The organism is Thermocrispum sp. (assembly GCF_002919275.1).
Classification (GTDB): domain Bacteria; phylum Actinomycetota; class Actinomycetes; order Mycobacteriales; family Pseudonocardiaceae; genus Thermocrispum; species Thermocrispum agreste.
In genome coordinates this window covers 1-98198 of record NZ_PKFA01000048.1, presented here as the reverse complement: position 1 = coordinate 98198, position 98198 = coordinate 1, and the positions used below count along the sequence as shown (strand labels likewise).

Annotated in this window: 74 protein-coding genes; 48 read left to right on the top strand and 26 right to left on the bottom strand. The window is 70.4% G+C overall.

Annotation, left to right across the window (positions count from 1 at the left end):
* The first annotated feature begins 320 nt into the window (after nucleotides 1-320).
* Together CXP56_RS11165 and paaK are read left to right on the top strand one after the other, a co-directional pair.
* Complete coding sequence (locus CXP56_RS11165) at nucleotides 321-1145, top strand: SigB/SigF/SigG family RNA polymerase sigma factor (RefSeq protein ID WP_051310256.1); 825 nt, start codon at nucleotides 321-323, stop codon at nucleotides 1143-1145.
* 92 nt (nucleotides 1146-1237) lie between these two features.
* On the top strand, nucleotides 1238-2530 hold the full coding sequence (gene paaK / locus CXP56_RS11160; protein WP_286901021.1) for a phenylacetate--CoA ligase PaaK: 1293 nt from the start codon (nucleotides 1238-1240) through the stop codon (nucleotides 2528-2530).
* 39 nt (nucleotides 2531-2569) lie between these two features.
* Here paaK and CXP56_RS11155 read toward each other — a convergent pair whose 3' ends face one another.
* Entirely contained in the window at nucleotides 2570-3313 is a 744-nt protein-coding gene (locus tag CXP56_RS11155; RefSeq protein WP_286901020.1) for an ATP-binding protein, read from the bottom strand.
* A 175-nt stretch (nucleotides 3314-3488) separates the two neighbouring features.
* On the opposite strand from CXP56_RS11155, the gene CXP56_RS11150 reads away from it, so the two are divergent.
* Nucleotides 3489-3875, top strand: a complete 387-nt coding sequence (locus CXP56_RS11150) for an STAS domain-containing protein (protein ID WP_051310175.1) — start codon at nucleotides 3489-3491, stop codon at nucleotides 3873-3875.
* 26 nt (nucleotides 3876-3901) lie between these two features.
* Here the strand turns inward: CXP56_RS11150 and CXP56_RS11145 are convergent, their stop codons facing one another.
* Entirely contained in the window at nucleotides 3902-4279 is a 378-nt protein-coding gene (locus CXP56_RS11145; protein ID WP_084609205.1) for an STAS domain-containing protein, read from the bottom strand.
* A gap of 218 nt (nucleotides 4280-4497) precedes the next feature.
* On the opposite strand from CXP56_RS11145, the gene CXP56_RS11140 reads away from it, so the two are divergent.
* Nucleotides 4498-4932 carry an ATP-binding protein gene (locus CXP56_RS11140; protein ID WP_051310174.1) on the top strand — a complete coding sequence of 145 codons (435 nt, stop codon included), beginning with the start codon at nucleotides 4498-4500 and terminating at the stop codon, nucleotides 4930-4932.
* Between the two features lie 867 nt (nucleotides 4933-5799).
* On the opposite strand, the gene CXP56_RS11135 is transcribed toward CXP56_RS11140, so the two are convergent.
* Nucleotides 5800-7233 carry a Gfo/Idh/MocA family protein gene (locus tag CXP56_RS11135; RefSeq protein WP_156899212.1) on the bottom strand — a complete coding sequence of 478 codons (1434 nt, stop codon included), beginning with the start codon at nucleotides 7231-7233 and terminating at the stop codon, nucleotides 5800-5802.
* Between the two features lie 431 nt (nucleotides 7234-7664).
* On the opposite strand from CXP56_RS11135, the gene CXP56_RS11130 reads away from it, so the two are divergent.
* Together CXP56_RS11130 and CXP56_RS11125 are read left to right on the top strand one after the other, a co-directional pair.
* On the top strand, nucleotides 7665-8897 hold the full coding sequence (locus CXP56_RS11130; RefSeq protein ID WP_156899211.1) for a GlnX family signal transduction membrane protein: 1233 nt from the start codon (nucleotides 7665-7667) through the stop codon (nucleotides 8895-8897).
* The gene (locus CXP56_RS11125; protein WP_353744547.1) at nucleotides 8894-9862 is read left to right on the top strand and encodes a glutamate ABC transporter substrate-binding protein; all 969 of its coding nucleotides are present in this window, start codon (nucleotides 8894-8896) and stop codon (nucleotides 9860-9862) included. The genes CXP56_RS11130 and CXP56_RS11125 overlap by 4 nt, the downstream gene beginning before the upstream one ends.
* A gap of 126 nt (nucleotides 9863-9988) precedes the next feature.
* On the opposite strand, the gene CXP56_RS11120 is transcribed toward CXP56_RS11125, so the two are convergent.
* Nucleotides 9989-10513 (bottom strand): hypothetical protein, encoded by a 525-nt coding sequence (locus tag CXP56_RS11120; protein ID WP_028847763.1) that lies wholly within the window; start codon nucleotides 10511-10513, stop codon nucleotides 9989-9991.
* A 263-nt stretch (nucleotides 10514-10776) separates the two neighbouring features.
* On the opposite strand from CXP56_RS11120, the gene CXP56_RS11115 reads away from it, so the two are divergent.
* Together CXP56_RS11115 and CXP56_RS11110 are read left to right on the top strand one after the other, a co-directional pair.
* Nucleotides 10777-11433 (top strand): biliverdin-producing heme oxygenase, encoded by a 657-nt coding sequence (locus tag CXP56_RS11115; protein ID WP_028847762.1) that lies wholly within the window; start codon nucleotides 10777-10779, stop codon nucleotides 11431-11433.
* Between the two features lie 100 nt (nucleotides 11434-11533).
* Nucleotides 11534-11935: a VOC family protein gene (locus tag CXP56_RS11110; RefSeq protein ID WP_286901016.1), complete on the top strand. Its 402-nt coding sequence runs from the start codon at nucleotides 11534-11536 to the stop codon at nucleotides 11933-11935.
* 524 nt (nucleotides 11936-12459) lie between these two features.
* On the opposite strand, the gene CXP56_RS11105 is transcribed toward CXP56_RS11110, so the two are convergent.
* The 3 genes from CXP56_RS11105 to CXP56_RS11095 form a co-directional block, all read right to left on the bottom strand.
* Entirely contained in the window at nucleotides 12460-13656 is a 1197-nt protein-coding gene (locus CXP56_RS11105) for an acyl-CoA dehydrogenase family protein (RefSeq protein WP_028847760.1), read from the bottom strand.
* Entirely contained in the window at nucleotides 13656-14807 is a 1152-nt protein-coding gene (locus CXP56_RS11100) for a CaiB/BaiF CoA transferase family protein (RefSeq protein WP_028847759.1), read from the bottom strand. The genes CXP56_RS11105 and CXP56_RS11100 overlap by 1 nt, the downstream gene beginning before the upstream one ends.
* 82 nt (nucleotides 14808-14889) lie before the next feature.
* Entirely contained in the window at nucleotides 14890-15810 is a 921-nt protein-coding gene (locus tag CXP56_RS11095; RefSeq protein ID WP_051310172.1) for a LysR substrate-binding domain-containing protein, read from the bottom strand.
* A 253-nt stretch (nucleotides 15811-16063) separates the two neighbouring features.
* On the opposite strand from CXP56_RS11095, the gene CXP56_RS11090 reads away from it, so the two are divergent.
* From CXP56_RS11090 to CXP56_RS11035, 12 genes are all read left to right on the top strand, one after another.
* Entirely contained in the window at nucleotides 16064-16936 is an 873-nt protein-coding gene (locus CXP56_RS11090) for an ABC transporter permease (protein ID WP_038045031.1), read from the top strand.
* An 80-nt stretch (nucleotides 16937-17016) separates the two neighbouring features.
* Nucleotides 17017-18102 (top strand): ABC transporter substrate-binding protein, encoded by a 1086-nt coding sequence (locus CXP56_RS11085; protein WP_156899210.1) that lies wholly within the window; start codon nucleotides 17017-17019, stop codon nucleotides 18100-18102.
* 52 nt (nucleotides 18103-18154) lie between these two features.
* The gene (locus CXP56_RS11080; protein WP_286901014.1) at nucleotides 18155-20086 is read left to right on the top strand and encodes a flavin-containing monooxygenase; all 1932 of its coding nucleotides are present in this window, start codon (nucleotides 18155-18157) and stop codon (nucleotides 20084-20086) included.
* Nucleotides 20073-20996 (top strand): cyclase family protein, encoded by a 924-nt coding sequence (locus CXP56_RS11075; protein WP_051310170.1) that lies wholly within the window; start codon nucleotides 20073-20075, stop codon nucleotides 20994-20996. Before CXP56_RS11080 ends, CXP56_RS11075 begins: the two co-directional genes overlap by 14 nt.
* Nucleotides 20997-21029: 33 nt before the next feature.
* Nucleotides 21030-21812 (top strand): ABC transporter ATP-binding protein, encoded by a 783-nt coding sequence (locus CXP56_RS11070; protein ID WP_245566646.1) that lies wholly within the window; start codon nucleotides 21030-21032, stop codon nucleotides 21810-21812.
* Between the two features lie 45 nt (nucleotides 21813-21857).
* Nucleotides 21858-22616 (top strand): SDR family NAD(P)-dependent oxidoreductase, encoded by a 759-nt coding sequence (locus CXP56_RS11065; protein ID WP_028847756.1) that lies wholly within the window; start codon nucleotides 21858-21860, stop codon nucleotides 22614-22616.
* 28 nt (nucleotides 22617-22644) lie between these two features.
* Complete coding sequence (locus CXP56_RS11060) at nucleotides 22645-24768, top strand: acetate--CoA ligase family protein (RefSeq protein WP_028847755.1); 2124 nt, start codon at nucleotides 22645-22647, stop codon at nucleotides 24766-24768.
* On the top strand, nucleotides 24765-25940 hold the full coding sequence (locus CXP56_RS11055; RefSeq protein ID WP_028847754.1) for an acyl-CoA dehydrogenase family protein: 1176 nt from the start codon (nucleotides 24765-24767) through the stop codon (nucleotides 25938-25940). Before CXP56_RS11060 ends, CXP56_RS11055 begins: the two co-directional genes overlap by 4 nt.
* A complete protein-coding gene (locus tag CXP56_RS11050) occupies nucleotides 25937-26989 on the top strand; it encodes an acyl-CoA dehydrogenase family protein (protein WP_028847753.1) in 1053 nt (350 codons plus the stop codon). Before CXP56_RS11055 ends, CXP56_RS11050 begins: the two co-directional genes overlap by 4 nt.
* 40 nt (nucleotides 26990-27029) lie before the next feature.
* Nucleotides 27030-27824, top strand: a complete 795-nt coding sequence (locus CXP56_RS11045) for an enoyl-CoA hydratase/isomerase family protein (RefSeq protein ID WP_028847752.1) — start codon at nucleotides 27030-27032, stop codon at nucleotides 27822-27824.
* Nucleotides 27781-28608, top strand: coding sequence for an SDR family NAD(P)-dependent oxidoreductase (locus CXP56_RS11040; RefSeq protein WP_286901012.1), 828 nt, complete (start codon nucleotides 27781-27783; stop codon nucleotides 28606-28608). The genes CXP56_RS11045 and CXP56_RS11040 overlap by 44 nt, the downstream gene beginning before the upstream one ends.
* Nucleotides 28609-28624: 16 nt before the next feature.
* Complete coding sequence (locus CXP56_RS11035) at nucleotides 28625-29236, top strand: flavin reductase family protein (protein ID WP_286901010.1); 612 nt, start codon at nucleotides 28625-28627, stop codon at nucleotides 29234-29236.
* Here CXP56_RS11035 and CXP56_RS11030 read toward each other — a convergent pair.
* Nucleotides 29224-30507 (bottom strand): MFS transporter, encoded by a 1284-nt coding sequence (locus CXP56_RS11030; RefSeq protein WP_028847749.1) that lies wholly within the window; start codon nucleotides 30505-30507, stop codon nucleotides 29224-29226. The genes CXP56_RS11035 and CXP56_RS11030 overlap by 13 nt on opposite strands.
* 165 nt (nucleotides 30508-30672) lie before the next feature.
* Here CXP56_RS11030 and CXP56_RS11025 point away from each other — a divergent pair, with 165 nt between their 5' ends.
* Nucleotides 30673-31734: an MBL fold metallo-hydrolase gene (locus CXP56_RS11025; RefSeq protein ID WP_286901008.1), complete on the top strand. Its 1062-nt coding sequence runs from the start codon at nucleotides 30673-30675 to the stop codon at nucleotides 31732-31734.
* A gap of 24 nt (nucleotides 31735-31758) precedes the next feature.
* Here the strand turns inward: CXP56_RS11025 and CXP56_RS11020 are convergent, their stop codons facing one another.
* Together CXP56_RS11020 and CXP56_RS11015 are read right to left on the bottom strand one after the other, a co-directional pair.
* Entirely contained in the window at nucleotides 31759-32550 is a 792-nt protein-coding gene (locus CXP56_RS11020) for an enoyl-CoA hydratase/isomerase family protein (protein WP_286901007.1), read from the bottom strand.
* 25 nt (nucleotides 32551-32575) lie between these two features.
* Nucleotides 32576-33454: a 3-hydroxyacyl-CoA dehydrogenase family protein gene (locus CXP56_RS11015; protein ID WP_286901005.1), complete on the bottom strand. Its 879-nt coding sequence runs from the start codon at nucleotides 33452-33454 to the stop codon at nucleotides 32576-32578.
* Here CXP56_RS11015 and CXP56_RS11010 point away from each other — a divergent pair.
* Nucleotides 33453-33767 (top strand): hypothetical protein, encoded by a 315-nt coding sequence (locus CXP56_RS11010; protein WP_156899208.1) that lies wholly within the window; start codon nucleotides 33453-33455, stop codon nucleotides 33765-33767. The genes CXP56_RS11015 and CXP56_RS11010 overlap by 2 nt on opposite strands.
* 30 nt (nucleotides 33768-33797) lie before the next feature.
* On the opposite strand, the gene CXP56_RS11005 is transcribed toward CXP56_RS11010, so the two are convergent.
* Entirely contained in the window at nucleotides 33798-34058 is a 261-nt protein-coding gene (locus CXP56_RS11005) for a hypothetical protein (RefSeq protein ID WP_028847747.1), read from the bottom strand.
* Nucleotides 34059-34256: 198 nt separating this feature from the next.
* Between CXP56_RS11005 and CXP56_RS11000 the strand changes: the two genes are divergently transcribed.
* The 6 genes from CXP56_RS11000 to CXP56_RS10975 all read left to right on the top strand — a co-directional run bounded on the left by CXP56_RS11000 (nucleotide 34257) and on the right by CXP56_RS10975 (nucleotide 42446).
* Nucleotides 34257-34946, top strand: coding sequence for a TetR/AcrR family transcriptional regulator (locus CXP56_RS11000; RefSeq protein ID WP_084609203.1), 690 nt, complete (start codon nucleotides 34257-34259; stop codon nucleotides 34944-34946).
* Complete coding sequence (locus CXP56_RS10995) at nucleotides 34933-36372, top strand: CoA-binding protein (protein ID WP_286901002.1); 1440 nt, start codon at nucleotides 34933-34935, stop codon at nucleotides 36370-36372. The genes CXP56_RS11000 and CXP56_RS10995 overlap by 14 nt, the downstream gene beginning before the upstream one ends.
* Nucleotides 36373-36547: 175 nt before the next feature.
* On the top strand, nucleotides 36548-37732 hold the full coding sequence (locus CXP56_RS10990; protein WP_028847746.1) for an acetyl-CoA C-acyltransferase: 1185 nt from the start codon (nucleotides 36548-36550) through the stop codon (nucleotides 37730-37732).
* A complete protein-coding gene (locus CXP56_RS10985) occupies nucleotides 37729-38589 on the top strand; it encodes an NADPH-dependent oxidoreductase (protein ID WP_051310166.1) in 861 nt (286 codons plus the stop codon). Before CXP56_RS10990 ends, CXP56_RS10985 begins: the two co-directional genes overlap by 4 nt.
* A 489-nt stretch (nucleotides 38590-39078) precedes the next feature.
* Nucleotides 39079-40695, top strand: coding sequence for an ABC transporter ATP-binding protein (locus CXP56_RS10980; protein WP_286901001.1), 1617 nt, complete (start codon nucleotides 39079-39081; stop codon nucleotides 40693-40695).
* The gene (locus CXP56_RS10975; protein WP_286901000.1) at nucleotides 40692-42446 is read left to right on the top strand and encodes an ABC transporter ATP-binding protein; all 1755 of its coding nucleotides are present in this window, start codon (nucleotides 40692-40694) and stop codon (nucleotides 42444-42446) included. The genes CXP56_RS10980 and CXP56_RS10975 overlap by 4 nt, the downstream gene beginning before the upstream one ends.
* Nucleotides 42447-42608: 162 nt before the next feature.
* Here CXP56_RS10975 and CXP56_RS10970 read toward each other — a convergent pair whose 3' ends face one another.
* From CXP56_RS10970 to CXP56_RS10960, 3 genes are all read right to left on the bottom strand, one after another.
* A complete protein-coding gene (locus CXP56_RS10970) occupies nucleotides 42609-42818 on the bottom strand; it encodes an MbtH family protein (RefSeq protein ID WP_028847742.1) in 210 nt (69 codons plus the stop codon).
* Complete coding sequence (locus CXP56_RS10965) at nucleotides 42815-59221, bottom strand: non-ribosomal peptide synthetase (protein ID WP_286900999.1); 16407 nt, start codon at nucleotides 59219-59221, stop codon at nucleotides 42815-42817. The genes CXP56_RS10970 and CXP56_RS10965 overlap by 4 nt, the downstream gene beginning before the upstream one ends.
* Nucleotides 59222-59314: 93 nt before the next feature.
* Complete coding sequence (locus tag CXP56_RS10960; protein ID WP_028847741.1) at nucleotides 59315-60643, bottom strand: lysine N(6)-hydroxylase/L-ornithine N(5)-oxygenase family protein; 1329 nt, start codon at nucleotides 60641-60643, stop codon at nucleotides 59315-59317.
* Nucleotides 60644-60788: 145 nt separating this feature from the next.
* Here CXP56_RS10960 and CXP56_RS10955 point away from each other — a divergent pair, with 145 nt between their 5' ends.
* Nucleotides 60789-61736, top strand: coding sequence for a methionyl-tRNA formyltransferase (locus CXP56_RS10955; protein ID WP_028847740.1), 948 nt, complete (start codon nucleotides 60789-60791; stop codon nucleotides 61734-61736).
* A gap of 86 nt (nucleotides 61737-61822) precedes the next feature.
* Complete coding sequence (locus CXP56_RS10950) at nucleotides 61823-63361, top strand: AMP-binding protein (protein ID WP_286900998.1); 1539 nt, start codon at nucleotides 61823-61825, stop codon at nucleotides 63359-63361.
* A 260-nt stretch (nucleotides 63362-63621) separates the two neighbouring features.
* Here CXP56_RS10950 and CXP56_RS10945 read toward each other — a convergent pair whose 3' ends face one another.
* The 3 genes from CXP56_RS10945 to paaI form a co-directional block, all read right to left on the bottom strand.
* A complete protein-coding gene (locus CXP56_RS10945; protein ID WP_028847738.1) occupies nucleotides 63622-64386 on the bottom strand; it encodes an NPP1 family protein in 765 nt (254 codons plus the stop codon).
* 154 nt (nucleotides 64387-64540) lie between these two features.
* The gene (locus CXP56_RS10940; RefSeq protein WP_028847737.1) at nucleotides 64541-65155 is read right to left on the bottom strand and encodes a TetR/AcrR family transcriptional regulator; all 615 of its coding nucleotides are present in this window, start codon (nucleotides 65153-65155) and stop codon (nucleotides 64541-64543) included.
* On the bottom strand, nucleotides 65152-65538 hold the full coding sequence (paaI, locus tag CXP56_RS10935; RefSeq protein WP_084609273.1) for a hydroxyphenylacetyl-CoA thioesterase PaaI: 387 nt from the start codon (nucleotides 65536-65538) through the stop codon (nucleotides 65152-65154). The genes CXP56_RS10940 and paaI overlap by 4 nt, the downstream gene beginning before the upstream one ends.
* A gap of 96 nt (nucleotides 65539-65634) precedes the next feature.
* Between paaI and paaZ the strand changes: the two genes are divergently transcribed.
* The 6 genes from paaZ to paaE are packed head-to-tail and all read left to right on the top strand — an operon-like array spanning nucleotide 65635 to nucleotide 71478.
* Complete coding sequence (gene paaZ / locus CXP56_RS10930) at nucleotides 65635-67689, top strand: phenylacetic acid degradation bifunctional protein PaaZ (RefSeq protein ID WP_286900997.1); 2055 nt, start codon at nucleotides 65635-65637, stop codon at nucleotides 67687-67689.
* Nucleotides 67686-68669: a 1,2-phenylacetyl-CoA epoxidase subunit PaaA gene (gene paaA / locus CXP56_RS10925; RefSeq protein ID WP_051310165.1), complete on the top strand. Its 984-nt coding sequence runs from the start codon at nucleotides 67686-67688 to the stop codon at nucleotides 68667-68669. The genes paaZ and paaA overlap by 4 nt, the downstream gene beginning before the upstream one ends.
* Nucleotides 68666-68995: a 1,2-phenylacetyl-CoA epoxidase subunit PaaB gene (gene paaB / locus CXP56_RS10920; protein ID WP_051310164.1), complete on the top strand. Its 330-nt coding sequence runs from the start codon at nucleotides 68666-68668 to the stop codon at nucleotides 68993-68995. Before paaA ends, paaB begins: the two co-directional genes overlap by 4 nt.
* Nucleotides 68996-69009: 14 nt before the next feature.
* Entirely contained in the window at nucleotides 69010-69885 is an 876-nt protein-coding gene (paaC, locus tag CXP56_RS10915) for a 1,2-phenylacetyl-CoA epoxidase subunit PaaC (RefSeq protein WP_028847732.1), read from the top strand.
* Nucleotides 69879-70394 (top strand): 1,2-phenylacetyl-CoA epoxidase subunit PaaD, encoded by a 516-nt coding sequence (gene paaD / locus CXP56_RS10910; RefSeq protein ID WP_038045026.1) that lies wholly within the window; start codon nucleotides 69879-69881, stop codon nucleotides 70392-70394. Before paaC ends, paaD begins: the two co-directional genes overlap by 7 nt.
* 1 nt (nucleotide 70395) lies before the next feature.
* Nucleotides 70396-71478 carry a 1,2-phenylacetyl-CoA epoxidase subunit PaaE gene (gene paaE / locus CXP56_RS10905; protein WP_028847730.1) on the top strand — a complete coding sequence of 361 codons (1083 nt, stop codon included), beginning with the start codon at nucleotides 70396-70398 and terminating at the stop codon, nucleotides 71476-71478.
* A gap of 160 nt (nucleotides 71479-71638) precedes the next feature.
* Here paaE and CXP56_RS10900 read toward each other — a convergent pair whose 3' ends face one another.
* On the bottom strand, nucleotides 71639-71875 hold the full coding sequence (locus CXP56_RS10900; RefSeq protein WP_028847729.1) for a DUF397 domain-containing protein: 237 nt from the start codon (nucleotides 71873-71875) through the stop codon (nucleotides 71639-71641).
* Nucleotides 71872-72705, bottom strand: coding sequence for a helix-turn-helix domain-containing protein (locus CXP56_RS10895; RefSeq protein WP_169725244.1), 834 nt, complete (start codon nucleotides 72703-72705; stop codon nucleotides 71872-71874). The genes CXP56_RS10900 and CXP56_RS10895 overlap by 4 nt, the downstream gene beginning before the upstream one ends.
* A 21-nt stretch (nucleotides 72706-72726) precedes the next feature.
* On the opposite strand from CXP56_RS10895, the gene CXP56_RS10890 reads away from it, so the two are divergent.
* Entirely contained in the window at nucleotides 72727-73080 is a 354-nt protein-coding gene (locus CXP56_RS10890; RefSeq protein WP_286900996.1) for a hypothetical protein, read from the top strand.
* Between the two features lie 32 nt (nucleotides 73081-73112).
* On the opposite strand, the gene CXP56_RS10880 is transcribed toward CXP56_RS10890, so the two are convergent.
* Complete coding sequence (locus tag CXP56_RS10880) at nucleotides 73113-76088, bottom strand: type II toxin-antitoxin system Rv0910 family toxin (RefSeq protein ID WP_353744546.1); 2976 nt, start codon at nucleotides 76086-76088, stop codon at nucleotides 73113-73115.
* Nucleotides 76089-76310: 222 nt separating this feature from the next.
* On the opposite strand from CXP56_RS10880, the gene CXP56_RS10875 reads away from it, so the two are divergent.
* The gene (locus CXP56_RS10875) at nucleotides 76311-77468 is read left to right on the top strand and encodes an acyl-CoA dehydrogenase family protein (RefSeq protein ID WP_028847725.1); all 1158 of its coding nucleotides are present in this window, start codon (nucleotides 76311-76313) and stop codon (nucleotides 77466-77468) included.
* A gap of 490 nt (nucleotides 77469-77958) precedes the next feature.
* Here the strand turns inward: CXP56_RS10875 and CXP56_RS10870 are convergent, their stop codons facing one another.
* From CXP56_RS10870 to CXP56_RS10860, 3 genes are read right to left on the bottom strand one after another with little or no spacing between them, the layout of a single operon-like run.
* A complete protein-coding gene (locus CXP56_RS10870; protein ID WP_286900994.1) occupies nucleotides 77959-79131 on the bottom strand; it encodes a lactate 2-monooxygenase in 1173 nt (390 codons plus the stop codon).
* Nucleotides 79132-79138: 7 nt separating this feature from the next.
* Nucleotides 79139-80116, bottom strand: a complete 978-nt coding sequence (gene ligD, locus CXP56_RS10865) for a non-homologous end-joining DNA ligase (protein WP_028847723.1) — start codon at nucleotides 80114-80116, stop codon at nucleotides 79139-79141.
* A 9-nt stretch (nucleotides 80117-80125) separates the two neighbouring features.
* Nucleotides 80126-81121: a glycerophosphodiester phosphodiesterase family protein gene (locus tag CXP56_RS10860; RefSeq protein WP_028847722.1), complete on the bottom strand. Its 996-nt coding sequence runs from the start codon at nucleotides 81119-81121 to the stop codon at nucleotides 80126-80128.
* 103 nt (nucleotides 81122-81224) lie between these two features.
* On the opposite strand from CXP56_RS10860, the gene CXP56_RS10855 reads away from it, so the two are divergent.
* From CXP56_RS10855 to CXP56_RS10840, 4 genes are all read left to right on the top strand, one after another.
* On the top strand, nucleotides 81225-82379 hold the full coding sequence (locus CXP56_RS10855; RefSeq protein ID WP_084609199.1) for an MASE1 domain-containing protein: 1155 nt from the start codon (nucleotides 81225-81227) through the stop codon (nucleotides 82377-82379).
* Nucleotides 82324-82845, top strand: a complete 522-nt coding sequence (locus CXP56_RS10850; RefSeq protein WP_028847721.1) for a sigma-70 family RNA polymerase sigma factor — start codon at nucleotides 82324-82326, stop codon at nucleotides 82843-82845. The genes CXP56_RS10855 and CXP56_RS10850 overlap by 56 nt, the downstream gene beginning before the upstream one ends.
* Nucleotides 82842-83546: an anti-sigma factor family protein gene (locus CXP56_RS10845; protein WP_051310162.1), complete on the top strand. Its 705-nt coding sequence runs from the start codon at nucleotides 82842-82844 to the stop codon at nucleotides 83544-83546. Before CXP56_RS10850 ends, CXP56_RS10845 begins: the two co-directional genes overlap by 4 nt.
* A 771-nt stretch (nucleotides 83547-84317) precedes the next feature.
* Complete coding sequence (locus CXP56_RS10840) at nucleotides 84318-84782, top strand: pyridoxamine 5'-phosphate oxidase family protein (RefSeq protein ID WP_028847720.1); 465 nt, start codon at nucleotides 84318-84320, stop codon at nucleotides 84780-84782.
* 231 nt (nucleotides 84783-85013) lie between these two features.
* Here the strand turns inward: CXP56_RS10840 and CXP56_RS10835 are convergent, their stop codons facing one another.
* The 3 genes from CXP56_RS10835 to CXP56_RS10825 form a co-directional block, all read right to left on the bottom strand.
* Nucleotides 85014-85859 carry an alpha/beta hydrolase gene (locus CXP56_RS10835; RefSeq protein ID WP_028847719.1) on the bottom strand — a complete coding sequence of 282 codons (846 nt, stop codon included), beginning with the start codon at nucleotides 85857-85859 and terminating at the stop codon, nucleotides 85014-85016.
* A gap of 34 nt (nucleotides 85860-85893) precedes the next feature.
* A complete protein-coding gene (ggt, locus tag CXP56_RS10830; protein WP_038045023.1) occupies nucleotides 85894-87681 on the bottom strand; it encodes a gamma-glutamyltransferase in 1788 nt (595 codons plus the stop codon).
* A 647-nt stretch (nucleotides 87682-88328) separates the two neighbouring features.
* Nucleotides 88329-89225 carry a substrate-binding periplasmic protein gene (locus CXP56_RS10825; RefSeq protein WP_169725243.1) on the bottom strand — a complete coding sequence of 299 codons (897 nt, stop codon included), beginning with the start codon at nucleotides 89223-89225 and terminating at the stop codon, nucleotides 88329-88331.
* A 177-nt stretch (nucleotides 89226-89402) separates the two neighbouring features.
* On the opposite strand from CXP56_RS10825, the gene CXP56_RS10820 reads away from it, so the two are divergent.
* From CXP56_RS10820 to CXP56_RS10795, 6 genes are all read left to right on the top strand, one after another.
* Nucleotides 89403-89912, top strand: coding sequence for a CGNR zinc finger domain-containing protein (locus CXP56_RS10820; protein WP_169725242.1), 510 nt, complete (start codon nucleotides 89403-89405; stop codon nucleotides 89910-89912).
* 82 nt (nucleotides 89913-89994) lie between these two features.
* Nucleotides 89995-91113: an alanine dehydrogenase gene (ald, locus tag CXP56_RS10815; RefSeq protein ID WP_286900991.1), complete on the top strand. Its 1119-nt coding sequence runs from the start codon at nucleotides 89995-89997 to the stop codon at nucleotides 91111-91113.
* 689 nt (nucleotides 91114-91802) lie between these two features.
* Nucleotides 91803-93029 (top strand): ATP-binding cassette domain-containing protein, encoded by a 1227-nt coding sequence (locus CXP56_RS10810; protein ID WP_051310161.1) that lies wholly within the window; start codon nucleotides 91803-91805, stop codon nucleotides 93027-93029.
* A complete protein-coding gene (locus CXP56_RS10805) occupies nucleotides 93029-93937 on the top strand; it encodes an ABC transporter permease (protein WP_028847714.1) in 909 nt (302 codons plus the stop codon). The genes CXP56_RS10810 and CXP56_RS10805 overlap by 1 nt, the downstream gene beginning before the upstream one ends.
* 92 nt (nucleotides 93938-94029) lie before the next feature.
* Nucleotides 94030-97821: an ABC transporter ATP-binding protein gene (locus tag CXP56_RS10800; RefSeq protein WP_286901023.1), complete on the top strand. Its 3792-nt coding sequence runs from the start codon at nucleotides 94030-94032 to the stop codon at nucleotides 97819-97821.
* A gap of 85 nt (nucleotides 97822-97906) precedes the next feature.
* Nucleotides 97907-98198 (top strand): 2-oxoglutarate dehydrogenase E1 subunit family protein (locus CXP56_RS10795; RefSeq protein ID WP_502694572.1); only part of this gene is annotated, 292 nt, incomplete at its 3' end.

The following is a 98198-nucleotide window of genomic DNA, read 5'->3' as shown; positions in this document are numbered from 1 at the left end:
GGTCGCCGCCACGCGCACGCAAACGGCCGACATCCACGTTGCCGCACGAGCCCACGCAACGACCGGCATCCACGTCGCGCACCAGCCCGCGCAATCGACCCGCACCCACGGACGCATCGCCCCATCTCGCTCGTGGCGCTCGTGCCCACGACAGGCCTGGCCACCCGCCCCGACCAGGCACTCCACCACACCAGAGACAGATCTGTCTCGCCATTGGACAAACCTGTCTGTCTCTGGAACGCTGGACCGCGCGGTTGAGTACCCAGCCGCCACGCGACACGCAACTGCACCCGAGAAGGCGGCAGGTGGAGGAACCGCGCATGAACTCCACGACGACAGCACCACCCCGCGTGCGCGCCCGGCATCCCGGGCGGCGGGAAGGCGAGTACGACCGGTTCGACCCGCTGTTCGAGCGGCTGACCACGCTGGCAGCAGGATCGGCGGAGCACACCCGGCTGCGGGAGCGCCTGATCGCCGAGCACTTGCCCGTGGCACGACACATCGCCCGCCGGTTCTCCGGCCGCGGGGAGCCGGAAAGCGACCTGGTGCAGGTCGCCACGATCGGCTTGATCAACGCGGTGGACCGCTACGACCCGCACTACGGGCGCGGATTCCTGCCGTTCGCGGTGCCCACCATCAAGGGCGAGGTCCAGCGCCATTTCCGTGACGCCACCTGGGCGATGCGGGTGCCGCGCCGGATGAAGGAACTGCACCTGCAGCTGGTCCGGGCGAGCGGCGACCTGGCCGACCGGCTGGGTCGCTCGCCGCGCCCCAGCGAGCTGGCCGAGCACCTGGGCATCAGCCGCGACGAGGTGCTGGACGGCTTGGCGGCCGCGGCCGCCTACCGACCCGCCTCGCTGGACCGGCCGCTGCGCAAGGACGACGACACTTCCGACGGCTACGGCGAACAGCTCGGCGAGACCGACGACGCGCTCGACATCGTGGACGACGCGGAATATCTCCGGCCCGCGCTGCGCAAGCTGCCCGAACGGGAGCGTCGGATCATCGCACTGCGGTTCTTCCGGCACATGACCCAGAGCCAGATCGCTCGCGCCGTCGGCATCTCCCAGATGCACGTCTCCCGGCTGCTGGCCCGGTCACTGGCCGCGTTGCGGCACGAGCTCGGCGGCCGGCCCGGCGGCTGACCCCGCTCCGAGCCGAAACGGCCGACCACGACCGAAATCGAGCGAAACCGACACTGGCCGCGAAGGGCTCCGACGGAGCACACTAGCGGACCATGAACAAGCTGGCCGACGAAGCGGAACGCCTCAGCCTCGACGAATTGCGGGCGCTGCAACTGCGGCGGCTGCAGTGGACCCTGCAGCACGCCTACGACAACGTGCCGTTCTACCGGAAGTCGTTCGACGCCGCCGGAGTCCACCCCAAGGACTGCCGGTCGCTGGAGGACCTGCGCCACTTCCCGTTCACCACCAAGCAGGACCTGCGGGAGAACTACCCGTTCGGCATGTTCGCCGTGCCGCAGGACCAGCTCGCCCGCGTGCACGCCTCCAGCGGAACCACGGGCAAGCCGACGGTGGTCGGATACACCAAGCGCGACATCGACACGTGGGCGGAGGTCGTCGCCCGGTCGATCCGGGCCGCGGGCGGCAGGCCCGGCGACAAGGTGCACGTCGCCTACGGCTACGGGCTGTTCACCGGCGGCCTCGGCGCGCATTACGGCGCCGAGCGGCTGGGCTGCCTGGTCATCCCGGCTTCCGGCGGGATGACCGCGCGGCAGGTGCAGCTGATCACCGACCTGCGGCCGGACGTGATCATGGTGACCCCCTCCTACATGCTCACGCTGCTGGAGGAGTTCGAGCGGCAGGGCATCGACCCGAGGACCAGCTCGTTGCGGGTGGGTATCTTCGGCGCCGAGCCGTGGACCGAGCAGATGCGCGCCGAGATCGAGAACCGCGCTGGACTGGACGCGGTGGACATCTACGGCCTGTCCGAGGTGATCGGCCCCGGCGTGTCCCAGGAGTGCGTGGAGACCAAGGACGGCCTGCACATCTGGGAGGACCACTTCTATCCCGAGATCATCGATCCGGTCATCGAGGAGGTGCTGCCCGACGGCGAGCACGGCGAGCTGGTCTTCACGTCGCTGACCAAGGAAGCCATGCCGCTGATCCGGTACCGCACCAGGGACTTGACCCGGCTGCTGCCGGGCACGGCCCGTCCCGCGATGCGCCGCATGGAGAAGGTCACCGGCCGCAGCGACGACATGATCATCGTGCGCGGCGTGAACGTCTTCCCCACCCAGATCGAGGAGATCATCCTGGGCATCGACGAGCTGGCCCCGCAGTTCCAGCTGGTCCTGACCAGCAAGAACCACCTGGACGAGCTCACCGTGAGGGTGGAGAGCAGGCCGGACGTGCCTGTCGGCAGGCGGGACGCGGCGGCCGAGACGCTGCGCACCCGGATCAAGGAGTCCGTCGGTGTGACGGTCCAGGCCGAGGTGATCGACCCGGACACGCTGGAACGGTCGATCGGCAAGGCGCGGCGGGTGGTGGACAAGCGCGACCGGTCGTGACGCGGCCCCTGCGGCCGGCCACCGGCTCGCACACCGGGCCTAGGACGCCCGCACGACCTGCAGGGCCTCGTTGAGTCCGGTCAAGCGCCGCGCGACGGCTTCGGTCGGGGCGACCACCACCACTCGCTCCCCGGCGCCGTCCGCGGCGTGTGCCACGGCCTGCAGCGCCTCGGTGATCCCGCCGTCAACCGACTCCAGCTCGGCCAGATCGACCACGAGCGGGACGACACCGCCGCAGGTGGCGGCCAGCAGCTGCCTGCGCAGGTGCGTGGCGGCCACCGGGTGCGCCGAACCGTGCAGCCGGGCCACCGTGGTCTGGCCGACAGTGCGGACGTCCAACCGGTGACGCTCGGCGTCCGGCTCCACCGTGTCGGTGATCTCGGGGACGTGCTGCGCGGAAGCGCGCAGGGTCACCGTCGTGCCGTGCGTGCCGCGGTCGATCCGTACGTCGTCCATGGACTCCTGCATGATCAGCACGCCACGGCCGCCGGGGCCCGCGCCCGGGCGGGCAGGCTTCCACGTGCCCTCGTCCGAGACCGTCACCACGACCGACCGGCCGTCGGTTTCCGCACGCAGCCGCACCGGCCCCGGTTCGGTGTCCCGGTAGGCGTGCACGATGGCGTTGGTCGCCGCCTCGTTGGCGGCCAGCACCACCCGGTCGGCCAGTTCCTCGGGGATGCCCCGGTCGGCCAGCCACCCGTTGAGCCGGTTCCGTAGCTCGCCCAACCGCCTCGGATCGGCCACGACCCGGACGTCCAACGGGTCGCGCTGCGCTGTGACCATGGGCGGGGGCTCCAGTCATGGGTCGTCGGACACGGCGATTGTAGAGGTCGATGAGACGTTTCCCAGCCGGCGAGAGTTTCAAACTCGCGCCCCGCATGACGCCTGGCCGGGACGTCGCCTTGAGCGGTGCGGCGAACCACGGCTAGTGTCGGGTTTCGGCAACCCTGGAGGTGGCATGAGCAAGCCCGAGCCGAACGCCGACGCCGACGTGGCCCGGCTGGTGTCCATCGCGCCGGCGGACAGCGGCCGCGACGGCGTCGTCGTCCTCACCGTGTCCGGCGAGCTCGACATGCTCAGCACGGACGCCCTCACCGAGCGGCTCGACGAGGCGCTGCAGCCACCGGCCGAGGCGGTCGTGCTGGACCTGACCGATGTACGTTTCCTCGGCTCCGCGGCACTGTCCGCCCTGCTGAAGAGCGCGGAAGAAGCCAAGGCCAACGGCATCCGGCTGATCCTGGTCGCCAGCAAGCACGCCACCCTGCGCCCGTTCGAGGTCACCGGGATCAGCGACAGCTTCACCATCCGCCCGACGGTGGACGACGCACTGGCCCTGCTCGATTGACCGATCCAGGCAAGGCGGTGGCGAGTTCAGGCGTCCGCCAGCGCCGCGTCCACCGAGTCGTAGCGCGGCAAGTCGAGATCGGCTCCGCTCAGCCTGAGCGAGCGCAGGACCGCGTTCCCCTTGACCACCACCGCGAACCGGGTGCGCTCTCCGACCGTGTCCCTGGCGGCGACCAGCGCGGAGACGCCTGCCGACGCAAAGAAGCGCACGCCCTGCAGGTCCACCACCACCACGCTGGGCTGGTCGCGCAACGCGTCGTCGAGCCCGGCGGTGAGCCGGTCCGCGGTGCTCATGTCGATCTCGCCGGTCACCCGCAGCACCGCGGCGGAATCCCGCCGGTCGACGCGCACGGTGACATCGCCCGCCGAGGACGCAGGCCCTGGCGTGGACGAGGAAACCGACATGGTAGCCCTTTCCGGACATCGAGCACCGACCCGGCAATCGCGTCGGCCGTCACGGTCAGCCTACGGACGGGGACCGGGCCGAGGCAATCAACCAGCCGCACCAGGGTGATGGCCCGCTTCGGTTGCTTCCGGCGGACACGGGGTACATCGTGGTGAACACGTCCGGCTCATCCGCAGGGTGGCTTGCGCGAGAGCCATGCGCGAGGGAAAGGAACCTGGTGGACGGAGCAGACCATCACGCACCGGCGATCGCCGCCCGCGACGACGTCGAGATCCGCTTGGGCGCCGAAGCGGTGCACCTGCCGGTGGTGCGCGCCGTGGCGGTCACCATCGCCATGCGCGCCGACCTCGATCTCGACGCCATTTCGGATCTGGAGCTCGCGGTCGACGAGGCCTGCTCGTCGCTCATCGTGCTCGCCCGCCCGGATTCGCTGCTGATCTGCCGGTTCACCGTGCGCGACGAGGAGATCGTGTTCCGCGCATCGGTCGCCTCCGACCGGGAGCCACCCAGCACGCAGACGTTCGGCTGGCGGGTGCTGACCACCCTGACGGACCGGGCCCGCGGCTGGGCGCGCGCGGGCCAGGTGCACATCGAGCTGGCCAAGGCCAAGCCGGTGTCCGCGCCGGAGGGCCGGGCCGAGGAGATTCATTGATCACGCATCGGGGTGTCCGCACCACGCCCGGCGACGGCACGGGCGGGCAGGCGCGACCGCCGACGAGGCCCGGTCGGCTGTGAACCACCCGACGCCTCCGGACCCGATTCCGCGGCCCGATCCCGATCCGGTCCCGCCGTTGCCGGAGCCGGACCCGGTGCCACCCGGCCCCGAGCCGCAACCGGAACCACCGATCCCCGATCCGCAGCCGCCGCTGCCGGAGCCGGATCCGCATCCCGAGCCACCCCGGCCGGATCCCGCACCGCGGCCACCGGGCCCCGGTCCGCGGCCACCCCTGCCGCATCGCGAACCACCGCCCACCCCTAGGCCGCAACCGCCAGCCAAGCCCGAGCCACCCGCACGCCCGGAACCACCGCCGCACCGGCCGCAGCCACCGGCGCTCCCGAACCACTCCGCCCCCGGCGCACCTCACGGTCGCTGACCGGCCGGCCGGGAACGCCGCTTCGGGGCGCGGCCGGCACACACCCACCCGATGCCGAGCCACCAGGTACCGAATCCGGTTTCGGGCAACCCGTCGGCCACCTGCCGCGGCCAGCCCCAGCACCGGTGCCGGACCCCATGCCGCCCACCTCGTAGCAGCCGCATTGGCCAGCCCCAGCACCGGTGCCCCACGCGAGCCGCCACCTCGGATCAGCGGCTTTGGCCAACCCCTGCACACCACAGCCAGGGACCTCGGTCCGCGACTCCTAGACCGAGTCCGTGCGGCCCACCCGCACCGACACACGTGCGCCAACCACCCAGCGGACCGGCTCCGCACCGACGGCAAGGGGCAGCCCCGGCCTCCCTCGCGCACGACGAGCGAGTGCCGGGGCCGCCGCATGTCACGCGGACCCGTGCCGTCCGGCGTCAGCCCACCGGTGGCATGTCGGTTTCCGGCGAGTCCAGCCCTGGCCGGGACTTCTTCCACTGGCCACGGGTGAAGTCCGGCACCTTCACCGGGCGCCCGCCGCGCTGCAACGACATCACGCTCAGCGGCACCGGCGAGCACCACACCGCCGAGTCGTACACGTCGATGTCCGGCACCAGGCCCGCGCGCATCTGCTGCACGATCCGCCACTGCAGCACGTAGTCCATGCCGCCGTGGCCGCCGGGGTTGTCCGGGTTGTCTCCGACCTTCTTCCACAGCCAGTGGTCGAACCGGTCGCGGTAGCTGTCGAAGCTGCGCCAGGTGTGGCCGCTGTGGTCCGGCTCGAAGTAGGCGCGGGCGTTGGAGTTGCCGCCGCCCACGTAGTCCTCCACGATGCCGCGACTGCCCGCCAGCGAGTTGATCCTGCTGTACGGGCGGGGCGAGCTGACGTCGTGCTCGGCCCGCACGATCCGGCCCTGCTCGGTCTCCAGCAGGCAGGTCACCAGGTCGCCGTTGACGTAGGTCTCCTCCCAGATCGGGTCGTCCTTCGGGATGAACCGCTCCCGGTAGTCGTACAGCCCCTTCGGCTCGGTCGACGTGGCGCGCAGCGTGGTGAACCGGTCGCCGCGGTTGATGTCCATGCACGCCGCGATCGGGGCCAGGCCGTGCATCGGGTACAGGCTGCCGATGCTGCGCATGTGCCACTTCCGCCGCCAGGCGTCGGTGTAGTAGGTCGGGGAGAACAGCAGCTCGCGCAGGTCGTGCAGGTAGCCGCCGTGACCGTTGGTGATGTCCCCGAACAGGCCTTCGTGCGCCATGCGCAGCATCGCCATCTCGTTGCGCCCGTAGCAGCAGTTCTCCATCAGGAACAAGTGCTTGCGGGTCCGCTCGCTGGTGTCCACCAGGCTCCACAGCTCGTGCAGCTCGGTGGCGATGGGCAGCTCGACCCCGACGTGCTTGCCCGCCAGCAGCGCCGCCCGGCCGTGCTCGTAGTGGAACTCCCACGGCGTCGCCACGTAGACAAAGTCCACGTCGCTGCTGGCCACCAGCTTCTTGTAGGACTCGGCGGAGCCGCCGAACTCCATCGGCCGGTCCTTGCCCAGCTCGACCAGGCGATCGGCCGCCCGCTTGGCCCGATCGGCCCGGATGTCGCACACCGCGGTGACCTGCGCGCCCGGCACCGCAGCCCATCCGGGCAGCATTCCCATCCCGCGGTTGCCGAGCCCGATGAGGCCGATGCGGACCACGTCGTGCTCTTCGAACGGCACCCCGATCATCGACTTCTGCCCCGGTTTGCGGGCCGGGACGACTTCGTCGGCACGGTCCGCGGCGGCCGCGGTACCGGAGCTGGTGGCGGCGAGCAGGCCGCCGGCCAGTGCTCCGCCGAGCACGGAACGACGTGAAGTGGTTGGCAGATCAGGCAGGTCAGGCATGGTGTCGCCACTCCTTGGTTCGCCAGCTCAGGACACGTAGCTCACAGCCGGGCCCGACTGTCCACCCAGAACGCCAGAAATGTCAATAGTTGCACGAAAAGGCGCGTAAATACGCAAAAATACGCATTTCGATTGATCATTTGGCGCACGCTGCGCAATCACCGATTGCATGGCGTAATCGCGCGCTGACGCTTGGCGGACATAGCCGGACCGCGTTGCACCTGCCTCTTCCGCTCGGCCGTACAGTGCGACATATTTGGCGAGGTTCAACGACCTTCGAGAGTCGGGAAAGGATGGCCATCACGGTGCAGCGGACAGCAGAGGACGTGTCCGCTCCGACGGCTTCGGCAACCCGGGTGTCGCCGTTGCAGCCACCTCGGGCGAGACGTCAGAACAGGCTCACTCGGGCATGGTCGCGCACGCCGGGCCGGTTGGCGCTCATCATGGCGGGGCTGCTCGCCCTGGTGGCGGTGCTCGCCGGGGTCACGGTGACCACGGCCAACACCAAGACGGACGCCACCTGGGAGCTGGCCGAGCGGCACGAGCCGACGGCGGCCGACGTGCAGCGGCTGTATCGCGCCCTGTCCGAGGCGGACGCGACGGCGGCGAGCACGTTCCTCGCCGCCCAGAACGCCTCGCTCGAGCTGCGGAAACGCTACGAGGACGACATCGCGCTGGCCGGGCAGACGATCGGCCTTGCCGCGGTGGACCGCGGCACCGACCCGCGGGTGGCGCGCGAGATCGACACGATCAGCAGGCAGCTGCCGGTGTACGCGGGCCTGGTGGAAGCCGCCAGGGCGAACAACCTGCAGGGCCTGCCCATCGGTGCGGCCTACCTGCGGGAGGCGTCGCACGTGATGCGGACCCAGATCCTGCCCGCCGCCGAGCGGCTGTACACCATCCAGGCCGACCGGGTCGCCGAGGAGCGCGCCGACGCGGTGCGGTTCCCCTACTTGGCCGCCGGTCTGCTGCTGGTCACCCTGATCGCACTCGTCGCCACCCAGGTCTACCTGTGGCGACACTTCGGACGACGGCTGAACCTCGGCATGGTGGTCGCCACGGCGGCGCTGATCGTCGGGCTGCTGTGGAGCTCGGTGGCGCTGACCCTGCACGCCACCAGCGCGGCCGATGCCCGGCCGGACCGGGTGACCGCGCTCGGGCAGGCCAGGATCGTCGCGCTGCAGGCCAGGGCCAACGAGCTGCTGACGCTGGTCGCGCGCGGCAACGGCGCCCAGTACGAGGAGCAGTTCGACGAGCTCGCCGACGAGCTGGTCGGCAAGGACGGCAAGTCCGGCCTGCTCGCCAAGGCCAGGCAGGACGCCGAAGGCGACGTGGCGGCCGCGCTGGCCAACACCGCAGGGGCCACCCGTAGCTGGCTGGAGGGCTACCGCGAGGTCCGCAAGCTGGACAACGGCGGCAGGCACGGCGAGGCCGTCGAGCGGGCCATCAACGAAGGCGCGGCCGGGGCAAGCGCTCCCGCGTTCGCCCAGCTGGATGCCGGGCTGGAGCGCGCGCTGCAAGCCAGCCGGGAGCAGTTCGTCGACGACATCGTGACGGCGGCTCGTTCGCTCACCCTGCTCACCCCCGGCTGGGCGGTGCTCAGCGTCGTCGCCGCCGGCGGGATCGCCTACGGTTTGCGCGAGCGGCTGCGGGAGTACCGATGATGCGAAGCAGATTCCTGGGTTTGTTGTCGGCTCTGCTCGCCGTGGCGACGGTGCTGGCCGGCTGCGGCGGGGACGTGGCGCCGCGTTCGCTGGTCAAGCCGCGGCCCGCCGACCGGCCGATGCCCGCCGGTGTGCACCTCGATCCGGAGGTGCCGGAGGCGGAATCCGGGTCGGACTGCGGTGACCCGACGGCCAGCCTGGCGCCCCGGGGGCTGACGATCCCGCCCGGATCGACGATGGAGAAGATCCGCAAGCGCGGCCGCCTGATCGCCGGCGTCGACCAGAACACCTACCTGTTCGGCTTCCGCAACCCGACCACCGGCGAGCTGGAAGGGTTCGACATCGACATCGTGCGGGAGATCGCCGAAAAACTGCTCGGCGACCGGAACAAGGTGCAGTTCAAGGCGCTGCCCACCAGCAAGCGGATGGACGCGCTCAAGGACGGGTCGGTGGACCTGGTCGCCTACACCATGACGGTCACCTGCGACCGGCGGAAGGAAGCGGAGTTCTCCAGCGTCTACTTCGAGTCCGGCCAGCGCATCCTGGTCCCGAAGGGATCCGACTACACCGAGGTGTCCGACCTGGGGAACAAGCCGGTGTGCGTGCCCGCCGGCTCGACGTCGCTGGTGAACCTGGCCAAGATGTCGCCCCCGCCGGATCTGGTCGCGGTGGACGACCTGGCGGACTGCCTGCTGCTGTTGCAGCAACGGCAGGTCGAAGCGGTGTCCACGGACGACTCGGTGCTGGCGGGCATGGCACGGCAGGACCCGAGCGTGCACGTGGTCGGCGAGCCGTTCAGCAAGGAGCCGTACGCGATCGGCATCCCGAAGAAGAACATCGACATGGTCCGCTACGTCAACGCCGTGCTGGAGGAGATCCGCAAGGATTCCTGGGACGACATCTACCACCGGTGGCTGGAACCGGCACTGGGTCCGGCGACTCCCCCGGCCGCCAAGTACAAGTGACGGCGCCCAGGGAAGGCCGGTCTGCCGTTGCGCGACCCGGAAGTGACGGCGCCGCGCGCCGACCGCACTCAAGGGAGCCGGTCTGCCGTTGCGCGACCCGGACGGACGGCGCCGCTCGGGCGGCGCTCAGTCCGGTTCGGGCAGCGTGACGATCCCGCTCATCGCGGCGGCGAGCTCCCCGGTGCGCTGCGCCGGCAGCCGTGAAATGATCATCGCCTTGCCGGGCAGGTCGCGAAGCAGCTCCGGCGGGCCCACGTGGATACGTGTCTTCCCACTGGTGGGGGCGGTGAGGCCTTCCTCGTTGCAGTAGATGTCGGCCTTTGTGGGCGCCATGGTGGCCACCTGCCGGTACAGCGTGGCGTCCTCGCGTGCCTCGGCCTCGTCGCCGACCAGGACGACCACGTCCACCCCGAGCATGTCGGCCCCGTAGAAGACCGGGACGACCGACACCAGTGACCGGTCACGCCGGGTCGGCAGCAGCCGGCTCAGCCTGGCGATCTCGGCAACCGACCTGCGCCTGCGCCTGCGATGGATCTGCTTGTGCAGGGCCAAGGCGGTCGCCAGCTGCACGTCGTTCAGCTCGACGCCGACCGAACGGCGGATGATCTCGGCCATCAACGCGACGACCTCGGGGCCGTTGACCCGCGGCATCGGCTCACCTCACTCCCTGCGACGCCCGCGCGCCGCTCGTGTCGATCCTGGCCAAGATCCCGGTGCCCCGACGCCCGTGGCAACAAGATGCCGCGCCGGGACGATCGCCGTGATCACCGTGTCGGCCGACCAGCACGTGCACCACGATGCCGCGCGCGGACGATCGTTCGGCCCGGGCCGCAGGTGACGTAATGCTTCCCCCACCGTTCCACACCGCGCGCTTAGGCTAGCCTAAGCTCACTGAACCTCGTACGCTCGCGAGTATGACCGCAGCCCTTCGCCAGATCGACCAGGCGCCGTTCTCGCAGCAGCTGCGGGAAGCCACCAGGGAAGCGCACGAGCGGGCCGAACGGTCCGCTTTCGTGGCCAAGCTCCTGGACGGGTCGGCCGGGTTGTCCGGGTACGCGGCGCTGGCCGCGCAGCATTTCCACATCTACTCCGCGCTGGAGGAGGCGGGACGGTCGCTGGCCGATCACCCGGTGGTGGGCCGTTTTCTGATCACCGGCCTGGATCGGGTGCCCGCGCTCACCGCCGATCTGGAGTTCCTGCTCGGACCGCGGTGGCGGGACGCGGCCGTCGCCCGCCCGGCCACCGTCGCGTACTGCGAGCGGATCGCCGAGGTGGCCAGGACCTGGCCGGACGGGTTCGTCGCCCATCACTACACCCGCTACCTGGGCGACATCTCCGGCGGGCAGGTCATCCGTTCGCGGCTGCGGACGAGATACGACATCGATGGTGCCGGGGCACGGTTCTACGACTTCAGCGCCCTGGGCAGCCCTGCGGCGTTCCGCCGCCGCTACCGGGAACTGCTCGACACCGCGGGGTGGGACCCGGCCGAGCGGGAGCGGATCATCGCCGAAGCCCGGGTCGCCTTCCGGCACAACGAAGCCGTCTTCGCCGAGCTCGACCGCGCTGCGTGAGTGTCGTTGCCGCGGCGGCGCGGGCCTCGCACCGCGCCGCCGCCGGGATTCGGGTCTACCCTGGCGGACTCCTGTCATTTGCGGACGCGAGGAGGCGGCCATGACGACCACGCTCAACCCCTACATCAGCTTCCAGGACACCGCGCAGCAGGCGATGGAGTTCTACCGGGACATCTTCGGCGGCGAGCTGACCATGAACACGTTCGGCGAGTTCGGGATGGAGGGACCGGGCGCGGACAAGATCATGCACGCGCACCTGAACACGCCGGGCGGCATGACGTTGATGGCGTCGGACACCCCACCCGGCGGCGAACCCAGGTCCGGCTCGGCGATCACCATCTCGCTCAGCGGTGACGACGCCGCCGAGCTGCGCGGCTACTGGGAGAAGCTGTCCTACGGCGGCACGATCGAGGTCCCGTTGGAGAAGCAGATGTGGGGCGACGAATTCGGCCAGCTGGTGGACCGGTTCGGGGTCGGCTGGATGGTCAACATCGGCTCCTGAACGGCCTGACACAACCGTGCCGGCCGGGCGGCGCTCGGCTCACTGCACCACCGCACAGGCGGGACCCGTCTCACTGCACCACCGCACAGGCGGGACCCGTCTCACTACACCACCGCACAGGCGAAACAAGGCGTCGCGCCGCGTCTCCCCCGGTCTCGTCCTCGGCGGTCGCGGCTTCCCCACCGGCCACGGATTCGGGGACGACACGCGTCGCCGCCCGGTGGGTTTCTGGACGCAGGGCCGCCTGCCAGGAGACCCGGTGGCCCCGGATCGCACAGCTCATCAAGAGGCGATCGCCTTCGACCTCGCTGAGGCACGCCGCTGACCGGCACTCGGGAGGCGCGGCAAATGCGCCTAGCGGACAACTACCTCGCCACGCAGGACGACGGCCCGGTCGAGTTCGCGTGCACCATGCCGTCCGGCAAGACATGGCCGCATCACCGGGTGGAGAACCGGGGAGCGCGGCCCGGCGGCGCGCACTCCGGCCCCAGCCCCGGCGTCGGTGACTCGACCGGCGGGCTCGGTCAGCGGAACGCCTCGTGCCCGGTGAGCACCTTGCCGAGCACGAGCGTGTGCATCTCCTCGGTGCCCTCGTAGGTGAGCACGGACTCGAGGTTGTTCATGTGGCGGATGACCGGGTACTCCAGCGAGATGCCGTTCGCCCCGAGGATGCTGCGGGCCGTCCGGCAAATGTCCAGCGCGGCGCGCACGTTGTTGAGCTTGCCGATGCTCACCTGCTCGGGGCGCAACTTGCCGGCGTCCTTGCGGCGTCCGAGGTGCACGGCGAGCAAATAGCCCTTGATGTACTCCAGCGACATGGTCGCGAGCTTGTGCTGGGTGAGCTGGAAAGCCCCGATCGGGCGGTCGAACTGCACACGCTCGCGCGCGTAGGTGCGCGCGGCCTCCAGGCACGTGCGCGCAGCGCCGAGCGCACCCCACACGATGCCGAACCGGGCTTCGTTCAGACAGGACAGCGGGCCCTTCAGCCCCCTGGCTTCCGGCAGCATCGCCGAGTCCGGCAGCCGCACGTTGTCGAGCACGAGCTCACCCGTGGCGGAGGCGCGCAGCGACAGCTTGTGCTTGATCTCGTTCACGGCGAAGCCCGGCGTGCCGACCGGCACGACGAATCCGCGGATCCCGTCGTCCGTCCGCGCCCACACGATCGCGACGTCCGCGAACGGCGCGTTCGATATCCACATCTTGCGCCCGTCGAGGATCCAGTCGGAGCCGTCGCGGCGGGCACGCGTTTTCAGGGCGGCGGGATCCGAGCCGACGTCAGGTTCGGTGAGGCCGAAGCAGCCGATCTTCTCCCCGGCAGCCATCTGCGGCAGCCACTCCTGCTTCTGCTCCTCCGACCCCCACCGCCAGATCGCGAACATCGCCAGCGAGCCCTGCACCGACACGAGCGAACGCAGCCCCGAATCGGTCGCCTCGATCTCCAGGCACGCGAGGCCGTACTCGGTCGCCGACATCCCGGCGCATCCGTAGCCCTCCAGGTGCATGCCGAGCACGCCCAGGGCGCCCAGCTCCTTGGCCAGCTCACGAACATTGGGGATCTCGCCCTGCTCGAACCACTCGGCGACATACGGCTCGGCGGTCCGGTCGAGCATCTGGCGCACGGCCGCCCGCACGGCCTTCTCGTCCCCGGTCAGCAGGTCGTCCAGCCCGGCTGGATCCGAGGGGTCCGGGGCAGGCAGCTGCATGGGGTCGACAGTGCTCATCACTTCTCGTCCTCTCGTAGCCACTCGCGAACCTGGGAGCTGTGCTCACCGAGGCGAGGCGGTGGGGTGTATCGCACGACCGGGGTCTGGGAGTAGCTGATCGGGTGGCGGACCTGCGCCGGCCGCCCCGGTCCGACGTCGACAAGGGGATCCAGGCCAAGACGCTCCGCCAGCGCGAACCCGTCCGCCACCGTCCCCACCTTCCCGGCGGGAACCCCCGCGGCGTTGAGCCGTTCGGACCACTCCTCGGCAGTTCCGTCCGCGAGCAGCGCGGACAGCCGCTCGGCGAGTTCCGCACGATGGGCCAGCCGCGCAGGGTTGGTGGCGAAGCGCTCGTCGTCGGCGAGACCGGGGTCGGCAAGAGCTGCCGCCAGCCGGCGGAACTGCGTGTCGTTCCCGCAAGCGATGACGACGTCGCCGTCCGCGCACGGCAGCGCTTCGTACGGCGCGATGGAGGGGTGGGCGTTCCCCATCCGGCGCGGTGCGACCCCGGTCGTGAGGTAGCTCGACGCCTGGTTCACCAGCGACCCGAGCAGCGAGCTGAGGAGGCTGACCTCGACGAGCTGGCCCTGCCCGGTGGCCCGGCGGGCGTGCAGCGCGGCAAGGATGCCGATGACGGCGTCCTTGGCCGTGAGCACGTCCACCAGGGCGACACCGACCTTCACCGGCTTCCCGCCGCGGTCGGCAGGCTCGCCGGTGATCGACATCAGGCCGCCGACGGCCTGCACGATGAAGTCGTAGCCGGGACGGGTCGCTCCGTGCGTGCGGCCGAAGCCGGTAATCGAGCAGTAGACGACGCCCGGATTGGCCGCCCGCACGTCGTCGTACCCCAGGCCGTACCGGCGCATCGTTCCGGGCCGGAAGTTCTCGATGAGGACGTCGGCGCGCTCGGCGAGCCGGCGGGCCACCGCGAGATCGGCCGGGTCGGCCAGGTCGAGGACGACCGACTCCTTGTTCCGGTTGACGCTTTCGAAGTAGGCGGCGCTGTTGTCCGTCCACGGCGGACCCCAGGCACGGGTGTCGTCGCCGCCCTTCGGGTGCTCGACCTTGACGACGCGTGCGCCCAGGTCGCCGAGCAGCATCGCGGCATACGGGCCCGCGAGCACGCGGCTGAAGTCCGCGACGAGCAGTCCGTCCAGGGGGAGCGACATGCGATCAGTGTCGCCGAACCGAACGATGATGTGAATTACTTCTCTCGTACCCCAGCAATACCTGTTCGGTATCGCTCATCGATCACGCCCGGCCGCGCCGCCGTCGCGGGCCGGTGACGGGTGGCATGGCCTTGACGATCCTCACCAGCTCGGCGAGCGCGGGGTTCGCATCCGACGCCCGCCACGCGAGCCGGACCTCGACCGCGGCGAGTTCGGCCGCCAGCGGCCGGTAGACGACCGTCGGGAGGGGGATGTTCTCGCGCACGCCGGAGAACGTCAGCGCGATGCCGTTGCCCGCGTCGACCATGAGCAGCTGGGTCGCCGAGTCCGGCGCGGTCGCGACGATCTTCGGCACGAACCGGCCACGAATCGACAGCTCGTGCAGCCGCGTCGAGAGCGTGGCACCACCGCCGCCGGGCAGGACGATCCAGGACTCGTCGGCGAGGTCCGCCGCGGTGATGCGCTCGGCCGAGACGAGCCGGTGGTTGTCGGGAAGGGCGATGACCAGCTCCTCGTGAGCGACGACGTGGGATGCGACGTCCCGAGGCAGCACGTCCCAGCGACCGACGATCGCATCCAGCGCGTGCGAGCGCAGGCGTTCCATGCCAGGCGAGGACAGCTGGGACCCGTACAGCTCGATCCCGATGCCCGGGCGCCGAGCACGCACCGCACGCACGATCGCGCTCACGATCGAGTTCACCGACGCGCCCGAGAACCCCAGGCGCACCCGGCCGATCTCGCCGCGCTGCACGCGCTGGAGCAGGGGACGGATGCGCTCGGACTGCATGAGGAGTTCACGGGCCGGTTCGATGAGCGCTTCGCCGGCAGGCGTGAGGCTCACTTTGCGCGGGCTGCGCTCGAACAAGGTGACCCCGAGCTGCGCCTCGAGCGCGCGGATGAGGCGGCTCAGCGGCGGCTGGGCCATGTGCAGGCGGAGCGCCGCCCGGCCGAAGTGCAGCTCCTCTGCGACCGCGAGAAAAGCACGTGCCTGGTTCACGTCCACCGGCTTGAGCGTACGACCGGAATTCGGCAAAGCCGAGAAATCGGCTGTTGACGAGGCCCCCGTCATGAGGCATCGTGTACGCGACCGACCAATCGGTCGGGTGGTGGTACGGAGGGGCAGACGGACCCTGACCTCCTCTCACTGGATGAGCAATCAGACGTAGCCGAGCGGAGTCGTCGCACCCGCGGGCGGGGTGCTCACTTCGGACCAGAGGGCGCCCAGACTTCCGTGGATGGAAGACCGAGTAGGGGCCATGAACGTGATACAGAAGTCGCGGACAGCGACGCCGAACCCGGTCAAAGTCGTCATCGAGCCTCGGGTCACCGACCGAGATCCCGACAAGTACGAACGGCGCCTGAAGAGGCAGAACACGATCCTGGCCGTCGCGACGCCCATTGTGCTGATCCTGCTGTGGGAGCTCGCGGCCCGGGGCGGGATCATCGACGTGCGCTTCTTCCCCCCGCCGAGCTCGATCGCCGTCACCGGCTGGGAGCTCGTGGAGAACGGCATGCTGCCGACCGCGCTGCTGGTCACCATCCGGACGCTGCTGATCGGCCTGGTAGTCGGCAATGTCGTCGGGACGGTCGTCGGCATGGCCATGGGGCTGGTCCGCCCGCTGCGCGCAGCCTTCGACCCGCTGCTGTCCGGGCTCTACACCGTTCCGAAGCTTGCCGTGCTGCCGCTGTTCATGCTGCTGCTCGGCCTCGGTGAACCCCCGCGCATCGTGGTCGTCGCGATCGGGTCCTTCTTCATCGCGTGGATCACGATGCTCGAGGCGACCATGGGCGTCGCGCACGGCTACCTGGAGACGGCCGAGTCGCTCGAGCTCACCCGAGGCCAGCGGTTGCGCCGCGTGCTCGTTCCCGCGGTGCTCCCCGAGTACTTCGTCGGCCTGCGCATCGCGGTCGGCAACGCCGTGCTGCTCATCGTCGGCGTCGAGTTCGTCATGAGCAGCGAAGGAATCGGCAGCCTGATCTGGCGGTCGTGGCAGATCTTCGCCACTGAGCGGATGTACGCCGGGATCGTCTGCGTCGGCTTGCTGGGTTACGTCCTGACCAAGCTCGTCACGATCGCGGCGCGAGTGGCCGTGCCCTGGGGTCCGAAGTCGATGAAGCGCCGCCGTTAGCCGCCCGTCCGCTCCCGCCGAGCGGGCCAGGCCGCAAGCGTGCGAATCCCTTGTCTCAATGGAGAGAAAGGAACCTGCGAGTGTACGCCAAGAGACTCAGTGCAGGACTCGTCGTCGGCGCGCTCCTGCTGACCACCGGATGCGCGGGGATGGGTGACGGCGACGACACTTCCGCCGCCGGCTCGGCGGAGCAGCTGATCGCCGACGGGGTCATGGACGAAGAAGGGGTGCTCGCCGAGCCCGCGACGATCACCATCGCCACGGCTGCTCCCACCGCCTTCACGATCCCGCTGTACATGGCCGCGGCCGGGCACGACGCGTTCAAGCGCCGGAACCTCACCGTGAAGATCGAGAACATGCCCGGCACGGACTCCTATCCGCTCATGTCCACCGGGCAGCTCGACGGGAACTACAGCGCACCCGACGTCGGCATGTTCAACGCGATCCACAACGGCGCCGACCTCGCCGTCGTCGCGCCGACCCAGATCCAGGCCGAGGACGCCAAGGACGGCCTGTACTGCCGGGTCGACGACATGGGCGGCAAGCCGTTCTCCTGGGACATGATCCGCGGCAAGAAGATCGGCTCCTCGCAGGCCAACCGCGGCGTGTCGATGATCCAGATCGTCAAGAACCTCAAGGAGAACGACATCCCGGTCACCGACGTCGAGGTGGTGCAGATGAGCACCGCCGACCAGGTCGCCGCCTTGGAGAAGGGTGGCCTGTTCTGCGGCCTCATCCAGGAGCCGATCACGGCCACGGTGGAGGAGGCGGGCCACGCCGTCTTCGTCGCGCGCCAGATGGAGTTCGGCTTCCCCAACGGATCGGTCGCCTTCGGCAAGTCGATCCTCCGCGACCACCCCGAGCGCGGGTACGCGTTCGTCGCTGCGCTGGCCGAGCTCTACCGCGACGAGCTGCAAGGCGAGTGGCTGCGCGGCCGCGAGGAGTACTTCGCCGAACTGCTCGGGCAGCCGGTCGACGCGCTGAAGAAGATGACGACGCCGATCTACAGCCTGCCGATGGAGTTCCCGGAGAACTACGCGCGGACCTTCGACCAGACCTGGCGCAGCTGGGACGACCTGCTCCAGTACGACGAGCCGCTGCCCGAGGACAAGGTCATCGACCAGCGGTTCATGGACTTCGCCAACAAGCTTCTCGCCCGCGACTGACCAGAGCGCACGAGAGGACCGAAATCCAGTGAAGAACGAGGCGGGATGCACCGTGCCCTCGATCGGAGACACCCGACGCTTGGACCCGCACGAGGTCAAGGAAAGCCTCCAGCACGCCCATCCGAACGTACTGCGAGCGGTGACGTATCTGATGACGGGCAACCCCGAGCTGCTGGTGATGCGCACGATCGAAGTGGAGCGTCGTGGCGGCGCCTTCATCGAGCAGACGCTCAGCGAGAGCGACGCGCAAAGGGTGCGGGAGTTGGCGTTCGAGCTGCTGACCTCGCCCGACCTCGATCAGCGTCCGGAGTCGGCCATGGCTCTGGACTTCGACCAGGACCGCATCCGCGACGCGGTCGGGTTCCTGCTGGGAACCCGACCGCGGGAGGCGGAGTTCCGGCTGGCGATCCGCGAGCTCGGCCTCGAGGAGGCGTGCGGCGTGTCGACGCGAGCGAGGTGGTCCACCGACGTCGACCCGTCCGGCTGGCGTGTCCTCGTCGTCGGGGCCGGCTTCAGCGGCATCGGGATGGCGGTGCGGCTGCAAGAGCTCGGCATCCCCTACTTGGTCGTCGACAAGCAGCCGCGCATCGGCGGGACATGGGAGCGGAACCAGTTCCCCGAGGCGCGCGTGGACACGACGAGCTACGTCTACCAGTTCAGCTTCGTCGAAAAGTACCCGTGGAAGGAGCACTACGCGTCGCAGGAGGAGGTGCGGCAGTACCTCGAGTACGTGGCGAGCTCGTACGGCGTGACGCCGCACATTCGCCTCGAGACCGAGCTGGTCGAAGGCCGGTTCAACGCCGAGACCTCGATGTGGGAGCTCGTGCTGCGCGACAAGACCGGTGCGGAGTGGAAGGAGACGGCGAACTTCGTCGTCAGCGGTTCCGGTCTGTTCTCCACGCCGAAGATCCCCGCGTTCCCCGGCCTGGAGGAGTTCGAGGGACCGATCGTGCACAGCGCGCAGTGGGACCCGGGCTTCGATCCGACCGGGAAGCGGGTGGCGATCGCCGGCAACGGGTCGACCGGCGTGCAGATCCTGCCGTGGCTGGCGAACAAGGCGGACCACGTGACCGTCTTCCAGCGCACGCCGCAGTGGATCTCGCCGCTGGAGAAATACAAGGAGAAGGTCTCCGAACAGATTCAGTGGCTGCACGACAACGTGCCCTTCTACTGGAAGTGGTCGTGCTTCAACGCCCGCCTCATCCGCGGGTCGCTCGGTGACGCCCAGGAGTACGACCGCGCATGGCAGGCGGCCGGGGGCCTGGTGAGCCGCAGGAACGACGGCCTCCGGGAGAACCTCAAGGCCTACATCGCGACGAAACTCGCCGACCACCCGGACCTGCGGGAGGCGTGCACGCCCGACTACGCGCCGCTGGCCCGGCGCCTGGTGGTCGACAACGGCTGGTACGACGCGATCGTCAAGCCGAACGTCACCCTGATCCCCCGAGGAGTGGCCGCGCTCGGACGCAACAGCGTGATCGCGGCGGACGGGACCGCTTACGAGTGCGACGCGCTCGTGCTGGCCACGGGATTCGAGGTCGAGAAGTACACGCTGCCTGCCAAGTACTACGGGCCGGACGGCCGGACCCTGGAAGACGTCTGGGCCAAGGACGGCCCGCGCGCCTACGCCGGAGTCGAGGTGCCGGGCTTCCCCAACTTCTTCATCATGTACGGGCCGAACGGACAGCCGCGCGGCGGCAGCTACGTGGCCGCGCTCGAGCTGTGGATCGACTTCGCAGCCGGCCTGATCGTGCAGACCATCGAGTCCGGCCACCGCCGGTGCGAGGTCACCGTCGAGGCGTTCGACAAGTACAACGCGCTGATGGACATCGAGATGGAGCGGCTCATCTGGGAAGGTGAGGCGCCCAAGGACCGCAACTACTACGTGAATTCGTTCGGTCGGCAGAACGTGAACATGCCGTGGCGCCTGCACGACTACGCGCAGATCCTGTGGAAGTCGGAGGACACGCATGTCTTCGCGTGACCGTGCACCGAGCACGCGGGAGCAGCGCTGGGCCGACCTCCCCGGCGGGAGCGCGCACGGGGTCTTCGGCGCCGACGACGTGTTCGGGACGCTGAACCGGCAGTCGGCCGAAACCGTCCTCGGGGCGGTGCGGTCCGTGCGCAGCGGCAAGGTGTTCTCCCTCAACCTGCCGCTGACCGAGCCGACCCCGCCGCTGTTCCAGCGCCAGCTGCCGCGGCACGACGTGTTCACCACGCCGAGGGGAAACCTCGACGACGTGCTGGACAACTTCTATCCGCAGTCCTCGTCCCAGTGGGACGGGTTCCTGCACGTGCCGGATCCCGAGCTCGGCTTCTACAACGGCCTGGGTCGAGAAGAGCACGGGGTGCATCACTGGGCGGCTCGGGGCATCGTGGGGCGCGGCGTCGTGCTGGACATCAGCGACGCCCTGTGGGCAGCGGGCGGGACGGACGCATTCGCGGCGTCGACGGCCGTCGGCATCGACGCGCTGGAGGCGGCGCGCGAAGCAGCCGGTGTGGAGTACCGCCGCGGCGACATCCTCCTGGTGCGTACCGGCTGGATCTCCTGGTACCGCAGCCAACCGCTCGAACGGCGGCAGGCCGTTCGCGACGCGCGCGTCGCGCCAGGGCTCGAAGCGTCGGCGGCGGTGGCCGAATACCTCTGGGACCACGGATTCCTGGCGATCGCCTCGGACGCTCCCGGCGTCGAGGCGCTGCCCAGCAAGCGGGAGGGATCGCTCCACCACCGTCTGCTGGCCCGCCTCGGGATGCCGCTGGGCGAGCTGTGGTGGCTGGACGACCTGGCCGCCGAGTGTTCGGCCGACGGGTTCGCCGACTGCCTTGTCACCTCGAGCCCGCTCGGCATCGTCGGCGGTGTCGGGTCGCCCCCGAACGCCATCGCGATCAAGTGACGAGCCAACCCACCGAGATCGGAGGACAGCCAGGTGGTGGAGAACGCAGCCAGGCCGGTCAAGGCGGTCATTCGCAACGTCAGCAAGGTCTACCGGGGACGGACCGACGTTCCCGCGCTCGACACCGTCGACGCCGTCGTCTACGAGGGTGAGTTCCTGACGATCGTCGGGCCTTCCGGCTGCGGGAAGTCCACCCTGCTGCGGATGCTCGACGGGCTCCAGCGGCCGAGCGAGGGCGCCGTGGAGATCACGAAGGCGAGTAGCGATCGGCCGCTCACGTCCATGGTGTTCCAGGACTACAGCGTCTACCCGTGGATGAGCGTCTTCGACAACGTCGCGCTCGGGCTCGCGCGCAGCACGCTCAGCAAGGCGGAGAAGGCCGAGCGCGTGCGGGAATGGCTCGACCGGATGGATCTCGGCAAGTTCGAGTCGGCCTATCCGATGGAGCTGTCCGGCGGCATGCTGCAGCGGGTCGCCATCGCGCGCGCCCTCGTCGCCGAGCCGGAGATCCTCCTCATGGACGAGCCGTTCGCTGCGCTCGACGCCCAGCTGCGGCGCCGGCTGCAGGAGGAGCTGCTGGAGATCGTCGGCAACACCGGCAGGACGGTCGTGTTCGTGACCCACAGCTTGGAGGAGGCGATCCTCCTCGGCGACCGGATCTTGGTGATGTCGGCACGTCCCGGACGGATCGTCGACTCCGTCGACGTCCCCTTCCCCCGCCCGCGCGATCCGGAGCTGCGCACCTCGCCGGGCTTCCGCGACCTGGAGGAACGCCTCTGGACGATCCTCAAGGACCACGCCGACCACCGCGTCTGAGCCGAGCCGTCGCCAGTGCCACGCAATGAGGAGAGTGCAGCAGTAATGACGCCCGAGCAGATCTTCAGTGGGCAGACCGCGATCGTGACCGGCGGCGCGAGCGGCATCGGCGCCGCGACCGTCGAGCACATCGCCCGTCGCGGTGGGCGGGTGTTCAGCGTCGACCTCAGCTACGACTCGCCCGCGGGCGAGGTCGTCCCCGTCTCCGGAAACGGGTTCGGCTACGAGGCGGTGCGCTGCGACGTGTCGAACGAGGACGAGGTCGAGCGGACGGTGTCGAGCATCGTCGACGCCGCCGGGAGTCCGAGCATCCTCGTCAACAGCGCAGGCACCACCGGGCCGCAAGCGCCGCTGTGGGAGACGTCGTACGACTACTGGAAGATGATCTATCGCATCAACGTCGACGGCACCTTCCTCATGTGCCGGGCGGTGATCCCTCACCTGACCTCGAACGGGTACGGGCGCATCGTCAACATCGCGAGCATGGCCGGGAAGGAAGGCAACGCCGGCTCGTCCGCGTACTCGTCGGCGAAGGCCGCCGTCATCGGCATGACGAAGTGCCTCGGCAAGGAACTCGCGCGCACCGGGGTACTCGTCAACGCGGTCGCCCCGACGGTGTTCACCACACCGCTCAACAAGAAGGTCAACCCGGACTACCACGAATTCCTCATCTCCCGGATCCCGCTCGGCCGTCCCGGCGAGGTGCACGAAGCGGCGGAGATGATCGGGTTCCTCGTCTCGTCCCGATGCAGCTTCTCCACCGGCGCCGTGTTCGACCTCAGCGGTGGCCGGGCGGTCTATTGAGCCCGACGAGAGCGGAGATGGCCTCAAGATGCTGAACGCGCGAGAGTACGCGGCTTTCATGGCGCCGGAGTCGGTCGCCGTCATCGGCGCGTCGACCGACCCGCGCAAGCCGTCCGGCCGCACGCTGAGGTACCTGCGCAAGTACGGGTTCCACGGGCGGGCGTACGCGGTCAATCCGGTTCACCAGGAGGTTCAGGGTTTCCCGTCGTTCTCGTCGGTCCGGGACCTGCCGGAACGGGTGGACCTGGCCGTCGTCGTGGCGCCCGCCCGCCACGTCCTGGAAGGCCTGCGGGACTGCGTGGAGCACGAGATCCCCGCGGTGATCATCGTCTCGGCGGGCTTCGCGGAGACGGGCGAAGCCGGGCGGGCCATGCAGGACGAGCTGCGGGCCTGCGTCGCGGGGAGCGGCACGCGAGTGCTCGGGCCCAACTGTGTGGGGATCGTCTCCACGCGGGTGAACCTGGCCGCGACCATCAACACCGGGCTCGACCAGGACCGGTTCCGGTTCCGGCAGAGCGGCGTCGCCCTCATCTCGCAGAGCGGCGCGATGGGTGCGTTCATCTTCAACCTGTGCCAGGGGAAGGGCGTCGGCCTCGGATCGATGCTCAGCACCGGCAACGAGATGGACGTCTCGCTGACGGACATGATCAACGCGTCCATCGACGACCCCGCGGTCACGTCGATCGTCGGGTACATCGAAGGCATCCGCGACGGCAAGAGCTTCATCGAAACGCTCGAGCGCGCGCAGGACGCCGGCAAACCCATCGCGATGATGAAGGCAGGGCGCTCCGACAAGGGTCAGCGCGCGATCGCCTCGCACACCGGGGTGCTCGCCGGAAGCGACCGGGTCTACGACGCGGTCTTCGAGCACTACGGCGTGCACCGGCTGGACACCATTCGCGAGCTGGCCGACTACGTCGAGCTCGCGGCGGTAGAGCACGTCACCCGGGGCTCTCGCCTGAGCATCGCGACGACGTCCGGAGGCGCCGGGATCCTGGCCGCGGACTACTGCGAGCGGTTCGGGCTCACGCTCGCCGAATGGGACGCGGAATGGCGGAGCAAGCTCGCGGCGGCGCTGCCGAGCTACTCGGCCCTGGGCAATCCGATCGACATGACGGGGGCCGGGGGCCGCCCGGAAGTTCTCGCGCCGGTGCTCGACGCACTGCTCACGCACCCGGACACCGACGTCGCCGTGCTCATGCTCGGAAACCTGGAGAACAACGAGGCCGCCCTCGTCGACATCATCGCGGAGAAGGCGTCCGCATCGCAGACGCCGCTCGTGGTGGTCTGGGTCGGCGGAAGCGGCCGTCCGGAGACCGAGCTGAGCGCGCGTGGGGTGCCGTGCTACCGCGAACCGCTCGACGCGCTCCGCGCGATCGCCGCACGCCGGCCGGTTCCGCCCGGAAGCAGGCCGAAGCCGGTCGAGGTGAATCCCGCCCGCCGCGAGCAGGCCCGCGAGCTCATCGCGCGCGGCAACACCGGCGGTGTCCTCGACGAGGCCACCGGCAAGCGGCTGCTTGGTCTCTACGGCATCCCGACCGTGGCGGAGAAGGTGGCGGCGACGCCCGAGGACGCCGCAGCCGCCGCGGAAACCCTCGGCTTCCCGGTCGTCCTCAAGGCCTTGCACCCGCAGCTGCAGCACAAGTCGGAGCACGGCGGCGTGGTGCTGGGCCTTCGGTCGGCCGACGAGGTGGCCACCGCCGCGCGCACGATGGCGAAGCGGATCGAGGAAGAGCTCGCGCTCACCGTGGAGTTCACCGTCCAGCAGGCGGTACCGCCCGGTCGCGAGATCCTGCTCGGCGTCAAGCGCGACCCCGACTTCGGCCTCCTCGTCGTGCTTGGTTCGGGAGGCGTGCTCACCGAACTGCTCGACGACGTCGTCATCCGGCTGCCGGTCGCCGACCCGGAGCGGATCAGAACAGCACTGTCCAAGCTGCGGATCTCGGCGCTGCTGGACGGCTACCGCGGAGAGGAACCCGCGGACGTCGATGCCCTCGTCGACTGCGTGATGAGGGTCGTCGACCTCGTCGGGGAAGTCGGCGACTGCATCGAGGGGATCGACATCAACCCGGTCATCGTCGGACGACGCGGTGACGGGGTGTGCGCGGTGGACGCGCTGGTTTTCGTGACAGGGAAGGAGTCTGGCGCATGACGACGGAGACGGCGGCCGCGAAGGATCTAGCCGCGTGGCGCGCAGAGATCCGTCAGTGGCTGAGCGCCAACGTGCCACGCGACCTGGTGGGCGCACGCCCGCTCACGTCGCCGGAGGTACTCGAACGCAGGCGCGCGTGGGAGCGGGTGCTCTACGACAACGGCTACGCGGCGATCCACTGGCCGGTCGAGTATGGCGGCAAGGGCATGGGTGCGGCCCACCGGATGATCTTCCAGGAGGAGTACGAGCGTGCATCGGCCCCGCCGCGCCTGAACATCCAAGGCCTGATGCTGGTCGGGCCGACGCTCATGCAGCACGGCACCCCGGAGCAGCGAAGCCGCTGGCTGCAGCCGATCCTGCGGTGCGAAGAGGTCTGGTGCCAGGGCTTCAGCGAGCCGGAGGCAGGAAGCGACCTCGCCGCCCTGCGCACCAGCGCCCGCGTCGTCGGGGACCGGTACGTCATCAACGGCCAGAAGATCTGGACGTCGGGCGCGACGTACGCCGACTGGATGTTCGCCCTCGTGCGGACCGACCCCGACGCGCCCAAGCACCGGGGGATCACGGCCGTCCTCATCGACATGCGCAGCCCCGGCATCGAGGTCCGGCCGATCCGGCAGATCAACGGACGGCGCACCTTCGCCGAGGTGTTCCTCGACGACGTCGAAGTCCCGGTCGCGAACACCGTCGGCGAGATGGGCGACGGGTGGAACGTCGCCATGAGCGCGCTGGTGCTGGAGCGCGGCATCGGACGGCGCTCGTACGTGAAATACCTCCCCTTGTTGCAGGAGCTTCGCCACCTGGCGATCGCCTCGGGCGGCGCCGACGACTCAGCGACGCTGGAAGAACTCGGCTGGCACGTCATGCAGGTCTGCAGGTACCGGCACCACGTCGGACGCACGATCGCGGAAAGTTCCGACGGTCGCTTCGGCCCCGAGGCCAGCCTGAACAAGCTGTTCTGGTCGGAGATGGAGGCGGCGATCTACGAGACCGGCATGAGGCTGCATGCGCTGGCCACCGCGACGGGCACCGAGCCTGCCCTTTCGGAGCGGTATCCGCTGTGGGAGGCCGACTACTGGCATGCCCGCGCGACGCGCATCTTCGCTGGGTCGAACCAGATCCAGCGGAACATCATCGCCGAGCGTGTGCTCGGGATGCCGAAGGAGAAGCGATGACCCTTTCGTACGGATCCGACGCCACCTCCACCGAGCTCGCCGCCGGCCTGAGCGACGTCCTTTCGGCGAAGTGCGATCTGGACCACGTGCGGCGGGTGTGGTCCGAGGGTGAGTTCGACCGTTCGTTGTGGGACGAGGTCTCCTCCCTGTCGTTCTGGGGTGCCCTGATCCCGGAGGCCGACGGCGGGCTCGGGGTGCGCTCCGAGGACGTCGTGCGCAGCCTCGAGGAGTTCGGCTATTCCGGTGCATCGCTTCCGTTGACGGAGACGGTCGCGGTCGTGGTGCCGACCATTCACCGGTTCGCCGACGACGAGATGCGCGACCGCCTTCTCCCCGGGCTGCTCAGTGGAGCGTCGGTGAGCACCGCGGCGGTCATGCCAGGCGGAACCGTCGCCCTGTTCGCGGACGTCGCGGACGTTGCGCTCGTGGCCGCCGAGGACGGGCTGTACGTGCTGGAGCGCGATCAATTCACCGTCGAACCCGTCCACTCGCCCGATCCGACCAGTCGTCTCGGTCGCATCAAGCCACGCCCGGACGCGTTCACACCGCACGCCCGCCTCGGCGAGGGAGCGCTGGACGAAGCGCGGCTCCGCGCGGTGTGGGCGACCGCCGCGGTTCTCAACGGGGTGTCGCGACGCATGCTCGACCTGACCGTCGAGCACACCAAGCAGCGTGAGCAATTCGGCCGGGCGATCGGAACTTTCCAGGCGGTCAAGCATCTGGCGGCCGACGCGTGGGTCGCCGTCGAGAGCTCACGGCCGTGCAGCTGGTATGCGGCATATGCCCACCAGGAGGGTCTGCCGGACGCGGCGGTGGCGGCAAGCGTCGCCATGGCGTCCGCCAGCGACGCGGCGCGCCTCGTCGGGGACTCCGCGCTCCAGCTCCACGGCGGGATCGGCTTCACCTGGGAGCACCCGCTGCACTTCTGGCTGAAGCGGGGAAAGCTGCTCGAGCACAGCTACGGCTCCCGTCAGTTCCACCTCCGGACTCTCGGCGTGGCCATCCGCGACGAGCAGGCCGGGTCCGAGGCGCTCTTCGCGGACGTCTGAGCGCCCTGCACGCCGAGAGACCACGAGAGGAGAAACGCACGTGCTGACGTCGACATCCACCCTTGCGGTCGACTACGAAGAGAACGGGGTCGCAGTCGTCACGCTCAACCGTCCGGAGCGGCTGAACGCGGTCAGCCCGGAGATGCACCACGAGCTCCAGGAGCTGTTCGGGCAGGTCGACTCCGACGACGACACCCGCGTCGTCGTCATCACCGGGGCGGGACGCGGCTTCTGCTCCGGAGGCGACACCAAGACGATGGCCGCCAGGCACCAAGCCAGCGGGGAGCCGCTGCGCGTGTACTCGCGCGGACGCCACCTCATCACGACCATGCTCTCCGTCGAGAAGCCGCTTGTCGCGATGGTCAACGGGCCGGCGGCCGGGCTCGGCGCCACGATCGCGCTGTTCTGCGACGCCGTGTTCATGTCGGACGCGGCTTCGATCGGGGACCGGCACGTCAACGTCGGGCTCGTCGCGGGCGACGGCGGCGCGGTGGTCTGGCCGCTGCTGGTCGGCCCGCTCCGCGCCAAGGAGCTGCTGATGACGGGACGGATGCTCAGCGGACAGGAGGCCTACGACCTCGGCCTGGTCAACCGCGTCGTCCCGGCCGCGCAGCTGTGCGAGCAGACGCTCGCGTTCGCCCAGGAGATCGCCGCTCAGCCGCCGTACGCCGTGCGCGCGACCAAGGCCTCGATCAACCGGTTCGTGCACCTGGTCAACAGCCACGTCCTCGACGCCTCGCTGGCGTGGGAACGGATCTCCATGAAGACACAGGACCACTTCGAGGCGCTGCGTGCACGCCAGGAGCGCCGTCCGGGTGTCTACCACGGGTATTGATCCGGACCGGGAGCAAGGGAGGACAGCGATGGAGCGGGTTGCGATCGTCACGGGCGGCGGCCGCGGGATCGGCGCCGCGATCGCGCAGCTGCTGGCCCGGGACGGGTTCAGCGTCGTCGCGTGGGATCTGCAGGACGTCCTCGGCTCGCAGGACGCAGCCTGGATCGGCGACACCCAGAGTGTCGATGCGATGGCCGTCGACGTGTCGTCGGAAGAGCAGGTGACGACGGCCGTCGAGTCGATCGTCGCGGAGCGCGGCGGCGTCGCGTGCCTGGTCAACAACGCTGCGATCTCGCCGAAGCGCCCGGACGGCTACCGGGTGCCGCCGATCGAGACCACCACACAGGAGTGGGACGCCGTCATGGCCGTCAATCTGCGCGGCCCGTTCCTGGTGACCCGTGCCGTGCTGCCCTCGATGATCCAGGCGGGATGGGGTCGCATCGTGAACATCTCGTCGACGGCGGGCAGGCAAGGGGCGCGTGTCGCCGGGCTGCCCTACGGTGTCGCCAAGGCCGGCATCAACGGGCTGACCAGAACGCTTGCTCTCGAGGTGGGAAAGCACGGGATCACCGTGAACTCCGTCGCGCCGGGACGCATCGCGACGCCGATGTCGGCACGCAGCGCGCCGGAAGTGCAGGCGGCCTCCCGGGCCCGGATCCCGGTCGGACGCGAAGGGACGCCGTGGGATGTCGCCGGCCTCGTCTCGTACCTGTGCAGCGACGAGGCGGGCTATGTCACCGGCACGACGATCGACATCAACGGCGGTTCCTTCATCGCGCCGTGAGAGCCGGGGACCGACCATGACGGTGCAGCTCGACCCGGCGACGCTCGACGCTGCGGCCTGCTACCGGCTGATGACCGGCGTCGTCGTGCCGCGGCCGATCGCGTGGGTGAGCACGCTGCACGAGGACGGCCGGGTGAACCTGGCGCCGTTCAGCTGTTATACGTTCGTGTCCTACGAACCGATCCTGGTAGGAATCTCGATCGGCCGCCGCGCGGGCGCGCTCAAGGACACCGCGGCGAACATCCAACGTGAGCGGGAGTTCGTGCTCCAGGTGGCCCACGAGTCCGAAGCGGCGCTCGTCCATGCGTCGGCGGAACCTTTCCCGCCGACGGTGAGCGAAGTGGAGCAGCTCGGCCTGCGGACCGAACCCTCCCGCCTCGTCCGGACACCGCGGCTGTCGACCGCGCCGGTCGCCCTGGAGTGTGCGCTCGAGCAGGTGATGACGTTCGGCAACGCCGGTTCCCAGTTCGTCGTCGGGCGCGTGGTACTCGCGCACGTCCACGACGAGCTCTACCGCGACGGCAAGATCGAGACCGACCAGCTCCGGCCGCTCGCGCGCATCGCAGGCCCCAGCTACGCGACGATCGGACGGCTGTTCCGCTTCCGGCCGAACGGTCAGCGCGGCTGAGCGCGCCTGGACCGCAAACGCAGCGACTCGCCTGGGATGTATCGCGCGATCCCGTGGGCCAGGATCGCTGCGCCCGCGATCCCGATCACTCCGAGCGCGCCGACGGCGAAGGGCAGTGACACCGCCGTCGTCGCGGCGGAAACCGCGAGAGGAGCGCCGGCATTGCCGAGACTTCCGATGAACCGCCACGCGCCGAGGAACGGCGCCGGATCCTCCGGGTCGGCCAGGTCGGCACCGAGCGTGAGAACGATGCCGGTGCCCATCCCGTTGGCGACGGACATGGTCATCGTCAACACGACGAACCACACGGCCGGGTTCGCAAAGCCGGCGGTGAAGGCGAGGACCAGCAAGGACAGTGCCAGGCCCAGCGTGCTCGGCAGAGCGTTCCACATCCGTCCGAACCGGTCGCACAACCAGCCGCCGAGGTAGCAGAGCGCGAAGTCGACGCCTCCGGCGATGCCGACGACGAGGGCGACGGAGGAGTCGTCCATGCCGATGCTCACTCCCCACAGCGGCATGATGACGGTCCTGCCCGCGCGCAGCGCCATCACCACCGCCGCGCCGGTCCCCAGCCGCAGCAGCACGTCGCGGCGGTTCACCAGCGTACGGGCGATCCCTGCCGAGCGGGGTGCGGCTGCCACCGCGCGTGCCGTCGTCTTCTTCATGGCCGCGGTCTCGGGATCGCGCGTGAACAGCAGCACGACGGCGGCCGCGGTGCACGTCGCGACATGGATCCAGTACGCGGACTCCAGGCTGCCGAAAGTGCTGAGGACGTAGGCCGTGAGGAAAGGACCGACGAAATGCCCGAGCCGGAAGAGGCCGCCGACGGCGGCGAGCACCCGAGAGCGGTAGACCAGGGGGACGTAGGTGGTGATGAAGGCATGCCGGGCCAGTGAGAACAGCGCGGTGGCGAGGCCGACGAGGAACACTCCGACGCCGACCGCCCACGGCCCCGGCAGGAGCATGCAGACACCGATGCCGGCCAGCGACAGGCCTGCTGCGGCCAGCATGGCGTTGCGCTCGCCGAGCAGCGTCACGATCCGCCCGCTCGGCAGATACCCGATGAGCTCTCCGACCATCAGCATGGCCGCCACGACTCCGGAGACCGCCAGGATCGTCGAGCGGTCGTCGAACAGCGGCTCGCTGATGCGGGCGACGATCAGCGGAATGGCGGGCATGAGCGCGCCGACGCCCGTCGAGTACAGCACCAGGGGCAGCAGCGCCGAGAGGACGACGCTCCGCCAGAGCCGGTCACCGCCGGGCGTGGACATCGGCGGGCTCGCACGATCCGGGACGGCTGCTGCGACGCTTCGGCGAGAGGGTCGGAGGAGGGAATCTCCTTGGCCGGATCCGGCTTGACGCAGCGCTGTCCATGCGCGAGAGTGTACACGACCGACCAATCGGTCGGGAGCGGAAAACCCAAGGTGAGATGGCGGATGAACGACCCGACGGCGCCGGAATCAGCGGTCGAGAATATCGACTCAGGCGTCTGGTCGATCAGGGTTCCGATGCCACGGCATCCGCTGCGCGCTTCGCTGTGCTACGCGTACGTCGCCGAGGACGGCACCGCGACGGTCATCGACCCCGGCTGGCCCACCGAGGAGTCGTGGACAGCCCTCGTGGACGGGCTGCGGGCGATCGGCGCCGACCCCGCACGGGTCGACCAGATCCTGCTCACCCACGGCCATCGCGACCACAGCGGGCTGGCGGGCAGGCTCGCGAAGGTGTCGGGAGCACGCGTCCGGCTGCATCGCGAGGACCGCGAGATGCTCGTGCCCAAGGGCGCGGCGCACGGTGAACGGGTACGGCACTGGCTCGCCCTGGCGGGAGTGGACGACACCGACAGCCTGGCTGCGGCCTCGCTGCTGCCGGCGCTGCCGCCGTTTCCCGACCAGGTGAGCGCACCGGGCTTCGTCCACGACGGTGACGTCGTGTCCGTCCCCGGCGGTGAGCTGGTCGTGCACTGGACGCCAGGGCACACGCCGGGCCACGTCTGCTTCGAGGATGCCGGGCGCGGCCTGCTGTTCACCGGGGACCACGTGCTCCCGCGGATCTCTCCGAACGTCTCGACGATGGTGGGGCACCGCGCGAGCGCGCTCACCGACTATCTGGAATCACTTGGCAAGGTGGCGCGGCTGGCGGTGTCGCGGGTCCTGCCTGGCCACGAACGCCACTTCACCGACATCGCCGCGCGGGTCGATGCACTGTTCGTCCACCACCGCCGTCGTCTCGACGAGATCCTGGTCGTCCTTGCCGACCGCTCGCCGCACACGACCCTGGAGCTGGCGCGTGAGCTGACGTGGTCGCGAAGGTGGGACGAGATCAAGGGCCTGCAGCAGCGGGCCGCGCTGGGCGAAGTGCTGTCGCACCTGCACTTCCTGCACGACGTCGGCGCCGTGGACATGGACGCCGAGAGCATCCCGCTCACCTGGCGGATGATCCGCCCCGATGCGCTCGCCGAGGCATGGGGTGCGGCAGGGTACCCGAGCGCGGCGTGAGGCGGGCGCGTCCGTGGCGCTTGATCAGCGCCTGCGCGCAGAGCGGTCGAGGAACCGCGCGCGCAGCGCCTGCGACTCGCTGCTTTGCAGCAGCGTGACCTGTGCCCGTCCTTCGGCGGCAGCGGCCTCGGCGACCGTGCTGTGGCCCTGCGCGAGCAGCGCCGAGGTCGCCGCGACCATCGGCGCGGACAGCTCGGCCAGCCGCTTGGCCACCTGAATCGCACGGGGCAGGGCCTGGCCGTCGTCGACGACCTCGTCGACAAGTCCGGCAGCGTGCGCCTGGTCGGCGTCGTAGGCATCGAGGAGCAGCAACATCCGGCGTGCGCGGGCGTGGCCTATGCGGCGAGGGAGCGTCCAGGTCAAGCCCGTGTCCGGGGCGAGGCCGATCCGCCCGAACGACGCCTCGAAGCGTGCCGTCGCTCCGCTCACCACATATGTCGCCGCACTGACCAGCGACAGCCCGGCACCGTAGGCGCCGCCCTCGACGGCAGCGACCACGGGGACGGAGCTGTGCACCAGCTGGCCGGCGAGCGCAGCGAGAACGTCGAGCCGCCTGGCCGCTTCCGACGGATCGGCGGTCATGGCCCGTATGTCGCCTCCCGCGCAGAAGAATCCGCCCGCACCAGTGAGGACGACAGCTCGTGCCTCGTGTTCGGCGGCGCGAAGCGCTGCCAGCAGATCCGCCCTGGCGGGCAGGTCGAGCACGTTGCGGCGCTCGGGCCGGTTGAGGGTGATCAGGCGGACGCTCTGGCGGTCCTCGGTCAGGATCCGGGGTTCGGTGCCCGCTGCGCCGGCCCGCTCCTGGGTGCTGGGCATGCTGTCTCGCCTCCGTCCCAGACGCTCAGATCGCCGGCTCGCCGCGGCGCAGGTTCTCGTCGTAGTGGTAGAAGCCCCGCCGCGTCTTGCGCCCGAGGGTGCCTTGCTGGACGAGGCGCGTCACGGTTCGCGACGGCGCGTCGGCCGGGTCCCCGGTTTCGGCGAAGCGGGCCTTCTTCGTGGCGTAGCCGATGTCGATGCCGGTCAGGTCCATCAGCTCGAACGGACCCATCGGGTACCCCAGGGCGAGGCGGCAGGCCTGGTCGATCGTCTCGATGCCCGCGTAGCCGCCCTCGCAGAGGCGGAGCGCCTCGTCGCGCACGGCGTTCAGGATGCGGTTCGCGATGAACCCGGGAATCTCCTTCTTCAGCACGACGGGCACCTTGCCCAGGCTCTCGACAAGCGCGGTTGCGCGGGTCACCGCCGCGACGGCGGTGTCCGGCCCGCCGATGATCTCCACGGCCCGCATGGTGAGCACGGGGTTGAAGAAGTGGATGTTGAGGAAGCGCTCCTTGTGCACGATCCCCGTGGCCAGGGAGGAGGGAACGAAGCTCGAGGAGTTCGACGCAAGCAGCGCATCCGGCTCGAGGAGACGATCGAGGCCGGCCAGAAGGTCGCGCTTGAGGTCGCGCACCTCGGTGATCGCCTCGATGACGAGGCCGGCTCCGGCGACCGCGTCGAGGTCCGCGTGCACCTCGATCCGCGCACGAGCAGCCTCGGCTGCGTCATGGGAGATGCGCCCGCGCGACGCGTGGCGCGCGAGGCCGGCGTCGGCTCGCTCGAGGGCGCTACGCCGGGTGGACTCGTCGCGCTCGATGAGGGTGACGTCATGCTCGTGCAGTGCGAGCAGCAGCGCGATCTGGACCCCCATGGTGCCGGCTCCGATGACTGCCGTGTGATTCATGAGCGTCGCTCCACCTTCCGTTGAACCGGGGCCGTCGGCACCCGAAGTGCACCTGACTGCCTTCGAGCTGGCCGTCGGCCGAATACGGCAACGCCTGGCACGGTCGCTCGGCGAGCAGGCCCGCGGTCTCGTCCACGTCGAACGCGACCCGGGCGACGAACTGGGCGAGGCGGCCGTGCAAGCCGTGCCCGGACGGGCTCGTTCCCAACAGCCCTGTTGTGCCCAGCAGCAGCTGCTCGGGCACGGTCACCTCGGCAAGCGGACCGGCGCACCGGGCCCCGCCGGAGGCGAGGAGGGCGCCCGCCGAGGTTGACCTCCACGGCACCTCCAAGCGCGACAACCACTACTGCCCGACCGCATCGGGCAGGTTGCCCAGACCAGCTCCAAGCGGATCCGGCTCGGCGTCCTCGACGGCGATGCGGATGTCGCATGCCCCAGCGAGGCCACCGCCGAGCGCGTGCCCGCCCATGGCGGCCGGGGTGGTCTTCCCGGAGATCCCGCGAGCTCCGTCATCGAGCGCGTTCCTCGTCTCCGGCCGGTCCACGGCGGCCGTGCGGCCGCCACTTTCGACGTCGACGCGGGACGTCGAGCGGGTCGAATCCACACACCGTGTCCGCCGGGTGCTACGACATTCCTTGCCGAGAAGGACCATCCCGACCGATTGGTCGGTTGGCGCGGTAATATTGCCCCACGGGCTCGACCGACGTCAAGCAGGCGAAAGCCTCGACGAGAGGCGGGCTCGCGCCTGCGAGCTCTAGGGTCATGCGTGACCGGACAACGGGAGTTCTTGGCTGAGGACGGTATGAGCCCGACCGACAAGGAAGCAGGTCGACAGATGACGCCAATAAGGTCGACGCCGACGTCGTCGGCGTCGCACACGGCAGCTCAGGGACAGTCCCGGCGGGACGAGATCGTGCGGCTGGCAAGTCTGCTGTTCCGCGACATGGGCTACCACAGCGCGACGATGGACAAGATCGCGGAAGTGGCGGGCATCGCGAAGCCCACGCTCTACCACTACTTCCGCAGCAAAGAGGAGATCCTGTTCAACATCCACTTGCAGTACATCATGCCGCTGATCGAGTCGCAGCGGGCGCGCGTGGAGAAGGGCGTCTCCTCCACCAGGGTCGTGTACGAGGTGATCCTCGAGCATCTGCAGGTCATCGCCGACAGCCCCGGGACGCTGCAGGCCTTCATCGACCACCAGCGTGAGCTCAGCGACGCGCGTCGCAGGCAGATGAAGGAGAACCGCCGCACCTACCGGCGGCTGGTCGAGGCGTCCTTCGAGCGTGACATCAAGCTCGGCGTGATCGCCCCGTGCGACACCCGGACCGTCGCCTTCTCGCTGTTCGGCGTGTGCAACTGGGCGTCGCGCGCGCACCCGCGCCTGAGGGTCGAGGAGGTCGAAGACCTCGCGACTCAGCTGTGGCGGCTCTTCGTCTTCGGCACCGCCGGTCCCCAGCGCAACGACATGCACCCAGATGACTTCCGGTGACACATGCTCGACTCCCGCGCCGCATCGCGCCGCGTCCGATGCGGACCTAGGTCGTGCTGCGCACGAGCCCGTCGTCCGCACCCTGCTCGAGCCTCGCTCCGTCGCCGTCGTCGGCGCGTCGAACGACCTGCGTAAGCCGGGTGCACGCGTGCTCAGGAACATCGTCACCCACGGGTACGAGGGCGAGGTGTTCCCGGTCAGCCAAGGCTCGGAGATCGTTCAAGGGCTTCCCGCGTACACGTCGGTGACCGCGCTGCCGCGGACGCCCGACGTCGCGATCGTCGCGATCCCCATCGCGGGCGCCGTCGCAGTGACCGAGGAGTGCGCGCGCCGCGGCGTTCGTGCCGTCGTCCTCATCAGCGCGGACCCGCCAGGCTCGGACGACCATCACGACGCACTCGCTCGGGTGCGCGAGCGATACCCGGGCACGCGGATCCTCGGCGCCAGCAGCCTGGGCGTACACGGCGGGCATGCGCGGTTCGCCGGCAACTTCGGGACGGCAACGGAAGGCGAGTTCGACTTCGTCCCGTCCGACGTGTTCATCCTGAGCCAAAGCGGCGGCGTCGGCGGCTACGTGCTGAGCGCCGCGCACGCGTCCGGGCTGAAGATCGGGGGGTACATCAGCACCGGCCGCGAGGTGGATCTCACCTTCGCGGAGCTGCTGACCAAGACCGTGGACGAGTACGCGCCGAGACTTGTGCTCGGTTATCTGGAGGGGACGCAGGACCTCGCGGCGTTCTCTTCCGCACTGCAGTACGCGAGACAGCGGGATGTCGTCGTGGTGCTCCTGCGCGGCGGCGTGACGGGCGCAGGCCGGAGCGCAGCCCGCCGACACAGCGGGCTCGAGCCGTTCGACGACGAGAGCTGGCGTGCCGCCGTCGACGGCGCAGGGGCGCTCACGGCACGCTCCATCGAGGAAATGCTCGACATCGCGCGAGCAGCGGCAAGCAGGCGGTGCCGCAAGGACGCCCGGTTCTCGGTCGTCGCGGCATCGGGCGGTGCGACCGTGCTCATGGTCGACGCCCTGGCCCAAGAGGGCTTCGGCCTTGCCCGATGGCAGGACAGCGACAAAGCCGAGCTGCGCCGCCTGCTGCCGGAGCAGGCCGTCCTGGACAACCCGATCGACGCCACCGGGGCGATCTTCTCGCGACGGCACACCCTGCGAAGCGTCCTCGAGGTGTGCGTGCGCCACGACGGCACCGACGCCGTGATCCTCACCCTCGGGAACATGCCGCACCTCGACGAGCACGTCTTTGCCGAGATCTCGGCGATCGCCTCCGAGGTGGGCAAGCTCGTCGTGGTGGTGTGGGCGGGAGGCTCACCCGACGCGGTCCGCAGGCTCGCCGGGCTCGGGGTGCTGGCGTTCTCGGATGCGGCTCGCTGCGCGTACGCCCTGCGCCGGGCCGCTGACATCGGCCCGGCTTAGCGTCCTGCGCTTCCTCGCCCGGCGTCGTCCACGCACCTTGACGGTGCCTGGCGGCGCCGCAATAATCGCACCCGACCGACCAGCCGGTCGAGTCGGTGCGTGGCGCGCGGATCGGTGACCGACAGCCTCGGCGGCCGATGAGCACCAGCACCCGTGCGGCGAGAGGAAAGAGCAGGTGGGCGAGGCCTTTCTGGTTGGTGGCGTGCGAACGCCTTTCGGACGTTACGGCGGCGCGCTCGCCGAAGTGCGCCCCGACGACATGCTGGCGCACAGCCTGCGCTCGCTCATGGCCCGGCATCCTTCGCTCGGCGACGACGCGATCGACGAGGTGGTGGCCGGCTGCGCGAACCAGGCCGGCGAAGACAACCGCAACGTCGCGCGGATGGCCACACTGCTCGCCGGGCTCCCCGCGCACGTTCCGGCGATGACGGTGAACCGCCTGTGCGGCTCCGGCCTCGAGGCGGTGGCCTGCGCGGCAAGGCTGACGCTGTCCGGCGAGGCCGACCTCGTACTGGCGGGCGGCGTCGAGTCGATGACCCGCGCCCCGTACATCCTTCCGAAATCGGCAAGGCCGTGGGACCGGACCGTCCAGGCCGCCGACTCCACACTCGGCTGGCGCCTGGTCAACGAACGCATGGAGCGGCTGTACGGCACGGACTCGATGGCGGAGACCGCCCAGAACGTTGCGGTCGAGTACGGGATCGGCCGCAGCGATCAGGACGCGTTCGCGCTGCGTTCCCAGCAGCGGTATGCCGCCGCGGCCGCCCGCGGACACTTCGCTGACGAAATCGTCCCTGTCGAGGTCGAGTCCGGCACCGTCGAGCGCGACGAGCACCCACGTGACACGTCGCTGGAACGCCTGGCGAAGCTCCCGGCCGTGGTGGATGGCGGGAACATCACCGCGGGCAACTCGTCGGGGATCAACGACGGGGCCGCCGCCGTCCTGGTCGCCTCGGGTGAAGCGGTGGCGAAGCACGGTTTGCGCCCGCTCGCCAGGATCAGGGGCTACGCCACCGCCGGAGTGGAGCCGCGCGTCATGGGGATCGGGCCGGTACCTGCGACGCGGAAGCTCTTGGCAAGGACCGGCCTCACGCTCGACGACGTCGATCTGTTCGAGGTGAACGAGGCCTTCGCCGCGCAGGTGCTCGCCGTCGTCCGGCAGCTGGGGTTGCCGGACGACTCCGAGCGGGTCAACCCGAACGGCGGCGCGATCGCGATCGGCCACCCGCTGGGCGCTTCGGGAACGCGCCTGGCTCTCACGCTCGCCAGGGCGATGCGGGAGCAGGAGGCCCGCCGGGGGGTCGTGACGATGTGCGTCGGCGTCGGTCAGGGCGTGAGCCTCCTGCTGGAGGCGGCATGAGCGCGACCTCGGCAAGCCGGCCTGCGCAACGACAGGACGCTCCCGGGACGCTGGCCGACGAGCTGCGTCAGCGCTTCGGCGACATCGACCTGCCCCAGTATCCGGCGAGCGAGACGATCCGGGTGCAGCTGCGCCATCGGTCCGTTCGCGCGTTCCTGCCGGAGAAGATTCCGCAGGACGCCCTCGACCTCGTTCTCATGGCCGCCCAGGCGGCATCGCACTCCTCGAACCTCCAGGCGTGGTCGGTGGTGGTCGTCGAGGACGCGGACCGCAGGCGTCGCGTCTGCGAGGCGATCGGCGGCATGGACTTCATCAACCAGGCGTCGGTGCTGCTCGTCTGGGTGGTCGATCTCACCAGGGCCGAGGTGCTGCTCCGGCGGCGGGCGCAGGACATGGAGACGGCCAGGTATCTCGAGGGAACGCTCGTCCCGTTCGTCGACATCGGCATCGCCGCGCAGAACGCCCTGCTGGCCGCGGAGTCGCTCGGCTTCGGCGGGGTGTTCATCGGGGCTTTGCGGAACAACCCGCCTGCGCTCGTCGACGAGCTCGGGCTTCCTGCCCTGTCGTTCCCCGCGCTGGGGATGGCGCTCGGCGTTCCCGACCCGAGCGAGGCGGCAGGCATCAAACCGCGACTGGCACCGAAGGCCGTCGTGCACCGCGAACGGTATCGGGCAGACATCGCCGCGGACAGCGTCGACGAGTACGAGCCGCGTCTTACCCGGTATTACCGGCGCTTCGGCGTCGAGGGCCACAGCTGGGCGGGTCGCGTCGTCAGCCGCCTCGGGCCACGCGAGGGGCTGAAGGGGCGGCATCGCATGCGGAAGTGGCTCCGGCGGCAGGGCCTGCTTGCGGAGTGACGTCCGCCGACGACGCCGTGAGCACCGGCACGCCCGCGCCCCGAACAGCACACCGACTTCCGCCACGCCCGCGCAGGGAGGGCGACCGGTGCGCGACCCACCGCCACTGGCCGACGCTGACAGGCACGCCGGCATAAATAAGGCGACCGGTGCGCGACCCGCCACCGCTGGCTGACGCCGACAGGCACGCCCGCACAAGGGAAAGCGACTGGCCCCGCGGCACGGCGCATCCCCCGTGCCTCCCAGCCCGGCAACCGCCTCTCGGCGAGCCGCACGACGACGCCGTTGCCGACTCCGAGGGCGTGCGCGGCCAGCGCGCGCAACCATGGCCGGGATCACGCCGTTGGTCAAACGAGCATCGCGTTTCCCGGCCCGTTGGTTAGAGTAGCCTTACCTAATTTCGCGGGCGGCATTCGGTAGCGGAGGTACCACGTGCGGGTGACGGGGCGGTCCGTCCTGCGGTCCGCGATACGCGGCCAGCGACGCCACGTGGCAGGCGCCGCCGTGCTCGCCGCCGGGCATCAAGCGGGCGAGGTGCTGGTGCCGGTCGTCATCGGAGCGGCCATCGACACCGCGGTCGCCACTGGCTCGCTCCCCCGCTTGCTGCTGTGGCTGGGCGTGCTGGCCGCCGTGTTCGCCGTGCTGTCGACGTCGTACCGGTTCGCCGAGCGCAAGGCGCAGCGAGCCGGCGAGCAGGCCGCCCACGACCTGCGGCTGCGGCTCACCCGGCGGGTGTTGGACCCGCACGGCGGGGCCGACGGCCTGCCCGGGACGCTGGTCTCCATCGCCACCGGCGACGTCAAACGGGTCGGGCAGCTGGTCGCCGCAATCCCCTACGGTGTCGCCGGGCTCGCTGCCCTGATCGTCAGCTCGGCGGTGCTGCTGACCAGCTCGGTCACGCTCGGGCTGGTCATCCTGCTCGGCACCCCGCCGGTGCTGTGGCTGTCCCAGCTGGCCGGGCGGCCGCTGGAGCGGCGCAGCCACCACGAGCAGGAGCGGGCGGCCGAGGCATCGGGCCTGGCCGCCGACCTGGTGGCCGGCCTGCGCGTGCTGAAGGGCATCGGCGCGGAACAGGCTGCGGTGCAGCGCTACCGGCGGACCAGCCAACGGTCGCTGGCCGCCGCCGTCCGGGCCGCCCGGGCACACGGCATGCACAACGGCGCGGTGCTGGCCGCGACCGGGATCTTCCTGGCGCTCATCGCGCTGCTCGGGGCCCACCTGGCACTGGCGGGCAGCATCACCGTCGGCGAGCTGGTGGCCGCGGTCGGGATCGCCCAGTTCCTGCCCACGCCGTTCCACCTGCTGACCTACGTCAGCAGCGAACGAGCCAGGGCGCGCGCCTCGGCCGAGCGGGTGGCGCGCGTGCTCGACGCCGGGCCACAGGTACACCCTGGCACGGCGAAGCTGCCCGCCGAACCCGCCGGTGAGCTGCGCTTGGCCGGGGTGCGCCACGGGCCGCTGCGCGCGCTGGACCTGCACGTGGCCTCCGGAGAGATGGTCGGAATCGCCTGTGAGGACCCGGCGGCGGCGAGTGCCCTTCTCGAACTGGTGGGCCGGGACAGCGATCCGGAGGAAGGTGCCGTCACGCTGGACGGCATTCCACTCGCCGACTTGGAGCTCGACGAATTGCGTCGCGCGATCCTGGTGGCCGATCACGACGCCGATCTGTTCGAGGAAAGCGTCCTGGACAACGTCGCGGTGCACGGCAGCCGCGACGACGCGCAACGGGCCATCACGGCGGCGGCCGTGGACCTGGTCGCCGAGACGCTTCCGGACGGGTTGCAGACCGTCCTGGCCGAACGCGGCTCGTCGCTGTCCGGTGGGCAACGCCAGCGGGTCGCCTTGGCACGTGCCCTCGCGGCCGATCCGCCGGTGCTGGTCCTGCACGACCCCACGACCGCGGTCGACCCGGTGACCGAGGCCGCCATCGCCTCCGGGATCGCCCGCCTGCGCGCGTCGCGCACCACGATCCTGGTCACCACCAGCCCTGCCCTGCTGGCCGCGGCCGACCGGGTGGTCTTCCTGCGGGACGGCGCCGTGGCGGGCAGCGGCACGCATGACGAGCTGGCTGCCGATCCGGCCTACCGGGCGGTGGTGTTCGCGTGACCCGTGAACTGCTCCCGGTCGCACCGCCGTCCCGCACCGTCGCGGTGATCGGCGACCTGCTCCGCCAGCGGTGGAAGCTCGCGGCGACCGCGACCGTGACGTTGTTCGGTGCCGCGGCGGCCGGGCTGCTGCCTGCGCCGCTGCTCGGCCACATCGTCGACGTCGTCGCGCAGCGGCAGGGCGCCGATGCGTTGACCTGGCCCGTCGTGGTGCTCGTGCTGGTCGCGGTCGGGTACGGCGTGCTGACCGCGGCCGGTATCGCACTCGCCGGGCGGCTGGGCGAGCACGTCGTGGCCGCGCTGCGCGAGCGGTTCGTGGAGCGGGCGTTGCACCTGCCGCTGGAGGAGATCGAGCGAGCTGGATCCGGCGACCTCACCTCGCGCATCAGCAGCGACGTCACGCAGGTGACGACCGTGGTGCGGGAGGCGCTTCCCCAGCTGGCGCACGCCGTCTTGACCATCGTGCTGACCATGGCCGGCCTCGTGGTGCTGGACTGGCGCTTCCTGCTGGCCGCGCTGGCGGCCGCCCCGATCCAGGCCTTCGCCGTCCGCTGGTACCTGCGCAGGGCACGGCCCGTCTACACCGCGCACCGCACATCGCAGGGCGCGCTGCAGCATCGGCTGCTGGACACCGTCGGGGGCGCGAGAACGGTACGGGCTTTCCGGCTGCAGCCAGCGCACACCGCCAAGGTGGACGAGTCGTCCCGTACCACCGTCGGCCTCGCACTGCGCGGGGTGCGGCTGCTGACACAGTTCTTCGGACGGCTGAACCTGGCCGAGTTCGTCGGTCTGGCCGCGGTGCTGGCCATGGGGTTCTGGCTGGTGTCGATCGACGCGGTGACCATCGGCGAGGCGACCGCAGCGGCACTGTACTTCCACGGGCTGTTCAATCCGATCGGCGTCGTGCTGTTCCTGGCCGACGACGCACTGTCGGCGGGGGCGAGCCTGAACCGCATCGTCGGCGTCGCCGATCTGCCCGCCGCTGCACCACAGGCACGGCTCGGGCAAGGTCGCGACAGCTCCGTGAAACTGGCCGGCGTCTCCCACCAGTACCAGCGCGGGCACGAGGTGCTGCACGACGTCGAGCTGCACATCGCCGAAGGAGAACGCGTGGCCCTGGTGGGTGCCAGCGGGGCGGGCAAGTCCACGCTGGCCAAGCTGGTCGCAGGCATCCACCGGCCGACCGGCGGATCGCTCACCGTGGGCAGCCTGGACGTCGCCGAACTGGGTTCGCCGACGGCGAGCGGGCTGGTCGCTCTGGTCAGCCAGGAAGTGCACGTGTTCGCCGGGCCGCTGGCCGACGACCTGCGGCTGGCTCGGCCGGACGCCACCGACGAGGATCTGCGGGCGGCGCTGGCCACGGTCGGCGCGTGGGAGTGGGTGGAGCGGCTGCCGGACGGGCTGCAGACGGTGGTGGGCAACGGCGGCCATCGGTTGAGCACCGCCCAGGCGCAGCAGGTGGCGCTGGCCCGGCTGGTGCTGGCCGACCCGGCGATCGCCATCCTCGACGAGGCCACCGCCGATGCGGGCAGCGCGGGCGCGCGGATGCTGGAGAAGGCGGCCGACGCGGCGCTGCGCGGCCGCACCGGGCTGATCGTCGCGCACCGGCTCACCCAGGCCGAGGCGGCCGACCGGGTGGTCGTGCTCGACGGCGGCCGGATCGTGGAGGTGGGCACGCACCGGGAGCTGATCGCCCGGGGCGGGCGTTACGCCGAACTGTGGCGGGCGTGGTCGCGCAGCCGGGAACACTGATACCGCGGCCGATGCCGCACACAGCAACACCGCAGCCGATGCCGCACACAGCAACACCGCAGCCGATGCCGCACACAGCGCGGCCGATGCCGCGCCCAGCGACACCGCGGCCGGTGTCGCGCAGCCGTCCCCTACCGCGGTACGGCCGCGATCCGCGCCCGGTCAGTCGTCGGCCGCGATCAGGCTGGCCGGGCGCATGTCGGTCCAGTTCTTCTCCACGTACGCCAGGCACGCGTCCTTGGTGTCGGGCCCGAAGACCGATCGCCAGCCCGCTGGGATGTCGGCGAACGACGGCCACAGCGAGTGCTGGTTCTCGTCGTTGACCAGCACGTGGAACCGGCCGTCGGGGTCGTCGAACGGGTTCGTGCTCACTGTCGTGTCCCTTCCTCGGTCGCTTGGTCGCCGAACACGATCTCGTCGGCCAGCGCGGACAGCGGCAGCTCCGGCTGCGTGGCCGCACGGCGGAGAATTCCCAGCAGCTGGTCGATCAGCCGCCGTACGGTGGCCGGCCGGAACAGGTCGTCGGCGTAGGCCAGGTGACAGTCCACCGGTCCGTCGCCCTGCGGCTGGTAGAAGCTCAGCGTCAGGTCGGCAGGCAGGGCGCCGGTCGGCACCGCCTCGAGCGTGCCAATGGCGCCTTCCAGCGTCGTCATGTCCGGCTGCTCGTGCTGGACCACCAGCACCTGCAGGGCGGTCAGCCCCACCGCGTCGGCCACGTCGCCGAATGCGATCTCGGCGGCGTCCAGCGCGCTGAGCGTGACCTGCCTGACCCTGCCGACCAGCTCCGCGAAGCTGGGGTCCCCGCTGGTGTCGGTGCGCAGCAGCACGACGTCGGCGAAGCAGCCCACCAGGTCCGCCAGCCGGTCGTCCGTCCGCCCGGCGACCAGCGAACCGATCGGCAGGTCCGTGCCCGCGCCGTGCGCCGACAACAGGGCGGCCAGCGCGGCGTGCAGCACCATGTACATGCTGGCGCCGGTGTCGGCCGCCAGCCGCTCGATGTCCGCCCGCAACTGCTCGTCCAGCTCGAACGCTACGACAGCGGCTTCCCCGTGCGTTCCCGGCCTGCGGATCCGGTCGGCGGGCAGCCGGAGGCGGACCGGCATGCCGAACAGCTCCTCGAGCCAGTACTCCACCAGTTCGGCGGCCCGGCTGTCCATGTCCTCGGGGTCGCCGAGCCGGTCGAGCCGCCATCGCGCGTAGTCGCTGTAGGTGGTGGACAGGGGCGCCCAGCCCGGCTCGACGCCCGCCGTCCTGGCCCGATAGGCGATGTTCAGATCGCGCAGCAGCGGCACCACCGACCATTCGTCGGCGCCGGTGTAGTGCAGGCACAGCAGCAGCGCCTGCGCATTGTCCGGGCCGGTCAGCAGGGTCGCCCGCAAAGGCGGTTCCCTGGTGAGGTCGACCGGCTCCGCGGCCAGCTCGCGCACCCGGGCGTCGATGTCGGCGCAGAACTCCTCGGCCAGCTCCGGGGGTTCGGTCGCCACCCTGGCGGTCCCGTCCTCGGTGAACCGGGTGCGCAACGGCTCGTGCCGCTGCACCACGTCCGCCAGCGCATCGGCCAGGGCGTCGGTGTCCAGCGGCCACGCCGACCGCAGCACCAGGGCGTGATCGAACCGCTGGTGCCGCTGGTGCGACCGCAGCGGCCACCGCTGCGCCGGGGCCACCGGCAGTGCCTCGCCGGAGCCGTCGGCCGTGCCACCGGTCGTGACGCCTGCCGAGCCGGGGCCGTACCGGTGCAGCTCGGGCTCGGCAGGCGCTGCGCGGTCGGCCAGCCTTTCCGCCAGCCGTTCCACCGTCGGCGCGTCGAACACGTCGCGGATGGTCAGCTCCGCCGACAACTCGCTGCGGATCCGGCCGAGCAGCCGCATGGCCGCCATGGAGTGGCCGCCGAGCAGGAAGAAGTTGTCGGTGATGCCGACCTCGTCCAGCCCGAGGACTTCGGCGAACAGCGCGGCGAGCGCGCGTTGCTCGGGAGTCACGGGCGCGACCGAGCCGGTCATCGCCGACCAGTCCGGGGCGGGCAGGGCGCGCCGGTCGAGCTTGCCGTTGGGGGTCAGCGGCAACGGACCGTCCAGCGGCACGACGAGCGCCGGCACCATGTACTCCGGCAGCTGCGCGGCGACGTGCGCCTGCAGCTGGGCGGGGTCGACCGGCCCGTGCACGTAGGCCACCAGGCGCACCAGGTCGCCGGTGCGGTCGGCCACGACGGCGGCCTGCCGCACCTCGGGGTGGCCGGTCAGCACGGCCTCGATCTCGCCGAGCTCGACCCGGAAGCCGCGCACCTTGATCTGCGTGTCGACCCGGCCGAGGAATTCCAGTGTGCCGTCCCGCCGCCAGCGGGCCAGGTCCCCGGTGCGATACATCCGCGCGCCGGGTGGCCCGAACGGGTCGGCGACGAACCGTTCGGCGGTCAGGCCCGGCCTGCCGAGGTAGCCGCGGGCCAGCCCGCGCCCGCCGACGTACAGCTCCCCCGCCACACCCGGCGGGACCGGCCGCAACGCGGCGTCCAGGACGTAGCAGCGGGTGTTGGGGTCGGGCACGCCGATCGGCACCGGCCCGGTGAACCCCGGTTCGGGATGCCACAGCGTGGAGTTCACCGTGGCCTCGGTCAGGCCGTAGGCGGCGATCAGGGTCGTCCGCGGGTGCCGGGCGAACAGTTCCGGGGGAACGGTCTCGGTGCCGACCAGGCAGGTGGCCCCCGCGGGCAGCTCGCACTCCGGCGGCAGTGCCGACACCAGCGACGGCGGCAGGATCATGTGCGTGATCGCGTGCTCGGCCAGGAACTCGGTCAGCTGCGGCCCCGCGACCCGCGCCTGATCGGTGATCAGCACCAGGCGGCCGCCGTAGCCGAGCGCCATGCACAGCTCGAACACCGCGACGTCGAACCCGATCGACGCGAACTGCAGCACGTGCGAGTCGCGTCGCAAGCCCATCCGGTCGAGCGCGGTGGCGATCAGGCTGCCGATCCCTTCGTGCGAGACGACGACGCCCTTGGGCTTGCCGGTGGAGCCGGACGTGTAGATGACGTAGGCGGCCTGGTGCGGATGCACCGGCAGCTGGATCGGATCGTCGTCGAGGACGGCCAGCTCGGCGGCGATGCGCGGTTCGTCGAGCACCACCCGCTGCACGCCGGGCACCGCGGGCAGTTTGCCTTCCGCTTGCTCGGTGGTCAGCACCACCGCGGCGGACGCGTCGCCGAGCATGTACGCCAAGCGGTCGGCCGGGTGCGCCAGGTCGAGCGGGAGGTAGGCGGCGCCGAGCTTGAGGGTGCCCAGGATCGCCGCGACCTGGTCCAGCGAGCGCGGCACCGCGATGCCGACGATGCTCTCCGCGCCGACGGACCGCGCCTGCAGCAGCCGGGCGATCCGGTTGGCGCGGGCGTCCAGCTCGGCGTAGGTGTACTCGTGCCCGGAGTCCACCACCGCGACCGCGTCCGGTTGCTCGGCGACCAGCCGCGCGAACAGCTCCGGCAAGGGCGCCTCGTCGACGTCCCGTGCGGTGTCGTTGAATGTCTCCAGCACCCGCTCGGCCTCGTCGTCGACCAGCACGTCCACCGCGTCGATCGGCTGGTCGGGGTCGGCGGCCAACGCGGTCAGCACGGCCTGCAGTCTGCGGCCGAGCAGCGCGACGGTGTCGGCGTCGAACAGTTCGGTGGCGAACTCCAGCGTGCAGCTCAGCCCGCTGCCGATCACTTCGGCGAAGCTGAACACCAGGTCGAACTTGGCGGTGCGCGCTTGCACCTCGACCGGCTCGGCGGTCAGCCCGGGCAGGCCGAACGCCTGACCGGTCTCGCGGGCGTGGTAGCCGACCATCACCTGGAACAGCGGGTTCCGTCCCGGGCTGCGCGGCGGGTTGAGGCGTTCCACCACCCATTCGAACGGCACGTCGGCGTGCGAGAAGGCGGCCAGGTCGGTGTCCTTGACCCGGGCGAGCAGTTCGCGGAACGTCGGCCTGCCGGAGGTGTCGGTACGCAGCACCAGGGTGTTGACGAAGAAGCCGACCAGATCCTCCAGCGCGTCGTCCGTTCGCCCAGCGATCGGCGCGCCGAGCGGGAGGTCATGGCCCGCACCCAGCCTGGTCAGCAGCGCCGCCACGGCCGTGTGGGCAAGCATGAACATGCTGGTGCCGGTTTCCCCGGCCAGCCGTTTCAGCCCCTGGTAGACCTGCGCATCGACCTCCACCGTGTGCTCGGCGCCGGCAAACGAAGGCCGGGCCGGGCGTGGCCGGTCGGCAGGCAGGTTCAGTTCATCGGGGGCGCCGTCGAGTGTGCGCTGCCAGAAGTCCAGCTGGCGGGCGGCCAGGCTGTCCGGGTCGGTGGGGTCGCCGAGCAGTTCCCGGTGCCAGAGCGTGTAGTCGCCGTACTGCACCGCCAGCGGCTCCCACTGCGGCTCCCGGCCCGCGCTGCGCGCGGCGTAGGCGGTGGCCAGGTCGGTCAGGAACGGCCGGTCGGACCACTCGTCGGTGGTGATGTGGTGCAGCACCAGGGCCAGCACGTGCTCGGTGCTGGACACGGCGAAGACGGTGGCGCGCAGCGGCACATCCCTGGCCAGGTCGAACGGCCGGTGCAGCTCGTCGGCGATCGCCTCCTGGGAAGCGCCCTCGACCACGCGCAGGTCGGGCCGCGCCTGGTCGGCGGGCAGGACGCGCTGATGAAGCACGCCCTCCCGCTCGACGAAGACGGTGCGCAGCGACTCGTGCCGCCGCACCACGTCGGCCAACGCCTCGCGTAGCGCCGCCACGTCGAGCGGGCCGTGCAGCCTGCTCAGCAGCGGGAAGTTGTAGGCAGCGGAGGACTGCTCCAGGTTCTGGATCAGCCAGAGCCGTTGCTGCGCCGCCGAGGCGGGCAGCTCGGCCGGGCGCTGCCGTGGTGTCAACGGCGGCCGCTCGTCACCGCCCCGGCCGAGCCGCCGCACCAGCTCGGCCACCGTCGGAGCCTCGAACAGGTCGCGGATGGCCAGCTGAGCTCCGAGCACCCTGCGGGCACGGGCGATCAGCCGGGTGGCCAGCAGCGAGTGGCCGCCCAAGTCGAAGAAGCTGTCGTCCAGTCCGACGCTGCCTGCGGGCAGGTCGAGCGTCTGCTCGAACAGCCCGCACAGTGTGCGCTCCTGCTCGGTGCGAGGCTCGCGCCGCTCGGCGGACGTGCGGGCGGCGGGCTCGGGCAGTGCGGCGACGTCGAGCTTGCCGTTGACCGTGAGCGGGATGGCCTCCACCGGGACCAGCGCCGCCGGGACCATGTAGTCCGGCAGCCGCTGCTTCAGGTACTCCCGCAGCGTGCCGAGGTCGGCGCTGTCGTCGGCGAGCACCACGTATCCGATGAGCCGCTTGGCGTGGCCGCTCCCCCGCGGCACGACGACCGCTTGCCCGACCTGCGGGTGTTCCGCGAGCACGCTGGCGATCTCGCCGGGCTCGACCCGGTACCCGCGCACCTTGACCTGGTCGTCGGTCCGGCCGAGGAAGTCGATCCCCCCGTCCGGGCGCACCCGCACCAGGTCGCCGGTGCGATACATGCGCGAACCCGGCTGTCCGAACGGGTCGGCGACGAATCGTTCCGCGGTCAGCCCCGGGCGGTTCAGGTAGCCGCGCGCCAGGCCCACCCCGGCAATGTAGAGCTCGCCCGGGCACCCCGGCGGGACGGGCCGCAGCGCCGCGTCGAGCACGTACGCGCGAGTGTTGAAGATCGGCCTGCCGACCGTGGGGGCCGGGCTGTCGGCGGTGGATGCGCCGAGAGTGTTGATGGTGTACTCGGTCGGCCCGTAGAGGTTGTAGCCGTAGGTGTGCTCGGTCTCCCGCAGCGCCGACCACACCGCGTCCGGCACCGCTTCGCCGCCCAGCAGCACCAGCGGCGGGCGGTGCGCCCGCGGCCCGGCTTCCAGCAGGCCCTCCTCGATCAGCAGCTGGGCGTAGGTGGGCGTCACGTTCACCACGTCGATGCGGTGCTCGTTGCAGTAGGCCACCAGCGCGTGGGCGTCGCGGCGAAGCTGTTCGTCGCAGATGTGCACCTCGTGCCCCTCGACCAGCCACAGCAGTTCTTCCCACGACATGTCGAAGGCGAACGAGACGGTGTGGGCGATCCGCATCCGGCGGCCGCCCGCCGCGGCGATGGCCGGCTCGAAGATCTCCACCTGGTGGTTGAGCTGCATGTTGGTCAGGCCCCGGTACGGCGTGACCACGCCCTTCGGGCGGCCGGTGGATCCCGAGGTGTAGATGACGTACGCCGGGTACTCGAGCCTGTTCGGCACGCCCGGTGCGAACGCGGGATTTTCGTCCCTGGTGAGCGGTGACGCCGGATAGGAGTCCAGCAGGCCGGGTTCGTCGAGGCAGATCGCGTCTTCGACCAGTCCGACGTCCGACGTCGACAACACGCACAGCGGCTGCGCGTCGGCCAGCATCGCCCGCAGCCGATCGGCAGGGTGGTCGAGGTCCAGCGGCAGGTAGGCCGCGCCGGTCCGCAGCACGGCGAACAACGCCACGACCATGTCGAGCGAGCGGCCGAGGGCCAGGCCGACGATGCGCTCGGGCCCGGCACCCCGCGCCAGCAGCAGCCGAGCCAGCTGGTTGATGCGCGCGTCCAGCTCGCGGTAGGTCAGTCGCTGCTCGCCGAAGACCAGCGCGATCTCGTCCGGTGTGCGCTCGGCCTGGGCGGCGAGCAGGTCTGCGATCGTCGCATCCGGGAGCTTCCGGGTCGTCGAGGTCCAGTGCTCGCGAATCTCCTCGTCCTCGCCTGGCGCCGCCACCGGCAGCTGGGCAACCGGCGCGTCGGTGCTGTCCGCCATGCGTTCCAGGACGGCCAGGTAGCGCTGGACGATCCGCTCTGCTTCGTCCTGGGTGAACACGTCCGGGCGGTAGGACAGCGTGACCAGCGTCCGCTCGTCCGGCGTGATGATCATGGTCAGCGGATAGTGCGTGGCGTCGATGGCCGAGAACCCGTCGATGCCGTAGGCGTCGCGCAGTTCGCGTAGCTCCTGCTCACCGCCGCCGGGCCGGTGCACGAACACGGTGTCGAACAGCACCCGGTGACCGGATTCCGCCTGGATGGTGCCGAGCCCGAGGTATTCGTGCGGCATGACGGCCGTGCGCTCCCGCTGGTACCGCCGGAGCACGGCGGCCACGGTCTCCCCGGGGTGCAAGCGCACGCGGGCGGGCACCGTGTTGACGTACATGCCGATGGTGGACTCGACGTTCGGGATCGCCGCCGGGCGCCCGGCCGTGGCCATCCCGAACACCACGTCGGGGGAGCCGGTCATGGTCGACAGCACATGTCCCCAGGCGGTGGCGTAGAGGGCGTTGGCGGTGACCCCGACGGCTCGCGCCGCGGCGTGCACGCGTGCGGTCAGCTCCGCATCCAGCCGGACGTCGATGTTCTCCGGCAGGCACGACGTGCCGGTCTTGTCGCCCGCCACCAGGGTCGGCTCGGCCAACCCGGCCAGGGCGTCCCGCCATGCCGCCAGCGCGGCGTCGACGTCCTGGCGGTCCAGCCACTCCAGGTAGTCCCGGTAGCTGCCGGGGGTGTCGGTGAGCACCGAGGAGTCGCCGTCCGCCTGGTAGAGGGCGAACAGCTGGCGCATGAACAGCAGCGTGGACGGTCCGTCCCAGGCGATCATGTGCCCGGACAGCACCAGCTTGTCGCGCTCCGGCCCCAGCCTGAGCACGGTCAGCCGGCACAGCGGCGGCTGGTCCAGAGCGAACCGACGGGTCCGGTCTTCGGCCAGGAATTCCTCGACACGCCGCCGCTGCTCGGCCTCGTCCAGATCGCCGAGGTCCAGCAGGGTCAGCGGGATGGCCGGATCCTCGGCGACGAATTGCACCGGCCGGGAGATGCCGTGGCTGGTGAATCCGGCGCGGAGAGCCGGGTTGCGCTGCATCACCGCCGCGAAGGCGGTGCGCAGGCGGTCGATGTCGACCCGCCAGGCGAGGTCGAAGACCGACTGCGAGGTGTAGACGTCCAGCTCGGTGGTGTCGTAGCTGGCCAGGAAGAACAGGCCTTCCTGCAACGGGGCGAGCGGCAGGACGTCCGACACCGGCCGGTCGGCCGTGATGCGGTCGATCTCGGCCTGGTCCAGCTGGACCAACGGAAAGTCCGACGGCGTGAACCCGCGCCCCGGCTCCGGCGGCTGGTGGGTGGCCAGGTCCGTCAGGGCCTCCTGCCAGGCGCGGGCGAACTCCGCGATGTCGTCGTCGGTCAGCAGCCCACCGGGCCAGGACAGCAGCGCCTCCAGCCGGCCGTCGCGCACCGCGGCGTTGATCTCCAGTGCGTGGCCCAACGGAGTGCGCGGATCATTGCCGTGGCCGAGCGGTGCGCCGTCGGAGACCGGGGAGAAGTCGCCGCCCGTCTCGCCGTCCAGCGAGAAGCGGCCCATGAAGTTGAACAGGACCTGCGCGCCGCCGGTGCCGCCTGCCCGGTCACGGGTGGCCGCGCGGACGGCCTCCTTGACCCGCTTCACCGCGCTCGGCAGATCGTCCGCCCCCGGCTCGATCCGGACGGTGTGCAGGCTGGTGAACCACCCGACGGTGCGGGTGAGGTCGACGGTGGTCCCTGCCAGGCGCGCCAGGTCCTCCGCGCGGCCGTGCCCTTCGAGATCGATCAGCACCGGTTCGTCGGCCCAGCGCCACCGCTGCAGGGCGATCGCCAGCGCGGTGAGCAGCACGTCGTCGGCGGTTCCGTGGTACGCGGCCGGCACGTCGCCGAGCAACGGTTCGGTGAGCTCCGCAGGCAGCACCAGGCTGGTCGTGCGGACAGTGGCCGCGACGTCCCTCGCCGGATCCAGCCTGCCCAGCGGTCCTGCCACCGGAAGCTCGGCGGCGTGCCGCTCCCCCGGCAGGTCGGCCAGCACCTCGGCCCATCGCCGGAACGACGTGGGAACCGGGGGAAGATCGACCGGTCGGCCGGCACGCAGCTGGCGCCAACCAGCGGCAAGGTCGTCGCAGAGGATGCGCCACGAAACGGCGTCGACCGCCAGGTGGTGGGCGACGAGCATCAGCCGCCCCGGCCGCCACACGGCGCGCAGCATGACGCCTTCTTCCGGCCGGAGCCGACGGGCCACCACCACCGGGTCCCACTCCGCGTCGTCACCACGCTCGAGGACATCCCCGGCGCGGACCGTGCCGGGTCCGGGCACCTGCAACGTCCACTCGTCACCGCGGACGAGCCGTGCGCGGAGCAGATCGTGCCGGTCGAGCAGCGCCTGCACCAGCGTCTCGGCATCGGTCCACTCCAGCTCCCGGGGAATCCGCAGGGTGACGGATTGGAAGAAGCCGTCGATCGGGGCGTCGCCTGCCACGCGGGCCAGCCACCGGATGATCGGTGTGGCCGGCACTTCCCCGGTCCCGTCGTCACAGCGGGCGGTTTCCGGGGCTTCGCTCCGGGCGATGGCGGCCAGTGCGGCCGCCGTGCGGTGCTGGAACACGTCGCGCGGGGTGAAGATGAGGTCGCGCTCGCGCGCACGCCGCGCCACGGTGATCGACTGGATGCTGTCTCCGCCGAGCGCGAAGAAGTCCTCGTCGGGGCCGACCTTGGCCAGCCCGAGCACGTCGGCGTAGATCTCGCAGATGGCCTGCACGCGCGGGTCAGCGGCTTCGACGACGGCTTCCCTGGACAGCTCCGGCGCGGGCAGCGCCTTCCGGTCGACCTTGCCCGCCGGGGTGAGCGGGAGCTTGTCCAGCACCAGCACGTGGTGCGGGACCACGGCCGCGGGAAGGGACCGCGCCACGTGGGCGCGCAGCTCGGCGGGCTGCAGGTCGGCACCGACGACGTAAGCGACGAGTTGCACCACGCCCCGGTTGTCCGGCCGGGCCACGACCACCGCGTCCGACACCCCTTCGGCGGTGCGCAGCACGGCTTCGATCTCGCCGAGCTCGACCCGGTTGCCGCGGACTTTGACCTGGTGGTCGACGCGGCCCAGGTAGGTCAGCACGACGGTGCCGTCCTGCCGGTCCCAGCGCACCAGGTCTCCCGTGCGGTACATCCGGGAGCCGGGCGGACCGTACGGGTCGGCCACGAACCGTTCCGCCGTCAGCCCGGGCTGCCGGTGGTAGCCGCGCGCCAGCTGCACTCCGGCGACGTAGAGCTCACCGGGCTGGCCGGCCGGGACGGGGCGCAGCGCGGCGTCGAGCACCCGGAAGGCGGTGTTGTGCACAGGGGTCCCAATGGGGATGCCGTCGCGGTCGGTGCCGTCGTCGAGCTGCGGGACCCGCCAGGCCGACACCTGGACGGTGGCCTCGGTCGGGCCGTAGGTGTTGTGCAGCTCGACCCCGGTCAGTGCCTGCCAGCGGGCGGCCAGCTGGGCGGTGAGCTCTTCCCCACCCGACAACGCCACGCGCAGCGAATCCCACCAGGGTTCGTCGGCGGGGTGCTCGACGAGCGCCCGGTACAGCGACGGGACCAGGTCCATGACGGTGACCCCGGCCCGGCGGATCAGCGCGGTGAGGTAGTCCAGGTCGGTTTGGCCGCCGGGTCGTGCCACCACCACGGTCGCCCCGGCGATCAGCGTGGCCAGCACTTCCTCGATCGACGGGTCGAAGCTGGCCGAGCACTGGTGCAGCACGGCGTCGTCCGGCCCCAGGTCGAAGTGCTCCACCACCCAGGACAGCTGGCTGACCAGCGCGGCGTGGTCGATCACCACGCCCTTCGGGCGGCCGGTCGACCCCGAGGTGTACATCACGTAGGCCGCGTCGTGGCCACGCGGTGCAGTAGGCGCAACGGGGTCGACCGCCACCGTGCGCACGTCCTCGGGCGTCAACGTGACCTCGGCTCCCGAGTCGGCGAGCATGAACTGGCGGCGTTCCGCCGGGTAGTCCGGGTCCACCGGCAGGTACACGCCCCCGGCCATCAGCACGCCCAGCATCGCCACCACGGACTCGGCCGAGCGCGGAACGGACACCGCGACCACGCTCTCCGGACCGACCCCGCGGGAACGCAGTGATCCGGCTACTCGGGCGGCCCGATCCGCCAGTTCCGCATAGGTCAGCACGGCATCGTCGGCCTGCACCGCGGTCGCGTGCGGCCGGCGCTCGGCCTGCGTCAGGAACAGCTGCACGACGGTGGCATCGCCGTGGTCGCGCGGCTGCCCGCGCATGCCCGTGGCCAGCGCTCGCCTGCCGGGCTCGTCGACCAGGTCGAGCCTGCCCACCGGGCGATCGGGCGCCACCGCGAACTGGTGCAGCACCTGCTCCAGCGCGGTGGCGACGGCTTGTGCCCGCTGTCGGCCGATGCGGTGCGGGTCGTGGTTGATCTCCAGGCGCAGGGTCCGACCCGGAAGCACGGTCACGGTGAACGGGTAGTGGCCCGACTCGACGAACCGCACGTCGGTGATGCGGACCGTGCCCGCCGGGTCGCGGACCTGGTCCGGCATCGGATAGTTCTCCACCACCACGAGCGTGTCGAACAAGTCGCCGTCGGCGCCGGCCAGGCGCTGCAGCTCCCCGAGTCCCAGGTGCTGGTGCCCCAGCAGCTCGACGTGGGCGGACTGCACCTGCCCGGCCAGCCGGGCCAGGCCCACGTGGTGATCCGCCTGCACCCGCACCGGGACGGTGTTGACGAACAGCCCGACCATCGACTCGATGCCGGGCACGTCGGCGGCGCGGCCGGACACCGTGGTGCCGAACACCACGTCGGCACGGCCGGTGAGCCTGCTCAGCACCACGCCCCAAGCGGCTTGCGCGACCGAGCTGAGGGTGAGCCCGCGCTCGCGAGCACGAGCCGTCAGCTGCTGCGTGACGTCCGCGGGCAGGTCGATCACCAGGCGCCCGGTCGCGCCTTCGGTGGAGGCTTCGCCGCCCGGCGGCACCAGGAACGTCGGCCCGGCAAGCCCGTCGAGCGCTTTCCGCCAGGCTTGGCGCGCGGTCTCGTCGTCACGGTCATGCAGCCAGGCGTGGTAATCGCGGTACGACGGGGCCGGTGGCAGCGTGCGCGCCGCGCCATCGGGGGCATACGCGGCGAGCAGGTCGGACAGCATCAGCGGCACGGACCAGCCGTCGGCCACGATGTGATGCACCGTCAGGATCAAGTGCCCGCCGCCGTGGCCCGGCACGTAAGCCGCACGCAGCAACGGCGCCTGGCCCACGTCGAACCCGCGCCCGCGTTCGACTTCCGCGACGTCGTCGACAGGGCCGTCGCTCACTGTCCACGGCACGGTGACCGACTCGGCGATCACCTGCACCGGGCGGCCGCTGTCGAGTTGGCGGAACGCGGCGCGAAGCGGTGCATGCCGGTCCACCATCGCCTGCACGGCACGCCGCAGCGCGTCCGCGTCGACTTCGCCGCGCAGCTGCACGATCTGCTGCACCACGTAGGTGTCGTGGGCGTCGGCGTGCGCGTGGAAGTACAGGCCCTCCTGCAGGGGCGTCAGCGGCAGCAGATCCTGCACCGGCCCGTCGGCGGTGAGCTGGTCGACCTCGTGCTGCTCGAGATCGACCAGCGGGAAGTCGGACGGGGTGGGGCCCCCGACGGCACCGCTGTCGAGGGCAGCCAGCTCGGTCAGTACTTCCTGCCACAGCCGCGCGAACTCCCCGGCTTCGTCCTCACCGAGCAGCCGTCCCGGCCAGGACACCCGTGCTTCCAGCCGGCCGTCGCGCACCAGCGCGTTGATCTCCAGCAGGTGGGTCAGCGGCATGCGCGGGTCACGGCCGTAACCGAGCGGCTGGCCGGACATCGGGCCGAACTCCCGGGTATCGGCGTCGAATCGCCCCAGGTAGTTGACCAGCACCTGCCCGCGGCCGGGGATGTCCAGCACTCCGTCGTGCTGGACCGCGCGGCGTGCCTCCTTGGCTCGCTTGACCGCGCCGACCACGTCGCCACCCGGATCCAGGCACACCGTGTGCATGCTGGTGAACCAGCCGACGGTCCGGGTCAGGTCGACCCGCTTCCCCCAGAACTGGTGCGCCACGTCCTCACGCCGCCCATGCCCTTCGCGGTCGATGTGCACCGGGCCTGCCACACCCCGCCACCGGTTCACCGCAGTGGCCACCGCGGCCAGCAGGACGTCGTCCACCGTCCCGCCGACGGCAGCAGGCAGGCGGGTCACCACCGCATCGGTGACCTCACGCGGCAGGCGCACCGTCGTCGATCGTTCGGTCTCCGCCACATCCCGTCGAGCGTCCAGCGTCCTGCCGTCCAGCAGCGGCGGCGCGCTCGCGTCCGGCTCCGCCGTCGCCGACGAGCTGAGCAGCCTCGCCCAGGTCCGGAACGACGTCGGCACCGGTGGCAGGTCGATCGGCTCGCCCGCGCTCAGCTGCTGCCAGCCCCGGGCGAGGTCGTCGCACATGATCCGCCACGACACCCCGTCGACGACCAGGTGGTTGATCACCAGCAACAGTTCGCCGGGCCGCCACCGCCCGCGCAGCATGACGCCGTCCTCGGGGCGGAGCCGGGCAGCGAGCGCCGCCGGGTCCCATTCCCCGGTTTCGTCGTGTTCGAGGACGTCCGCCGCCGAGATCGCACCCGGCTCCGGCACCTGCAACGTCCAGGTCTTTCCGCGCACCAGGCGGGCACGCAGCATGTCGTGCCGGTCGAGCAGGGCCTGCACCAGTCTTACGGTGTCGTCGAAGCCCAGCTGAGGCGGAAGCCGCAGCGACATCGACTGGAAGAACGCGTCCACAGTGGCGTCGCCCACGGTGCGCGCCAGCCAGCGAACGATCGCCGTCGCCGGGACCTGTCCCCATCCGTGGTCGTCCGCACCGCGCTCCGGCAGCTGCCCGGTCACCTCGGCGACCGCGGCCAGCGCGGCCACCGTCCGATGCTGGAACACGTCGCGCGGGGTGAACCGCACGCCGCGTTCGCGGGCCCGGTTGACCAGGGTGATCGCCACGATGCTGTCGCCGCCCAGCTCGAAGAAGCTGTCCTGCACCCCGACCGACGGCAGCCCGAGCACGTCGGCGAACAACTCGGCCAGCAGCGACTCCAGCGGGGTGCCGGGGGCGTCCGACCCGGTCACCGCGGTCCAGTCCGGGTCGGGCAGCGCCTTGGTGTCGAGTTTGCCGTTCGGGGTCAGCGGCAGCGGCCCGTCGAGCACCACGAACGCCGACGGCACCAGGTAGTCCGGCAGCTTCTCGGACAGCCTCTCCCGCACGTCGGCGACGTCGATCCGCTGCCCGGACAGGTGCGCCACCAGGCGCTTGACCCCGCGATGGTCGGTGCGCACGCCGACCGCCGCCTGCGCCACCCCCGGGCAGGCCAGCAAGGCACTCTCCACCTCGCCCGGCTCGATCCGGTGACCGCGGATCTTCACCTGCGCGTCGGTGCGGCCCAGGAACTCCAGCGTGCCGTCGGCGGCCCAGCGGACCCGGTCACCGGTCCGATACATCCGCGAACCCGGCGGACCGTACGGGTCGGCGACGAACCGTTCCGCGGTCATCCCCGGCCGGTTCAAGTAGCCGCGTGCCAGCCCGCGGCCGCCGACGTACAGCTCGCCTTCCACGCCGGGCGGCACCGGCTGCAGCGCCGCGTCGAGCACGTAGCAGCGGGTGTTGGGGTCCGGGATCCCGATCGGCGGCGTTCCGGGGCGGCTGGGATCGGCGAGCCACAGGGTCGAGTTCACGCTCGCCTCGGTCAGCCCGTAGGCGACCACCACCCGCAACCGGTCCGCCCACCGCGCCACCAGCTCGGCGGGCACCGCTTCGGTGCCCACCACCAGCACCGCGCCCGCGGGCAGCTGGGCGTCCTCGGGCAGGGCGGCGACCAGCGACGGCGGCAGGATCATGTGGGTCGCCCGGTGCTGGTGCAGGTAGTCGGTGAGCGCCCGCCCGGCCACCCGCCGCTCGGCGGGCACGATGATCGCCGTGCCGCCGACGCAGAGGGACATGATCAGGTCCCACACGGCCACGTCGAATCCGATGGACGCGAACTGCACCACGCGCGATTCGGCGGTGACGCCGAGCCGTTCGGTGGCCGTGACGATCAGGCTGCCGACACCGTCGTGCGTGACCACGACACCCTTCGGGCGCCCGGTGGATCCGGACGTGTAGATGACGTACGCCGGATCCTGCAGCCGTACCGGCACGTTGGGGTTCTTGCCGTCGAAGGCCGCCAAGGCATCGGCGACCTGTTCGTCGTCGATGACCAGGCATGCCACCCCGCTGACGTCCGGCACGTACTCCACCAGATCCCGGTTCGTCAGCACGGTCCGCGCACCGGCGTCCTCCAGCACGTAGGCCAGCCGCTCGGCGGGATGGTCGGTGTCCAGCGGCAGGTACGCCGCACCCGCCTTCAGCACCGCGAGCAGCGCGACCACCAAGTCCGTCGAGCGCGGCAACGCCACGCCGACGACGTCCTCGCTGCCGATGCCGCGGGCGATCAGCAAACCGGCGAGCCGGTTGGCGGCGGTGTTCAGCTCCCGGTAGGTCAGCCGCTGGTCCTCGCACACCAGCGCTTCGGCGTCGGGGGTGCGGGCGGCTTGCGCTTCGAACGCGGCAGGCCAGGTGACATCCTCGGCCGGATGGTCGGCGACCCCCAGCGTGTCGATCAGGTGCCTGCGTTCGGCGTCGGTGACCAGCTTCAGCCGGGCGAGCTGCTGGTCCGGCGCGGCGGTCAACGCGTCGAGTGTGGCCAGCAGCCGGGTGCGGTGCTCGGCCATGTCGGCTTCGCCGGTGACCGCGGCGTCGGCGTCCAGGTCGATGCGCAACCCGGCTTCGTGCCGGTCGGTGACCGTGATCGTCACGTCGTTGAGCGGACCGAGCCACAGCGGGTCCCAGGCCAGCCGCAGATCACCGAAGACGGGTTCGACGAACGGCAGCACGTTGACCGTCGGCCCCACCAGGTCGGCCACCCCGTCCGCGCTGCCCAGTTCCTTGCCGAGCTCTTCACCTCGATAACGCACGTGCGGTCGCACCGCGCGCACGGCGGCGTCCGTGGCTTCGATCAGCTCCGCACCGGTCATCTCGGGCCGAACGGTCAGTCGCAGTGGCACCACGTTCGACGCCATGCCCGGGACGGCCCGCTGCACCTCGGTCAGCCGCGCGGTGACCGGCAGGCCGATCGTGACGTCGACGGCGCCGGTACGGCGATGCAGGTACGCGGCGACCGCGGCGATCATCACCCGCGAGGGGCGGACACCTGCCCGCTCGGCGGCCGACCGCACGGAAGCCGATCGCCGTTCGTCGAGCACGACGGAGGCGCGGATGCCGTCCCGCACCGCCCGCTCACCACGCGGCACCAGCCGCGCGGGTTCGCCGGCACCCGACAAGTACTGATGCCAGAAGCGCTGATCGGCGACGAAGTCCTCGGACGACCGATAACGGGCGTCGTCCTCGTACAGCCGGACCGCCTCCCACGCCGGGGCTGGACCCGCCGCCTCCGGATCGGTGTAGAGGGCGCCGGCACGCATGGTGAGCAGGCCCACGCCGTAGGCGTCGATGAGAATGTGGTGGTAGCGCTGATACCAGACCACCCAGTCGTCGGCCAGGCGCAGCAGGACGTGCCGGAACAACGGCGGCCGAGCCAGGTCCACCGGCTGTGTGCGGTCCTGCCGCATCAGCTCGTCGGCCACCGCCGCCGGATCGTCCGCATCCCGCACGTCGACCAGATCGACCTGGACCGGCAGCCGAGCGGGCACCAGCCTCGGCTCGCCGACCGTCCCGGTGACGCGGTAGTGCAGGCAGTCGGTCTCCGTGACGGCCTGCTCGGCCACCTGGCGCAGCCTGCCGACGTCCACCCGGCCGCGCAGGTCGAGCCGGAAGGCGATGTTGTACATCGGGTTGTCCGGCTCGAGCTGCTGAGCCAGCCAGATCCCGGTCTGCGCCCCGGTGAGAGGCACGCCGCCCTGACCCGGCCGAACATCGCACATCGGTGGTCTCCTGCCTTCTCGACACGTCCGGTGCGCCCGCGCGCTGCGGGCAGCATGCACCGTGGGGTCGTCCCCTCGGGTGACGGGTACGGGTCAGCGGACGCCCGCGACGCTGAGTTCACCCGGCCGCGAGGCCACTCGCCGCACCAACGACTCCACGATTTCACCAGCCCGCACCGCGCAGTTGGAGAGCAACGACGAAGTGATGCCGTGCGTGTGCTCGGTGCTTCCGCCCTGGAGATACACCGCCGGCCGCACGCGGTCGTCGGTCACCACGCGGTAATCGCGGGTGACGCGCAGCCTGCCGCAGTCGTCGCGGTGACAGCAACGGGCCAGCTCACCGAGCAGTGGCAGGGAGTCGTCGCAACGGTAGCCGGTGGCGAACACCGCCGCATCGGCGTCGAGCACCGTCCGCTCGCCGGTGGTCATCGACTCCACGGTGACCAGCGCGCCCCGCCCGGTGTCCACCACGTCGACCGTGCGGCTGACGTTGAACCATCGCAGCCGCTGGGTGCCGAGGACCTTCTCCCGGTAGGTCCGCCGGTACAGCTCCTCGATCAGGTCCAGATCGACCACCGAGTAGTTGGTGTTGGCGTGGTAGTCCATCAGCTTGCGCTTCATCGGCTCCGGCGCGTGGTAGAACTCGTCCACCGTGGCCGGGTCGAAGATCCGGTTGGCCAGCGGGCTGTCGTCGGCGGGGCTCAGCCCGAACCGGGAGAACACCGCGCACACCTCGGCGCCCGGGAACTTGTCGTGCAGGAAGGCGACGACCTCCGCGGCGCTCTGCCCGGCGCCGACCACGACGAACCGCTTGGCTCCGGCGGGGTCGACCGCGTCGATGCGGTGCAGCAGGCTGCTGCTGTGCCAGATGCGTTCCGCTTCCGGAACCCCCGGCGGCATGCTCGGGATCAGCCCGGTGGCCAGCACCAGGTTGCGCGCCCGGTACACCTCGCCCGCGCTGGTGATCACGTCCAGGGAGACGACCTCGCCGTCGTGTTCCACCGGGCGCACGCCGGTGACCTCGCAGCCGTAGCTGACCTGGTCCCGGAACGCTTCGGCGCACCAGCGGAAGTAGTCGTCGAATTCGGCGCGCAGCGGGAACAGGGTCTTGTGGTTGATGAAGTCGACCAGCCGGTCCCTGGCGTGCAGGTACGACAGGAAACTGAACCGGCTGGCCGGATTGCGCAGCGTCACCAGGTCCTTCAGAAACGACACCTGCATGGTGGCGTCGTCGATCAGCATCCCGCTGTGCCAGGCGAACGATTCCTGCCGCTCCAGGAAACGGGCGGTCACCACCGGGTCGCCCGGCCCGCGTTGCTCCTCGTACTCGGCCAGCGCGATGGCCAGCGCGAGGTTGGACGGGCCGAAGCCCACCCCGACGACGTCGTACACAGGCGTTGGGTCTTCCACAGCAGGTGACATATCCCGTCCGCTCCGTAGCCGGTCGTGGAACGGAGGTTAGACTAACCTAAGTTAGGCTTGCCTTCATTACTGCCACAGGGGTGACGTTGATCTCGCCGTCTCGCCACCGGCGGTCGCGCGCCGACCAGCACGAAGGAGGAAGCCGATGCGAATAGTCATGTTCGGGTACCAGACCTGGGGTCACCGCACGCTGCGGGCCCTGCTGGACTCCGAGCACGAGGTGGCGCTGGCGGTCACCCACCCGCCGTCCGAGCACGCCTACGAGCGGATCTGGTCGGACTCGGTGGCGGATCTGGCGGCCGAGCACGGCGTGGAGGTGGTGATCCGCAACCGCCCGGACGACGACGAGCTGTTCGGCAAGCTCAAGGAGATCGACCCGGACCTGATCGTGGCCAACAACTGGCGCACCTGGATCCCGCCGCACGTCTTCGAGCTGCCCCGGTTCGGCACGCTGAACGTGCACGACTCCCTCCTGCCCGCCTACGCCGGCTTCTCCCCCATCGTGTGGGCGTTGATCAACGGGGAGAAGCAGGTCGGCGTGACCGCGCACATGATGAACGAGGAACTGGACGCCGGCGACATCGTGGTGCAGAAGGCGATCGACGTCGGCCCCAGGGACACCGCGACCGACCTGTTCCACCGCACCGTCGAGCTGATCGAGCCGGTGGTCCGCGAAGCGCTCGAGCTGATCGCGTCCGGCAAACGCGACTTCACGCCGCAGGATCCGGCCAAGGCGAGCTTCTTCCACAAGCGGTCGATCGAGGACAGCAGGATCGACTGGAACTGGCCGGCGGAGGACATCGAGCGGCTGGTGCGCGCGCAGTCCGACCCGTACCCGAACGCGTTCACCTACCACAACGGCAAGCGGCTGCGCATCGTGCGGGCGTCTGTATCGCAGCGCCGGTACGGCGGGACACCCGGCCGCATCTTCATCCGGGAAGGCGACGGCGTGGTGATCGTCGCGGGAGCCGACGCTCGCTACGGCCGTAACCGCGGACTGCGCATCGAACGGGTGCGTACCGAGGACGGCACCGAACTGGCCGCCACTGAGTACTTCCGCAGCATGGGTGGGTATTTGACGGCGCACCCGTGAAACTGGCCGAAAATCGTTGCTGCGCCCGGCCCGCCGCTGTGGTGACATGGGACACACCGACGGCGAGCTGTGAGGAGGCGTTCGACGTGCGTGTCCCCTTGACCATCGCGGACTTCCTCGACCGCGGCGAGTTCGGTTTCGGCCACCGGACCGCCGTAGTGGACGAAGCGCAGCAACCGGCCGACCCCGTGCCCGAGACCACCTACGCCGAGTTCGCCCGGCGGGTGCGGGCCTGGCAGGCCGGCTTCGACCAGCTGGGCATCGGCGAAGGCGAACGGGTGGCGGTGGTCAGCCACAACTCCGCGCGCCTGCTCGAGCTGCTGTTCGCGGTGCCGGGCAGCGGCCGGATCTGCGTACCGGTCAACTTCCGGCTCAAGCGCGACGAAGTCGACTTCATCCTGCAGCACTCCGGTGCCTCGGTGCTGCTGCTCGATCCCGATCTGGCCGAGACGCTGGACGGCATCGGTCCGAAGCATCGGTTCGTGCTCGGCGCGCAGACCGAGCAGGAGCTGATGCGGTTCGACACCGAGCCGCGCCCGTGGTCGGAGCCGGACGAGGACGCCACGGCGACGATCAACTACACCTCGGGGACGACGGCCAGCCCCAAGGGCGTCGAGCTGACCCACCGGAACATCTGGATCAACGCGGTGACCTTCGCCATGCACGTGCGCGCGTGGGAGCGCGACGTGTACATGCACACACTGCCGATGTTCCACTGCAACGGCTGGGGCATGCCGTTCGCGCTGGCCGGCCTCGGGGGCAAGCAGGTCGTGCTGCGCAAGGTCGACGGGACGGAGATCTTGCGCCGCGTCCAGGAGCACGGGGTGACGTTGATGTGCGGCGCCCCGGCGGTGTGGAACATGGTGCTGGACGCCGCGCGGGACTGGGAGGGCGAGATCCCCGGCCGCGACCGGGTGCGCATCGTATGCGCGGGCGCGCCTCCGCCGTCGCGGACCATTCAACGGCTGCAGGAGGAGCTGGGCTGGGAGTTCCTGCAGATCTACGGCCTGACCGAGACGGCACCGCTGTTGACGTTCAACCGCACCCGCCCGGACGACGACGACCTGTCCGCGGAGGAGAAGGCGCACAAGCTGTCCCGGGCCGGCCTGCCCGCGCTGGGCGTCCGGCTGAAGGTGTCCGACTCCGGCGAGGTGCTGGCCCGCGCCAACGTGGTGCTCAAGTCGTACTGGAACAACCCGCAGGCCACCGAGGAGGCACTGGCCGACGGCTGGTTCCACACCGGCGACGGCGGATCGTTCGACAAGGAGAACCACCTGGTCATCTCCGACCGGAAGAAGGACGTGATCATCACCGGCGGGGAGAACGTGTCGTCGATCGAGGTGGAGGACGTGCTGTTCAGCCACCCGGCGGTGGCCGAGGTGGCGGTGATCGGCGTGCCCGACGACAAGTGGGGCGAGACGATCAAGGCGCTGGTGGTCAAGGAGAAGGACGCCGAGGTCACCGAGGCCGAGCTGATCGCGCACTGCAAGCAGCGGCTGGCTGGGTACAAGGCGCCGACGTCGGTGGAGTTCCGGGAAAGCATCCCGCGCACCGCAACCGGCAAGGTGCAGAAGTTCAAGCTGCGCGAGCCGTACTGGCGCGGCCACCACCGCCGGGTGAACTGAACCCCGCGCGCCCCGACCGACGGGACCAGCCCACCGCCGACGCCAGGCACGGCCAGGACGCACGACCCACCGGGAACAGGGAACCCGGCAGGCCGCCGAAGTGCAGAAGCTCAAGCTGCGCGAGCCCTATCGGCACGGCCACCACGCCGGGTGAACTGAACCCCGCGCGCCCCGACCGACGGGACCAGCCCACCGCCGACGCCAGGCACGGCCAGGACGCACGGCCCACCGGGAGCAGGGAGCCCGGCGGGCCGTGCTGGTCATGCACCCGCCGGGAGTGCCGAATCGGGCACCTCGGCGGGCTTCGCCTTGACGAGGTTGTCCCGGAACGTGGCGTCGGCGATGCCGAGCGTGGCAGCGCCGAAGTCGGCGGCGACCAGCTTGTCGCGGATGCCGTCGGGGAAGCCGTTCCAGCCGACCAGGGCCGGGTAGTGCCAGCGGCCGGAGTGGTTCTCCGGCTCCTCGTCGTGCCTGGCCAGCCGGAAGCAATGGGTGCTGAGCCCGTCCTTGTGGTAGACGATCTTGGCGTGGGTGCCCTCCCACGCCACCGCCGATGCCGGGTGCACGGCGTACTTGCCGTGCTCCGAGGTGGCCACGTAACGGGCCTGGTCGTCGAAAACCCAGATCACGACGTGCTCGATGTCGTGCCGGTGCCCGCAGCAGTCCCAGCCGGGAACGGCCTGGTCCTTCTCGAAGTACAGGTCGTACAGGTAAGCGCACCATCCACTGGAGTCGCAGTGGGCGCGGGCGTAGGCGTTGCTGTTGTCCAGGTCCCAGCTGTCCCGGCACTGGCCGTTGAGCGCGCCGGAGTTGTTCAGGCCGGGGTTGAGGGTGCCGTCCGGGCCGATCGCCGGCGTCGGGTAGCAGCCGTCCTTGTCGTAGTCGAATGCCGGCTGCCACTTGCCTTCGTCCGGGGTGTGGTTGGCGGGCAGCGCGGGAGGTGGGTCGGCGAGCGCGGCGGGCGCGGGCGCGACGAGCAGCGCGGCGGTCGCCGCCACCAGTACCGCCAATCCCCGCGTGATCATCGCGCGTTCCGACTCCTCCCGGTCGAAATGCGCTGACGGTACAACGCCTGGCGTGCGGGCACGACCTCCGGAAGTCGGGTCTTCCCCGGCGGACCGGCAGGTGTGCGCGGAGTTCCCCCGCGCTGCGGGCGGTCTTCCCGCGGTCTTCCCGCGGTCAGCCCGCGGCCGCCCGCAAGCCGTCGAACGCCACCTGGACCACCATGTCGGCCAGATCGTCGGCGGCCCACTCCCCCTCCGGCCGGTACCACTCGATCAGCGAGTTGACCAAGCCGAACAGCAGGCGCGCCGCCGTGCCCGGGTCGAGGTCCGACCGGATGTCGCCGTCTGCCTGCGCCTGCCGTACCAGGTCCGCAACGCGGCGGTCGAACTCGCGGCGCCGGTCGAGCGCGGCTCGCTCGACGGAGGTGTTCCCGCGCACCCGGAGCAGCACCGTGACGTACGGCAGGCGGTCGGACAGCACGTGCACACTGCCGCGGACCAGCCGCTCGAGCCGGCCGACGGCGGGTCCGTCGGCCGCCTGCACCTCGTCGGCGACGGCGAACAACCCGTCCAGAGCGCGGTCGACGATGAGCCGGAGCAACTCCTCCTTCCCTGCGACGTGGTGGTAGATCGCCGCCTTGGTCAGTCCGAGCCGCTTGCTCAGCTCTTCCATCGACGTGCCGTCGTAACCGCGCTCGTAGAACAGGTGCGCGGCGACTTCGAGAACCTGCTCCAGGTCGTAGCCGGGGCGACCGCGCCTGCCCGGCTTCCGCTGCGCCGTGCCGGTCACCGTCCGTTCACCTGCACGACTCGGCTGCGGCCGCGGAACTCCGCGACCACTTCACCGTCGACGCCGCCACGCCGCACGGTGACGTCGTAAATGCCGTTGCGGCCGTAACGGGTGCGCTCCTCCGCGACGGCGTACAACTCGTCGCCCTCGTGCACCGGAGCCACGAAAGTGATGTCGGCTCCGGACGCGACCGTCGTCGGGCCATGGCTGTTGCAGGCACACGCGAACGCGGTGTCGGCCAGCATGAACACGTACCCGCCGTGCACGATCCCGTGGCCGTTGACCATCCGGCTGGTCAGCCGCATGCGTACCACCGCGTGGCCTACCCGCAAGTCGACCAATTCCATCCCCAGCGCCGTGGAGGCCACGTCCGCCTCCAGCATGCGCCGCGCGGCACTTTCCGAACCCATGCGGACACGCTATCATTAATTACTAAACGATCGGTAGGTAATTCACCGAGGAAACGGGAAGGTCTCGCGATGGCACCCTTGCGCAGCTATGTCGCCGGCACCTGGTTCACCCCCAGCGACGAAGGGGCGCCACTGCGCGACGCTGCGACCGGCGAGGAGGTCGCCAGGATCTCCACCACCGGCGTCGACATGGCCGCCGCACTGGAGTACGGCCGCACCGTCGGCGGGCCGGCGCTGCGCGAGCTCACCTTCCACCAGCGGGCGGCACTGCTCAAGGTGCTGGCGTCCCACCTGCGCGAGCATCGCGAGGAGCTGTACCAGCTGTCCTACCGCACCGGCGCCACGCTCGCGGACTCCAAGTTCGACATCGACGGGGGCATCGGCGTGCTGTTCTCCTACAGCAGCAAGGGCCGCCGCGAGATGCCGAACTCGCACGTCTACCTGGACGGCGCGCTCGAGCCGCTGAGCAAGGGCGGGACCTTCCACGGCCAGCACATCGCCACCCCGCTGCGCGGTGTCGCGGTGCAGATCAACGCGTTCAACTTCCCGGTCTGGGGACCGCTGGAGAAGTTCGCGCCCGCGTTCGTGGCCGGGGTACCGAGCCTGATCAAGCCGGCGAGTCAGACCGCGTACCTGACCCATCGCCTGGTGGAGCTGATCGTCGAGTCGGGCATCCTCCCCGAGGGGTCGATCCAGCTGGTGTGCGGCCCGGTCGGCGATCTGCTCGACCACGTCACCGAGCAGGACGTGGTGGCGTTCACCGGCTCGGCGTCCACCGCGCAGCGCCTGCGCACGCACCCGGCGATCGTGCGCAACAGCGTGCGGTTCAACGCCGAGGCCGACTCGCTGAATCTGTCCGTCCTCGGCCCGGACGCCAAGCCGGGCACCACCGAGTTCGACCTCTACGTCAAGCAGCTGGTCACCGAGATGACCGTCAAGGCGGGCCAGAAGTGCACGGCGATCCGCCGCGCCTTCGTGCCCGCCGAGCTGATGGACGCCGTGGCGGAAGCGGCAGCCGAGCGACTGGGCAAGGTGACGGTCGGCAACCCGGCGTCGGAGAACGTGCGCATGGGCGCGCTGGCCAGCCTGGAGCAGCGCGAGGAGGTGCGGCGCTCGCTGAAGGCGCTGACCTCGGTGGCCGACATCGTCTTCGGTGACCCGCAGCGTGTCGACGTGGTCGACGCCGACGCCGAGCGCGGCGCTTTCATGTCCCCGGTGCTGCTCAAGGTGACCGATCCCGAGCTGCGCGAGCCGCACCAGGTGGAGGCGTTCGGCCCGGTCTCCACGCTCATCCCCTACACGTCGGCCGAGCAGGTCGTCCGGCTGGGCGCGCTCGGCGAAGGCAGCCTGGCCGGCTCGGTGGTCACCGCCGACGAGGACTTCGCCCGGGAAGTAGTGCTCGGTGTGGCGCCGTGGCACGGCAGGCTGCTGGTGCTCGACGCCGACGACGCCAAGGAGTCCACCGGCCACGGTTCGCCGCTGCCCGCCCTGGTGCACGGCGGCCCGGGCCGGGCAGGCGGTGGCGAGGAAATGGGCGGGGTGCGCGGCATCCTGCACTACATGCAGCGCACCGCGGTGCAGGGCAGCCCGAAGATGCTCAGCGCCGTCACCGGTACCTGGGTGCCCGGCGCGCCGCGCAACGAGGACGTGCACCCGTTCCGCAAGTCGCTGGCCGAGCTGCGGGTCGGGGACTGCGTGGTGGCGGGCCCGCGCAAGGTCACACCGGAGGACATCGAGCACTTCGCCGAGTTCACCGGCGACACCTTCTACGCGCACACCGACGAGGCAGCGGCGGCGAAGAACCCGTTGTTCGGCGGCATCGTTGCGCACGGCTACCTGGTCGTGTCGTTCGCGGCCGGCTTGTTCGTCGACCCGGCACCGGGACCGGTGCTGGCCAACTACGGCCTGGAGAACCTGCGCTTCCTGACGCCGGTCAAGCCGGGCGACGAGCTGACCGTGACGCTGACCTGCAAGCAGATCACCCCGCGGGAGAACGCCGACCACGGCGAAGTCCGCTGGGACGCCGACGTCACCAACGCCGCAGGCGAGTCGGTCGCCAAGTACGACGTTCTGACGCTGGTCGCCAAGGAGTACCCCGCCGAGGACGCGGGAGGGAAGCGATGACGACGACGAACACCGCACCGGCCGCCGAGCCGGTCACCGAGCTGGAAGAGCACTTCAACCGGACCATCCAGCGCGATCAGCGCATCGAGCCGCGCGACTGGATGCCCGAGGGCTACCGCAAGACGCTGATCCGGCAGATCGCGCAGCACGCGCACTCGGAGATCATCGGCATGCAGCCGGAGGGCAACTGGATCACCCGCGCCCCGTCGCTGCGCCGCAAGGCGATCCTGCTGGCCAAGGTGCAGGACGAGGCGGGCCACGGGCTGTACCTGTACTCGGCCGCCGAGACGCTCGGCGCGGACCGGGGCGAGCTCACCGAGCGGCTCCTGGCGGGCAAGCAGAAGTACTCGTCGATCTTCAACTACCCCACGCTGACGTTCGCCGACGTCGGCGTGATCGGGTGGCTGGTGGACGGCGCGGCGATCTGCAACCAGGTCCCGCTGTGCCGAAGCTCCTACGGCCCGTACGCGCGGGCGATGATCCGCATCTGCAAGGAGGAATCGTTCCACCAGCGGCAGGGCTACGAGCTGCTGATGACGATGATGCGGGGCACCGAGGAACAGCGCCGGATGGTGCAGGACGCGGTGAACCGCTGGTGGTGGCCGTCGCTGATGATGTTCGGCCCGCCGGACGACCAGTCGAAGCACACCGCGCAGTCGATGGCGTGGAAGATCAAGCGGCACACCAACGACGAGCTGCGGCAGAAGTTCGTGGACATGACCGTGCCGCAGGCCGAGGCGCTCGGCGTCACCCTGCCCGACCCGGAGCTGAAGTGGAATCCCGAGCGCGGCCACTACGACTTCGGTCAGATCGACTGGGACGAGTTCCAGCGGGTCATCAGCGGCAACGGGCCGTGCAACGCGCAGCGCATCGCCGCCCGCAAGCGCGCCCACGAAGAAGGCGCGTGGGTGCGGGAGGCCGCCGCGGCCTACGCCCGCAAGCAGCGGGAGCGGCAGCAACGTCAGGAGGCGGCAGCATGAGCAGTGCCGGCAAGGCTTCCGAACAGGCGACCACCGAGAAGGTGCGCCACGAGTGGCCGCTGTACGAGGTGTTCGTGCGGTCCAAGCGCGGGCTCAACCACGTGCACGTCGGCTCACTGCACGCCGCCGACGATGAGATGGCGTTGCGGCACGCGCGTGACCTCTACACCCGGCGCAACGAGGGCGTGAGCATCTGGGTGGTGAAGGCGGAGCACATCGCCGCGTCCAGCCCGGACGAGAAGGACCCGTTCTTCGCACCGTCGGCGGACAAGGTCTACCGGCACCCCACCTTCTACGACATTCCCGAGAACGTCCCGCACATGTGAGCGGGGGTAGCGACGTGGCTTTCGACAACGCCTACGAGGCGATCACCGAGGAGAACGACGCCCGGTGGGCTTACGGCACCGGGTTCACCGACCCGCTGGCCGGTGTGGACACCACCGTGCCCGCGGACGTGGACGGCGGCGACCTGGCCACCTACTGCCTGATGCTCGGGGACGACGCGCTGATCCTGTCCCAGCGCATGCAGCAGTGGTGCACCCGTGCGCCGGAACTGGAAGACGAGATGGCGCTGGCCAACATCGGGCTCGACCTGCTCGGCCAGGCGCGCATGCTGCTGACCAGGGCGGGCAAGGCCGACGGCAGCGACCGCACCGAGGACGAACTGGCGTTCTTCCGGCCTGAGCACGAGTTCCGCAACGTGCGCCTGGTGGAGGCCCCCAACGGCGATTTCGCCTTCTCCATGGCGCGGCTGCTGGTGTTCGCCACCTGGCGGCTGGTGCAGTTCCAGCGGCTGGTCGACTCGATCGACCCGGTGCTGTCGGCGATCGCGGCGAAGGGCGTCAAGGAGGTCACCTACCACCGGGACTACGCCGCGCAGTGGGTCATCCGTCTCGGCGACGGCACCGAGGTGTCGCACGAGCGGATGCAGGCGGGGCTGGACGCGGTGTGGCCGCTGGTCGGCGAGCTGTTCGAGCCGCATCCGGTCGAGCTGCGGCTGGACCGGGTCGCGGTGGACGTCCGCGAGCTGCGAGCCGAGTTCGACGAGGTCATCGACGAGGTGCTGGCCACGGCCGGCTTGACCAAGCCGGAGGCGGCCCCGATGGCCAGGATCGGCGGCAAGGCGGGCCGGGACGGCGTGCACACCGAGGCCATGGGCTACCTGCTGGCGGAGATGCAGTCGGTGGCGCGAGCGCATCCGGGGGCGACATGGTGACCACCGAGGTGACCGAGCGGACCGGCCGCGCCTACCAGGTGGCGGCCCGGGTGACCGACCCCGAGCTGCCCATGCTGACGCTGGCCGACCTGGGCGTGCTCCGCGACGTGACCGAGGAGGACGGGGTGGTACGCGTGACGATCACCCCCACCTACAGCGGCTGCCCGGCCATGGACACCATGCGTGACGACCTGGTGCACGCGCTGCACGAGGCCGGGTACCGCGAGGTCGACGTGCGCATGGTGCTGCAGCCGCCGTGGAGCAGCGACTGGATCACCGAGGAAGGCAGGCGCAAGCTCGCCGAAGCGGGCATCGCCCCACCCGGCCCGGCGCCGCGCCGGTCCGGCCCGATCCCGTTGACGTTGACCCCGCCGTCGAGCCGGGCGGCGTGCCCGAAGTGCGGCTCGACGGACACCGAGGAAATCGCCCGGTTCTCGGCGACGGCATGCAAGGCGATGCGCCGCTGCCGGTCGTGCGCCGAGCCGTTCGAGCACTTCAAGGAGCTGTGACGTGACCGTTTCGGCCCCCGCCCCCGCCCGCACGCGGTTCCACACGCTGACCGTCGCCGACGTCACGCGGTTGTGCGAGGACGCGGTCGCGATCACCTTCGACGTGCCGGAGCACCTGGCGGCGGAGTACGCGTACCTGCCGGGCCAGTCGCTGATCGTGCGCCGGGTGATCGACGGCGTGGAGGAGCGGCGCAACTACTCGATTTGCGCGCCCGCGGGCGCCAAGCCGCGCATCGGGGTGCGCCAGATCCCGGATGGGCTGTTCTCCACCTGGCTGGTGCACCAGGTCCGGCCCGGCGATCGGATCGACGTCTCGACGCCGACCGGGTCGTTCACGCCGGACGTGGACGTGCCCGCGCACCACGTGCTGATCGTGGCGGGTTCGGGCATCACACCGGCGCTGTCCATCGCAGCGAGTGTGCTGGAGCATCCGGAGACGACCGTGACCATGCTCTACGGCAACCGCCGCACCAGCACGGTGATGTTCGCCGACGAGCTGGCCGACCTGAAGGACAGGTACCCGCAGCGGTTCACCTTGATCCACGTGCTGTCCCGTGAACCGCGCGACGTGGAGTTGTTCAGCGGACGGCTGGATGCCGACCGGGTGCGTGCCATCATGCCGCTGCTCGGCGGCACGGACCAGGCCGACCACTGGTGGCTGTGCGGGCCGTTCGGCATGGTCACCGACATCCAGCAGATGCTGCGGTCGGAGGGAGTGCCGCGGGAGCGGATTCACCAGGAGCTGTTCTACGTGGGCGACCTGCCGCCCGAGCCGGTTCGGCACCCGGAGCCGGAAGTGGAGGGCGCCAGCAGCGAGGTGGTGATCCGGCTGGACGGCCGCACCACCACCGTGGTCACCCCGCGCCACTCGTCGATCCTCGACGGCGCCCAGCGCGCACGCCCGGATCTGCCGTTCGCCTGCAAGGGCGGAGTGTGCGGGACGTGCCGGGCCCGGGTGACCGACGGCAAGGTCGACATGCGCCGCAACTTCGCCCTGGAAGACGACGAGGTCGACGCCGGGTTCGTGCTGACCTGCCAGTCCTACCCGGTCAGCGAGCGCGTCACGGTCGACTACGACGCCTAACCCGGGCGCCGGGCCAGCGGCGACGAGGCAAGCATGAAACGGGCTGCCACACCCGCCCCAGACGACAGCCACCGAGGCAACGGCAAACCGCCAGCCCCCAGGATCGAAAGCACCCGGCGGCCCGTCCTCATGCTACGGACCCGGAAGCCCGCAGCCTTGATCAGGCTTCCGGAAGGCTGAACTCCCCGGCGCGCACACCCGCCTCGAACGCACGCCACTCATCGGCGGTGAAGCGCAGCACCCCACCCTCGGGGTTCTTGCTGTGCCGCACGAGCACCGCGCCCTCCACAGCGGTCATGTTCACCTCGACACAGCTCCCGGCGGAGCCGCTGAAGCTCGACTTGAACCAGCCAGGGTGATCGACAAACCCCGCATCCCGACGCTCGACGTCGCTCATGTCGCCTCTTCCAACTCCTGTCGAATCCGCTTGATCAAGTCTGTCGCATCCACCGCGACAGACTCCAGCTGGGCTCGCGCCTTGAGGTACGGCTTGGTCGCCTCGTCTTCGGTCAGCCACACCACCGAGGAGTCCTGTTCGAGTTGCACCAGGGCCTCGGCGTCGTCGCCGAACTCCAGCAACACGAAACCACCGACTTGGCCACGGTAGACCCGCGTTCCCATGGGGATCAGACGGATGCGCACATTCGGCCGCTGGGACAGGTCCAGCAGCTTGTTGAGCTGCTGGACGTGCACCTCGGGATCCCCCGGGGACGCTCGAAGAGCATGCTCGGTGATGAACGCGGTGTAGGGGATGCCGTCGTCCAACCGCTGCTGCCGGCGAGCCCGCATCGTCAAGCGCACCTCGACGGCATCCTCGGCGAGATCGTCCGCCGTCGTCATCCACGCCCGGGAATACGCCCGGGTCTGCGTCAGGCCGGGCAGGATGAGGGCGCCCCACTCGGTGATCGCCGTCGCCTGTTCCTCGAACTCGGCGAGAAGACCGATGTCATCGGGCAGCCCGGGCATGGTCCGCTGCCACCACACCGGCTGTGTCAGGGCGCGGACCTGCAGCTGGATCTGAGCACGCACCGTCGGGTCGGTTCCGTAGATGCCCAGGAGGGTGGCGATCTCCTCCGGGTCGTACGGTCCTCTCCCCTTCTCCATGTTGTGCAGCCGCTGGTGATGCTTCATGCCGAGCTTCCGGGCAGCTTCCCGCACATTGAGACCGGCCCTGTGCCGAGCACGGGCCAACGTCCGTCCCAGCCGGACAGCCTTGATGTTGGGCACCAATCCCTCCCCCGGGTGAACATGACGTTGTCGCACTTAGTGCGACTCGAAATCCTTGGCCACGCCCTGCTCGACGATCGACGTGCCGACGGCTCGCTGTCACCTGAGCGGCTTCGCGAGCTCGCAGGCATTTGCGACTCGATGTCCGCGTTGCTGGACAACCGCGCAGACGAACTCGACGAGCAACGCGTGGTCATCGGCACCTTCGATTCCCACAAGCTCCCGGACGGCGTCGTCAGCCCTGTATTTCCGCCTGCACAGCACCCGACCCGACCTGGCGGCGCCGACCGGGCTCCATCCTCCTCGGACAGCGGGCATGGCCGGGATGGCATCCGCCTCATCGAGACGGCCGGGGATCGTCCCCCGGAGCGTTAGCGAGGCCTTCTCCTCGGCTCTCCCGTCTCGGCCTACCGCCCCTTGAACACCGGGTCGCGCTTCTCGGCGAACGCCCGCACACCCTCGGTGGCGTCCTCCGACGCCAGCGCGGCCGCCGCGATGTCGGCCTGCTTGGCGAACGCCTCGGTGGTGGACCAGTCGCTCGACTCGTCGACGATGCGCTTGCTCACCTCCACGCTGATCGGCGCGTTCCCGGCGATCCGCTCGGCCAGCTTCAGCGCCGCATCCAGCACCGACTCGGCCGGGGCCAGCGCATTGATCAACCCCAGCTCGGCCAGCCGTTGCGCGGGCATGGGGTCGCCGGTCAGCGCCATTTCCATCGCGATGTTGCGCGGCAGCCGTTCCCGCAGCCGCATCACCCCGCCCGCGGCCGCGGCCAGCCCCCGCTTGGGCTCCGGGAGCCCGAACTGCGCGTCCTCGGCGGCGACGATGAGATCCGCGGCCAGCGCCAGCTCGCACCCACCGGCCAGGGCGTGCCCTTCCACAGCGGCGATCAACGGCTTCTTCGGCGGCACCGCGGTCAACCCGAGCGGGCCGCGCTTCTCGGTGACCGGGAACTGACCACGAGCGGCGGCCTTGAGGTCCATGCCGGCGCAGAACGAGCCCCCCGCTCCGGTGAGGATCGCGACCCGGGCGTGCGGATCGGCCTCGAACACGTCGATGGCCCGTTCCAGGGCGGCCGCCGTGGCCACGTCGATCGCGTTGCGGACCTCCGGCCGGTTCAGCGTGATAATCATGGTCGGCCCGCGCCGTTCGGTCAGCACCGGCGGCGGCGGGGGTTCGGGCAGTTCCACGCTCCCTTCGCCGAGCGTCACGGTGCCGTCCTCGGCGATGTCCACCGGACGCCCGACCGCGTCCGTGTCGAGCAACGTCTCGATCACCTCGGCCTGCGTGGTCCGCAGCAGCGCGCGGGCTCCGTCCGGGGCCAGCACGCTCAGAATGGCCGCCTCGGGCTCCCCTTCCCTGCTGTACGGCACGGTGTAGGCCTCCACCACGGCCGGTCCGTGGTAGTCGGTCCGCACCGGCCGGGCAGGCGGATGCTCGATGACCGGTTGCAGGTGCCGGAACGGACGCTTCGGCGGTTTCGCCGAATAGACCCCCAGGGCGTGTTTGGTGAGATACCAGCCGAGCGAGGTGGCCAGGCCGTACGCCTCGGGCTCGGCGCGCAGCAACGGCACCAGCGAAGCCACCCCGTGGCTGCCGTAGTTGTTGCCCGGACCGCCGCCGAACGTCAGCCCCCCGGTGACGGTCAGCGGCCGGTCCGGATCGTCGGTGGGCAGGCCGAGCTCCTTGGCGGCGATCTGCACGGCGGACGGGAAGCACGAGTAGAGGTCGACGTGCTTGAGCTGGTCCGCGGTGACCTCGGCGTGCTCCATCACCGCCCTGCCCAGCGCGTTGATCGCCGGTGACGCGGCCAGCCAGGCGCGGTTGGCGACGAACCACTCGTCGTGGCCGGAGGCGCCGGCGTGCACGAACACCCACTTCTTCTGCGGGATGCCCGCCGCCTCCGCGGCCGCCGCGCTGCACATGATCAACCCGGTGGCCAGGTCGACCTGCAGGTTCGCGCACATCAGCTTCGTGTAGGGGGCGGAGACCATCCGGTTGTCCTTGCTCGGCGTGACGATCTCCTCCGCGCTGAATTCCTGCGGCTGCCACGCGTACGGGTTCTTCGCCGCCACGGCGGAGAACCGTGACCACATCCGGCCGACCGCGTCCCGGTGTTCCTTCGGGTCACGCCCGGACTGTGCCCGCACCGCGGTCTCCAGCAGCGCATACATGTAGATCGGCATGCCGAGCCCGACGGCGGTCTCCGCCTCGTGGTTACCGGGCCGGTCGATGCCCACCACCCTGGTGGGCCGGACGCTCGCGTCCTGCACCGGCCAGTCCGGGGTGCCGTCGGTCGCGGCGAGCGTGGCCCCGGCTTCCGCGCCGCTGAGCAGTACCACCGACGCCGCACCGTCCGCGATGGCCTGCGCGGCTTCGTTGATCAGCAGCTGTGCGCCGTCACCGCCGAGCGGAGTGGACTGCACCGTGCTCTTCGGCTTCGCGCCGACTCCTTCCGCCACGGCCGCGGCCTGATCGTTGTAGGTCCACGACGCGCTGGCCACCGCGTACACGGCATCGGCGCTGCGGAGCAGGTCGCCGCCCGCTCCCGCGTCTTCCGCCGCCCGGCGCAGCGCGACCACGGACAGGGCGGCCGGGTCCTTGGTGCCCCCTTCTCGCTGCACCACCTGACCGACACCGACCAGCACCGGGGTGTTGGGATCCAGCAGTTCGCCGGTGGCCTGATGCTTCACCGGCGCACGCCTGGCCCGGCCCGGCGAGTCCTCGTTGGCCAGCACCCCGGCCAGCTGCGCCAGCGACGCTTCCAGCTCGTCGGTCAGGCTGCGCAGCACGGACGCCCCCATGGGTCCCTTGATCGGCTGCCCGTCCAGCCCGGCGTCGAAGAAGACCTTGGCGCCGTCGGGATGTTCGGTCACCGTGATCCAGAAGGCGAACTTCACCCCCATCGGGCCGAGACCGTGCAGCTCCAGCCCGCTGTCGCCGACCGAAACGACCGTCCAGGTCACGTCGACCGGGATGCCCATCACTCTGGCCTGCTGGACGAACGTCTCCCCTTCGCGCGCACCCTGCGGTGCTTCCCCGCGCCATCCGGTGTGCGTGGTGAGCCATTCCGGGAAACGGCCGGGATCGGACACGAACGCCAGGGTGTCCGCCACGGAGGCCGAGACGACCTGCTCGGCGTGGGTGTGCGCGGCCCACTCGGCGAGCCCGGCAGGCGGCTGGTACCCGTCGGCCCCGTCGGCACCGGACGACTGCGCGGCACCGGGCTCGCCGCCGGGCCCGGCGGCCCGGTGGGCTCGGCGCGAACGGCCGAACAACCCGCGCAGAAGTTCCCGTCGCACGCGCTTGTCGGACGCTGCCGCCTTGGTCAGCTGCCGAGCGCCGCGCAGCTGAGCACGAACCTTGCGCAGTGCGTCGCTCATCGGCCCTCCACTTACCGTCCGTTCGGAATGTATGTTGGGGCATTGTGGCTCACCAGGGCGCAGCGCGACTGATTTCTTCGGCCAACTTCGCCGCGACCGCGCCCGCCACGGGCAACCGGCCGCACCCACCCGCAGGGGGCGGACGTGCTCGGACACCACGAACGAAACCGCAGATCGGCCGGGCTGCGGCCGAGGCCACCGCGTTCAGGAAAAGGAGTCGCCGTGCGGCGCACCGTCTTCACCACCGAACACGAGGATTTCCGCAAGACCCTCCGCGCGTTCATCGAGTCGGAAGTCGTTCCGGTGTACCCGCAATGGCTGGAAGCCGGCATCGTCCCCCGGGAGTTCTACTACCGGCTCGGTGAACTCGGCGTGTTCAGCATCGGCGTGCCCGAGGAGTACGGCGGCGCGGGCGAGGGCGGCTACAAGTTCCAGGCGGTGATCACCGAGGAGGTGGCCAGGGCCGGGGTGTCGTTCGGCGGCAGCAGCGTGCACATCGGGCTGTGCCTGCCGTATCTGCTGGCCTACGCCACCGAGGAACAGAAGCGGCGGTGGCTGCCCGGCATGGTCACCGGCGAGATCATGTTCGCCATCGCGATGACCGAGCCGAACACCGGCTCCGACCTGGCCGGGATGCAGACCACCGCGAAGCTGTCCGACGACGGCACCCACTACGTCCTCAACGGCGCCAAGACGTTCATCACCGGCGGCGTGCACGCCGACCGGGTCATCGTGTGCGCGCGCACCGCCCCGCCCAAGCCGGACGACCGCCGCTACGGCATCTCGCTGCTGGTGGTCGACACCAAGTCCGAGGGCTACCGGGTGGGCCGCAAGCTGGACAAGATCGGTTTGCGGGTCTCGGACACCGCGGAGCTGTCGTTCACCGACGTGCGCGTGCCGGTCGAGGACCTCCTGGGCGAGGAGAACATGGGGTTCACCTACCTGGGCCAGAACCTGCCGCAGGAGCGGCTCGGCATCGCCGTGTCCGCCTACGCCCAGGCCGCGGCCGCGGTCCGGTTCACCAAGGAGTACGTGTTGGAACGCAAGGTGTTCGGCAAGCCGCTGGCGTCGTTCCAGAACACCAAGTTCGAGCTGGCCGCCTGCCAGGCCGACGTGGACGCCTGCCAAGCCGTGGTGGACCGGGCGCTGGACGCGCACGACGCCGGGGAGCTGACCGCGGCCGACGCGGCCTCGGCCAAGCTGTTCTGCACCGAGACGGCATCCAAGGTCATCGACCGATGCCTGCAGCTGCACGGCGGGTACGGCTACATCAACGAGTACCCGATCGCCCGGCTGTATGCGGACAACCGGGTCAGCCGGATCTACGGCGGGACGTCCGAGGTGATGAAGGTGATCATCGCCAAGAACATGGGTCTGTAGGGCGGCGGGGCGGCGACGCCCCGCGTCCGGGCCGGCCGGCGCGGCAAGCCGCCGACCAGCGCGCTCGGATGAGTGCCTAGATCACGGTCTCGCCCGAACGGGCAGCGGCAATCGCAGCGCCGGCTGGCCGGTACTGATCGCTGACATACAACAGTCACCGCGAGCGCACGCCTTCCACTGCCTACGACGGAGCTTGCGCGCTTGGCACGCGCGGCAGCGACCATCGTTCTCCAGCCGCAGCGACGGTCATCGCTTCGCACTGGATCTCGTGCCGCCGCTTCGGCACTCGGGATCGTCCTGCGCATTGATCCAGGACTGCCGCGACACCGTGTCCTCGGGACGTCCTCCAGGCCCCCTCGTGTGAGCCGAGGACGCCCACGGTCCCACCGCAGCGATCACCGACGGTGATATCGACGCACTCCGCGAAGCAGCTTCGATTCGTACCGCACCGCGGCCACACCCCGGCCGACCAGGCCCGTGCCGCGGTCGGTCAGCCGGCCGTGGCCAGGATCCCCGGCTCCAGGTCGTCCATGCTGAGCCCGGACAGCGCCATGGTCAGGTCGAACTCGGCCAGCAGACAGCGCAGCACGTGTTCCACCCCGGCCTGCCCACCGAGCGCCAGCCCGTAGGCGAACGGCCGCCCGATCAGCACGGCCTTCGCTCCGAGCGCGAGCGCCTTCACCACGTCACTTCCGGTGCGGATGCCGGAATCGAACAGCACGGTGAGCTCGTCGCCCACCGCCTCGGCGATCGGCCCGAGCGCGTCCAGCGCAGCGATCGCCCCGTCGACCTGCCGCCCGCCGTGGTTGGACACCACGATGCCGTCCATGCCGGCGTCGGCGGCCGCCTTGGCGTCCGCCACCGACTGGATGCCCTTGATCACGATCGGCCCGTCCCAGTGCTCGCGCAGCCACGGCAGCCGCTCCCAGCTCAGCCCGGCGTGCGGGAAGACCTGCGCGAACTGCAGCGCGGCGGCGGTCATGTCCTCCTCCGGCGGTTTGGCCAGCCTGCTGCGGAAGACCGGGTCGGTCAAGTAGTTGGCGATCCCGTCGCCGGCCAGGAACGGCAGGTAGCCGCGGTCCAGATCGGCCGGGCGGTAGCCGAGCAGCACGGTGTCCACGGTCAGCACCAGCACGCTGAACCCGTTCTCCTTGGCGCGCTGCAGGAAGCTCAGGCACAGCTCGTCGTCGGTCGGCCAGTACAGCTGGTACCAGCGCGGCGCGTCCCCCGCCGCCTCCGCGACCTCCTCGAAGCTGCGCGAGGCCTGTGTGGAGTGCACGTACGTCAGTCCGAGCGCGGCAGCTGCCCGCGCCGTGGCGAGCTCGCCGTCCGGGTGGGCGAGGTTCTGCACCCCCAGCGGCGCGATCATCACCGGCGCGGGCATGTCGGTGCCCAGCACCGTGGTCCGGTAGCTGCGCTCGGCGCGCCCGCGCAGCATGCGCGGGACGATGCGGTACCGGTCGAACGCCGCCCGGTTGGCCCGCGTCGTGGCGCTGTCCCCCGCGCTGGGCACGATGTAACCGAAAGCCTCCGGGCTCAGCTTCTGGCGCGCGTACTCCTCCAGCCGCGCCAGATTGGTCGTCCACGACGGCTTGCCACCGCCGAACATGCCCTGCGCGTAGATGGCCAGCTGGTGATCACTGAAGTTCCCCGGCTGCGTCATCGCCGTGTCAACGCCCCTCTTCCCGCTCCCGTTCGCGCTCTCGTTCGCGCTTGCGTCGTTTTCCTTCGTGCATCGCCACGACCCGTGCCACCGGGATCTCCATCCCCTCGGCCACCAGGTCGTCGGCCAGCTGTTGCGGCTCGGGCATCGCCTCCGCCCACGGATCGGCGTCGCCGAGCCGCTCGAGTGCCGTCCGCACGGTGAACTCGCGCGGATCGACGTCCTCCAACTCGTCCCAGCTCACCGGGAACGACACCGTCGTGCCAGGCCGGACCCGTGGGCTGTACGCGGCCACCACGGTCGCTCCGTACGCCCGGGTCGAATCGAGAAAGACCTTCCCGCCACGCTTGTCCTTGACGTACTCGGTGGTGCCCACCGAGGGGTCGACTCGCTCGGCACGCGCCGCGATGGCACGCGTGGCCGCGGCGGCGTCGTCGGCCGACGCTCCGGTCAACGGCACGAAGATGTGCGCGCCCTTCGAACCACTGGTTTTGACCGCACCCTGCAGTCCGACGTCGTCCAGCGCCTGCTGTACCAGCCTGGCGGCCCGCGCGACCGGGGCGAAACCCTCCCCGGCGGGCGGATCGAGGTCGAGCACCAGGTAGTCCGGATGCTCCCAGTCGTCCGCGCGCACCAACGTCGGGTGGTACTCCACGGCTCGCTGGTTGGCGAACCACAGCAGCGTCCGCCGGTCGTCACACAGCGCGTAGCTGACTTCGCGCTTGGACGACTGCGCCCACACATCCACCGTGCGGATCCATTCCGGGGCGTACTTCGGCACGTTCTTCTGCATGAACGGTTCCTGACCCGGCCGCACCCGCACCACGGACAACGGGCGTCCGGCTAGGCCCGGCAGGAGCCGATCGGCCACCGCGTCCAGGTAGTCGATCAGGTCGCGCTTCGTCGCATCGGCACCGTCGAACAGCCCGGAGTCCAAGCTGGACAGCTCGACACCGGCCCGGATCTCGTCCGGCTTGTGCGCCATGGCCGCCTCTCATCCGCACGGGTCGACGCCCGGCTTGCCCGGGCGCTCGATGCCGCGCTCGTCGAGGATCCGCTCGAGCAGCGCCGGGTAGGCGGGCATCAGTCCGTCGGCGCACGCGTCGATGATCCGGTTGTATGTCGCTTCGTCGTCCGGCGCCGTTCCGCTGAACCACACGTGCACCGCGTACCCGTCGCGGTGGGCCCGCCGGATGAACTCCGGCGTGGCGATCTCCAGCCCTTGGTAGCGCACCGGCACCTGCAGCGCGACCGTTCCGGGCATCGGCTTGACGCCGAGCAGGAAGTACGCCGCGATCCCGGCCATCCCCGGCGCGATGGGGATCTCCGGCGCCATGAGGTGGAATTTCGCCACCGCCAGGTCGTTGAACGACGTCACGATGAAATCCGTGCGCCCGGTCTTCTTCAGCAGGCGGGCAAGCAGCTTCGCGTTGTGCAGGAACGAGGCGACGTCGGTGTCGCTGGTGCCTTTGATCTCGATGTTGATCGGCGTGTCCGGAAATTCCTCGAGTACGTCGGCCAGCTTCGGAACGGCGAAATCCGACGGCCGGTAGCCCGCAGGCGGTTCCTTTTCCCCCGTCCGTACCCCGCGCAGCGGATACGCCTCGGGCGGCTGGCCGGGCACCGCATGCCTGCCCGGGATGAAGTTGTAGGCGGCGTCCAGCGCGTGCACCTGCTCGTACGTCATGTCGCGCACCCGGCCGGTGCCGTTGGTCGTCTGGTCGACGGTGGCGTTGTGAATGACCACCAACTGGTCGTCCTTGGTGGCGTGCACGTCCAGCTCGATCATGTCCGCGCCGAGCGCCACCGCTCGCTTGAACGCGTACATCGTGTTCGCCGGCGCTTCATTTTCTCCACCAGCATGCGCCATGTTGAGTACTCTGTCCTGGAGCCACGGGTTGTCCTTGGTCTTGCCCGCAGCCCCTGCGGCGGGCCCGGGAGAAATCAAGCACAGGGACAAGATCACGACCAACACGGCGGCTCTGCGCATGGAGTGCACTTTAGCCCGGGTGAGTCGGAAGTAGCACTACAAAGATCATTTACGACATCGAGTGCGGGACCAGACTTTCCGGCATTCACTGCGAGGGGTGGCCATGCCTACCGTCAGCCCGAAAATCGCCACGGTCATGATCGTCGTGGGCACCGCCCTCGCGTACTGGCTCGCTGGTCTCGCCGGCCTGTCCCTGACCTTGGCCGAAGGTCAGATCAGCCCGCTGTGGCCGTCCACCGGGGTCGCGCTGTTCTGCCTGGTCCAATGGGGGTGGCGGGCCACACCGGGAGTGTTCGCCGGTGCGCTGCTGACCACGATCGCGTTCGGCGGCCCGGCGCTGGTCGTCGTCCTGAACGCGCTGGGCAACACCGCCTCCTCCGTCGTCGCCTGGCGCTTGCTCAAGCTGGTCGGATTCCGCCCGCAGTTCGACCGCATCCGCGACGCGGTCGCCCTCATCGTGCTTGGCGGCATCGTGGCGGTGTCGCTCAGCGCCACGCTGGGAACGACGTCCATGCTGGTCGCCGACGCATTGCCGCCCGTGGGGTACTGGACGACATGGACCATCTGGCTGGCCGGCGACGCCATGGGTGTGCTGATGACGACCCCGGTACTGTTCGCGCTATGGCACTGGCGTCCGCGGCTGCTCGGCTCGCAGACCCGGCACACCGAGGCGGCGGTGCTGTTGACCTGCACCGTCGGCGCGGCCGTGCTCGGGACCGAGACGTCGATCGGCATTCTCTTCCCGACGGTGATCCCGCTGGTGTGGGCGGCAGTCCGGTTCGAGGTGCTCGGCGCAGCGACGTGCGCACTGCTCATCTCGGTGCTGGTCACGCTGGCCGCCATCGAGGGCGGCGGACCGTTCGCCGACAAGTCCGTGATGGCGACCATGATCACGCTGCAGGTCTACAACGGCTCGCTGGCGCTGATCGCCCTGCTGCTGTCCACCGCGATCACCGAACGCAACAAGGCACAGGAAGCGGTGGAGGAAACCTGCGAGGTGCTGGCCACCGCACTCACCCGCCTGAGTGAAGAAACCGGGCTCGGGAAACGTACCCTGGCAGCGATCCACCGTGCCACCACGGCGGCACCGGACGCGGATCCGGGACTCGAGCAGGCCATCGCGTCGGCTTTGTCCGGCAACGGCCGGTCCGCGCCGGTGAACCCGGGGGCCTCGGCATCCGTTGTGCGGGTGGGAGTGATCGATGACCGACGACCGCGCCGCACTGCTGAGGACCCTCCACGACGAACACGCGCCTGATCTGTGGCGGTTCGTGCTGCGCCTGACCGGTGATCCCCAGTTGGCCAGCGACGTCGTGCAGGAGACCTTGCTGCGCGCCTTGCAGCGCCCGGGGGCGCTGGCCCGCAGGCACACCTCACCGCGGGCGTGGCTGTTCACCGTGGCACGCAACCTCGTGGTCGACAACCAGCGACGAGCGCAGACCCGGCGCGAGGTGCCGCACGACGAGCTGCCGGCGGCCCGGGACCATGGCGCCGAGTCGGCAGACGACACCGACGCTCTGCTGGATTCGTGGCTGGTGGCCGACGCGCTGGCGCAGTTGTCGCTCGAGCACCGGACCGTGATCGTCTACGCCTTCTACGGGCGCCGCTCGATCGCGGACATCGCAGCGGAACTCGACATTCCGGCCGGCACGGTGAAGTCGCGGCTGCACTACGGCCTGCGCGCACTCCGGCTCGCACTGCAAGAAAGAGGGGTGAGCCAGTGACAACCACGGACCGGTACCGGGAATGGGACGCCGCGTACGTGCTCGGGTCACTCTCGCCGAGCGAGCGCCGCGAGTACGAGCAGCACCTGGCGTCGTGCGACACGTGCGCGTCCGCGGTCACGGCGCTGACCGGGCTCGCCGGCCCGCTGTCCTCGCTGGCCCCGGAGAAGGCCTACGCTTTGCTCGACGAATCGGCTCAGCCACCCAGGCCACCGGATCTGCTGCCCCAGCTGCTCGACGTCGCCGAACGGCGGCAGCGGCGATCGCGACGGCGGGCGTGGTGGCGCACCGCGGGGATCGCGACCGCCGCCGCCGCGGCCGCGGCGATCGTCGCGCTGGCTGTGCCGTGGGGTGCGGACACCGGGACGGCGCCGCAGCTGCCGAGCATGACGGCGATGAGGAAGGTGGCGCCCAGCCCGATCAGCGCCGAGGCCCGGCTGGTCGGCGGGCCGTGGGGCACCCGCATCGAGGGCGTGTGCCGGTACTCCGGCAACTCCCGCGACAACGCTCAGCTGGTCGAGTACCTGATGTATGTGACCGACACCGACGGCAACAAGCATCAGGTGGGTAGCTGGCGAGCGGGGCCTGGGATGACCTACACGTTCACCGGCACGACCGCCGTGCCACGGACCGACATCGCCCAGGTGGAGATCTTCGGCGTCTACGGCGACCGGAAGATCAAGGTGCTCACGTTGCCGTAGCAGGGTCGGTTGCCGGGTGGCGGTGTCACCGCACGGCAGTCGGAACGGCACGGCCGAGGCGCCATGGTCAGCAGCCCGCAGCAGCCGGAGTCCGCTGGCCGCAGCCCGGTAGCCACAGCCCGGTAGCCGGGGCGCGGCAAGTCAGGTGCCAGGCGCAGTTGCCACGCAGCCGGAGCCACGGGACGGCAACCGGAACACCCCAGCCAAGATGCATCAGCCCACAACACGGAGCCCACGGTCGACCACCAGAAGGTGGCAGCCACCACACGGCCACCCAGCCAAGACGCATGGCCAGAGGGCTGCCCCGCGCGGCAACCACGGCGCGGCAGTCGAGCCTCAAGCGCGTTACCAGGACGCCGTAGCCACTGCACGGCTGCACAACGCCCCAGCCAAGACGCTGTGGCCAGCAAGCAGCCCACGATGTGGCAGCCAGCGTCCGGTAACCACAGCGCGGTGGCCAGGACGCAGCAGCCAGATGCCAGGGCGCGTGGCCACGCAGCCGGAGCCACGGGACGGCAACCGGAACACCCCAACCACGACGCACTAGCCCACAGCACGCTACCCACGGTCGATCCCCAGCAAGCGGTAGCCACCGCACAGCAACCCAGCCAGGGCGCGTGGCCAGAGGTCGGCACCCAGCGCAATTGCCAGGGCGCTGTTGCCGGTAGGTGGTAGCCACAGCCGCCACACTCGGTAGCCGGAGCGCACAGCCGGGTGCGGCTGCCGGGCCGCCGTAGCCACAGCGCGGCGGCGCGTGGCAGCCTTCTGGCCATGCACCGCAGAAAGCAGATCGCGATGACCGACGCCGAGGTCGCCGCGTTCCTCGACGAACAGCGCACCCTCACCTGTGCCACGATCGGCCCATCCGGCTGGCCCCACCTGGCGCCGCTGTGGTTCGTCGTGCGCGACGGCCAGATCTGGGCGTGGACGTACGGCAAGTCGCAGAAGGTGCGGAACCTGGAGCGTGACCCGCGAGCCACCCTGCAAGTCGAGGCCGGGGTGGACTACTCCGAGCTGCGCGGAGTGACGTTCGAGTGCGACGTGGTGATCCATCGCGACCTGGACACCGTCACCGGGATCGGTGTCGAGCTCGCCCACCGCTACACCGGTGGTGCCGGATTGGCTCCCGGAGCCGAGGAGATGATGCGCAGGCAGGCCGCCAAGCGGGTCGGCCTGCAGTTCGTCGAGCGCAAGCGCACCAGCTGGGACCACCGCAAGCTGGGCGGTGGGTACTAGCGGATCGCCTCACGCCTGCGGATGCGCGAAACGCGTCGCAGGACCACAGCGGCGGCACCGGTCGGTTCCCACCCGCCGGTGCTGCCGGGGAGATCGACGTGCCGCCGGGGAGATCGACCCGCACAGCGGGGCGGTGGCTGGGCACCTTCCCGCAGGCGTTCACCCACCTGGCATTGGTCGACGCGGTGACCGCGCCGACCGGCCCCGGCCGGAAGCAACCGCCGTGGGCGCTCAGGTCCGCGCCTTGAGCCAGCCGACCAGGTCCGCCAGGACTTGCTCGCGCTCCGGCTCGTTGAAGATCTCGTGGTACAGGCCGTCGTAGACGGTGAACGTCAGGTCCGCGGTCGTCACCCGCTCGGTGAGCAGCTGCGACCCGGAGACCCGCACCACCTCGTCCGCACCCCCGTGCATCACCAGGCACGGCAGGTCGATCTTCGCCAGGCTGTCGCGGACCCGCTGCACGGTGGTCATGACCTCCGCACCGGTGCGGGCCTTGATCTTGCCCCGGTACACCAGCGGGTCGGCGTCGTAGTCGGCGACGACCTGCGGGTCGCGGCTGATCTTGCCCGACTCGAACGGAGCCACCTGCAGGTCGGGCACGATCTTCGACAACACCCTGGCAACGACCCGCTCCGCCGGGGAGCCGACGCCGATCTCCAGCGCCGGTGCGGACAGCACCACCCCGGCGAGGGGGTATCGGGTCAGCCCGCTCACCTCGCACACGTAGGCCGCGGCGATCAGCCCGCCCATGCTGTGGCCGAGCAGGAACACCGGCAGACCGTCATGGGCCGCCGCGGCTTTGCGGATCAGCCGGTCGGTGTCCACGAGAATCCCGGCGAACGAGCCGATGTTCGCCCGCGACCCCTCGGACCGGCCGTGGCCGTGGTGGTCGTGCGCATACACGGCATAACCGGCCGCGTTCAGCGCCTCCGCGACGTGCACGTACCGGCCGCTGTGCTCGGCGTAGCCGTGCAGCACGACCACCACGCCGACAGGTTGCCCGTCGGGGAGCCACGACTGCCAATAGATCCGTTTTCCTGCGGCGCCGGTGAACCAGCCGTCAGCGTGCACGCTCATGCCTCAGTCCTACCGGACGGCCGCCCCGTCGCGGCTACCAGGGTCGCACCACCCCGGCGGATCCACCACCGCGCCGCTCCGGCTCCGCCGCGGCCAGCAGCTTGCCACCGGGCAGGAACTCGATGCCGGTCGCCGCGCCGATCTCCCCGCCGTCGGTGAACTTGTGCCCGCGTTCCTGCAGGGCCTGGCCCTCCGGGCTGTCGATGAAGGCTGCCTCGGCCGAGGTGGTCTCACCGTTGCGCTGGGTGGCCCGCGGCGCCGCGATCGCCTCCGGCAGCGTGGCGCCCAGGTCGATGCGGTCGACCAGGATCTGCAGCACCGTGGTGATGATCGTGGAGCCGCCGGGCGAGCCGACGGCCAGCTTCGGCTTGCCGTGCTCCAGCACGATGGTCGGCGACATCGAGCTGCGCGGCCGCTTGCCGCCCTCGACCCGGTTGACGTGCGTGGTCGAGTCGTAGTTGAAGTCCGTCAGCTCGTTGTTGAGCAAGAAGCCCCAGCCCGGAACGGTGATGCCGTTGCCCCCGGTCGACTCGATGGTGAACGTGTAGGCCACCACGTTGCCGTGCTTGTCCGCGACCGTCAGGTGGGTCGTCGAGGTGCCCTTTTCCAGGGTCACCGACGGCGTGCCGCCGGAGCCACCGCCGTTGTGCGGCCACGGGTCGCCAGGCTCGACGACGCCCGCCGCCTTGCCGGTGATCAGCGCACGGCGCTCGGCCGCGAAGTCCTTGCTGAGCAGGCCCTTGAGCGGGACGTCGACGAAATCGGCGTCCGCGGCGTAGGCGTTGCGGTCGGCGAACGAATAGCGGGAGGCCTCCAGGAAGTAGTGCAGCGCTTCGTCCCGCTTGATCCAGCGCAGGCCGTAGCCCTCGAGGATGTTCAGCGCCTCACCGACCGTGGAGCCGCCGCTGGACGGCGGCGCCATGCCGTAGACGTCCAGGCCACGGTAGGTGACCTTGGTCGGCGTCCGCCACACCGCGCGGTAGTTCTTGATGTCCTCGGTGGTCATGAAGCCCTTACGCCAGACGTGGTTGGCGTCCTCGGCCACCGGCGGATTGCTGGCCGCCTCGGCCATGGCTTCGGCGATCGGCCCCTGGTAGAAGCCCTTGGCGCCGTAGCGGGCGATCCGCTCGTAGGCCTTGGCCAGATCCGGGTTACGGAACGTGCTGCCGACATCCGGTGCCGTGCCGTCCGGATCCAAGAACGTCGCGGCCGACGACGGGATGTCGTCGAAGTAGTCGCGGTTGTCCTCGGTCTGGTCGGCGAAGGTCTGGTCCACCACGAAGCCGTCGCGGGCGACCTTGATCGCCGGCTGCAGCACCGTGCGCAGTGACTTGGTGCCGAATCGCTTGAGCGCTTCCTCCCACCCGGCGACCGTGCCCGGCACGCCCGCCGACCGTCCGCTGTAGCGGGCGTCGTCGAACGGCAGCACCTTGCCGTTTTCGAAGAAGGCGTCCGGCTGCATCGCCGCCGGGGCCATTTCCCGGTGGTCGATCGCGTGCACCTTCTTGTCCTTGGCGGTGTAGATCAGCATGAAACCGCCACCGCCGATGCCGCACGAGTACGGCTCGGTCACCCCGAGCACCGCGGCCGCGGCGACCGCCGCATCGACCGCGTTCCCACCCTTGCGCAGCACCGACAAGCCCGCCCGGGTGGCCTCGACGTCCACGGTGGCCACCGCACCGCCGGAGCCGACCGCCACCGGCTGTTTGGTCAGCGGCCAGTGCCTCGGCTCGGCGGCCGCAGGCTGGGCGACCAAGCCCAGCGTCAGCGCACCGATCGAGGCCAGTGCCGCGCCACGGGCGAACAGTCCGCGTGAACCCATCACGATCCCCTTCCGACTCCTCGGCCATTGGGGATCATGCTCCGTTCGGTGCCCGAGCACCACCCTCCGGCGCGAATGGGAAAATTTCCGTCAGCGCGTGCTGTCGCCACCGTCGGCGGCGTCTGCGCAGGTCACCACTCGGATTCTGGCAACTCCACGTCGTCGTCGGAACGTGCTCGACCGACAATGACGTGCCACTCGCGTCAGCAGCCGGCGCTCCGCCTCCGCCGCATCGAGGGTGAGCGCCACCAGTCCCTGACCGGGTCAGCTCCCGGCCGGATGGTTCGGCGGGCTTCCCGCAGCGGCAGGCGTGGTTCGTCCAGGGTCCATCGCCATGAGGCCCACCGGTACCTGGTCGGCCTCTCCGGCCAGGCAGGCTTCTCGGCTTCCTCCTGACGGGCTGCACCCCACAGGCGGCTGACACCACGGTCGTCACGGCCACGTCGGCCGCTGCCCGCATGCACACCGGGAAACATCAGCTCCGTCGGCACACCGTGGCTGCCGCTGTCCGCCGCCCGCATGCACACCGGGAAACATCTCACCGAAGACTTTCGCAGCCTTGCGAGGGGCGGCGCGTCAGGTGGACGGCGGCCAGCCGCGCGGTGCCGATCAGCGCGGACCGACACCCCGGCGACCGGCAGATTCCGTCATCCCTCCGGCGGCGGTGGTTGTTTGGCCGGATACCCGACCGGATCGAGATAGTGCTTCCGGAGTTTCTCCCAGGTGCCGTCGGAAATGACGTCCGCCATTGCCTGATCGGCCTTCTTCCGCAGCCCGGCCACGTTCGGGTTCACACCCATGGCGTAGTCGACGACACGCGTTTGCAGGGCCATCTCCTGCGCGATCGGCTTGCGCATGTCGAGCAGCTTCAGCTGCGGATCACGGCCGTAGGCGATTTCCGCCAGCTCGAGCGCATCGCCGTGGACACCGTCGACCTCGCCTGCTGCGAGCTTCTCGAGGCAGACGAACGTGTTGTGCTCCTTGACGATCTCGAACTGATCGTCCGGCAGATCTTCCGCGAGAGCCACCAGCATGTCGCACAGCTTCTTGCCGGACTTGTTCAGGTCGTCGTAGTCCTTCAGACCGCTTTGCGCCGTGACGAGGATCGCCGGACCGCTGACGTAGTAGGACCGCGTCAAGAGCATGCTGGTCCTGTGCTCGGCGTACGGCGCGGAGATCGAGGACATCAGATCGATCTCGCCGCTCGTCACCGCATCTTCCAGGTCGTACCTGGAGTTGAGGACCTTCCACTTCACGGTCACGTCGTCGCCGTGAATGCGCTTCGCCACCTCGCAAGCGACGGCGACCCGGAAGCCGTCCACCGCAACCCTGCCGTTCGCGTCCGGCGCCGGCGGTTCCAACGTCGGCCCGAGCCGGTTCCCCCAAGCCTCCTCGGGGGTGAGCCCGACGGTGACGGTCTCCTTCCCGCCACCAGGGCATCCGGCGAAGACCAGCTCGGACGGCCGATCCTCTTCGTCGCCGGTCCCGAAGCCGAGGACGTCACCGGCATCGCATCCGGCCAGCAGCACACTCGCCGCGAGCACGGCGAACGTCCTTCTCACCATCCTGTGGTCGGCAACGACGAAGAACATGACTGTCGGGGCATCACGGGCGGGCAACCTATCCGTAACTGCATCACACGTCAATCCGGTTACACTTGCAGGATGCCTGCCACGCAATCCGCGGCAGCTCCCGGGCGGCTGGAGGTCGTCCGCCGGTTCGTGAACACCTGCGACATCGAAGCCGGCAACGACACGTTGGCGACCCCGGAGGCATGCCTGCGCTGGTTGCGTGGACAAGACCTGCTCGATCGGTCGGTCGACACCTTGGACCGTGCGGATCGCGACGAGGTTGTGGCGTTTCGCGAATCCTTGCGCGATGTCCTCGGCGTGCATCGGAACGGTCGGCTCGGCGACGCCGTGCTGGACCGGCTGAACGCGACGGCCGCGCGCGTCGGTCTGGCCGTCCGTTTCACCCCATCCGGCTCGTGGCAGGTGCACGCCCGCGGCGACGGGGTCCACCAGGCGGTGGGGCGGTTGCTGACCATCGTGATCGGCGCGATGGCGGACGGCACCTGGTCGCGCATGAAGGTCTGCGCCAACGACGCCTGCCGATGGGCCTTCTACGACCGTTCCAAGGCCCGCTCCCGCCGCTGGTGCTCGATGCGGATCTGCGGCAATCGCGCCAAACAGCACGCCTGGCGCTCCCGCGACGGAGGCAAGACCCGCTGATCGATCGGTGACATCGCCTCCGGCACGCGCCATAGTGGAGGCAACCACGCCAGCAGCGCCGCAGGTGGGGAGGTGGTCGGCCATGCGTGTCGGCGTTCCCAAGGAGCGGAAGAAGCGCGAGTACCGCGTGGCGCTGACCCCGGCTGGGGCACGCGAGCTGACCGAGCGCGGTCACGAGGTGTACGTGGAGGCCGAGGCCGGCCTCGGCGCAGGCATTCCCGACGAGGAGTACGTGGCCTCCGGTGCCAAGATCGTCTCCACCGCCGAGGACGTGTGGGGCGATGCCGAGCTCGTGCTCAAGGTCAAGGAGCCGATCGCGGACGAGTATCCGTTCTTGCGATCCGACCTGACGCTGTTCACCTACTTGCATCTGGCCGCCGACCGGCAGCTCACCGAAGCGTTGCTGGCCGCAGGGACGACAGCGATCGCCTACGAGACGGTACAGCTGCCGTCCGGCGCTCTGCCGTTGCTGGCACCGATGTCCGAAGTAGCCGGACGGCTCGCACCGCAAGTCGGCGCCAACGCGCTGATGCGTCCCAACGGTGGCCGTGGCGTTCTCCCCGGCGGCATTCCCGGTGTGCACCCGGCGCGTGTCGTCGTCATCGGCGGAGGCGTGGCGGGCCTGAACGCGGCTCGCGTGGCGCTCGGCATGGGTGCGCACGTCGAGGTCCTGGACACCAACGTGGACCGGCTGCGCCAGATCGACGCGCAGTACCACGGCGCGATCGTGACACTGACGTCCAGCACCCTCGCGTTGGAGGAGGCCGTGCTGCAGGCCGACCTGGTGATCGGCGCGGTGCTGGTGCCCGGTGCGAAGGCCCCCAAGCTGGTGTCGAACGATCTGGTGGCGCAGATGAAGCCGGGCAGCGTCCTGGTGGACATCTCGGTCGACCAAGGCGGCTGCTTCGCCGACACCCGCCCGACCAGCCACGACGACCCGACGTTCGAGGTGCACGACTCGGTGTTCTACTGCGTGGCGAACATGCCGGGCGCCGTCCCCCGGACCTCCACCTACGGACTGACCAACGTCACGCTGCCGTACGTCGTCCAGATCGCCGAGCGCGGCTGGCGGGCCGCAGCCACGGCCGACGAAGCCCTCGCGCTCGGGCTCAACACGCACGCCGGGACGCTGACCAACGAGGCGGTGGCCAGCGCTCACGACCTTCCGGCCGTGGAACTGACGAGCGTGCTCGGCTCATGACACCACGCAAAACCGGACCGTTCCGGGGCGGTCAGGCACGGCCGGTGCAGCCAACTGCGCAGCGCTGACCGACACCTGCCGACGTACCCGGAACCGCGGGGGCCGTACCCGGAACCGTGGGGCCGTGCCCGGCGCCGCGGGTCAGCCTGGCGTCTGTGCAGTGGCACAAGGCCGCCATCACCAGGTCGCAGCCATCCCGGTACTCCCCGCCGCGAACGTCGCCTGCGCCCAGGCCGCTCTCCAGCAAGCAAAGAGCGCCGTGGTGTCGCAGGTCACCATGCTTCACTCGGCCGCGCGAAACTGTCGCGCGGAGCCGCACGTCACAGGATCGTGATCGGCACTACGGCGAGGGTTGCGCGGCCGCGCGCGCGGCAACCGATAGCCTGCCCGCTGTGCGGTTGCCGCGACAGATCTGCGACGGCCGTGCCCGCGCATACCCGAGGAGACCGCGGATGGCCTGGCGGCGAAGCCCGCAGTCGGCAGGTGCCCAGGCACAAAAGGGCGGCCCGCTCGACCAGCCTGGGGGTCACTGGGAGCAGGCCGCCAATTACCACCATAGGGGAACACGGACGGTTGCGTGGCAACCTTCGGCAAATTCATCGGAACCAACGGCGGATGGACCGACGAGTACGGCAGGATGGCGCAGCACGAGCTGTGCGGATCGCCCGTGAAACGGACGGAGAGCTGTGATGCATGACGGCAGTGGCCGCATCGTCGTACAGCACCTGAGCAAGAACTTCGGTGCGGTACAGGCGGTGTCGAATCTGAGCTTCACCGTGGAGCCGGGGTCGGTCACCGGCTTCATCGGCCCGAACGGTGCAGGCAAGACCACCACCCTGCGGATGATCCTGGGCCTGGTACGGCCCTCCCAGGGCATGGCCACCATCAACGGGCTGCCGCACGACAAACTCGGCAACCCGGCCACCGTCGTCGGGTCGGTGCTGGAGAACGAGGGCTTCCACCCCAAGCGCACCGCGCGCAACCACCTGCGGGTCTACGCGGCGGCGATCGGTGTCCCGGACACCCGCGTGGCAGAGGTCCTCGGCCTGGTCGGCCTGTCCGAGGCGGGCAACCGGAAGGTCGGCGGCTTCTCGCTCGGTATGCGGCAGCGGCTGGCACTGGCCGCCGCGCTGCTGGGCAACCCGCAGGTGCTGATCCTGGACGAGCCGGCCAACGGCCTCGACCCGGAGGGCATCGCGTGGCTGCGGCAGTTCCTGCGCAACTTCGCCAGGGAAGGCCGCACCGTGCTGGTGTCGTCGCACCTGCTGGCCGAGCTCGAGCAGACCATCGACCAGGTGGTCATCGTCAGCCGAGGCCAGACGATGTACTACGGACCGCTGGACCAGCTGCGCAAGCAGCAGCAAACCAGGATCCTGGTGCACGCGTCGGACAACGACAAGCTGACCACCGCGCTGAAGGAGCAGGGCATCACCCGGGTGGAGACCATCGAGGGCGGCAGGCTCGCGGTGTACGACTCGACGGTGCAGCAGGTCGGTGACGTGGCGGCCAAAGCAGGCGTCGCACTGTACGGCGTCGAGGAAGAGCGCGCGGACCTGGAGAAGCTGTTCTTCCAGCTCACCAGCGGGCAGTACGCCGCGCCCGCGCAAACCCAGTACGGCCAGTTGCCGCCGCAGTTCGCACCGGGCGGCCAGCAGGGTTCCTGGACGCCGAGCGGTGGTGTCCCGCAGCAGAACCCGTACGCCCCGCAGCAAGGCCAGTGGCAGCAGCCGCAGCAGGGCGGCTGGCAGCAACCGCAGCAGACCTGGGGCGGCCAGCCGCAACAGACCTGGGGCGGCCAGCCACAACAGGGCTGGCAGGGCGGTCAGCCGCAGCAGGGCTGGCAGGGCGGCCCGCAACCGGGACAGCAACCGGGACACGGCCAGCAGGGCGGCACGAATTGGGGAGGCCAGGGCTGATGGGCAGGCTCATCAAGGCGGAGTTCCGCAAGATCGTCACCACCAAGCTGTGGCTGGGCTTGCTGCTCACCGCGCTCGTAGTCGCGCTGCTGTGGGCGTGGATGTGGTCGTCGGCGTTCGACGAAATCGCCCGGGACATCAACCGTGACCTGCGCCGGTACGCCGCCGTCGACCTCAACGACCTGTCGGTGAACGCCATCTTCCTGACCAGGGCGATCAACATCGCCACGATCTTCCCGATGATCTTCGGCGGTATGGCGCTGGCGGTGGAGATCGGCAGGAAGACCATCACCACCAGCTTCCTGACCGCCCCCAACCGCGGCACGCTGCTCGGCGCGAAGGCGATCACCTACGTGCTGTGGGGCGCGATCTTCGGCGTGGTGATCATCCTGGGCGCCTCGCTGGGGCTGCTGTTCGGCGTCGGCGGCGAAGGAATGGTCGACGGCGAGATGTGGATCACCATCGCCGCATCCGGGCTGCTGTCGTGCGTGCTGTGGACCCTGCTCGGCCTCGGCGTTGGAGCCCTGATCGGCTCGTCCGTCGGCACCGTGGTCGTGCTGCTCGTCTACGGGCTGCTGGTCGGTCCCGGCATGGACATGACGTTCGCGGCCATCTCCGCGAGCAATTCGGAGGAAATCGGCCCGACCGTCGCCGGGGCGTTCCCCAACGGCGCGGCGAACGGCATCACCGGCGCCGCGGCCGCGTCCAACATCGTCGGCGAGCTGGAGGACATGGCAGGCGGCACCTTGCCGGAGGAGATCGTCGACAGGGCGTCCTCGCTGCTGCGGTTCGGCGCGGGCGCACTCGGCTCGTTCGGCTGGGGCGCCAGCGTCGCGATCTTCCTCGGCTGGGTGCTCTTGTTCTTCGGCCTCGGCCTGGCGCGCACCTACCAGCGCGACATCACATGAGCCCGCCGCCCCGCCCCGGCGACGGCCGGTCGCCGGGGCGGCGGCACGGCCGCAGGATTCCGTAACCTGGCGGGGTGTCCGTACCGACCGAGATGCGCATCGAACGTCGGCAGCGGGCACCCCGCCCTTCTGTTTCCTCCCCGTCCGCCGGGTGGCTGCGGCGGCTGGTCTCCGCGTGCTGGCGGCACCCGTGGCTGGTGGTGCTGGCGTTCGGGGCCGCCGTGCTGGGCGTCGGGTCGCTCGCTGCCGGACCGCTGCTGGTCAAGCAGGCCATCGACGAGGCGATGGCGGGCAACACCGGACGGCTCGGTGTGCTCGCCATCGGGCTGATCGGCCTCGCCCTGCTCGGGTTCGCCACCGCGTTCGCGCGGCGCTACTTCGGCGGACGGCTCGCCCTCGACGTGCAGCACGACCTGCGCCAGCAGGTCTTCCACGCGGTCTCCCGGCTGGACGGCGGTGCGCAGGACTCGCTGCGCACCGGGCAGATCGCTTCCCGGGCGATCACCGATCTGCAGCTGATGGTCGGCCTGCTCATGCAAGGACCGCTCTCGGTGGGCTCGGCGGTGTACCTGCTGCTCGCCCTGGGGGCCATGCTGTGGATGTCGCCGCTGCTGACACTGATCGCCCTGATCGTCACCCCGGCCATCGGCCTGGCGGTCGCCGCCGCGCGCATGCGCGTGTTCCCGGCGATCTGGTCGTCGCAGCAGCGCGCCGCCGACCTGGCTCAGCACGTCGAGGAGACGGTCACCGGCGTGCGCGTGGTGAAGGGTTTCGGCCAGGAGGCCAGGGAAGTGGCCCGCCTCGAGCGCGCCGCACGCAAGCTGTTCGGCGAGAAGATGCGGGCCGCGCGGCTGACCGCGATCCCGATGGCTTCGGTGGCCGCACTGCCCGCCGCGGGCCAGGTGGCCGTGCTGGCGGTCGGCGGCTTGCTGGCCCTCCACGGCGACGTCTCGCTCGGCACGTTCGTCGCCTTCGCGTCCTACGTCGCGGGCCTGGTGTCGCCCGCGCGCATGGTCACCAGCCTGATCATCCAGGCGCAGATCGCCCGCGCAGGCGCCGAACGGGTCTACGAGCTGATCGACGCGCAGCCCGAGGTCACCGACCCGGACGAGCCGCGCGAGCTGCCCGCCGGGCCACTCTCGGTGCGGTTGACCGACGTCAGCTTCGGCTACACGCGCGAGGACAAGGTGCTCGACCGGCTGTCGCTGCATGTCGAGCCGGGGGAGACGGTCGCGCTCGTCGGCACGGCCGGGTCCGGCAAGTCGACGGTGTCCCTGCTGCTCCCCCGCTTCTACGACGTGCACGAAGGCCGTATCGAAGTCGGCGGTGTCGACGTCCGGGACGTGCGGCTGACCGACCTGCGCCGGGCGATCGGGGTGGTGTTCGAAGAAGCGTTCCTGTTCTCCACCTCGGTGCGCGACAACATCGCCTACGGCCGCCCCGACGCCACCGACGAAGAGATCGTCGCTGCGGCCAAGGCCGCACAGGCACACGAGTTCATCGAGAACCTGCCCGACGGTTACCACACCGTGGTCGGTGAGCGCGGCCTGACGCTGTCCGGAGGGCAGCGGCAGCGCCTGGCGCTGGCGCGGGCGCTGCTGACCGACCCGAGAATCCTGCTGCTGGACGACGCCACGTCCGCGGTCGACGCCGGCACCGAAGCGGCCATTCACGCCACGCTGCGCGCCGTCACCAAGGACCGGACCACGATCCTCATCGCCCACCGCCGGTCGTCACTGGCGCTGGCCGACCGGATCGCGGTACTGGACGCCGGGCGGGTGGTCGACATCGGCACGGAAGCCCAGCTGCGGGAGCGCTGTGCGCTGTTCCGGGAGCTGATCGCCGGGCCGGACGACGACGTGGAGAACCCCGCGGCGTTGCCGTCCTTGCCGGCAGACGGCAACGGTTCCGGCACCACCGCGCGGCTGTGGCCGCGCACCGAGCAGGACGACGTCGATCACCTCGCCGAGCTCGCGGCGAACCGCCCGCCACCGGAGCCCGCGATGGGCCGCGGCGGTCCCGGTGGTCCCGCCCGGTTCAACGTGCCGCCGACGCCGGAGCTGCTGGCGAAGGTGCGCGCTTTGCCGCCGGCGCGGGACACCCCGCACATCGCCGGCCAGGACCCGACGGCGGACGACCCGGACTTCCGGCTGTCCCGGCTGCTGCACCCGGTGCGCTGGCTGCTGCTTGCGGCGGTCGTCCTGGTCGCCGCGGACGCGCTGGCCACGGTGGCGATGCCGTCACTGTTCCGAGTCGGCGTCGACGACGGCGTGGTGGCGGGTTCGACGACGGTCGTGCTCGTCGTCGCCACGTGCGGCGCACTGATCGCGTTGCTGAACTGGGCGGTCATCGCCGCCCAGACGGTGGTCACCGCGCGGGCGGGCGAGAGCGTGCTGTACCTGCTGCGCGTCCGCTGCTACGCCCACCTGCAGCGGCTCGGGCTCGACTACTTCGAGCGCGAGCTGGCCGGCAAGATCATGACCCGGATGACCACCGACGTGGACGCGCTGTCCACGTTCCTGCAGACCGGTCTGGCCCGCGCCGTGGTCAGCGTGCTGACCCTGGTCGGCATCACCGGGGCCTTGCTGGTCACCGACGTCTCGCTGGCGCTGATCACGCTGGCCGTCATGCCCGTGCTCATCGTGGCGACGGTGATCTTCCGGCGGAAGTCGTCGCGTGCCTACACCGAAGCCCGGGAGCGGGTCAGCGTGGTCAACGCCGACATGCAGGAGAACGTCACCGGCCTGCGGGTGGCCCAGGCGTACACGCGCGAGCAACATTCGGCGCGGGCGTTCGCCGACCGCAGCGACGCCTACCGGCGGTCCAGGCTGCGCGCCCAGCGCTACATCGCCACGTACTTCCCGTTCGTCTCGCTGCTGTCCCAGGTGGTCGAGGCCGTGGTGCTGTACGTGGGCACCAACCGCGTCGCGGTCGACGACCTGACGCCGGGCGTGCTGATGGCGTTCCTGCTCTACCTGACGATGTTCTTCTCCCCCATCCAGGAGCTGTCCAGCATCTTCGACGGCTACCAGCAGGCCAAGGTCGGCCTGGTCAGGATCGGCGACCTGCTGGCCACCCGCAGCTCGGTCCCGCCACCCCCGGCACCCGTCGCGGTCGGTGAGCGGCTGCGGGGGGACGTGCGGTTCGAGAACGTGTCCTTCACCTACCCCGGCGCCGCCGAACCGGCGCTGCACGGGTTCGACCTGCACATCGCACCCGGGGAAACGGTCGCACTGGTGGGTGCCACCGGCGCGGGGAAGTCGACCGTGGTGAAGCTGCTCGCCCGGTTCTACGACACCAGCTCGGGCCGGGTCCTCATCGACGGGGTGGACGTCCGCGACTACGACCTGGCAGCTCTTCGCGGCCGAATGGGCATCGTCCCGCAGGAAGCGCACTTGTTCTCCGGAACGGTCGCGGACAATGTGCGGTATGCACGGCCGGGGGCCACCGACGCCGAAGTCGAAGCGGCAGTACGCGCGGTCGGCGCGCTGCCCGCTGTCGCGGCGCTGCCGCACGGCTTCCATCAGCAGGTCGGTGAGCGCGGGCAGAACCTCTCCTCCGGGCAGCGGCAGCTCGTCGCGCTGGCCCGCGCCGAACTGCTCGACCCGGACATCCTGTTGCTCGACGAGGCCACCGCGGCACTGGACCCGGCGACCGAGGCGGCGGTGCTGGCGGCGAGCGAGGCCGTGGCCCGGTCCAGGACCACCGTCGTGGTCGCGCACCGTTTGGCCACCGCGGCCCGCGCCGACCGCATCGTCGTGCTGGAACGAGGACGAATTGCGCAGGTCGGAACGCATGCCGAGCTGCTGTCCTCGGACGGCCCGTACGCCAGGTTCTGGCGCGCGGCCGAACGTGAATCCCTGCCCATGATCCCGGGCAACTAAGTGAGGAGTCACGGGTTAGCCTGGTAGTGGCGCAAGCTTCGCATTCCGGTTACTACGAGCTCACGAATAGAGGCGAATCTCAGTCGTGACCACCAGTCCAGCCTCCCAGTTCGGTCCCAACGAGTGGATGGTCGAGGAAATGTACGAGCGTTTCCTCGCCGACCCGCAATCGGTCGACGCCGCCTGGCATGACTTCTTCGCCGACTTCAAGCCGTCCCAGGGCAGTGACGGGGCGGCCACCGCCAAGCGCCAGGCGACCACCCGGACGGCACCAGCCCCGGCGGGTGCGCGCCAGGACGGCAGGCCGGGCACCAGCCAGGCCACCGCGCCGGGCACCACCGAGCCGGGCACCACCGAGCCGGGCACCACCGAGCCGG

Coding starts and splice junctions, on each gene's coding strand:
- CXP56_RS11020 (WP_286901007.1), bottom strand. CDS start 32,550: ATGCCCAGCACCCAGGAGCGGGCCGGCGCAGCGGGCACCGAACCCCGG.
- CXP56_RS11050 (WP_028847753.1), top strand. CDS start 25,937: ATGACCCTTTCGTACGGATCCGACGCCACCTCCACCGAGCTCGCCGCC.
- paaI (WP_084609273.1), bottom strand. CDS start 65,538: ATGCTGGAGGCGGACGTGGCCTCCACGGCGCTGGGGATGGAATTGGTC.
- CXP56_RS10870 (WP_286900994.1), bottom strand. CDS start 79,131: ATGACGCAGCCGGGGAACTTCAGTGATCACCAGCTGGCCATCTACGCG.
- paaK (WP_286901021.1), top strand. CDS start 1,238: ATGAACAAGCTGGCCGACGAAGCGGAACGCCTCAGCCTCGACGAATTG.
- CXP56_RS10880 (WP_353744546.1), bottom strand. CDS start 76,088: ATGAGCGACGCACTGCGCAAGGTTCGTGCTCAGCTGCGCGGCGCTCGG.
- CXP56_RS10860 (WP_028847722.1), bottom strand. CDS start 81,121: ATGCGCAGAGCCGCCGTGTTGGTCGTGATCTTGTCCCTGTGCTTGATT.
- CXP56_RS10890 (WP_286900996.1), top strand. CDS start 72,727: ATGACGTTGTCGCACTTAGTGCGACTCGAAATCCTTGGCCACGCCCTG.
- CXP56_RS11065 (WP_028847756.1), top strand. CDS start 21,858: ATGACGCCCGAGCAGATCTTCAGTGGGCAGACCGCGATCGTGACCGGC.
- CXP56_RS10965 (WP_286900999.1), bottom strand. CDS start 59,221: ATGTGCGATGTTCGGCCGGGTCAGGGCGGCGTGCCTCTCACCGGGGCG.
- CXP56_RS11025 (WP_286901008.1), top strand. CDS start 30,673: ATGAACGACCCGACGGCGCCGGAATCAGCGGTCGAGAATATCGACTCA.
- CXP56_RS10805 (WP_028847714.1), top strand. CDS start 93,029: ATGGGCAGGCTCATCAAGGCGGAGTTCCGCAAGATCGTCACCACCAAG.
- CXP56_RS11055 (WP_028847754.1), top strand. CDS start 24,765: ATGACGACGGAGACGGCGGCCGCGAAGGATCTAGCCGCGTGGCGCGCA.
- CXP56_RS11100 (WP_028847759.1), bottom strand. CDS start 14,807: ATGTCGCTCCCCCTGGACGGACTGCTCGTCGCGGACTTCAGCCGCGTG.
- ald (WP_286900991.1), top strand. CDS start 89,995: ATGCGTGTCGGCGTTCCCAAGGAGCGGAAGAAGCGCGAGTACCGCGTG.
- CXP56_RS10855 (WP_084609199.1), top strand. CDS start 81,225: ATGCCTACCGTCAGCCCGAAAATCGCCACGGTCATGATCGTCGTGGGC.
- CXP56_RS11015 (WP_286901005.1), bottom strand. CDS start 33,454: ATGAATCACACGGCAGTCATCGGAGCCGGCACCATGGGGGTCCAGATC.
- CXP56_RS11115 (WP_028847762.1), top strand. CDS start 10,777: ATGACCGCAGCCCTTCGCCAGATCGACCAGGCGCCGTTCTCGCAGCAG.
- CXP56_RS11150 (WP_051310175.1), top strand. CDS start 3,489: ATGAGCAAGCCCGAGCCGAACGCCGACGCCGACGTGGCCCGGCTGGTG.
- CXP56_RS10800 (WP_286901023.1), top strand. CDS start 94,030: ATGCGCATCGAACGTCGGCAGCGGGCACCCCGCCCTTCTGTTTCCTCC.
- CXP56_RS11155 (WP_286901020.1), bottom strand. CDS start 3,313: ATGGTCACAGCGCAGCGCGACCCGTTGGACGTCCGGGTCGTGGCCGAT.
- CXP56_RS10955 (WP_028847740.1), top strand. CDS start 60,789: ATGCGAATAGTCATGTTCGGGTACCAGACCTGGGGTCACCGCACGCTG.
- CXP56_RS11010 (WP_156899208.1), top strand. CDS start 33,453: ATGAGCGTCGCTCCACCTTCCGTTGAACCGGGGCCGTCGGCACCCGAA.
- CXP56_RS11090 (WP_038045031.1), top strand. CDS start 16,064: ATGAACGTGATACAGAAGTCGCGGACAGCGACGCCGAACCCGGTCAAA.
- CXP56_RS11075 (WP_051310170.1), top strand. CDS start 20,073: ATGTCTTCGCGTGACCGTGCACCGAGCACGCGGGAGCAGCGCTGGGCC.
- CXP56_RS11035 (WP_286901010.1), top strand. CDS start 28,625: ATGACGGTGCAGCTCGACCCGGCGACGCTCGACGCTGCGGCCTGCTAC.
- paaZ (WP_286900997.1), top strand. CDS start 65,635: ATGGCACCCTTGCGCAGCTATGTCGCCGGCACCTGGTTCACCCCCAGC.
- paaB (WP_051310164.1), top strand. CDS start 68,666: ATGAGCAGTGCCGGCAAGGCTTCCGAACAGGCGACCACCGAGAAGGTG.
- CXP56_RS10850 (WP_028847721.1), top strand. CDS start 82,324: ATGACCGACGACCGCGCCGCACTGCTGAGGACCCTCCACGACGAACAC.
- CXP56_RS10810 (WP_051310161.1), top strand. CDS start 91,803: ATGCATGACGGCAGTGGCCGCATCGTCGTACAGCACCTGAGCAAGAAC.
- CXP56_RS11145 (WP_084609205.1), bottom strand. CDS start 4,279: ATGTCGGTTTCCTCGTCCACGCCAGGGCCTGCGTCCTCGGCGGGCGAT.
- CXP56_RS11105 (WP_028847760.1), bottom strand. CDS start 13,656: ATGAGCACTGTCGACCCCATGCAGCTGCCTGCCCCGGACCCCTCGGAT.
- CXP56_RS10960 (WP_028847741.1), bottom strand. CDS start 60,643: ATGTCACCTGCTGTGGAAGACCCAACGCCTGTGTACGACGTCGTCGGG.
- CXP56_RS11110 (WP_286901016.1), top strand. CDS start 11,534: ATGACGACCACGCTCAACCCCTACATCAGCTTCCAGGACACCGCGCAG.
- CXP56_RS10945 (WP_028847738.1), bottom strand. CDS start 64,386: ATGATCACGCGGGGATTGGCGGTACTGGTGGCGGCGACCGCCGCGCTG.
- CXP56_RS11030 (WP_028847749.1), bottom strand. CDS start 30,507: ATGTCCACGCCCGGCGGTGACCGGCTCTGGCGGAGCGTCGTCCTCTCG.
- CXP56_RS10995 (WP_286901002.1), top strand. CDS start 34,933: ATGACTTCCGGTGACACATGCTCGACTCCCGCGCCGCATCGCGCCGCG.
- CXP56_RS11000 (WP_084609203.1), top strand. CDS start 34,257: ATGAGCCCGACCGACAAGGAAGCAGGTCGACAGATGACGCCAATAAGG.
- paaA (WP_051310165.1), top strand. CDS start 67,686: ATGACGACGACGAACACCGCACCGGCCGCCGAGCCGGTCACCGAGCTG.
- CXP56_RS11125 (WP_353744547.1), top strand. CDS start 8,894: ATGATGCGAAGCAGATTCCTGGGTTTGTTGTCGGCTCTGCTCGCCGTG.
- CXP56_RS10900 (WP_028847729.1), bottom strand. CDS start 71,875: ATGAGCGACGTCGAGCGTCGGGATGCGGGGTTTGTCGATCACCCTGGC.
- CXP56_RS10985 (WP_051310166.1), top strand. CDS start 37,729: ATGAGCGCGACCTCGGCAAGCCGGCCTGCGCAACGACAGGACGCTCCC.
- CXP56_RS10840 (WP_028847720.1), top strand. CDS start 84,318: ATGCACCGCAGAAAGCAGATCGCGATGACCGACGCCGAGGTCGCCGCG.
- CXP56_RS11165 (WP_051310256.1), top strand. CDS start 321: ATGAACTCCACGACGACAGCACCACCCCGCGTGCGCGCCCGGCATCCC.
- CXP56_RS11060 (WP_028847755.1), top strand. CDS start 22,645: ATGCTGAACGCGCGAGAGTACGCGGCTTTCATGGCGCCGGAGTCGGTC.
- paaD (WP_038045026.1), top strand. CDS start 69,879: ATGGTGACCACCGAGGTGACCGAGCGGACCGGCCGCGCCTACCAGGTG.
- ggt (WP_038045023.1), bottom strand. CDS start 87,681: ATGGGTTCACGCGGACTGTTCGCCCGTGGCGCGGCACTGGCCTCGATC.
- CXP56_RS11135 (WP_156899212.1), bottom strand. CDS start 7,233: ATGCCTGACCTGCCTGATCTGCCAACCACTTCACGTCGTTCCGTGCTC.
- CXP56_RS11120 (WP_028847763.1), bottom strand. CDS start 10,513: ATGCCGCGGGTCAACGGCCCCGAGGTCGTCGCGTTGATGGCCGAGATC.
- CXP56_RS10835 (WP_028847719.1), bottom strand. CDS start 85,859: ATGAGCGTGCACGCTGACGGCTGGTTCACCGGCGCCGCAGGAAAACGG.
- ligD (WP_028847723.1), bottom strand. CDS start 80,116: ATGGCGCACAAGCCGGACGAGATCCGGGCCGGTGTCGAGCTGTCCAGC.